Here is a 113670-nt window from a genome sequence, read left to right as displayed (position 1 = left end):
TTCGAGCTGACGCCCGACGGCACCGGCGTGATCACGACGTGGCGGGTGTACCTGCCGAAGGGCGAGATGCGCACCGACCTGGTGGTCATCGACGTGGCCACCGGCGAGCGGCGCACGCTGCTCAGCGATGACGCCCACGACTTCACCCACCCCATCGCGGTCTCCCCGGACGGCGCCCGCGTGGCCTGCTCGCGTGAGCGGCACACCGGTTGGGACATCTCGGCCACGAGCGAGTTGTGGATCGCCGACCTGGCCACCGGCGAGGGCCACGCGTACGCTCCCGGCCTGTTCGCCGGCGACCTCGAGTGGGCGCCGGACTCCTCGGCCGTCTACGTGGCCGCCGACCACCAGGGCCGCCGCCCGATCTTCCGCGTCCCGCTGGCCGACCGCAGGAACTCGCGACGAGAGAGCGAGGGACGAGCCAACGAGGAGCGAAGTGGGCGCGACCATGAGCACGGAGAAGTGTCCAGGCTGACCGGGGACGACGCCGCGTACATCGGGCTCAACGCCTCCGCCGACGGCCGCTTCCTGTACGCGCTGCGCAGCGCGGTCAACCTCGCCCCCGCCCCGGCCAGGATCGACGTGGCCACCGGCGAGATCACCGACCTGCCCTCGCCCGCCCCGCGCCCCGAGGTGCGCGGCACGCTCACCGAGATCTCCGCCACCGCCGACGACGGCGCCACGATCCGCGGCTGGCTCGCCCTGCCCGAAGGCGCCTCCGCCGCCGACCCGGCGCCGTTCGTGCTGTTCATCCACGGCGGCCCCCTCGGCTCCTGGAACGACTGGCAGTGGCGCTGGCAGTCCTGGATCATGGCCGAGCACGGTTACGCCGTGTTGATGCCGGACCCGTGCCTGTCCACCGGTTACGGTCAGGACATGATCGATCGCGGCTGGGGCAACTGGGGCCCGCGCACCCAGGCCGACCTCGACGCGATCGTGGACGTGGCCCTGGCCAGGGACGACATCGACAGCGAGCGCGTCGCCGCCATGGGCGGCTCCTTCGGCGGCTACATGGCCAACTGGATCGCCGGCCACAGCGACCGCTACAAGGCCATCGTCACCCACGCCTCGCTCTGGAACCTCGACCAGTTCGCCGGCACCACGGACGCCCCGATGTACTGGCAGCGCGAGTTCGGCGCCCCTGGCTCCGAGCGGTACGACCTGCTGTCCCCGCACGCCGCCCTGGACAAGATCACCACGCCGATGCTCGTGATCCACGGCGACAAGGATTACCGAGTGCCGATCGGTGAGGCGCTGCGCCTGTGGTGGGACCTGCGGCGCAGCGAGGTCGAGTCGAAGTTCCTGTACTTCCCCGACGAGAACCACTGGATCCTGAAGCCCGGCAACATCGTCGCCTGGTACGAGACCGTGCTCGCCTTCCTGGGCCAGCACGTGCTCGGCCAGGAGTGGAAGCGCCCGGACTCGGTGGCGTGATGAGCGATTTCCTGCGGCTGGCCGAGGACATCGCCCGCGAGGCGGGGGACATGCTGCTCGCCAAACGGCCCACGATGTCCGAGGAGATCGAGACCAAGTCCAGCCCCACCGACGTGGTCACCGCCCTGGACACGGCGTCCGAGGAACTCATCCGCGAGCGCATCCAGGCCGCCAGGCCCGGCGACCGCATCCTCGGCGAGGAGGGCGGCGAGGGACCGGGCGAGTCCGACGTCCGGTGGATCGTCGATCCCATCGACGGCACCGTCAACTTCCTGTACGGCCTGCCGGAATGGGCGGTCTCGATCGCCGTCGAGGTCGGCGGCAGGGTCGTGGCCGGCGTGGTCAACATCCCGACGCGCGGCGAGGTCTACACGGCGGCGCTCGGCGAGGGCGCCTGGCTCGGCGGGCGGCGGCTGCACTGCAACACCGGGGTGCCGCTGGCGCAGGCGCTGGTCGCGACCGGGTTCGGCTACGGGGTGGCCAGGCGGGCCGTGCAGGGCCAGGTGGTCGCGGCGGTGCTCCCGCGGGTGCGCGACATCAGGCGTGGCGGCTCGTGCGCCATCGACATGTGCTCGCTGGCGGCGGGGCGGGTGGACGCGTACTACGAACGCGGCATCAACCCATGGGACTACGCCGCGGCGGGCCTGATAGCCACCGAGTCCGGGGCGAGGCTGGCCGGGCTGCGCGGCAAGCCGGTGAGTCCCGAGTTCGCGGTCTGCGCCGCTCCCGGGCTCTTCGAGGAGCTGCACGACCTGCTGGTGACGCTGGATCCCGAGCGGGACGCGTGAGCTGAACAGGGGAAACGGCCGGAGCCCTGGGCGGCTCCGGCCGTTTCGCGTGGGCTAGCGGCAATGCCGTGAAGTTAAGGGCTTTGGGCTGCTGTCAACTGGTGTTCGGTGAGGACGTCGATGGTGGTGCTCGCGCGGTGGTTGGTGCGGTCGACTTGTCCTTTGGCTCGGTGTTTGGAGATCGCGCGTTTGACGATGCGTGGGCTGATGCGTTCGCGGCGCTGTGGCAGGGGATCTTCAAGGAGGGCGCGGCCGATACGTCCCAGCAGGTCGATGGTGGTGTCGGCGAGGATGCCGGCGGCGTGGATCACTTGATCGCGGGCGGTCAGCAGGGCGATGGTGAAGCTGGCCCGGTCATCGCTGATGCCGGGATGGATGGCGGTGGCCTCAGCCATCGCCAGCCGCAGGACCTGGTAGGTGGTGAGCAGGGCGTAGATCTCCTGGTCCACGCCTGCCGGGGTGCGGGCGCGCAGGACCCGCCCGCCCAGAATGGTCGCCTTCAGCTCGAGGTAGATCGTTTCGATTTCCCAGCGCTGGTGGTAGAGGACGACGAGGTCCCGGGCCGGGTAGCGGTGCGGATCGAGCAGGGTGGTGATCAGCCGATAGTGGATGGCCCGCCGGTGGGTGCCAGACAGGGTGACGGTGATGTGGGCGTCGATGACGCGAATGGGCACCCCGCCCAGCACGCTGGTCCACGACCCGTCTGTCAGGGTGGCCAGCCGGGGTAGGGCCCGGTTGTTCTTGCAGCGGATCACCAGGTCCGCTCCTGTGTCGGCGATCGCTGTGACGAGGTCCTTGACCGCGAAGTTCCGGTCGGCCAGCAGCACCATTCCCCGCCGCAGGCAGCCGAACAAGGCGGGCGCATAGCTGGTCTCGCCGGTCTTGAACGGGCCGAAGGTCACCGCGAGCAGGGTCCGAGTGCCGCAGACCACCACGGCCAGCAGCCGGACGAGGGGATAGCCCGACCCGCCATGTGAACCGCTTTGATGCCCGTATCGGGTCAGATTCGCCGGGCTGTCGGGCACCGACATCGTGGTGCCGTCTATCGCACAAACCAGCAGCCCCCGCCACCGCAGCGCACCCGCGGGCGGGCCCGCCAGCAGGTCGAACAGCGCCTTCAACGGCGCTACCCCGACCCGGCGTCGCGCCTGGGCCAAGGCCGAGGACGACGGCAGCGAGCCCGGGTCGGCCAGGCCCGACACCAGCCGAGCCCATACCTGCCGATATCCCAGCCCGGCGAACAGCCCCGCCGCCAGCAGCAGATACACCACCACCCGCGAGGGCAGGTCCCGCAACCTCCGCTCGACCGCACCCGTTTCCGCCAGCGCCTCATCGACCATCTCAAAGGGAATGAGCTGGGTCAGCTCGCCCAGATGACCCGGCGCGAACACCCCCGCCGCGGTCCGGGTGGTCGATGTGACCGTGCTGATGGCGCACGCCAGGACAGACCTGGCAGACTGTCGGCTCAACGGAGATCCAGTCTGTTACGGATGGTTGTGGAAGATCACCCGTTCTACTGGATCTCCGTTCTTCTGTCCCAGTTTTCCGTGAACCCTTGACGTCACACCTCAAGCGTTAACTAACCGGCATTGGGGCTAGCGGGGCAACGCGATGCCGTGATCGTCCGCCAGTCGGCGCAGGTCCTCGATCTCGGCGGTGAGCGTGTCGGCGAGGTATTCATCGCCTACGCTGCGGGCCTCCCGGAGGCCCTTGTAAGCCTGGTCGAGGCGGTGTTCGATCGTGGTCGTGAACTCGCCCATCTCACCTTCTCTCTAGGGGTTCGCTCGTGTGCGGGCGATGCGCGCCCATTGCCGGTCGATGTCCAGGCGATGGGTGTCCCGCAGGCATACCCCACCCCATCGCCCCCCGAAACATGAATTTCTGTATGTCCTGACTCACCTGGTGGTCACCCACGCCTGAACATGCCTTACCGTGCGCTTATCGAGGCTGTGGGCAGAATGAGTGCCCAGAATCGGAGAGAGGTGTACCAGGCGTGCGAGTGCTGGTGGTAGAGGATGAGCGGGTGCTCGCCGACGCTATCGCGACCGGGCTGCGGCGCGAGGCCATGGCGGTGGACGTGGCCTACGACGGCGGGGGCGCGCTCGAGCGGACTTCCTACATCGACTACGACGTGATCGTGCTGGACCGGGACCTGCCGGTGGTGCACGGCGACGAGGTGTGCCGGCGGCTCGTCGAGCAGCGGACCGCCTCGCGCATCCTCATGCTGACCGCGTCGGGCGACGTGGACGACAAGGTCGAGGGTCTCGGCCTGGGCGCCGACGACTACCTGGCCAAGCCGTTCGTGTTCATCGAGCTGGTGGCCAGGGTGCGGGCGCTCGGCCGCCGCTCGGCGCCCGCCCTGCCGCCCGTGCTGGAACGGGCCGGGATCCGGCTCGACCCGGGCAAGCGGCTGGTGGAGCGCGACGGCAGGGAGGTCGTGCTGACCAAGAAGGAGTTCGCGGTCCTGGAAGAGCTGATGCGGGCCGAGGGCGCCGTGGTCAGCCAGGAGGACCTGCTGGACAAGGCATGGGACGAGAATATTGACCCGTTCACGAACGTGGTCCGGGTGACCATGATGACGCTGCGGAAGAAGCTGGGCGAGCCTCAGGTGATCGAGACTGTGCCCGGGGTTGGGTACAAGCTGTGACTGAAGGGCCTGAGCGGCAGGCGGGGCCGACGCATCCGATGATCAGCCCGCACTCGGCGCGGAAAGCGACACACGTGCAGGAGGCGCCCCCGCCCAGCGGCCCCCCCGCCTGGGACGGCCCGCCGCCGCCGGAGCACACGCCTGCCCAGCGCACGACAATGGAGCGTATGAAGGCGCTGCCCAGCAAGGTGAGCATCCGCTGGCGCCTGACGCTCACCTACAGCGCCCTAGTCTTCGCGGCGTCCGCGGTGGTCCTCTTCTCCGTCTATTCGATCGTCGGGCAGGCCATCGCCAGGTCCTGGCCGTCTCTGAACATCAACAACCTGCAGGCTCAGGTCGTCTGGCAGGAGGCTCAGGACAGAGCCGTGACGAACGCGCAGGACATCATGTTGCGCAGCTCGTTGATGGCGCTGATGGGCGTGGGCATCCTGTCGCTGATCATCGGATACTTCGTGGCCGACCGCGCCATGCGGCCGGTGGCGAAGATGACGGCAACGGCCCGCAAGCTGTCCGAGAGCACCCTGGCCCACCAGCGCATCGCCCTGGAAGGGCCCAATGACGAGCTGAAAGAGCTGGGCGACACCTTCGACGCCATGCTCACCAGGCTCAACATCGCCTTCGACACCCAGCGCAGATTCGTGGCCAACGCCTCCCACGAATTGCGAACACCCCTCACGATTAACCGGACCGTTCTGGAGATCGCCCTGTCGGATCCCGAGGCGTCGGAGGATCTCAAAGCGCTCGGCCGTACCCTCCTCGAAGTCAACGCGCGTAACGAGAAGCTCATCGAGGGGCTGTTGTTGCTCGCCAGGAGCGAACGCGAACTCGCCGTGCGCAAACCGCTCGACGTCCGGGAAGTCGCCGAGACGGCCGTGGAACAGCTCGCGCCCTTCGCCGAGGAACACGGCGTCACCGTGACGACTGATCTGGTCAGCGTGCCTACCGTTGGCGATCCCGTGCTCTTGGAGCGCTCCGTCAGCAACCTCATCGAGAACGCGGTCAAGTACAACATTCCCGAAAATGGAAAAGTCTGGATCCGGACGGGAATGGTGGACGGTGCCTTGGTTGTTCAGGTGGCCAACACGGGGCAACATGTCCCGGCGTACGAGGTGAACAGCCTGTTCGAGCCCTTCAGGCGGCTCAACGCCGACCGCGTGGATTCGGCCAAGGGAGCGGGTCTCGGGCTGTCCATCGTCCGTGCGGTCGTACAGGCTCACGGCGGAAATGTGGCCGCCGTGCCGCGAGATGGCGGAGGACTTGTGGTGACGATTCGGCTGCCGAGGCGCTGACCGCGGTTGCTCCTGGAACGTTCATCCGCGTGTTGATGGACGGGGGGCGTCTCGTTCTTGCCGTACATGTGGTTGGATGTGCCGTCGAACACGGTGGTGCATGGCGCCAAGGCTGTGGGTTTCGCCATATTTGGCTAACCATTGCCGTCGGCAGCAGGCCCTGACGTGTTGGGAGGTTCGTTGTCCGTTCCCGCGGGGTACCGATGGGAAATCTCGTCGTCGGAACGGGCACAAGACGGGTCTCCCGGACGTTAGAAGACGCGCGACGAGCGCGAAGACATATAGATGAGGGGGATGGAGCAAGCACAATGGCTACCGACTACGACAGCCCGCGCAAGACAGATGACGACCTGGGGGAGGACAGCCTCCAGGAGCTTCAGGCGCGGCGCACCGACAAGTCGTCTGGCAGCATCGACATCGATGAGACCGACCTGGCCGAGTCGCTGGAGCTGCCCGGTGCCGACCTGTCGAACGAAGAGCTCTCCCTGCGGGTGATTCCCCGTCAGGCCGACGAGTTCACCTGCTCGCGCTGCTTCCTGGTGCATCACCGCAGCCAGCTGGCCTCCGAGAAGAACGGCCAGCAGGTCTGCCGGGAGTGCGCCGCCTGATCGCCGTGGCTCAGGGTACGACAGCGAGACAACGAGCCGGCGAACCCTGAGCGGTCGACCATGAGGACGGAGGCATCGCGTGGGCGTACCGGAGAAGGACCGTCAACAATCAGGCAACGAGATCGCCGACCCCGACAAGGAGGTCGGCGAGCTCGTAGGCAGGCTCACCGAGTCCGGTGAGCTCGAGCCGGCCGAGCGGCGCAGGCTGCTCGGCCGACTAGCTCAAGCCCTGTCGGCCGGTGCGAAAAGGGCACGCGCGTCCGGCGCGGGCCGGGGGCGCTGGCTGGCTGACGTCTTCCTCAACATCGCGCCGCGCATTCCGATCCGCGATCTGCACACCCTGTCCGAGCATCATCACGGCCTGACCGGCGAGCAACTCGCCGACGACCTGGTGCGCACCGCGCAGAAGGCCACGATGACGGTGGGCGCCATCGGCGGAGCGCTCGCGGCGGCCGAGTTCGCCGCACCGCCCCTTCTGCTCTCCGCCCCCGCTCAGCTCGTCGCCGAGACCATCGTCGTCGCCGCCATCGAGGTGAAGCTCCTCGCCGAGCTGCACGAGGTCTACGGCGTACGCGTCGAAGGCACCGGCACCCAGCGCGCCGTCGTGTTCACCTCCGCCTGGGCGAAACAACGCGGCATCGACCCCCTCGCTCCCGCGTCCGTTTCGCTCGCGTTCGGCGCGGCCGCCAAGACGGCCCTGCGCAACCGCCTCCTGCGCACCCTCGGCCGCCACCTGACCACGCTCGGCCCGTTCCTCACCGGGGCGGTCGCCGGCGGCGCGCTCAACAGGGCCGCCACCAAAAGGCTGGCCGAGGCCGTACGCAACGACCTGCGTGGCAAACTTCCCCCGCCGCCGCGCCGCGACCAGTTAACGCCGTAGGCCGCCGAAAGCCATCTTGACCAGCGCATCGGCCAGGTCCTCCGCCGAGGCGCCCGGTGCCGTCCGATACCACTCCGCGATCGAGTTGACCGTGCCGAACAACAGCCGCGTCAGCAGCGCCGGATCCACGTCCGGCCGGATGCCTCCCTCGTCCGCCGCCTCCCTGACCAGCCCGCCGACGAAGACGTCGAACTCCTGACGCCGCTCCAGTGCCGCCTGCTCCGTCGGGCTGTTGCCGCGTACCCGCAGCAGCAGCGTCACGTACGGCAGCCGGTCGATGAGCAGCCGCACGCTCTGCCGCACGACCCACTCCAGCCGGTCGATGGCCGGGCCCGTCGCCGCCCGCTCGTCGGTGGCCAGCTCGAACAGCCCGTCCAGCGCCCGGTCGAGCGCCCGCGCCAGCAGTTGCTCCTTGCCCGGCACGTGGTAGTAGATCGCCGACTTGGTCACGCCGAGCGCCCTGGCCAGGTCCTCCATGCTCGTCCCGTCGTAACCGCGCTCGTTGAAGACGCCCACGGCGATCGACAACACCGACTCGGGATCGTGCCCGCGCCTGCGCGAACGGGTGGAGGTGGGGGTAACCATATGCCTAATTATCCTGACGAGAGTCGATGACCCGTCTCAGCTTCCCCACCGACCGCTCCAGCGTCGCCGGATCCACCACCTCGACCTCCACGCGCACGCCGACGGTGTCCTTGACCGCCTTGCGCAGGGCCTCGGCAGCCTCACTCGGGTTGTGGACGTCTGGTCGCGCCTCGACCTTGACGGTCATCAGGTCGAGCCGCTCCGGGCGGGTCAGGTGCAGCTGGAAGTGCGGTGACAGGCCCGGCACCCGCAGCACGAGCTCCTCGATCTGGGTCGGGAACACGTTCACGCCGCGCAGGATGATCATGTCGTCCGTGCGGCCCGTCACCTTCTCCATACGCCGGAACGCCGGCCTCGCGGTGCCCGGCAGCAACCTGGTCAGATCGCGCGTGCGGTAGCGGATGACCGGCATGGCCTCCTTGGTGAGGCTCGTGAGCACCAGCTCGCCCGCGTCCGCAGGCTCCCCGGTGAACGGGTCCACCGTCTCCGGATAGAAGTGGTCCTCCCAGACGTGCAGGCCGTCCTTGCTCTCCACGCACTCATTGGCCACGCCGGGACCGATCACCTCGGACAAGCCGTAGATGTCGACGGCGTGCAGGTCGAAGCGGTCCTCGATCTCCTCCCGCATGCGCTCGGTCCACGGCTCGGCGCCGAAGATCCCGATCCGCAGCGACGACGCGCGCGGGTCCAGCCCCTGCGCCGCGAACTCGTCGAGCAGGGCCAGCATGTACGACGGCGTCACCATGACGATGTCGGGCCGCAGGTCCGCGATCAGCCGCACCTGCCGGGGCGTCATGCCGCCGGAGACCGGCACCACCGTGCAGCCGAGCCGCTCGGCCCCGTAGTGCGCGCCCAGGCCTCCGGTGAACAGCCCGTAGCCGTAGGCGACGTGCACGATGTCGCCGGGCCGCCCGCCCGAGGCCCGGATCGAGCGGGCCATGACGTCCGCCCAGAGGTCGATGTCCCTCCTGGTGTAGCCCACCACGGTCGGCTGTCCGGTGGTGCCGCTGGAGGCGTGGACCCTGACCACCTGCTCGCGCGGGACGGCGAACATGCCGAACGGGTAGTGCTCGCGCAGGTCCTGCTTCGTGGTGAAGGGGAACGTCGTCAGGTCGGCGAGGTCCTTGCAGTCGCTCGGGTGCACGCCGACGCTGTCAAATTTTTGCCGATAAAAGGGGACATTTTCGTAGGCGTGGCTGAGCGTCCACCGCAGGCGCTCCAACTGCAGCGCCATGAGCTCGTCGCGGGAGGCCCGCTCGATCGGGTCGAGCTCGTCCGGCCGTGGGGGATCCGCGTGTCTCATCTCAGCTCCCGGCTCCGGCCGCGATCTCCTCGATGCCCAGGGCCGCGGAGGCGGTGTCGGCGTCCATCATCCGCCGCGCGCTCTCCAACGCAGGTCTCCCTTGTCAACTGACCGAATGTTCGGTAAACACTTCACCGTCTGGCCGATCTCTGTCAAGAGGGTGAGCAAACATGTTCGAACACAACCGCGACACCCTGGAGAAAGCCCTTTCGGCGATCGCCGGACGGGGATATTGGAGCGCCTATCCCGAGTCGCCGAGCCCGCGCGTCTACGGCGAAGGGGCGGCCGAGCGGGGCAAGGAGGCGTTCGAGTCCTACCTCGGCAAGCCGTTCCCCCTCGACCAGCCAGGCACCGGGGCCTGGATCGGCGCCGAGCGCTCGCCGTACGGCATCGACCTCGGCGTCACTTACCCCGAGCCCGTCGTCGAGGACCTCATCGGCGCGGCCAAGGCGGCGATGCCGGCCTGGCGCGACGCCGGCCCCGACACCCGCGCCCTGGCCTGCGTCGAGATCGTCAACCGCATCAACCAGCACAGCTTCGAGCTCGCCAACGCGGTGCAGCACACGACCGGGCAGGCGTTCGTGATGGCGTTCCAGGCGGGCGGCCCGCACGCGCAGGATCGCGCCCTGGAGGCCGTCACGTACGGCTACGCCGCCATGACGGCCTCCGCCCCGATCGCCCACTGGGAGAAGCCGGGCAAAGGCGAGCCGCTCGTCATGGACAAGCGCTTCACCGTCGTGCCCAGGGGCGTCGCGCTGGTGATCGGGTGCAACACGTTCCCGACGTGGAACGCGTACCCGGGGCTGTTCGCCTCGCTCGTCACCGGCAACCCCGTGATCGTCAAGCCGCATCCCCGGGCCGTCCTGCCGCTCGCGATCACCGTGCGGATCGCCCGCGAGGTGCTGGCCGAGGCCGGCTTCGACCCGGCGCTCGTGTCGCTGGCCGCCGAGGAGGGCCGAGGACTGGCCAAGACCCTGGCCACGCACCCGGACGTCCGCATCGTCGACTTCACCGGCTCCACCGAGTTCGGCGACTGGCTGGAGCAGAACGCCCGCCAGGCCCTCGTGCACACCGAGAAGGCCGGGGTCAACACCGTCGTCGTCGACTCCACCGACTCCTGGCGGGGCATGCTGGGCAATCTGGCGTTCTCGTTGTCGCTCTACAGCGGTCAGATGTGCACCGCCCCGCAGAACATCCTCGTCCCCGCCGGCGGGATCGACACGGACGAGGGGCACAAGGGCTTCGAGGAGGTCGCCTCAGGGCTGGCCGCCGCGGTCGGCAAGCTGCTCGGGGACGATGCCCGGGCGGTCGAGCTGACCGGCGCCATCGTCAACCCCGACGTGCTGGCGCGGGTGGAGAGCGCGCCCTCGCTGGGGGACGTGGTGCTGCCGTCGCGGGCCGTCCGGCACCCGTCTTTCCCCGACGCGGTGATCAGGACGCCGGTGATCGTCCGCGTGGACCCGTCCGCCTCGGACGTCTACGGGCGCGAGCACTTCGGGCCGATCGCGTTCCTCGTTCCCACGGCCTCCACCGAGGAGAGCCTGGAGGTGCTGCGCCGCACGACCAAGGCGCGCGGGGCGCTCACCGCGTCCGCCTACTCCACCTCCCCGGAGGTGCTCGACCAGGCCGAGAGCGCCGCACTGGACGCGGGCGTCAACCTGTCGTGCAACCTGACCGCCGGCGTCTTCGTCAACCAGTCGGCCGCCTTCAGCGACTACCACGGCACCGGTGCCAACCCGGCCGCCACGGCCTCCCTCACCGACCCCGGCTACGTGGCCGGCCGCTTCCACATGGTGCAGTCCCGCCGCCCGGCGTGACCCCGCCCCGGGAGGGGGCCGCCGGAGCGGGAAGAGACTCTACGAGTGGTGACGGGAGGGAGAGCCATGGCCAAGCCGTTCGCCTCGTCGGCGGATCTCGGTGAGAAAGAGCAGACCATGGAGGTGCTGGCGGACGGCGTGTACGCGCTCACCGCCGAAGGCGACCCGAACGTGGGCGCCATCGAGGGCGAGGACTTCCTCGTCTGCTTCGAGGCCCTGGCCACGCCGGTGGCCGCCCGCGAGTGGCTGACGAGGCTGCGTGCGCACACCGGCAAGCCGATCAGGTATCTGGTGTTGTCGCACTACCACGCCGTCAGGGTGCTGGGCGCGTCGGCGTTCGGCGCGGACGTGATCGTGACGCACGACAAGACCCGCGAGCTGATCACCGAGCGCGGCGAGCAGGACTGGGCCAGTGAATACGCCAGGATGCCCCGCCTGTTCAAGGAGCCCGAGTCGATCCCCGGCCTGACGTGGCCGACGGCGACGTTCAGTGACACGTTCACCATCGACCTGGGCGGCGACCGGGGCGATCTGGTGCTGGCCTACTGCGGGCGCGGCCACACCGAGGGCGACCTGGTGGCGTGGCTGCCGCGGCATCGGATCATGTTCGCCGGCGACCTCGTCGAGTCGCAGGCCGCCCTCTACACGGGCGACGCCTTCCACCGCGAGTGGTCTGCGGGCACGCTCGACCGGGTGGCGTCGTTCGGGGCGGAGACGCTGGTCGGCGGCAGGGGAGCGGTGGCCAGGGGCAAGGCCGGGGTGGAGGCGGCCATCGCGCAGACCCGTGACTTCCTCCGGGTCATGCTGCGTGAGGTGGGCGCCGCCGGGACGCTGAAGGAGGCCTTCCACAACACGCACCGCGCTCTGGAGCCCCGCTACGGCTCCTGGCCGATCTTCGAGCACTGCCTGCCGTTCAACGTCTCCCGGCTCTGGGACGAGTTGCACGGCGTCGAACGGCCGCGCGTCTGGACCGCCGAGCGTGACCGCGAGGTCTGGGACGAGCTGCAGTCATGAACACCGAACCGCAGGTCATCGTGGTCGGCGCGGGCCCGGTCGGGCAGAGTGCCGCGTTGTTGCTGGCCCGCTGGGGCATCCCGGTGCTGGTGCTGGACCGGCGGCCGGAGCGGGACGCGGCCGGGTCCCGCTCGATCTGCCAGCAGCGGGACGTGCTCGACGTCTGGGCCGCCGTAGGCGCGGGCAAGGTGGCCGAGGAGGGGCTGACCTGGACGACCGCCCGCACCTTTTACCGCGATCGCGAGCTGTTCTCCTGGTCGTTCGAGCGGGAAGGCCCGATGCCGCCGTTCGTGAACATCTCGCAGGCGCGCACCGAGCAGATCCTCGACGAGGTCATCGCCGGGCAGCCGCTCATCGAGGTGCGCTGGAGCCACGAGGTGACCGGGCTCACGCAGGACGCCTCCGGCGTCACGGTGCACTGCGGGCAGCGGCTGCTGCGGGCGCCGTACGTGCTGGTCTGCGCCGGGGCCAGGGCCCAGCAGGTACGCCAGTCGCTCGGCGTCACGTTCGACGGTGAGACGTTCGACGACCAGTTCCTCATCTGCGACATCAAGGCCGACCTGCCGGGGTGGGAGAACGAGCGCCGCTTCTACTTCGATCCCGTCTGGAATCCGGGACGGCAGGTGCTGATCCACCCCTGCCCCGGAGGCACGTTCAGGATCGACTGGCAGATCGCGCCCGACTTCATCCCCACCAAGCCTGATATTTCGCGAAAAATCAGGCAAATCATTGGTGACCTGCCCTACGAGCTGCTCTGGCACAGCACCTACCGCTTCCACTCCCGCATCGCCTCCCGCATGCGCGTCGGCCGGGTGCTGCTGGCCGGAGACTGCGCCCACCTGGTGGCCCCGTTCGGGGCGCGCGGGCTCAACTCCGGCGTGCCCGACGCCGAGAACGCGGCATGGAAGCTGGCCTTCGTGCTCAACGGCTGGGCCGGGGGCGGCCTGCTGGAGTCGTACCACGCCGAGCGGCACGCGGCGGCGCGGGAGAACCTCGACGTCACCGCCGCCACCATGCGTTTCATCGCGCCACGGAGCGTGGAGGAGCGGATGCACCGGCGGGCGGTGCTGGAGGGCGGGCTCGTCGCGGAGGTCGACTCCGGGCGCTTCGCCGAGCCGTACTGGTATGTCGACTCGCCGCTGACCACGCCGGAGCCGACGCGGCCCTTCACGGGCAGGCCGCCCAAGGGTGCGTTGTGCCCGCCCGCGCCCGGCGTGATCCTGCCTGACATCGGCATTTCGGGCGGGCGGCTGCGTGAGTTCTGCCGGGATGGATTTCTCGTACTTCTGGGTGATATGTGCGATTCGAGTTTGTTTGTGCAGGTCCTGGGCAAGGTCACTACGGCGCCGCTCGCCGTACGCGGGCTCGCGGAGATGGATGGGACCGGCTCGCTGACTGAAAGGCTTGGCGCGGAGCCGGATGAGGCATGGGTCGTCAGGCCTGACTCCCACATCGCCGCGATCATCCCCCACGCGAGTCCGGAGTCGGTGGCGGCCGCCTTGAGCCGCGCGCTGGGCGGCTCGCCTGACATAACCCCATAAGAGGAGGGAACTGCGTGACTGGCCGGAGCTCGTTTCTGATCGTCGCGAACCGCTTGCCGGTGGACAGGACGATCGGGCCTGACGGAACGGCCTCGTGGCGCAGGAGCCCGGGTGGGCTCGTCACTGCGATCGCGCCGGTGATGCAGCGCCGCCATGGAGCCTGGGCCGGTTGGCACGGGGCGCCCGACGAGAAACTGGAGCCGTTCGAGCAGGGCGGCATGAACTTGATCCCGATCCCGCTGTCGGCCAGCGAGGTGGAGCTCTATTACGAGGGCTTCTCCAACGCCACGTTGTGGCCGCTCTACCACGACGTCGTGGCGCCGCCGGTGTTCGACCGGGCGATGTGGGAGACCTACCGGGAGGTCAACGAGCGCTTCGCCAACGCCGCCGCCGACGCGGCCGAGGAAGGCGCGGTCGTCTGGGTGCAGGACTACCAGCTCCAGCTGGTGCCTGCCATGCTGCGCAGGCTCAGGCCCGACCTGCGGATCGGGTTCTTCCTGCACATCCCCTTCCCGCCGGTCGAGCTGTTCTGGCGGCTGCCGTGGCGCAAGGAGCTGGTCGAGGGCCTGCTCGGGGCCGATCTGGTGGGCTTCCAGCTGCCCGGAGGGGCCTCCAACTTCCGCAGGCTGTGCCGGCGGCTGCTCGGGCTGCCGTACAAGGGGAACGAGATCTTTCTCGACGACCGCGTCGTGCGGACGCAGGCGTTCCCGATCTCCGTGGACTTCGGCCATCTCGACTCGGTGGTACGCGAGCCGCACGTCGTGGCGCGGGCCAAGGAGATCAGGGTGGAGCTCGGTGATCCCCAGCACGTGCTGCTCGGTGTGGACCGGCTCGACTACACCAAGGGGATCGGGCAGCGGCTGGAGGCGTTCGGTGAGCTGCTGAAGGATGGGCGGCTGAAGACGGGTGAGGCGGTGTTCGTGCAGATCGCCACGCCGAGCAGGGAGCGGGTGGAGGAATACCGCCGGCTGCGCGACGACATCGAGCTGCAGGTGGGGCGGATCAACGGTGAGCACGCGCAGCTCGGCTACCAGCCGGTCGTCTACTTCCACCAGTCCTACGACCACGAGGAACTGGCCGCGCTCTATCTCGCCGCCGACGTCATGGTCGTGACCCCGCTGCGCGACGGCATGAACTTGGTGGCCAAGGAGTACATCTCCTGCCATCACGACCTGCACGGCGGGCTGGTGCTCAGCGAGTTCGCCGGGGCCGCCGACGAGCTGCGCCAGGCCTATCTGGTCAATCCGTACGACGTCGAGGACGTCAAGCGGCAGATGCTGGCCGCGATGCGGGCCACGCCGCACGAGCTGGCCCGGCGGATGCGGACGATGCGCCGCCGGGTCGCCACCTACGACGTTGACCGCTGGGCGAGTGAGTTTCTCACTGCCCTGGAGTCACCTGCTTCAGAGACTTCCACGCGTCGTAGCGCTTCTTGGCGGTCCGGTTGACCACGATCTGCGCCACGGACATGCCGACGCCCATGAGCACGGCGTAGCCGATGGCCTCGCCCATGCTGACCTCGGGTGACTCTGTGTCGACCGGCGGCTCCTTGCCGGTCGCCTTCACCCAGACGAACCCGAGGAGCTTTTTCATCGCCCACCCCGTCACCAGACCCACGAGGCCGCCGATGACCCTCCAGGCCACGTCCGGCTTGTCGTCCGCCATGCCGATCTCCTTCCCCATATGTAACGAACCCTAGTCTGTACCGCTTGCCGAGCCCGTGAAGCCGTACCATAAGGAGGCATGACTCAGCAGCGACTACGCCATGCATCCATGCCCGACAAGCCCACTCTCGATGGCTTGGAGCAGGTATGGGTAGCTCGCTGGGAGGCCGACGACACCTACCGCTTCGACCGGTCCAAGCCGCGTGATCAGGTCTACTCGATCGACACGCCGCCGCCCACCGTGTCCGGGTCGCTGCACGTCGGTCACGTCTTCTCCTACACCCAAACCGACATCATGGCCCGCTACCAGCGGATGATCGGCAAATCGGTCTTCTACCCCATCGGCTGGGACGACAACGGCCTGCCCACGGAGCGGCGGGTGCAGAGCGTCTACGGCGTTCGGTGCGACCCGTCGCTCCCGTACGACCCCGACTTCGTTCCACCGGAGAAGCCCGGCAAACGCGAGATCTCGATCTCGCGGCGCAACTTCGTGGAGCTGTGCCACAAGCTGACCGCGATCGACGAGCAGGCGTTCGAGGAGATGTGGCGGCGGGTCGGCCTGTCGGTGGACTGGTCGCTGCTCTACACCACGATCGGCGACGAGGCCCGGGCGGTGTCGCAGCGGGCGTTCCTGCGTAACCTCGCGCGCGGCGAGGCCTACCTGGCCGAGGCGCCGACGTTGTGGGACGTCAGCTTCCGCACCGCCGTCGCGCAGGCCGAGCTGGAGGACCGCGAGTGGCCCGGCGCCTTCCACCGGATCTCGTTCTACGGCGAGAAGGGTCCCGTCTGGATCGAGACGACCAGGCCTGAGCTGATCCCGGCGTGCGTGGCGCTGGTCGCGCACCCCGACGACGAGCGTTACAAGGAGCTGTTCGGCACGTCGGTGCTGACGCCGCTGTTCGGGGTCGAGGTGCCGGTGCTGGCGCACCACCTGGCCGAGCCGGACAAGGGCTCCGGCATCGCGATGATCTGTACGTTCGGCGACATCACCGACGTCACCTGGTGGCGGGAGCTGCGGCTGCCGATCCGGCCGGTCATCGGCTGGGACGGCCGGCTGCTGCCCGAGCCGCCCGAGGGCGTGGACGCGGAGCCGTACAAGGAGCTGGCCGGCAAGACGGTGCACAGCGCGCGCGAGCGGATCGTGGACCTGCTGCGCGAGTCCGGCGACCTGCAGGGCGAGCCGCGGCCGGTCGCGCGGACGGTGAAGTTCTACGAGCGCGGCGACAAGCCGCTGGAGATCGTCACCACCCGCCAGTGGTACATCCGCAACGGCGGCAGGGACGAGGAGCTGCGGCAGCAACTGCTGGCGCGCGGGCGCGAGCTGGACTGGCACCCACCGCACATGCGGGTGCGCTACGACAACTGGGTCGAAGGGCTCACCGGCGACTGGCTGATCTCCCGCCAGCGGTTCTTCGGCGTGCCGTTCCCGGTGTGGTATCCGATGGACGAGTCCGGGCAGCCGGTCCACGACGCGCCGATCGTGCCGCCGGAGAACATGCTGCCGATCGACCCGTCCTCCGACGTGCCGCCCGGCTACACCGAGGACCAGCGCGGCGTGCCCGGCGGCTTCATGGCCGACCCGGACGTCATGGACACCTGGGCCACCTCGTCGCTGACGCCGCAGATCGCCGGCCGCTGGGAGACCGACGACGACCTGTTCAAGCGGGTCTTCCCCGCCGACCTGCGACCACAGGCCCACGAGATCATCCGGACCTGGCTGTTCTCGACCGTGGTCAGGTCGCACTACGAGTTCGGCGGGCTGCCGTGGAGCGACGTCGCGATCTCCGGGTGGATCCTCGACCCCGACCGGAAGAAGATGTCCAAGTCCAAGGGCAACGTGGTCACGCCCATGGACCTGCTGGAGCAGCACGGCTCCGACGCCGTGCGCTACTGGGCGGCGAACGGGCGCTACGGCGTGGACACGGCGTTCGACGTCGGGCAGCTCAAGATCGGGCGGCGGCTCGCCATCAAGATCCTCAACGCGTCCAAGTTCGTGCTCGGGCTGGCCGAGAGCGAAGGCGAGGTCACCGAGCCGCTCGACCTGTCGATGCTGGCGGCCCTGTCGCAGGCCGTGCGCGAGGCCGGCGAGGCGTTCGAGGCCTACGACCACACCCGGGCTCTGGAGGCCGTGGAGCGCTTCTTCTGGGCGTTCTGCGACGACTACCTGGAGCTGGTCAAGGCACGGGCCTATGACGGATCCGCCTCCGCCCACGCGGCGCTGCGGCAGGCGCTCGACGTGCTGCTGCGGTTGTTCGCGCCGTTCCTGCCGTTCGTGACCGAAGAGGTGTGGTCGTGGTGGCGGGAGGGCTCGGTGCACCGTGCGCCGTGGCCCGCCGTCGCGCCCGGCCCGGGGAATCCGGCGGTGCTGGCCGTGGCCTCGGACGTGCTCGGGCGGGTGCGCAAGGCCAAGTCGGAGGCCAAGCTGTCGATGCGGGCTGAAGTGTCCCGCCTGACGGTCACGGGCCCCGAGGTGGAGCTGGTGCGGCAGGCGCAGGACGATCTGTGCGCCGCGGGCAACGTCGAGGAGTTCGTGCTCGACCACGGTGACGAGCTGACAGTCGAGGTCCACCTGGGCTGACCTGCAGGGGAGAGCGGGGGACGACGTCCCCCGCTCTCGTCATGTGTCGCGGCCGACGTCGCGGTGGAGGGCGACGAACAGCGAGTACGCCTCTCCGTCCGGCGGCGGCGGCCGCTCGCGGAAGTCGTCGAACACCTCTTGGAGCCGCCCCAGCAGCTCGTCGAGCCCGTCGGCGGTGAGCCTGAGTCCCAGCCTGGTGAAATGGCCCTCCTCGACGTCGACGAGTTTGAGCTCTTCGAGGAAGGCGTCGAGCATCGCCGCCTTGGCGCCCGAGACGCCGCTCTCGCGGACGTCCATCTCCCAGGACTTGCCGGTGGCCCGGTAGGGGATCTCGGTCGAGCCGCGCGGCCCGGGCCGGCTCGGCTCCGCGGCCAGGAAACCGGTCTCGACCAGCTTGCGCACGTGGTGGAGCGTGGTGGCGGGGTTGGCGCCGAGCCGCTGGGCGATCTCCTTGTTGGTCAACGCATGGTCGAGGCAGAGCCGCAGGATGCGCAGGCGAATGGCGGAGGCCAGGGCGCGGGCCTCCGCCTCGGTGGCGGGGCGGCGATTGTTGCCCATGGCAGGCCACCCTACAACTGATTGACTTATCCCAATCGGTCATAGATCCTCTTTCTCATGAGCCTGTTACGCGATCATGACTTTCGCGGGTTGTTCCTGGCCGACAGCGCCAGCCAGGTGGGCGCCCAGCTCCTCCTGCTGGCCCTGCCGCTGGCCGCGGTGTCGGCGCTGGAGGCTTCGGAGTTCGAGGTGGGCGCGCTGGCCGCCTGCCAGACGGCGGCGTTCGTGGTGATCGGGCTGCCGGCGGGCGCGATCGTGGACCGGCTGAGCAAGCGCACCGTGATGGTGGTGAGCGACTGGGCGCGGGCCGCCGCGCTCGCCTCCGTGCCGGTGGCATGGTGGCTGGACGTGCTGACGATCTATCAGCTCTATGTGGTGGCGCTCGTGCTCGGCGTCTTCACCGTGTTCTTCGACGCGGCCTATCAGAGCTACCTGCCGCACCTGGTCGGGCGTGAGCGGCTCGTCGAGGGCAACTCCGCGCTGGAGGGCGTGCGCACGGTGGCGCAGCTCGGCGGCCCCAGCGCCGGCGGCTATCTGATCCAGTTTCTCACCGCGCCGTTCGCGCTCGTGGTCACTGTGGCGGGGTTCGCCTGGTCGGCCGTCTGCCTGACCACGATACGCAAGCGCGAGGAGCGCCGGGAGCGCCGCGACGCCCACCTGGCCAGGGAGATCGCCGAGGGCGTCAGGTACGTGCTCGGGCATCGGCTGCTGCGCCGCATCGCGGGCTGCACGGCCACCGCGAACCTGTTCCACTCGATCGCGCAGCCGGTGCTCCTCCTCCTGCTGGCCAGGGATCTGGGCCTGGGCGCGGGCGCGATCGGGCTGCTCCTCGCCGCGGGCGGGGTCGGCGGCGTCATCGGCGTGCTGGTCAACGCCCGGCTGGTCCGCCGGTTCGGGCAGGGGCCGACGATGTGGCTGGCCATCGCGCTGCCCGCACCGCTGACGTTCGTGCTGCCGTGGCTGCAGGCCGACTGGCGGCTGGTGCTGTTCGTGCTCTACGAGTTCTGCGTCGGGGCCGGCATCGCCGTCTACAACGTCACCCAGGTGAGCTTCCGCCAGGCCATCACGCCCGAGCCGCTGCTCGGCCGGATGAACGCCACCATCCGCTTCCTCGTCTGGGGAACGCTGCCGCTGGGCGGGCTGCTCGGCGGCGTGCTGGGCGAGATGATCGGGATCAGGAGCGCGTTGCTGGCCGCCGCGTTCGGCGCATGCCTGGCGTTCCTCTGGCTGGTCACCTCGCCCCTGCGCTCGTTGCGCGAGCTGCCCGTCAGTGAAGAGCTCTCCTCGTGAACGGGCGAGCGGGTGGTTGCGGACCGCCGACGTCCGGATTGTAAAGCGGCACCGGCGATATCGGCGCGCATCCGCGGCCCGGACATGCCAGTCTTGAACCGTGCTGCCGGACCGCCCAACCAAACTCGTGCCGCCCGTGCTGGCCAGGATGGCCGCGTGGTGCGTGTGCCTGATCCTCGTCGGCGTGGTCGTCTACTTCTTCGCCCTGGTCATCGCGCGGCTCACGTTCGTGGCGCTGCCGGTGGCGATCGCGCTGCTGCTGACCGCGCTGCTGTTCCCGTTGACCAACAGCCTGCGTAAGGCGGGCATGCGGCCGATCTACGCCACCTGGATCACCATGCTGGTGGCCCTGGCCGTGCTCATCGGCACCGGCTGGCTGGTCGGGGCGCGGGCCAGCGAGGAGTTCCCCAACCTGGTCAAGCAGGTGCAGGCAACCGCCCGGGACGTGCAGGAGTGGCTGATCACCGGTCCGCTGCACCTGGAGCAGGCGCAGATCACCGCCTACGTCGACGAGCTCGCCAACATCGTCAACACGCAGCGCCAGGCCATCACCGGCACTGTGCTGAGCGCCGGCGCGGCCGCTCTCGAGGTGCTCGCCTCCATCGTGCTCCTGCTGTTCGTGACGTTCTTCCTGCTCAAGGACGGCGAGCGGATCTGGGCGTGGTTCCTGAGGGGATTCGGCGGGATGGCGCCGCGCGTGGACCGGGCCGGGCGGGCCGCGTGGACCACGCTCTCCCACTACGTGCAGGGGACCGTGGCGGTGGCCGCGGTGCACGGACTCATCATGGGCATCGTGCTGGCCGGCATGGGGGTGCCCCTGTGGGCGCCGCTGGCCGTGCTGATCTTCTTCGCCAGCTTCATCCCCATCGTCGGCATCTTCTTCGCCGGCACGGTCGCCACGCTCGTCACGCTGGGCGCGAAGGGGCTCGTGCTCGCGCTGGTGTTCCTCGGGATCCTCATCGTGGAGCAGCAACTGGAGAACCACGTCCTGCAGCCGCTCATCGTGGGGCGAGCGCTCAACTTCCATCCGCTGGCGATCATTCTGGTGTTGTCCATCGGGGGCATCCTGGCGGGCATCGCCGGGGCCGCCGTGGCCGTGCCGGTGGCGGCGGTGCTCTACCGGGCGTTGCCCGAGCTCAGGCACGAGCCGCCCGCCCTGCCGCCGCCGTCCGATGACCATGTCGAGCCACCGCCTGGCGGCGAGCCCCCGCGGCCTGGACCCCGGCCTGCTCCCGCCGGGGACACGCCGCCCGCGGCAGGGCCGCCTCCGGCCGGCGGGACTCCTCCCGCGGGTGGAGCGCCGTCCGAACGCGGCACGGGCACAGCGCGCACCGAAGACGCGTAGGACATGGACGTGGCGCGTGCCGTGGACGTGCGGGCCGCGGGTGTGGCGCGTGCCGTGGACGTGCGTGGCGCGGGCGTGGCGCGTGCCGTGGACGTGCGGGGCGCGCACGTCGGGCGCGGCCCGAGCACGGTGGGCGTGGAGGCGGAGCGCGGACCCGGGACGGGTGGGACCGGGACACGGAGTAACCTCGTCACCCGTGACCCGTTCCTCCCTCACCACCCCGCCGCCGGGCGCCGGTGTGCCCGGGGCGCACCCCGACGCGCCGCCGCCGGGTGCCGACCTGGGCTCCCATTACAGCCGCTGCTTCGGGTGCGGCGATGACCACCCGACCGGCCTGCACCTCACGGCCCGGACCCCCGACGGCGCCACCGTCGAGGCCGAGTTCACGGTGGGGGAGGCGCACCAGGGCGCGCCCATGCTGGCGCACGGCGGGGTGCTGGCCGCCGCCATGGACGAGGTCATCGGAATGTCCGTTTACCTGTTCCACAAGCCGTATGTGACGGGACGGCTGGAGACCGACTACCTTCTCCCCGTTCCCGTGGGCACGACACTCCACCTGCGCGCCTGGTGCAACGGCATCGTGGGCAGGAAGGCGTACCTTGAGGCTGAGGGGCGCATCGGCGCCCCCGGCGGACCGGTCGCCGTCCGCGCGGCAGCGCTGTTCATCGAGGTGAACATGGAGCACTTCGCCAAGCACGGCGACCTGGCCGCCATCGCCGCAGAGCACCAGGACTACGAGGTGAACCCTTGAGCAACGTGGAGGTCCTCATCCACCGGCTCGACGCCGAGCTGCCGATGCCGTCCTACGCCCATCCGGGAGACGCGGGCGCCGACCTTCACGCGGCCGAGGACGTCGAGTTGTTGCCCGGAGAGCGGGCTGTGGTCGGCACCGGTGTGGCGATCGCGCTGCCCGACGGGTACGCGGCGTTCGTCCATCCGCGCTCGGGGCTGGCGGCCAGGCACGGGGTCACGATGGTCAACGCGCCGGGCACGGTCGACGCCGGCTACCGGGGCGAGATCAAGGTGACGTTGATCAACACGGACGCCAAGGAGCCGTTCCGGCTCCGGCGCGGCGACCGCGTGGCGCAGCTCGTGATCCAACGAGTCGAGCGCGCGGCCTTCTACGAGGTCGAGCGCCTGCCGGGCTCGATACGCGGTGCGAACGGCTTCGGATCCACCGGACGTTGATGAACGGGCCGTTCGGCGGCCCGCTCGAGCAGGGAGAGTGAGGACAGTGTTCCGACGTCGTCGTCGGCGTGAGCAGCCGGAGCAAGCGGTCGAGCAGGCGCAGGAGCCTGCCGCCCCCACGCGGGAGTCCGGCCCCTGGGACGCCGACGAGCCACACCCGGACACCGACAGGATCGACTACGGCGGCCTGCGGCTGCCGGACAATCCCGATTTCGACATACGGCCTGCCACGGTCGGCGACCAGCACGTCAGTGTCGTCGTCCGCTACGAGGAGAGCATGCTGTCGTTGCAGGCGCTGGCCGCCCCGCGCAGCTCGGGCCTCTGGGACGAGATCAGGATCAAGATCCGAGCGCAGGCGAAGGACCTGAAGGAGCAGGAGGGCCCGTTCGGCACCGAGCTGAGCGGCGAGATCAAGGCCGCCGACGGCAACGTCAGGCCGGTCCGTTACCTCGGCATCGACGGCCCACGGTGGCTCCTGCTGGGGTTGATCTCCGGCAAGGGCACGCACGACGAGGCGGTCTCGGCGGCGTTCGTCGACTTCATCAAGGACGTCGTGGTCGTCCGCGGCGACGAGCCGATGGCCCGCGAGGAGCCGATCCCGCTGCGCCGCCCCAACGAGCAGCCGGGCGAGAGTGGCGAGGACCGCCCCCGTCTCAACCCCTTCAAACGGGGACCTGAAATCAGCGAGATTCGCTAAGGGCTGACATTCGCATAGGCTGATTCATCATGAGTACGGCAGAGCCCCCCAAACGCGGGGGATTGCGCGGGTTCTTCAGCCGGCTGGCATCCCCCCAGTCCGAGATCGAAGCCCAGGAACTGCGGGAAGACGCCGACGAAGTCGGCGCGACGCCGATCGCGTCGTGTGGCGGCCGCCGGCGCTTCTGCGTAGCGGGTACGCTACGTACGGTGACGTTGCGTCCGAGGGGTGGCGCCCCCGCTCTCGAAGCCGAGCTCTACGACGGGTCGGACGTGATCGACCTGGTCTGGCTCGGCCGCCGCAAGATCGCGGGCATCGAGCCCGGCCGCACGGTCAAGGCCGAGGGCCTCGTCAGCATGCAGGACGGGCGCAAGGTGATGTTCAATCCTCGTTACGAGTTGCGCCCAGGGAGTTGACCAGGTGAGTGCTGAGGCGGAAGAGATCGCCCATGACACCGTTGAGGCGGCGGTGCGAGCGCAGCTCGCCAAGGCGCTGGGCGGGGTGCGCGGCATCCTCGAGGCGGCGATCCCGACGATTTCGTTCACCGTGTCCTGGATCTCCACCGAGGACCTGAAACTCTCGCTCATCGTCAGCATCTCGCTGGCGGTCGTGCTGCTGCTGGTGAGGATCGTGCAGCGGTCCACCCCGCAGTTCGTGATCAACAGCTTGATCGGCATCGCGATCGGCGCCTTCTTCGCCAGCCGCACAGGCGACGCGAAGGACTTCTTCCTGCCCGGCATCCTGTGGAACGCCGGCTACATGGTGGGCATGCTGCTGTCGATCGTCACCCGGTGGCCGGTCGTCGGCTTCCTGATCGGCTCGGTCACGGGCGACCCGACCGCCTGGCGCAAGGATCCGGGCATCGTGAAGCTCTGCATCCGCCTGACGTGGCTGCTCATGCTGCCGTGCGCGGTCAGGGTGGCGGTGCAGGGGCCTGTCTACCTGTTCGGCGGCGGGGACCAGGCGGTGGCGGCACTCGGCGTTGCCAAGATCGCGATGGGCTGGCCGCTCCAGGTGGCTGCGCTCGCCGCGATGCTCTGGGTGCTGGGCCGCGGCCGCACCCCGATCAAGCCCCCGGTCGCCCCCGCCTGACGACCCCCAGCGGTGCGCCATGCACCGCGCTGATGCGGTGAAGGTCGTCCTGTGTTCGTCAGGGCCGGCTACAGGCGTCAGGTGGACAGCGCGGCGGCGCGTTCCTGGAACACCTGGCGCTCGCGTGCGTTCCTGGTCAGCTCGGCTGCGTGGCGGAACGCGGCGGCTGCCTCCTCGGCCCGCCCCAGCTTGGCCAGCAGGTCCCCCCGGACGGCAGGCAGGTGTGGGTAATCCCGCAGGGCACGCTCCTCCCGGAGGGCGTCGGCGAGCTCCAGCCCGCGTGCGGGCCCGTAGGCCATGCCGACCGCGACCGCGCGGTTCAGCTCGACGATCGGCGAGGGCGTCAGGTGGGCCAGCAGCCGGTACAGTGCGGCGATCCGTTCCCAGTCGGTGTCTTCCGGCTTCAGCGCGCGGGCGTGGCAGGCGGCGATGGCGGCCTGGAGCCCGTACGGTCCGAGTGTGCCGAGGTCCTCGGCGCGGCGCAGCGCGTCCAGGCCGCGGCGGAGGAGCAGCCGGTCCCAGCGGCTGCGGTCCTGGTCGAGCAGGAGAACGGGGGAGCCGTCCCTGGCGGTTCTGGCCGGGATGCGTGAGGCCTGGAGCTCCATGAGCGCCAGCAGGCCGTGCACCTCGGGCTCGGCGGGCATGAGCCCGGCCAGGATGCGGCCGAGGCGCATGGCCTCCTCACACAACGACGGACGGATCCAGTCATCCCCGGCGGTCGCCGCGTACCCCTCGTTGAAGATCAGGTAGATGACCTCCAGGATGGAGGCCAGCCGGTTCGGCAGCTCGGCGGGCGGCGGCAGCTCGATCGGGATCTTCTTGTCGGTGAGGGTGCGTTTGGCGCGGGAGATGCGCTGGCCGACGGTGGACTCGGGCACGAGGAACGCGCGGGCGATCTCGGCGGTGGACAGGCCGCCGAGCAGGCGGAGCGTGAGCGCGAGCCGGCCCTCGGCAGGCAGCGCGGGGTGGCAGGCGGTGAAGACGAGGCGCAGCAGGTCGTCGCCGATGTGGTCGTCGAGGGCGTCGTCGAGCTCGGCTTCGGCCGTTTCCTGACGGAGCTCCATGTCGCGGCCTATTTCTTGCAGCTTGCGCTGGTAGGTGTCGCGGCGGCGGAACTGGTCGATGGCGCGGTGCTTGGCGGTGAGCGTCAGCCAGGCGCCCGGGTTGTCGGGCACCCCCTTGCGGGGCCACTCCTCGAGCGCCGCCACCAGCGCATCTTGGGCCAGTTCTTCGGCCAGGGCGAGGTCGCCCGTCATGCGGGCCAGGGCGGCGATGACGCGGGCGGACTCGATCCGCCAGACCGCCTCCACCGCCCGATGGGAATCGGCTACCGTCATGCGTCCTGGATACAGCATCCGGCCGCGGACCCGCGCGTCTGTGGTCCGCGGCCGATGGGGTGAGGGTCAGGCCGGTGGGGCGAAGTCCTCGGGCGAGTACAGCCGCAGCACGTCCACTTGGCCCTCCCATCCCGGCCACAGGTCACGGTGCAGCTTGACGAAGCGGGAGGCCCACTCCACGGCCTCCTCCTTGGTCTTGACCTCGTACAGTGCGTAGCTGATCATTTCTTTGGCCTCGGCGAACGGCCCGTCGCTGACGGTCAGCCGGCCGCCGCTCACCTCGATCCGCGCCCCCTCCGAGCTGGGGGCCAGGCCGCTCTGGTGGAGCAGGGCGCCGGCCTCGGTGGCCTCCTGGCCGAGCTTGAAGATGGCTTCCATGAGGTCGGCCGGCGGCGGCCCCTCGGGCTGGGCTTCGACCTTGAGCGTGGTCAAGTAGCGCATTGTGCATTGCCTTTCTCTGTTGGGGCGCGGATGTCAGGCGGTGTGGCGGGTCAGGTTCAGCGACAGTAGCGACAGCCAGCTCCAGATGGCCACGATGCCAGCGATGAATGCCAGGTTGGCCCAGGCCACGCCGCCGCCCGTTGCGATGCCGACGAACGAGCCGAGGAACAGCGTGCCGGTGATCCGGGAGTACCAGGCCCAGCCCGTGCGACCCGCGCGGGCCTGCCGGGAGGCGATGACGAAGCAGGCCGCGATCATGCACAGGAATCCGACGCCGCCGACGGCCAGGTGCAGGGTCCCTGACAGGGTGACTGTACCCGGGCCTTCGGGGGTTCCCGGCGGGAATCCCATCGCAGGGTCGGCGGGGAAGGTCGCGGCGCCGATCATGCTCGCGCTGAACGCGCCGACCAGGATCGGCGCCCAGCGCGCGCCGCGTCCGGGCGACAGGCTGCGGCGCAGGCCGGCGGCGGCGGCGATGGTGGCCAGGGCCGTGAGAACGAAGTTCGCGGTCTGGATCCAGCCGAGCTCGCCGTTGGCCAGGAAGCTCCAGGGGTGACGGGCCAGGTCGAAGCCCTCCCGGGTGAACGCTTGCGCCAGGGCGACGGTCACGTACATCGGACCGGCCACGATGCCGCAGCCGAGCAGCAGGCGCCGGGCGGAGAGGGGGCGGGCGGGGGAGTGGGCAAGCTGCTGGGTCATGTCGTCAACCTCGCATCGGCGGGGCCGGCTCGTCCGGCCTTCTGGATACGCTGCGAACGAGGCGAGGCGGTTTCGACACGCGCCCTCGGATTTTTTCAAGATTTCTGCGGGGTCACTCCCGCAAGGCGAGTTCGCGCACTCGCAGGCGCGGCCGGCAGGTGGCGAAGAGCAGGGCGGCGCAGAGGAGCACGATGACGGCGGTCGCGAAGTTGATGCCGAACGCGGCGGCCTTGGTGCCGCCGTTGCGTATGCCCGCCGTCGGCGGCGCGTGCGATGATCAAATGCTGCACGCGAGAGTCCGGGGGAACCGTCGTGGGACATGTGCTGGTGACCGGCGCCACCGGCGGGATCGGGGCGGCGGTGGTCGACGCGCTGGTGCAGGCCGGACATCGGGTGACCGCCGTGGGGCGTGACATCGGGCGGTCGGACGTGCGGGGGATCGAGGCGGATCTCGCCGAGCCCGGAACGCTCGCCGCCGCCGTGGAAGAGCTGGCGGCGGCAGGGGAGCTGGGAGAGGTGCACGCACTGGTGCATTGCGCGGGGACCTCCCCCGTCCTTGCGGTCGCCGACGCCGGCCCCGAGACGTGGCGGCGGACGTTGGCGGTGAACGTGGCCTCCGCCGCCGAGCTGGTCCGGTTGACGCTGCCGGCGTTGCGGCGGTCGCGGGGTCACGTCATCTTCGTGAACGCCTCGCCCGGGATGACCGGGGTCCCCCGCTGGTCGGCGTTCGTCGGCAGCAAGGCGGCGCTGCGGGAGCTGGCCGATTCGCTGCGGGAGGAAGAGGCGCCCCACGGGATACGCGTCACCACGGTGTATCCCGCCGCGACGGCAACCGACCTGCTTCGTGAGGTCAGGAGCGCCTTCGGGCGCCCGTACGATCCTGAGCTGTGCATCCGGCCGCAGACGCTCGCCGCGATGATCGTATGGGCCCTGAGCGCTCCTCCCGACGCCTACGCGGCCGAACTGTCCGTAGTGCCGTCGCCGCGCTGATCCCCCACATCCACGTCGGCGGGCGCTCTGGAACCCCGGCCGGCGTGCCGCCTAATGCTGGGACAGAAGCTGGGCCAGCTCCTGCTCCACTTCCTGGTTGGCGACGAACAGCAGCTCGTCTCCCGCCTCCAGAGGATCGTCCGCGGTCGGCACGAGGACCCGGCCCTCGCGCAGGATGGCCACCAGCGCCGCGTCCACCGGCCACGGCACCGAGCCTGCCCGCTGGCCCACCACCGGCGCGTCCTCGGCGAGGGTGAGCTCCACCAGGTTCGCCTGGCCCTGGCGGAACGTCATCAGGCGGACCAGGTCGCCGACGCTCACCGCCTCCTCCACCAGCGCGCTGAGCAGGCGCGGGGTCGAGACGGCCACGTCCACGCCCCAGGACTCGTTGAACAGCCACTCGTTGTTGGGGTGGTTGATCCTGGCCACCACGCGCGGCACGCCGTATTCGGTCTTGGCCAGCAGCGACACGACGAGGTTGACCTTGTCGTCGCCGGAGGAGGCGACGACGACGTGGCAGTTGTTGAGACCGGCCTCGTCCAGCGACGCGATCTCGCAGGCGTCGGCGAGCAGCCATTCGGCGCGCGGCACGCTGTCGATCTTGATGGCGCGGGGATCGACGTCGATGAGCAGGACCTCGTGGCCGTTCTCCAGGAGCTCAGCCGCGATGGAACGGCCGACGGCGCCCGCTCCGGCGATGGCGATGCGCATCACTGGTCCTCTTCCGGTGCCGCGGCGAGCACCTTGTTGATCCGGTCCATGTCGTTCTCGGCGGCGATGACGTGGAGAACGTCGCCCTCCTGCATCACGGTGTCCTCCGTGATGGTCACGGCCTCGCCCATGCGGTTGATGAAGGCGGCGCGCGCGCGGACGCGGCTCTCCAGGTCGATGACACGGGTGCCGATCCAGGCGGGATTGGCCGTGACCTCGGCCAGCACCACGGTGCCGGTGGGGTCGCGCCAGAGCGGCTCGGCGCCCTCGGGGAGGACGCGGCGCAGGATCTGGTCGGCGGTCCAGCGCACGGTCGCCACCGTGGGGATGCCCAGCCGCTGGTAGACCTCGGCCCGCCGCGGGTCGTAGATGCGGGCCACCACGTTGTCGACGCCGAACGTCTCGCGGGCCACGCGCGCCGAGATGATGTTGGAGTTGTCGCCGCTGGAGACCGCGACGAACGCCGCCGCGGACTCGACGCCGGCCTCGGTGAGCACGCCGCGATCGAAGCCGATGCCCGTCACCCGCCGTCCCCGGAATCCGGCACGCAGCCGGCGGAACGCCTGCGGGTCGCGATCGATGATGGCGACGGAATGGCCGCTGTCTTCGAGGATGTGCGCGAGGGTCGAACCCACTCGGCCACATCCCATGATCACTATATGCATACTCCCCCGCATCTCGCGGTCGGCCGGTTGCTCGACACCAGTATGGCCCTACCAGGGACGCGCCTCGTTTAGGGCCTGCGTATGGGGCTAGCATCTCGTTACGTGGCGAAGGTAACGGATCTTGTCAAACGTTTGCTCGTGGGGCGTGCCCTACGCAGCGGGCAGCTTCATGAGCAGCTCCTCCCAAAACGGATCGCGCTACCTGTCTTCGCGAGTGACGCGCTCTCCTCCGTCGCCTACGCCCCGCAGGAGATCCTGGTCATCCTGTCGCTGGCCGGTGTCTCCTTCTATGCCTACAGCCCTTGGGTCGCCATCGCCGTCGTGGTCGTGATGCTCACGGTCGTGGCGTCGTACCGGCAGAACGTGCACGCCTACCCGAGTGGTGGCGGCGACTACGAGGTCGCCACCACCAACCTCGGCAAGAACGCCGGCCTCACCGTGGCCAGCGCGCTCATGGTCGACTACGTGCTGACGGTCGCGGTGTCCGTGGCCAACGGCGTCGATTACGTGGGCGCCACGATTCCGTTCATCGGCCAGCACAAGCCTTCCATCGCCATCGCCATCGTGATCCTGCTGACCGTGATCAACCTGCGCGGCATCCGCGAGTCCGGCGCCGCCTTCGCCATTCCCACGTACGCGTTCATGGTGGCCGTGCTGGGGTTGATCGCCTGGGGCGGGTTCCGGATCCTGGGGCTGGGCGAGCAGCTCGAGGCGCCGAGCGCCCACTTCACCATCGAGCCCGAGCAGACCAACCTGACGGCCTTCGCCGCGGCCTTCCTGATCCTGCGCGCGTTCTCCACCGGCTGCGCGGCCCTGACCGGGGTCGAGGCCATCAGCAACGGCGTGCCCGCCTTCCGCAAGCCCAAGAGCAAGAACGCCGCCACGACGCTGCTCATGATGGGCCTGGTCGCGATCACCATGTTCGGCGGCATCATCGCGCTCGGCCTGGCGTCCGGGGTGAAGGTGGCCGAGCCGTCCGTCGTCGCCCGCGACCTGCTCCGGCCGGACGGCACGCCCGTCGGCCCGGGCTATTACCAGCAGCCGATCATCTCCCAGGTGGCCGACGCGGTGTTCGGCGGCGGGTCGCTGATGTTCATCGTGATCTCGGGGGTGACGGCGTTGATCCTGTTCCTGGCGGCGAACACGGCGTTCAACGGGTTCCCGGTGCTCGGCTCGATCCTGGCGCAGGACCGCTACCTGCCGCGCCAGCTGCACACCCGCGGCGACCGGCTGGCCTTCTCCAACGGCATCGTCATCCTGGCGCTCGGCGCGTGCCTGCTGCTGTGGGGGTTCCAGGCCGACGTCAGCCGCCTGCTGAACCTCTACATCGTCGGCGTCTTCGTGTCGTTCACGCTCAGCCAGACCGGCATGGTCATTCACTGGACCCGCCACCTGAAGACGGAGACCGACCCCAGGGTCCGCCACCAGATGCACCGATCCCGGGTGATCAACTCCTTCGGCGCCGTCATGACGGGGCTTGTGCTGATCGTGGTGCTGCTGACGAAGTTCCTGGTAGGGGCGTGGATCGTGGTGATCGCGATGCCGATCCTGTTCCTCATGATGAAGGGCATCCGCCACCACTACGACAACGTGGCGGCCGAGCTGGCCATCACCGAGGACTACGAGCCGACGATGTTGCCCGCCCGCAACCACGCCATCGTCCTCGTCTCCAAGATCCACAAGCCGACCCTGCGGGCCCTGGCGTACGCACGTGCCACCCGGCCGTCCACACTGGAGGCCATCACCGTGGGCGTCGAGGGTGAGGAGGCGCGCAAGCTGCAGGAGGAGTGGGAGCGGCGGGGCATCCCGGTGCCGCTGAAGATGCTGGACTCGCCGTACCGGGAGATCACGCAGCCCATTCTCGACTACGTCAAGCACCTGCGGCGGCGCTCGCCGCGCGACGTGGTGACCGTGTTCATCCCCGAGTACGTGGTCGGCCACTGGTGGGAGCACCTGCTGCACAACCAGAGCGCCCTGAGACTGAAAGCGCGGCTGCTGTTCAAGCCGGGCGTCATGGTCACGAGCGTGCCCTGGCAGCTGCACTCCTCGGACCGGCTCAAGGGCCGGCCGGAGCCGTTCGCCCCCGGGTCGGTGCGGCGTCCGTGGCACCAGACGGTCAAGGAAGAGGAAGGGCAGATCAGGACGAGCTGATCAGGGCGCGCAACCGGTCGGTGTCGGCCGCGCTCCAGCCCGGCGGTGGGGCGACCGCCGCCCAGCCGTCGACGACGTTGGGGCCGTAGCGGTGCCCGTGGCCAGGCGGCACGGACAACCCGGCCGTCAGGTCCACCAGCACCTGCCAGAACGTCACGAGCGGGAACCAGTTCATCTCCGGATTGACCCCCGGACCCCGCGCGCCCACCAGCCAGGCAGGCCGGCGGTAGATCAGCTCGGGCGACCACCACACGACCGGGTCGGAGGCGTTCTGCAGATAGACCACGCGCGGGTGCGGCCACGGCTCCGCCGGCCGGTCCAGGTCGTCGGGGCGCTGGGCGAACCTGACCGTCTTGCCCGCCTGGTAGACCGGCCGCCACACCGGGCTGCCGGGCTCGCGGCCGTTCGTGACGCTGCGCCAGATGTGGTTGGCGTTCGGCGGGCCGATGAACATCGCACCGTCCGCCCTGGCCGCCAGGTCCTCCAGGTCGAGGAAGGCGCCCTCCATCTGGTAAGACCCCAGGCTCTCGCCCGACAGCACCAGGCGCGGCCGGTCGCCGGGCGGCATCCGCGCCCACCTGGCGCGCACCGCCTCGAACAACGCCCGCCCCGCGGCCGCCGCCTTGTCCCTGTCAAGCAGGAACGACGCCCAGCTCGGCAGGTACGAGTACTGCAGGGCCACCATGGCGGTGCGGCCGTTGTACATATACTCCAGCGCGTCCGCCACGTGCTGGTCCACCCAGCCGGTGCCGGTGGTGCCGAGCACGGCGAGCACGGGGCGGGTGAACGCGCCGGTGCGTTCGAGCTCACGTACTGCCAGGGCCGCCTGAGCCTGGGGCGAGCGGGTGGTGTCGAGGCCGACGTACACCCTGATCGGGTCGGCGGCGGGACGGCCGGAGAAGGCGGTGAGCCTGGCGCGGGTGGTGGCCGTGGCGGTGAAGCGGCGGCCTTCCTTGCCGAGCGACTCCCAGGTCACCAGCGAGCCCGGGGCGCCGGACACCAGCCCGGACGTGGGTTTGCGCACGCCCGGGTGGGTGCCGGCGTTGGTGACCGAGGAGACCTCGCTCACCCGGGCAGCGAAGGCGGAGAACACCACGTCGTCGGCGAAGACGACGACCACCAGGCTGATGACGAGCACGCCGACGATATGGCCGACATAGGCGGGGACGAAACGGCCGAGCCAGTCGATCAACGCACGGCCGCCCAAGCGGACAAGTCGCGAAATTAGGAGAAATAGCGTGAAGAGTGCGACGGCTATCGCGAAGATCACCGGAGGGAACCACGTGATCCGCGTGTCCATGCCCATGAGCGCCCGCAGGTCACGCTGCCAGTCCACGCTGTACCAGAGCGCCACCGCCGCCAGTGCCCCGCCGCCGCCGATCAGGACCTGCCAGGCGATCCTGCGGCCCCGCTCCGGCAGCCGGTACGAGACCACCGCGCGGCCGAACGCGCCGAGCACGGCGCCCACGGCGTAGCCGAGAATGCCGGTGACCGCGCACATCACCCCCTGGTACAACCACGTGCGGGGCAGCAGCGACGGCGTCAGCGACGCGCAGGCGAACAGCGTGGCCAGCAGCGTCCCCCCGAAACCGGGCCGCCGTCGCACCACCCTCGCCGTTCTCACGACCACCTACAGTAGTGGATCAATTTGGGCAGGTGGTGGGCATAGGCTGGCGGTGTGGAACAGGTATCTCTCGAGCTGACGGTCGGTCCGGTCGCGCACGGCGGCTGGTGTGTGGCACGCCATGAAGGGCGCGTGGTGTTCGTGCGGCACGCACTGCCCGGCGAACGGGTCATCGCCGACGTCACCGAGGAGACCACCCGGTTCCTGCGTGCCGACGCCGTGGAGATCCTCGAACCTTCGCCCGACCGCGTGGTCCCGCCCTGCCCTTACGCGGGCCCTGGCCGCTGCGGCGGCTGCGACTGGCAGCACGCCACGCTGGAGGCGCAACGGCGGCTCAAGGCCCAGGTCGTGGCCGAGCAGCTGCACCGGCTGGCGGGCATCGAACGCGAGGTCGTGGTCGAAGAGGTGCCAGGGGCCAAGGACGGGCTCGGCTGGCGCACGCGTGTGCAGTTCGCCGCCCTGCCGACCGGAGAGCTGGGGTTCCGGCGGCACCGCTCGCACGACATCGAGGTCGTGGACGCCTGCCTGATCGCCCACCCCGAGGTGGAGGCGGTCGGGGCGGAGGCGCATGAGTGGCCGGGTGCGGCCGGGGTCGAGGTCATCGCCTCCTCCGGCGGCGACCGGGCCGTGGTGGTCTCGCCCCGCCCACGCCGCAGCGTCACCGTCCCCGAGCTCGAGGCGCCCGCCTCGATCCTGCTCGACCAGGGCAAAGGCCGCACGGTGCCGCGGCGCGGGTCGGGGGTGCTGCACGAGCAGGCGGGCGATCGCGAGTTCCGGGTGGCGGGCAGCGGCTTCTGGCAGGTCCACCCGGGGGCCGCGGAGACGCTGCTGGACGCGGTGCTGGCGTACGCGGCGCCCGAGCCGGGCGAGTGGGCGCTCGACCTCTACTGCGGCGTCGGCCTGTTCGCGGCCGGGCTCGCCGAGGCGGTGGGGCCCGAGGGGGCGGTGTTCGGCCTGGAATCCGAGGCGTCGGCCGTCCGCGACGCCCGCTCCAACCTGCGCGACCTGCCGCAGGCGCAGGTGGAGCGGGGCCGGGTGGAGGAGGCGCTCGACCGGTTCCAGATCGAGCGCGCCGACCTCGTGGTGGTGGACCCGCCGCGGTCCGGGCTCGGGCGCGAGGTGGTCGAGCGCATCGCGGGGCTGGACGCGTCGCGGATCGTGTACGTGTCCTGCGATCCGGCCACGTTCGCCCGGGATCTGAAGTGGCTGGCGGAACGCGGATATGCGCTCGCCGACCTGCGCGCCTTCGACGCCTTCCCGATGACTCATCACGTGGAGTGTGTGGGGTTGCTCGTCAGGAAATAGCCCTGAGCTCAGAGCCAGCCCATGCGCTGGGCGGTGCGGATCGCCTCCAGGCGGTTCTGAGCGTTGAGCTTGGTCATGGCGCTCGACAGGTAATTGCGTACGGTGCCCTCGGTCAGGTGCAGCTCGCCGGCGATCCGCGAGATCGTCGCCCCGTCTCCGGCCAGTCGCAGCGCATCGCGCTCCCGCTCGGTCAGCGGGCTGTCCCCGGCCGCCATCGCCGCCGCGGCCAGCTCCGCGTCCAGGTAGCGGCCGCCGCTGTGCACCTTGCGGATCGCCATGGCCAGCTCCTCGGCCGAGGCATCCTTGCCGAGGAACCCGCTCACGCCCGCCGCCATGGCCCTGCGCAGGTAGCCGGGCCGGCCCAGGCTGGTCAGGATGACGATCTTGCACTTGGCGCTGATGCGCTCGGCCGCGCTCAGGCCGTCCATGCCCGGCATCTCGATGTCGAGCACGGCCACATCGGGCCGGTGCTCGGCCACGGCCGCGAGCACCTCGTCGCCCCGGCCCACCTGGGCCACGACCTCGATGCCGTCCTCGAGGTCCAGCAGGGCCGCGATGGCGCCGCGGATGAGATGCTCGTCGTCGGCGAGCAGCACGCGGATGGTCATGAGAGCTCCCGGAGAGTCATGCGGGCACCGCCGCCCGCAGCAGGTAGCGGCCCTCGCGCGTGGGCTCGGCCCGCAGGGTGCCGCCTGCCGCGCGCACGCGCTCGGCCAGCCCCCCCAGTCCGTTGGGGGCGTGCTCGCCCACCGGGCCGCTCACCCCGTCGTTGGACATTTCCAGCACGCCGTCCTCGATCGTGATCGTGCAGCGTTCGGCCCGGCTGTGCTTGAGCACGTTGGTCGCGCCCTCGCGGACGACCGTGGCCAGGAGCGTGCGGGACTCGGGCGTCAGCGCGGCCGTGTCGGCGCGTACGGTGCACCGCACGTCCGCCGCCTCCAGCACCGCCCGCACGCTCGCGAGCACCTCGTCCAGATCGAGGGCCCGGTAGTTCTGTACGGCGGTGCGCACCTCGCGTAACGACTGCCTGGACAGGTCGCGTACCTCGAACATCTCGGCCGCGGCCGCCGCGGGATCGGCGCGCAGCGCCTGCTCGGCGTGCGCGGCCCGGGACGCGACGTCGGTGAGGCTCTGCCCGAGCAGGTCGTTGAGGTCGCGGGCGAAGCGCAGCCGCTCTTCGGAGACCGCCAGCCTGGACAGCGCCTCCTGCCCCTCGTGCGCTTCCTTGGCCAGTTGCCAGAGCCGCAGGTTGGCCCACACCGCGCCGACGCTGATCACGGTGAACAGCGTCTGCATCAGCAGCAGGGGGACGATGAAGCCTTCGACCAGGGTGACGTAGACGTGGACGACCACGATCGAGGCGACGGACAGGGCGATGACGGTGCGCTTGCGCGCGAACGCCGCCAGCAACGCCAGCCAGATCGGGATGATCCAGATGAGCGGGAAGACGGACAGAAGTGCGACGATCACCCCGGTGACCGTGAGGATCGCGGTCGGCCGCTTTCCGCCCCTGACCGCGATCGCGATCGGGCGCGTGCTGAGCACGATGAAGACCAGCAGCAGGACGGCGGCGCCCACCCCGAGCGGCCACGGCAGTCTCCCCCCCTGCCACCCGATGAACAGCTCCACGAAGCCGAAGAACGGCAACAGCAGGATGATGTTGGTCGAGCCGAGGATCAGCCAGCGGACCTTGTCCAGCTTGGAGGCTCTCCGGACCCTGCCGAGCAACTCCCGCATCACGCCGGCACCGCCGCACGCAGCAGGAATTCGCCCGCCGGGGTGGGTGCGGCGGAGAAGGAGCCGCCGGCCGTGGCCAGCCGCTCCGACAGGCCGCGCAGCCCGTTGCCGGGCGGCGCCGGCTCCCCGTGCACGCCGTCGTTGAGCATCTCGAGCACGCCTCCGTGGATGGTGATCGCGCAGCGCGTGGCCTTGCTGTGCTTGAGCACGTTCGTGCCGCCTTCGCGGACCGCCCACGCCAGCAGCGCCTTGGCGGCCGGCGACAGGTCCTCCGCCCTGGCCACGATGTCGCAGCGGGCGCCTGCCGCCTCCAGCGCCGCCCGCACGCCGGCGAGCTCCTCCTCCAGGTCGAGTGCCTGATAGCCGTGCACCGCCTGCTGCACCTCGGCCAGCGACTCCACGGCCAGCGCGCGGACCTCGGCCATCTCGGCCGCGGCCCGGCCGGTGTCCTTGGTCGCCAGCTTGGCGGCCAGCTCGCTCTTCAGCGTGATCACCGAAAGACTGTGCCCGAGCAGGTCGTGCAGGTCCCGTGCGAACCGCAGCCGCTCCTCGGCCACCGCCAGCCGCGCCTTGGCCTCCCGGCTGTTGTACGCGTCCCTGATCACCCACCAGAGCCAGCGCCACAACAGCATGGTCACGACCATCGTGACGGAGCTGACCGCACTGCCGAGCAGGACGCCCTGCCACGCCTGCCCGGTCGTCAGGACGGTGTATCCGGCGACGGTGGTCACCACGGCCACCGTGAGCCCGGCCGTCGTCCACGGCCGCAGGTAGAGCGCGGCCGCCGCCAGCCACAGCCCTTCCGCCTGCATCCACGCGCTCGCGGCGTCCCCGGCCAGCGGCAGGATCGCCAGGTTCGCCGCCGCGAACACCGCCGCGAGCAGCAGCTTCACCGTGGGACGCGGCCGGGAGTCGAAGGCGTCTCTGAGGAGGAACGGGAAGAGTCCGTAGAAGCCGAACGTGCACCCGATGGCAACGGCCGCGGCCCATGGGGGGACCGTGCCCTCCGCCACCGCCGCGAGGGTGAACACGATGGAGAGGATGGCGACGAACACCACCATCCCGTCCATCCAGTAGATCAGGATCTTCCGTGCCGTGTCCGGCCGGGCCGCCATCGCCCCTCCCCCCACTGACAGAAGCCTCCTGGTGCCCAGAATCCTATAGTCAGGGGCCTCGCAGAATCCGCGCCACATCAGGTGACGGCGGCACGCCGCGTAGCGACAGCCAGGCCAGCCCGTGACGGGCGGCGTAGCCCGCGAGCGTGCGGGCGTCGAGCTCGCTCAGATCGCCCTTGCCCGCCAGCACCGGGGTCAGGGCGATGCGCCGCCACGCCTGCCCGCGGTCCGGCAGGTCCTGGGCCTGGGCGATCTGGTCCTTGGCCAGCTGGACGGCCGCCGCCAGCCGGCGCAGGCGGCCGCTGGGAGCCGTGTGGGACTCCATGTCGGCCAGCACGTTCACGGTGCCGATCTCCGCGCCGGCCTTGTGGGTGGTACGCAGCATCGCCACGTCGGCGGCGTTCAGCCCGTACGGTCTCAGCGGGAGCGTGAAGCTGACCCGCAGCGGTCGCTCGCGCTGCATGGCGCGGATGGCCCGGGCCCTGCGCAGCACCGCGGCGCCGTCCTCGCTGTCGCGGACCTCGAAGTCGACGGCCTTGGCGTCGAACGCGCCGACCACCCTGCGGTAGGCGGCGGCGAGCCCGCCCGGCCTGGTGCAGGTCACCGCCAGTTCCTCGACGCCAGGCCCGCCGAACGTGGGAGCGGCGTCACCGCCCAGCGCCCTCAGCCGGCCGATCCTGTTCGCCACCGGGTTGTCGCCGGGATCGAGCGGATCACCGCGGTCGGCGTCGGGGGCGGGCGGATCACCGCGGTCGGCGTCGGGGGCGGGCGGATCACCGCGGTCGGCGTCGGGGGCGGGCGGATCGCCGCCGTCGGCGTCCGGGTGGAGCGTTGCCCGCGGGCCTGCCCATTTCGGGGCGCAGCCGTCGTCGCCGCCCGCGACGAGGTGGCCCAGCAGGTAGTGGCGCACGCCGGTGCGGCGGGACTCGGCGGACAGGTCGAAGTCCGGCTCGCGAGCCGTGTCGACGAAGCCCACGAACGGGACCTTCCGCTCCGGGACCGCCGCGGACGAGACGCTGGGGGAGGGCTGCGCGACCGGCGGCTGCCTCACGGGAGGTGGCGGGGAGGCGGCACCCGCGGGGAGGAATCGAATCGCGACGCCCGTGGCGGCGACGAGCGCGAGCCCGCCGAGGACCGCAAGAGGGCGGGGGAGTGTGCCAGGTTCCCTCTTATGCCGCGGCATAGGATACCCCATGTGATCGAATGACTACTTAGCGTGCTTGGCGTGCACGTTAGCAAGCGTTCCCACCACGGCGCGGGTCTTTTCCGGTTCGCGTCCGATGTGTGCGGATAATGTGGTCATGAAGTTGCGGATCTTCACCGAGCCCCAGCAGGGCGCCACATATGACGACCTGCTCGCCGTCGCCCAGGCCGCCGAGCGCCTTGGGTTCGACGCGTTCTTCCGGTCCGACCACTACCAGCGCATCGGCCCCGGCGACCCGGGTCCGGGCTCGACCGACGCCTGGATCACGCTCGCCGGCCTGGCCAGGGAGACCTCGCGGATCCGGTTGGGCACGCTCGTGACGCCGGCCACGTTCCGGTTGCCGGGGCCGCTGGCGATCAGCGTCGCGCAGGTGGACCAGATGAGCGGCGGCCGGGCCGAGCTGGGCTTCGGCACCGGCTGGTACGACGGGGAGCACTCCGCGTACGGCATCCCGTTCCCGCCGACCGGAGAGCGGTTCGGGCGGTTCGAGGAGCAATTGGAGATCATCACCGGATTGTGGACCGCGGAGAAGAGTTACTCGTTCGAGGGCAGCTACTACCGGCTCGTGGACTCGCCCGCGCTGCCGAAGCCGGTGCAGCGGCCCCGGCCGCCGGTGATCATCGGCGGGTTCGGCGCCAAGCGCACGCCGCGGCTGGCGGCCACGTACGCCGACGAGTACAACGTGCCGTTCCGTACCCTTGACGACACCGCCGAGGCGTTCGACCGGGTACGCGCGGCGTGCGAGACGGCCGGCCGCACCATCAAGCTGTCGGTGGCCCAGACCACCGTCGTGGGCGCCGACCGGGCGGAGGTCGAGCGGCGCGCGGCCGCCATCGGCGAGAATCCCGACACCTTGAGCGTGGGCGGCCTGGCCGGCACCCCGGCGGAGGTCGTGGAGAAGATCGGCAAGTTCGCCGAGCTGGGCGCCGAGCGGGTCTACCTGCAGATCCTGGACCTGGGCGACCTCGACCACCTGGAGCTCATCGCGGCCGAGGTGCTGCCGCACGTGTAAGCACCTGTAAGTAATCATTGGCGGGGCTTCGCGGCGTTACGGCAGACTTGGGGCGTGCTGCTGACGATCACGACCACCGCGAGTCCCGCCACCGACCTCGGCTTTCTTCTGCACAAGCATCCCGGACGCGTGCAGGGGTTCAGCCAGTCGTTCGGCACGGCCACGGTGTTCTACCCCGAGGCGGGCGATGAGCGCTGCACGGCGGCGCTCATGCTGGAGGTCGACCCGATCGCGCTGGTCAGGTCGCGTGGCAAGGGCTCGCCCGACTTCAGCCTGTCGCAGTACGTCAACGATCGCCCCTACGCGGCGTCCTCTCTGCTGGCCGTGGCGCTGGGGGACGTGTTCCGCACCGCACGGGCCGGGCGGTGCAAGGCCCGGCCGGAGCTGCCCGGCCAGGTGCTGCCCCTGGAGCTGCGGCTGCCCGCGCTGCCCTGCCGGGGTGGGCCCGACCTGGCGCGGCGGTTGTTCGAGCCGCTCGGGTGGGAGGTCGAGGCGCAGGCGCTGCCGCTCGACGAGGGTTTCCCGGAGTGGGGCGAGTCGCGCTATGTGGGGCTCACGCTGCGCGGCGCGACCCGGCTGGCCGACGCGCTCAACCACCTCTACGTGCTGCTGCCCGTGCTCGACGACGGCAAGCACTACTGGATCGCGCCCGACGAGGTCGACAAGCTGATCAGGGCCGGCGAGGGCTGGCTGGGCGGGCACCCGGAACGCGGGCTGATCGCCCGGCGCTACCTGGGCCGGCGCTGGTCCCTCGCCCGCACGGCGCTGGCCAGGCTGGCCGAGCTCGGTGACGAGACGGAGGAGGAGCTGGAGCCCGCGGTCGCGGAGGAGGCGCCTGCCGAGGAGACCGCCGCCGACGAGCTGGCCACCGCCTTGTCCGAAGCCCACGCCGACGGCGTGCATGGCAGCACGTCACAGGGGACGGAGGTCAGTGGGGATGCGCGCGCGGAGGGCGTGCGGGCGCCTGATACCGCGGCCGAGGTGGCGGGGACCGAGGGGAGCGAGCCCAAGGGCAAGTCGCTCAGCGTCCGGCGACGCGAAGCCGTGCTGGCCAAGCTCGAAGAGCTCGGCGCGGTCAGCGTGATCGACCTGGGCTGCGGCCAGGGCGAGCTGGTCGGCGCGCTGCTGGCCAGGCCCAGGTTCGCCAGGGTCGCCGGCATGGACGTCTCGTCGATGGCGCTCACCATCGCCGCGCGCAAGCTGCGCCTCGACCGCATGCCCGACGCCAAGCGCGCCCGCCTCACCCTGTTCCAGGGCGCGCTCACGTACACCGACAAGCGGCTCCAGGGCTATGACGCCGCCGTGCTCATGGAGGTGATCGAGCACGTCGACCCGCCCCGCCTGACCGCGCTCGAACGCGTCGTGTTCGGCCACGCCAAGCCCGCGCACGTGCTCGTCACCACCCCCAACATCGAGCACAACGTCCGCTACGAGTTCCTGACCGGCCTGCGCCACCCCGACCACCGCTTCGAGTGGACCCGCGCCGAGTTCGCCGCCTGGGCGACCCGGGTGGCCGCCGAGCACGGCTACCACGTCGCCTTCGAGCCGGTCGGCGACGACGATCCCGAGGTCGGCCCGCCCACCCAGATGGGAGTGTTCATCCGTGATCAGCGTTCCTGAGCTGTCCCTCGTGGTGCTGGTCGGCGTCTCCGGCAGCGGCAAGTCCACGTTCGCGCGCAAACACTTCAAGCCCACGCAGGTCATCTCCTCCGACTTCTGCCGCGGCCTGGTCGCCGACGACGAGAACGACCAGGCGGCCACCCCGGCCGCGTTCGAGCTGCTGCACCACATCGTCGGCGTGCGCCTGTCCAGGGGCCTGCTCACCGTGGTCGACGCCACCAACGTCCAGTACGCCGCCCGCAGGAGCCTCATCGACCTGGCCAGGAAGCACGACGTGCTGGCCGACGCGATCGTGCTCGACGTGCCGGAGGAGGTGGCGATCGAGCGCAACGCCGTCCGCCCCGACCGCGACTTCGGCCCCGGTGTGGTGATCCGCCAGCGCAAGGACCTGCGCCGCTCGCTCGGCAAGATCTCCGGCGACGGCTTCAGGAAGGTCCACGTGCTGCGCGGCCTCGACGAGGTCGACAACGCGGTGATCACGTACGAGAAGGCGTGGTCGGACCTGACCGAGCTGACCGGCCCGTTCGACATCATCGGCGACGTGCACGGCTGCCGCGCGGAGCTGGAGACCCTGCTGCGCGACCTCGGCTGGGAGGGCGCCAGGCACCCGGAAGGCCGGACCGCGGTGTTCGTCGGCGACCTGGTGGACCGCGGCCCCGACACACCGGGCGTGCTGCGGCTGGTGATGGACATGGTCGAGGCGGGCACCGCGATCTGCGTGGCGGGCAACCACGAGCAGAAGCTGGTGCGCGCGCTGAACGGCCGCAACGTCAAGACCACCCACGGCCTGCAGGAGTCGCTCGACCAGCTCGCCGCCCAGCCGCCCGAGTTCGTCGAGCGGGCCAAGCGGTTCATGGACGGCCTGCTCAGCCACTACCGTCTCGACGGCGGCCGGCTGGTGGTCGCGCACGCCGGGCTCAAGGAGGCCTACCACGGGCGCGCCTCCAAGCGGGTGCGCTCGTTCGCCCTGTACGGCGACACCACCGGCGAGACCGACGAATACGGCCTGCCGGTCCGCCTGCCGTGGGCCGAGGAATACCGCGGCCGCGCCATGGTCGTCTACGGCCACACGCCCACGCTCCGTCCGGAGTGGATCAACAACACGATCTGCCTCGACACCGGCTGCGTCTTCGGCGGCCACCTGACCGCGCTGCGTTACCCCGAGCGCCAGATCGTCCAGGTCCGAGCGGAGAAGGTCTGGTACGCGCCGACGAAGCCGCTCGGCGCCGGCGTCCGCGACCCCGGCATGCTGGACGTCAACGACGTGATCGGCACCCGGCACGTGGAGACCAGGTTCGGCACCCGGGTCAAGGTCCTGGAGGAGAACGCGGCCGCGGCCCTGGAGGTCATGAGCCGCTTCGCGGTGGACCCGCGCTGGCTGGTCTACCTGCCGCCCACCATGGCGCCGCCGGAGACCTCCCGGCTCGACGGCTACCTGGAGCACCCGCACGAGGCGTTCGAGGAGTTCGCCGCCGCCGGGGTGCGCGAGGTCGTGTGCGAGGAGAAGCACATGGGCTCGCGGGCCGTCGCCGTGCTGGCCAGGACCCCGGAGGCGGCCGCGGCCCGGTTCGGGGTGACCGACGGCGGCACCGGCGCCGTCTACACGCGGACCGGGCGGCCGTTCTTCGCCGACACGGGTCCGCTCGTCGAAGGGCTGCGTGCGGCCTGCGAGCCGCTGTGGGCCGAGCTCGGCTCCGACTGGGTGGCGCTCGACTGCGAGCTGCTGCCCTGGTCCGCCAAGGCCGGCGACCTCATCAGGAGCCAGTACGCCTCCGTCGGCGCGGCCGCCCGAGCCGCGCTGCCCGAGGCGGTACAGGCCTTGGAGGCGGCGGCCGAGCGCGGGCTGGATGTGGGCGATCTGCTGCACCGCACCCGCCGCCGTTCCCGCAACGCTGCCCTGTTCCGCGACGCCTATGCGCGTTACTGCTGGCCGGTCGACGGGCTGGAGGGCATCAAGCTGGCGCCGTTCCAGATTCTCGCCTGCGAGGGCCGGGCCACGGCGCTGGAGCCGCACGCCTGGCACCTGAACACGCTGGCGCTGCTCGACTCGCCGCTGATCGCCGCGACCCGCCACGTGGTCGTCGACCTGGGCTCGCCGCAGTCCAGGGCCGAGGCGACCGCCTGGTGGGAGTCGATGACGGCGGCCGGGGGCGAGGGCATGGTGGTCAAGCCGGCCGCGTACGCGCCCGGCCGGGTGCAGCCCGGGGTCAAGGTCCGCGGCCGCGAATACCTGCGGATCATCTACGGCCCTGACTACACCGAGTCGCTCGACGTGCTGCGCAGGCGGTTCCTCGGCAAGAAACGCTCGCTGGCGCTGCGCGAGTACGCGCTGGGCCTGGAGGCGCTGTCGCGGCTGGCGGACGGTGAGCCGGCGTGGCGGGTGCACGAGCCGGTCTTCGCCGTGCTGGCCCTGGAGTCGGAGCCGGTGGACCCGCGCCTGTAAAGCTTGGGTAAGCCGGGCGGTACGTCGGTGACGTGCGGGTATGTCCCGACTTCCAGGGGAAGGGACCGGCATTGGCGACGCAGCGCACGCACCACGAGCACCTGGGCCACGTGCTCTTCATCACGGCTGCCGCGGCCATCGGCGGGTTCCTGTTCGGGTACGACAGCGCCGTCATCAACGGCGCGGTCGTCGGGATCCGCAAGCACTTCGGCGTCGGGCCGGTCGAGATCGGGTTCGTGGTGGCCATCGCGCTGCTCGGGTCCGCCGCGGGCGCGTGGACGGGTGGCCGGCTCGCCGACCGGCTCGGGCGCACCAGGTCCATGCAGGTGGCGGCGCTGCTGTTCGCGGCCAGCTCGTTCGGGCAGATGTTGCCGTTCGCGGTCTGGGATCTCGCGGTGTGGCGGGTGATGGCGGGCTTCGCGATCGGCATGGCCTCGGTCCTGGCGCCCGCGTACATCGCCGAGGTGGCGCCGGCGGCCTACCGGGGCCGGCTGGGCTCGCTCCAGCAGCTGGCCATCGTCCTCGGCATCGCGGTCTCACAGCTGGTCAACTACTTGATCGCCTGGCTGGCCGGCGGCGACGTCAACAACCATCTGGGTCCGCTGGAGGCGTGGCAGTGGATGCTGGGCGCCTGCGCGGTGCCCGCCGTGATATACCTGCTGTTCGCCATGATCATCCCCGAGTCGCCCCGCTACCTGGTCATGAGGGGGCGGACCAGGCGGGCGCGGGAGGTGCTGGCCGAGGTCGAGGGCGACGGCGTGGACATCGACGCGCGCATCTCGGAGATCCAGCACGTGCTCCGGACCCAGCGCGTGCCGGGCATGAAGGACCTGCGCGGGCCGGCGCTCGGGCTGCTGCCGATCGTCTGGATCGGCATCGCTCTGTCGATCTTCCAGCAGTTCGTCGGCATCAACGTGATCTTCTATTACTCGACCGTGTTGTGGCAGTCGGTCGGCATCAACCAGGCCGACTCCCTGCTGATCAGCTTCTCCAGCTCGATCATCAACATCATCGGCACCTTCATCGCGATCTCGCTCGTGGACAAGATCGGCCGCAGGCCGCTGCTCATGATCGGCTCGGCCGGGATGGCGGTCTCGCTGGCCACCGCGGCATGGGCGTTCAGCGCGGCCAGGGTCGCCGCTGGCGCGGTCTCGTTGCCAGACCCGCAGGGGCCGATCGCGCTGATCGCCGCCAACGTGTTCGTGTTGTTCTTCGCGTTGTCGTGGGGCGTGGTGGTGTGGGTGCTGCTGGGCGAGATGTTCCCGAACCGCATCCGCGCCGCCGCCCTGGGCCTCGCCGCCGCGGCCCAGTGGATCGCCAACTGGGCGATCACGGTGTCGTTCCCGGCCCTGTCGGCGTGGAACCTGCCGCTCACGTACGCCGGGTACGCGTTCTTCGCGCTGCTGTCGTTCCTCTTCGTGGCGAAATGGGTCAGGGAGACCAAAGGCCGCAAACTCGAGGAGATGGGTTAACCTTCAGGGCGTGATCGACGACGTCCTCGGCCCGTCGCTCGACGTGCTCTTCTGCGGCATCAACCCCGGCCTCATGTCCGAGGCCACCGGGCACCACTTCGCCCGGCCCGGCAACCGGTTCTGGCCGGCGCTGCATCTTTCCGGGTTCACGCCGCGCCTGCTCGCACCCGCAGAGCAGCACCTGCTGCCCTCGTACGGGCTGGGCATCACGAACATCGTGCCTCGCGCGAGCGCCAAGGCGTCGGAGCTGACCAGGGAAGAGCTGGTCGAAGGCGGTGCCGCGCTGGCGTCGAAGGTCACCGAGGCCGGCCCGAAGGTGCTGGCCGTGCTCGGCGTCTCCGCGTACCGCACCGCCTTCCTGCGGCCCAAGGCGCGGATCGGGCCGCAGGGAGAGACGGTGGGCGGGGCCAGGATCTGGGTGCTGCCCAATCCGAGCGGGCTCAACGCCCACTGGACCCTGGCCACCATCGCCGGCGAGATGGGACGCCTGCGCGCCTCACTCGCTTAGCGCTTCATCGGGCCGCGAAGTCCTGAGTCCAGTAGATCGGGCCCTGGGAGCTCTTGGCCGCGCCGACGCCGATCAGGTTGAACCGGCAGTTCATGATGTTGGCGCGGTGCCCGGAGCTGTTCATCCAGGCCTGGACCACGGCGGCGGGCGAGGGCTGGCCGAAGGCGATGTTCTCCGCCCAGGCCGATCCTCCGGTGAAACCGGCCGCCTTGATGCGGTCGGTGAAGCTGCGGCCGTCCTTGGAGGTGTGGTCGAAGTGGCCGGTCTTCGCCATGTCCTGGGAGTGGCCGAAGGCGGCCGCCCGCAGCTGCGGGTCGTGCTTGAGCGGCCCGCAGCCGCCCTTGGCCCGCTCGGCGTTGGTCAGCCGGACGACCTCGTTCTCCTCGGCCGTGCCCACCGTCCCGGTCGACGGGGCCGGGGTGGGGGAGCCCGACGGCGTGGGGGTGGGTGTGCCGCTGTCCGGGGAGCAGGACAGCCTGGCCGCCCTGGACTTGGCGATGGTGCGGCCGCGAAGGTCGGTGGCGGTCGCGTAGTAGACGCCGGGCGCGCAGTCCACCGCGACCTTGACGCGGCCGTTCCTGGTGGCCCCGCTCTTGACCACGGGGTCGCGGCCGGGGACGGCGCGCATGATGCGGATGCGCAGCAGGGCGGGTGAGAAACAGCCGCGGCGGGCGGCGAAGGATTCGATCTTCAATGCGGTGTTGAGCCGGGGCTTGGCCACGCTCACGCGGCACCTGGCGGCCTCCGACGCCGTCGCGGCCTCGGCCGCCGTGAGCGGCGTGCAGAGCGCCGCCAGACTCGCGAGGCCGGCGAGTACCCCAAGGGGTCTACGCATAGGGGGTTTCCTCCAGTTGCGGTAGACGCTGGATGGCTCCGCATTCTGTCGGGACCGCAACCAATTTGTCATCGAATCCGCAATATTCGGGTGATGTGGAGGTAAACCAAAGTGATCGTTGAAGCGTCTGCGCAGGCCTATCGGCTGGTCCTGGTGACCGGACCGAAACCCGCTGTGGTGCTGTGACGTTCGCCACCCGCCTCCGATCGGCATGCCCGGACATGCGAAAAGCCGCCCGGCGGGGGTGTCCCGCCGGGCGGCTCTCAAGTGTCGGGTGGTTCCCCCGATGCGGGCGCGTGAAGATCGCGCCACACCCCCGGCTCAACGAAGACAGCCAAGGGTTCCCCGCCCCCGCCCGGCTCATGACCGGACGGGCGCGCGGGAAGATCTATTTGGCGAGCAGCGAACGCAGCACGTACTGCATGATGCCGCCGTGCCGGTAGTAGTCGGCCTCACCGGGCGTGTCGATGCGGACCACCGCGTCGAACTCGACATCGCCGGCCTTGACGTGCACCGTCTGCGGGATGCCGCCCTTGTTGAGCTCCTCGACACCCGAGATGTCGAACGTCTCCTCGCCCGTCAGCCCCAGCGTCTCGGCCGAGGCGCCTTCCGGGAACTGCAGCGGCAGCACGCCCATGCCGATGAGGTTGGAGCGGTGGATCCGCTCGTACGACTCCGCGATGACCGCCCGCACGCCCAGCAGCGCCGTGCCCTTGGCGGCCCAGTCGCGCGAGGAGCCCGAGCCGTATTCCTTGCCCGCCAGCACCACGAGCGGCGTGCCCGCGGCCGCGTAGTTGACCGAGGCGTCGTAGATGAACGACACCGGCCCGTCGGGCTGGGTGAAGTCGCGGGTGTAACCGCCCTCGGTGCCCGGGGCGATCTGGTTGCGCAGGCGGATGTTGGCGAACGTGCCCCTGATCATCACCTCGTGGTTGCCGCGCCGCGAGCCGTAGGAGTTGAAGTCCTTGACCTCGACCCCGTTGGCCTGCAGGTATTGCGCGGCCGGGGTGCCGACCTTGATGGAGCCGGCCGGCGAGATGTGGTCGGTGGTGACCGAGTCGCCCACCTTGACCAGCACGCGGGCGCCGCTGATGTCCGTGACCGCCTCGGGCTTCTCCGGCATGCCGTCGAAGTAGGGGGCCTTGCGGACGTAGGTGGAGTCCGGGTCCCACTCGAAGGTGTTGCCGGTCGGGATCGGCAGCGAGCGCCAGTGGTCGTCGCCCTTGAACACGTCGGCGTAGTCACGCTCGAACATGTCGCGGCCGATGGAGGAGTTGACCACGGCGGAGATCTCCTCCGGCGACGGCCAGATGTCCTTGAGGTAGACCGGCTCGCCGTCGGTGCCGACGCCGAGCGGCTCGGTGTCGAGGTCGATGTCCATCGTCCCGGCCAGCGCGTACGCCACCACGAGCGGCGGCGAGGCCAGGTAGTTCATCTTGACGTCGGGGTTGATGCGGCCCTCGAAGTTGCGGTTGCCCGACAACACGGCCGTGACCGCGAGGTCGTTGGCCTGGATGGCCTCGGAGATCTCCGGCGGCAGCGGCCCCGAGTTGCCGATGCAGGTGGTGCACCCGTAGCCGACCAGGTTGAAGCCGATCTTGTCGAGGTACGGCTGCAGGCCGGAACGCTCGAAGTAGCCGGTGACCACCTGCGAGCCCGGGGCCAGCGAGGTCTTGACCCACGGCTTGCGGGTCAGGCCCTTCTCCACGGCGTTGCGGGCCAGCAGCGCCGCGCCGAGCATGACGAAGGGGTTGGAGGTGTTGGTGCACGAGGTGATCGCGGCGATCGAGACGATGCCGTGGTCGATCTCGAACGACGTGCCGTCGGCCAGCGTGACCGGGACCGGCTTGTGCGGCCGGCCGCCGTTGGCCGCGGCGTTGGAGGCGGGCGCGTCGGAGGCGGGGAACGACTCCTCGCCCTCCTCGTCGTCCGACACGTAGTTCTGCACGTCGTGGCGCCAGGTGCTCTTGGCGGCCGACAGCGCGATGCGGTCCTGCGGGCGCTTGGGCCCGGCGATGGACGGGACGACAGTGGCCAGGTCGAGCTCGATGTATTCGGAGAACTCCGGCTCGGGCGCGGAGGGGTCGAGCCAGAGGCCCTGGGCCTTGGCGTACGCCTCGACGAGCGCGATCTGCTCCTCGCTGCGGCCGGTCAGCCGCAGGTAGTCGACGGTCTGGCCGTCGATCGGGAAGATGGCGCAGGTGGAGCCGAACTCGGGGCTCATGTTGCCGATCGTGGCCCGGTCGGCCAGCGGCACGGACGCCACGCCCTCGCCGTAGAACTCCACGAACTTGCCGACCACGCCGTGCTTGCGCAGGATCTCGGTGATCGTCAGGACCAGGTCGGTGGCGGTGGCGCCGGCCGGCAGCTGGCCGTTGAGCTTGAAGCCGACCACCCGCGGGATCAGCATGGAGATCGGCTGGCCGAGCATCGCAGCCTCGGCCTCGATGCCGCCGACGCCCCAGCCCAGGACGCCGATGCCGTTTTCCATGGTGGTGTGGGAGTCGGTGCCGACGCAGGTGTCGGGGTAGGCCTTGCCGTCGCGGGTCATGACCACGCGGGCCAGGTGCTCGATGTTGACCTGGTGGACGATGCCGGTGCCGGGCGGCACGACCTTGAACTCGTCGAAGGCCGTCTGGCCCCAGCGCAGGAACTGGTAACGCTCGCGGTTGCGCTCGTATTCGCGCTCCACGTTGCGCTGGAAGGCGTCGGGGTGGCCGAAGAAGTCGACGATGACCGAGTGGTCGATGACCATCTCGGCGGGCGCCAGCGGGTTGATGCGGGCCGGGTCGCCGCCGAGGTCGCGGACCGCCTCCCGCATGGTGGCCAGGTCGACCACGCACGGCACGCCGGTGAAGTCCTGCATGATGACGCGCGCGGGGGTGAACTGGATCTCCACGCTCGGCGTCGCCTTGGGGTTCCACGAGCCGAGTGCACGGATGTGATCGGCGGTGATGTTGGCGCCGTCCTCGGTGCGGAGGAGGTTCTCCAGCAGGATCTTCAGGCTGTACGGGAGGCGTGCGGCGCCCTCGACGGCATCCAGCCGGAAAATCTCGTATGACGCGTCGCCGACGCGTAGCGTGTCACGGCTGCCGAAGCTGTTCGCGGACACGGTGATTCGCCTCCTCCATCAGACAGGGTTCCAGAGCAAATCCTGCCGCACTCCCGGAATGGCAAGCACGTTAGGTGAGCCTAACTAGCAGGCGGCGGGGCACTGCGGCAGGTGTCTCGACGTCAAGATATCTCTAGAGTATCTCGACATCAAGTTAAATGGGCGCCAGGCGCCAGAACAGCAGTCCGACGATCGCGACCGACAGGATCGGCGCCAGGATCTTCTGTTCGAACTTCTTGCCCGTCTTGATGCCGATCTTCCACGGCAACATGAACTTCGCCCCCAGCGGCCACAACACCGGGCATCCCCGCTCGGTCATGCAGTCGCCCACGACGTGGATGAGGCAGCCGATCCCCACGGCCAGTCCCAGCCACGCGTACCCGACGGACAGCGAGAGGAATACAGCGTAGAGCCCGGCGGTCAGCCCCACATTGATCATGGCGGAGCCCACCTTGTTGCCCGGGATCCCCACGCCCACCGCACGCAGCGCGAGGCCGATGAGCAGCACGACCATGATGTCGCGGCCGATGGGATAGGTGTTGGCCAGCCAGTGCGCCGCGAACCCCATCGCCACGGCGAAGACCAGCGAGTGCGTGGCACCGCGGTGCCCGCCGCTGATCCATGACACGGCCTTGCTGAGCGCCCATGTGACCGGCCCGAACGTCTGGGCGATGGTCGCGCTCGGGTGGTCGAGGTCGGGCAGCATCGCTGCCCCCGCGCAGACGATGGCCCCCGCGATCAGCTCGGCGGGGCTTAACGCGCCCGCCATGATCCCTGTCTCGATGAACCGGGAGGATTCGGTCAGCAGCGGCAGTGCGGCGAATGCCGGCGCCAGTCCCAGCCAGGCGATGGCCCCCGTCATCGCGTGCGTGTGCCCCATCATGATCGGGACTGTACGGCAAAGAGGCCCTTTACGTGGTGAAGGCATGCCGTGGGGCGGTGAGTGCGCGGACGGAAACGTCCGGAAACGCAGACGAGGTCGTCTCCGCGGCGACAGCACCCCCCAGCCCTGCCGACGCGGAACGACCTCGTCTGCTCTGAACAACGACGCCCTCCCCAATCCTGTTCCCGGATTCCGCAACTTTTTCGTGATCTGAATCACTCCCGGGCGGCGGTTGCTAAAGACACACTATCGATATATCTTTGACGCATCGAGAACGGATCACGATATAGGGAGAAAACTATGAGTTCCGCACACACAGCAGGCGGGCCCTGGTCCGCGAGCTCAGGCATCCATGAGTACAAGCGGGCCGCCCGCGAGGCGTTCAAGGCCCTGTCCGACGCCTTCGAGCAGATGGGCGGCCGGCACCACCACCACGAGCACCGGGAGCGCGGCCGGCGGGGCGGCCCCCCTGGGCCGTTCCCGTTCGACTTCGGTCGCGGCCCCTGGGGCGGCGGTCCCGGCGGGCCGTGGGGCGGTCACCGCGGCTGGGGAGGCAGAGGCCGCAAGGCCAAGCGGGGCGACGTGCGCGCCGCGATCCTGGCCCTGCTCTCCGAGGAGCCGCGCAACGGCTACCAGATCATCCAGGAGATCGCCGAACGCAGCGAGGGCGGCTGGAAGCCCAGCCCGGGGGCCGTCTACCCGGCGCTGCAGCAGCTCACCGACGAGCGCCTGGTGATCTCGGAGGAGAGCGAAGGGCGCAAGACCTTCCGCCTCACCGAGGAGGGCCGCGCCTACATCGAGGCGCACGCCGACGAGACCCGCGCCCCGTGGGACGAGATGCGCCCGGACATCGACGACAACACTGCCGATCTCTGGCACATCGCCCGCCAGTCGGCCTTCGCGATGATGCAAATTCTCCAGACCGGGAACGACGCACAAATCCGCGAAGCGCGTAAGACTTTGGTAGAGACCCGGCGCAAGCTCTACCAGATCCTGGCCGACGGCGAACCGGGCGACGAGTGACCGGATTTGGGGGCGCGGTTATGGATCGTGACGACCTCCGCATCGGCGACGCCGAGCGCGAGCAGACGATGGCCGCCCTGCGTGAGCACTTCGCGCAGGGCCGCCTGACCCATGAGGAGCTCGACGAGCGGCTCGACCGGACGCTGGCCGCCAAGACGGGCCGCGACCTCACCCAGGTCACGGCCGACCTGCCCGGTCACCAGCCGACCCCGGCGCGCGCGGTGGACGACTGGCGCGAGTCGATGATGGCGAACCGGCACCAGGTCGAGGCCATGCGGCAGGCCCACAGGGACATGCGGCGGCAGTGGCACCACCACGGGCATCCGTGGAGGCGCCACCACCGCGGCCCGCACCCGTTCGTCGGCGTGCTGTTCGCGTTCATGCTGCTGAGCCTGATCTTCGGGTTCGGCGTCTTCAAAGTGCTGTTCGTGGTGTGGCTCGGCGCGATGCTCTTCAGCCTGGTCCACCGGCGTTTCCACCACCGCGGCTGAGGGCCTGTCCGGATCGTCTTTTTGGGCCTTGACCCTATTCAGGGTTCACCTGATGATCTGGGCGGGTCTTCAGCACGCGAAGGGACGCCGCATGACCGAGCAGGGCACTCCGGTCAACCCGTTCGCCGCCGTCGCGCACGCCGACGGCCACGTCCTGGACGCGGCGGAATACCGATCGTGGTTCGACCGCGACCACGCCGCGCACACCGAACCCATGTGGAAGCTCGAGCGTGCCCAGACCTTCTACGAGCCTGACGTCGCGAGCTGGCGGGCCATGATGGACGGCGACTGGGCGGGGTCGCTGGCCATGGCCGAGCGTATGGCGGGGACGCTGGAGGACTATTTCCGCAGCCGCGTCCCGGTCCGCCGGGTACGGGTGGCGGAGTTCCCGATCACCGCGTACCTGCAGTGGGAGATGCACGTCCTGGCCGTGCGCGCCCGGGCGGGCTCGCCCTGCCGCGTGGTGCCCGCCGCGCGGGTCGCGGCCCTCGACCCGCTGCCCGAGCTGGTGATCTTCTCGCCGTCCCTGATGTACGAGGTGCTCTACGACCGCTATGGCGGCTGCCGCGGCGGGAGGCGGATCGGCGACCCCGGTGTCGTGGGCCCCTGCCTGCGTGCCGTCCGGGAGCTCTACACCGCGGGCGAGGACGTGCTCTCCTTCTGCGAGCGGGAGATCGCGCCGCTGCCGCCGCCGATGATCACGGACGAGATGCGGGCCGCGGTGCCCGCGTACGGGCACCGCACGGAGGAGTTCAGGGTCTGACGGCCTCGTTCACACAGCGCAGCACGGGGAAGCCTGTCGTGCAGCGGACGGTAGGTCAAGGAGTTCTCCTCAGCAGGTTTCGAGCTGGGCGCAGGCCACGAAATGCCCCGGTTCGGCCTCCAGCAGCCCCCCTGTCCCACCACGCGCGTGGTAGAGGCAGGTGTCCACGGCCGCGGCGTCGGCCCACTCCTCGTGCAGGCGCGGCACCGCCGACAGCAGCTCGCGCGTGTACGGGTGCAGCGGGTCGCCGAAGACCTTGTCCGTCAGCCCCATCTCCACCACGGCGCCCTTGCGCAGCACCACCGTGCGCTCGGCGAGGTAGTTGCCGAGCGACAGGTCGTGCGTGATGTACAGCACGCCGAGACCCCTGGTCTTCAGCTCGGCCAGCAGGTTGAGCACGTCGATGCGGGTGGAGGCGTCCAGCATGCTGGTGATCTCGTCGGCCACCAGCAGCTTGATGTCCAGCAGCAACGCGCGGGCGATGAGCAGGCGCTGCAGCTGGCCGCCGCTGAGCTGGTGCGGGTACTTGCCGAGCACCTGGTCGGAGTTGAGCCGCACGTCGCGCAGCGCCGCGCGCACCCGCTCGGCCCACTCCGGCTCGGGCACCGCCGGGTAGTAGGACTCCTTGATCATGGCGAACACCCGGTCGGCCTTGAACACGGGGTTGAACGAGCTGAACGGGTCCTGGAAGATCCCCTGGACGTGGCGGTAGTACTCCTTGGCGCCGCGCACCGGCCGGCCGTCGAACGTGATCGAGCCGCTGGTCACCGAGTTCAGCCCGAGGATCATGCGGCCGATCGTGCTCTTGCCGCTGCCGCTCTCCCCGATCAGGGACACGACCTCGCCGGGCACCACGTCGAAGCTGACGCTCCGCACGGCCGCGACGGTCTTGCCGCCGAAGGCGCCGACCCTGAATTCCTTGGTGACGTCGTCGAGTCTCAGCATCATGCCTTCCAGCAGGCGACGTGGTGGGCGGGCGCGACCTCGGCCACCGGCGGCTCCTCGGCGCACTCGTCCCCGGCGAGCGGGCAGCGGTCGCGGAAGCGGCAGCCGGCCGGCGGGTGCAGCAGCGACGGCGGGCTGCCGGCGATGCCCTCCAGCCGCCGCTCGGAGTATCGGACGCCGACCTCGGGCAGGGAGTCGAGGAGCAACCTCGTGTACGGGTGCCGCGGCGCCTTGACGACCACGTCCGCGGGCGCCTTCTCGGCCAGCTTGCCCGCGTACATGACCATGATCGTGTCGGCGATGTGGTGGGTGAGCGCGATGTCGTGGGTCACGAAGATCATGCTCTTGACGTAGCCGCTGTCGCGGAAGCCGAGCAGGGCGCGGGCGACAGCCTTCTGGGTGGAGACGTCCAGCGCGGAGGTGACCTCGTCGGCGATCAGCAGGGACGGGTCGAGCAGGGTGGAGATGACCATCACCATGCGCTGCTTCATGCCGCCCGACAACTCGATCGGGTAGCGGTCCAGCACCTCGCGGGGCAGCCCGACCTGATCCATCCGGCGTTCCAGCTCGGCGGCGTCCAGCGTCGCGCCCCGCGACTTGAGCAGCTCCGTCACCATCTTGCGGATCTTGCGGGTGGGGTTGAGCGCGCTCATGGCGTACTGCGGGATGAGGGAGACCTCCTTGAAGCGGAAGTCGTTCATCCTGCGGTCGTCGCCGATCGGCAGCTCCTTGCCGTCGAGCTCCACCCGGCCGTCCACGTGGTGCATGCGGCCGTCCATGCGGATGAGGCTCTTGCCCAGCGTGCTCTTGCCGCACCCGGACTCCCCGACCAGGCCGAGGATCTCGCCGTCGCCGAGGTCGAAGGACATGCCGTCGAGGGCGCGTACCTCGCCCTTCAGCGTCCTGTAGTGGACGCGCAGCTCGCTGACCCGCAGACTCATGTCTCCCTCAGCTTCGGGTTGAAGACCTCGTCGAGGCCGACGTTGGCCACGTACAGGGCGCCCACGATGGCCGTGATGGCCGCGCCCGGCGGCACGAACCACCACCACATCCCTAACTGCAGGGCGCTCCACTGGGTGGCGTTCTGCAGCATCAACCCCAGCGAGACCCCCTCGCTGGGGCCGAGGCCGATGAAGTCCAGCGAGGAGGCGATGAGCACCGAGCCGCCGAACAGCAGGATGAACGTCATGAACAGGTAGGAGCTCATGTTCGGCGCGACCTCCCTGGCGATGATCCGCCCGGTGCCCGAGCCGCTCATCCTGGCCAGGTCCACGAACTCCCGCGTACGCAACGAGAACGTCTGCGCCCTGATCGCCCGCGCCGCCCACGGCCACTGCGTCAGCCCGATGAACAACCCCTGCACGGCCACACTGCGGATGCCCAGGTAGGCGTTGATGATCAGCAGGACGGCCAGCGTCGGGATGACCAGGATGATGTTGGTCAGCATGTTGAGTACCTCGTCGACGAAGCCGCCGAGGTAGCCGGCCACGAAGCCGACGATCATGCCGATGACCGCGGCGATGCCGCCGCCGATCACGCCGACCGCGAAGGTGCTGCGCAGACCGTGGACGAACTGAGCGAAGATGTCCTGGCCGAACGTGGTGGTGCCGAGCCAGTACTCGCCGGAGGGCGGGTTCATGGGCTTCGGGCCGTACTGGTTGGGTGCGGCGTCCACGAACAGCGGGCCGATCATGCCCAGCACGAGCAGAGCAAGCACGATGCCGAGGCCGGTCATCAGCTTGCCGTTGCGCACCGCGAAGTACAGCGCCTCGCGCCGCACCCCGGCCCGCTCGCGCGGGGCGACTTCCTGGAGCGTCGTCATGCCTGCGCACCCGCCATTCCCGCCCTGGTCCGCGGATCGACCACGACGTAGACGATGTCGATGATGAAGTTGGCGATCAGCACGCCGAGGACGATGAACAGGAACGTGCCCTGCAGGAGGAAGAAGTCCTTGTTCTTGATGGCGTTGAGAATCAGGCTGCCCAGGCCCGGATAGGCGAAGACGATCTCGGTGACCAGCGCCCCGGCCACCAGCACGCCCAGTTGCAGTGCCAGGCCGGTGATCTGGGGCAGGACGGCGTTGCGGAAGGCGTACCTGCGGATCAGCCTGGACGGGGCGCCGAGTGCCGACAGGTAGTTGGCGTAGTCGGACTCCAGCTCATAGATGATCATGTTGCGCATGCCGATGGCCCAGCCGCCCAGCGCCACCAGGAACAACGACAGGAAGGGCAGCGTCCAGTGGTGCAACAGGTCGAGCACGAACGTCCACGACCAGTTGGGGCGCATCGAGAAGCTGTAGCCGCCGGCGACCGGGAACAAGCCGCCGATCACGCCGAGCGCCCACGCCAGGAGCACCGCCAGCCACATGTACGGCATGGCCGTCAGCACGTACCCGACGGGGAGCACGGTGTTGTCGAGGAGCTTGCGGCGGGCGGCGTACGCGCCGAACCGATTGCCCACCACCCAGCTGAGCAGCACCGACGGGACGATCAGGGCCAGCGTGTACGGCACCGCGCCGATGATCACATCGCTGACCGGCGTCGGGAACAGCCAGATGCTCAGCCCGAAATCACCCCTGAACAGGGCGCCCCAGAAGTTCAGGTACTGCTGCCACAGCGGCTGGTCGAAGCCGAAGAGGTTGTTGTAGTAGGCCCGCATGGCCTCCACGGCCTCGGGCCTGGTCACGTTGGCCCGGGCCACCATGCTGGCGACGGGGTCGCCCGGCATGAAGCGCGGGATCATCCAGTTGACCGTGACCGCGACGAAGAAGGTCAATCCGTAGATCAGGAGTTTTCTGCCGAAATAACGACGCACGTGCGGCTCTCCGGGGAGGCCCCCCGCTCGGCGAGCGGGGGGCTAGAGGGGTTGGCGAGGTCGAGGGTCGATCAGGAGCCGGAGGGCTGGAGCTGAGTGAGGCTCTCGAAACCGCCGAGTTCGAGCCAGTTGCGCCACATGACGGCACCGGTCTTGGGAGCGCTGCCCGCCCCGGACGGCCAGTTCTTCCACACGGAGGTGCTGGACTGCGCCCACAGGCCGTTGTACCAGAGCGGGATCACCGGCATGTCGTCCAGGTGGATCTGCTGGAGCTGCGAGATGATCTTCTTCATGCCCTCGATGTCGTCGGTCCTGACCTGGTCGAGCTGCTGCACCAGGTCCCAGGCCTTCTCGTTGTCGTAGCGGGCGAAGTTGACCGTGTTCTGCTGCTTCTGGATCGGCAGCTGGAACATGTACTCGTAGTACGTGTACGGCGAGTTCGACAGCTGCCGCTCGTTGTTGATGAGCAGGTCGAAGTCGCCCTTCTGCCGCTTCTCGACCAGCGCGTTGAAGTCGGGGAAGTCCGGCGTGATCTGGATGCCGGCGCTCTTGGCGCTGGTCGCGATGGACCGGGCCGACTCCATCCAGTCGGTCCAGCCGGACGGCACGATGAGCGTCAGGTTCATCTTGGAGCCGTCCTTGTTCTCCACGAACCCGTCGCCGTCGCTGTCCTTGTATCCGGCGTCCGACAGCAGCTTCTTGGCCTTGGCGGCGTCGAACGCGAACCCGGACGAGGAGACCACGTTCTGGTCCACGAACTGCTCCCACTGCGGCAGCAGGCCGGTCGGGCTGGCGGCCTTGACCAGGTTGCCGTAGACGCCCTCGACGATCTGCTTGACGTCGATGGAGGAGGCCAGCGCCTTGCGGAAGGCCGGGTCGTTCATCGGCTTCTTGGTGTTGTTGGGCACCAGCCAGGCCGTATTGGCGGACAGGTGGTACGGCGGCTCGCTGTAGTAGGTCGTCAGGCCGAAGTTGCCCTTGACCAGGTTCGCCACGCCGGGCAGGAAGTTGTTGGACAGGTCCAGGCCCTTCTGCATCAGCAGACCCAGCGCGACCTCGTTGCTCGGGGTGGCGATGTCCACGATGTAGCGGGGCTTGGGCTCCATGTTCAGCGCGGTCTTGCCCCACCAGTCGTCGCGGCGCTGCAGCACCACGCGGTCCTGGTCCTTGCTCATGAACTTGTATGCGCCGGTGCCGACCGGGTTCTCGTTGACGCCGTCCAGGACCTCCTTCTCCGAGCGGCCCTTCCAGATGTGCTCGGGCAGGATGGAGCGGCTGTAGAGGTTGAAGTCCCACTGCTGGTAGTTGGCCTTGGAGAAGGTGAACTTCACCGTCTGGTCGTCAACGGCCTCGACGGTCTTCAACCAGGTCCACAGGTTGTGGTACGGGATCGTTTCCATCTTGCCGAGCTCGAAGGAGAACACCACGTCTTTGGCGGTCAGCGGGTTACCGTCGGTCCACTTGACGCCCGGGCGCAGCTTGAGCTGGTAGGTGGAGTCGTCGGTCCACGAGCCGCTCTCGGCCAGCCACGGCGTGAGCTTGGCCGCGGTGGTGTCGTAGTGGAACAACGTCTCGTACACCAGGCCCTTGGTGCCCACGGCCGAGTCCCATTCCCTGATCGGGTTGAAGTTGGCCGGTGGACCCCATTGTGTGCCCGTGGTGTAGAGGGTCTCGCTGCGCGGCAGCTGATCGGGGTTGGCGGGGGCCACCGCGCCCTGGCTTCCCTGTGTCTGACCGGCCGGCGGGGCCGGCGTGGACCCGCCGGTGCAGGCCGTGGCGAGCAGGCCCGCTGCCACGAGCGGAATCATGATCCGAGCCCGGTTGCGCATCGCTTCTCTCCTTCCCTCCGCGCGTTCGGCGCGAAGGTCGCACGTGTGCTTAGACACCCCCGATGGGCCGGGCTCGGACGGGGCCCGCGCCTGCTGGTGCCGGTGTGCTGGGAGCGCTCCCACACGTAACGCAAGCACGTTCCCGCCTATGAGACCGGTGAGCGATCAGTCTTCAGTCGATACAGGTCAGTGCGACCTGCTGAACCGGATAAGTACCGCGAACGTAAATTCCGCGTGTCCGTGCCGTCAATAGCCGTGACGCTTTCGAGACGTGCATATGGAAGCGCTCCCAAAGCGGCGCCGCGCATGTGTCCAGCACCGACACTGTTGGATCAGGAGACCTTCGACGGGGCCGCCGACCAGGTGTCGCAGGCAGCGGGGGAGAGGGCCTGATACCCGCGCTTGAGCCAGTGGACGCGGGTGGCCCCCCTGCCGTGGCTGCGGTAGTCGTCGCCGTCGTCCCCGCTGGCCCGGGTGGCATCGAGGAGCGCCTCCCAGTCGCGCCCTGTGCGATCCAGCGATCCCCACACGCTGCCCAGGAACACACCGGCCAGGCAGTCGGCCTGCAACTCGTAGCGCCGCTTCAGCTCGTCCTGGCGAGCCCGCTCGCCCCGCACTCGCGCTTCGTACGCACGCCGGATCCCGGTGAGGCTCTGCAGATGATGCCCGTACTCGTGAGCGGCCACCTTGAACGGATAGAGATCGGTCCTGTCCTCGATCCACCGCCCGGTGAGCGGAAACACCAACGTGCGGCGCTCGGTGCAGTAGAAGGCCGCCGCGTGCTCGGGCCACGGGATCCCGCACACGGTGCTTTGAGGCTCCTCGAAGTAGAGCACGACCGGCTTGCGGAACGTCCACCGCGTCCGAGCGAAGTACGCACCCCACGACTTATCCAGACATTTCAGGACAGCCTGGAGATACTCCCGCGTCCGCGGAACCCCTCCCGAACTGATCGCCGTCTCCGGACACGACGCGATCGCCAGCTTGCCGGCCTTCTTGGGGAAAGCGGCCGGGGCCGCCTGGGCGCTCTGGGCAGGAACGCAGGCGATCGTCAGGATCACGCCAAGGGCCAGGGCGCGATTGATCGAGGGGGTGTGCACGATCGGCAGCTTAACGATCAGCAGCGTATGGCACGATGGGGGGCCACTCGGCGAACTACTGCTTCGCCGGGCGGCAAGCCTCATAGCATTCGGTTGAGCGCGATGATCGCTTCTGCGAGGGCGTCGTCAGGCGCGTTGCCGATGAAGAAGTCGAGCCTGTCCGGTGAGATGGCGCGCACCTGCTCGATCATCGCCCAGCTGGTCTTGGCCAGCCCGGTGCCCTTGCCGGCAATGCGAATATGAGAGACATGTCCGCGCTCACGGCTGGTCAGCGGCACCGCCCAGACGAGCTCCAGCCTCGATTGATTGAACTGGTCGTTGCTGAGGATCAAGGCCGGGCGATCGAAGCCTTGCTCGCGACCGATGGGCTCGCGATCGAACCGTGTGAACCAGATCTCACCTTGAGTTAGTTTCATCCTTCTCCTCGGGGAATGTGATCAGTCCTTCCCACTCCGGCGCGATCTGGCGGGAGCGTGGCCGTGGCCCCAGGAAGGCCTCGCGCTCGGCGATGTATTCCGCCCAGCCCTCCGGGTCTTCGCGCTGGGTCCGCTCGATCTGCTCGTTGAGGGTCTGCCAGAACAGCTTCTGCTCGTAGTCGCCGATGGCTTCGTTGAGCACCTCGGTCATGGTTCGGCTCTCCTGCCGGGCGATTCGCGCTAGACGGTCTCTGGTGTGGACGCTGACGCGTATCGTCGTCGCAGCTTTAGACTTCATGCTCATACTCCCAAGGCTACGTCGGGTCGTGGAGAACATTACTCCGGTGCAGTCACTCTGAGGGCAGAAGCCACAACGTAGAGTAAAGATGGTTGACTCTTCTGCATGATTGATGCGGCATCGGTGCTGATCCTCGCCGGTTTAGCGGTTTTCGTCGGTGCGATCGTCCAGGGAGCGGTGGGCTTCGGCCTGGGCCTGGTCGCGGCACCAGTGCTCACCCTGCTCAACCCCGAGCTGATGCCGGGCGCCATCCAGGTCGTGAACATGACGTTGCCGCTGTTCACGCTGGCCGCCGAATGGCGCAGGGTGGACTGGCGTGGGCTGGGGTTTGCGGTGCTGGGCAGGATCCCTGGGAGCGTTCTGGGCGCGCTTATTGTTGTCTACGTTTCTGTCTACACACGCGGCATCTTCGTAGCGGTCATGGTGCTCGTTGCGGTGGCGCTGACGGCCCGGGCGCTGAGCGTGCCGCGCAACGGCGTGACTATCACGTCGGCGGGGTTCGTGTCGGGCATCACGGGCACGGCCACGGGCATCGGCGGCCCGCCGCTCGCCCTGGTCTACCAGAGCGCCAAGGGGTCGCAGATCCGCGCGACGCTGGCGATGTTCTTCTTCCTGAGCGCCGCGCAGTCGCTGGTGATCCTGGCCCTGGTGGACGAGTTGCCGTCCCGGGCGCTGGCGACGGGGGCGATCCTCATCGCGCCAATGGTGCTGGGGTTCCTGGTGTCGGGGCCGCTGCGGCGCTACCTCGACGGCGGCAAGGTGCGCGCCGCCGTGCTGGTCGTGGCCGCGGCCTCGGCGGTGGCGCTGATTGTGCAGAACGTGGTCTCCCAGGTCATGTCGGCCTGAGGGCGCCTTACGCGTCGCTCGGGCCGGGTCTCCAGCCGATGCCCTGGGCCCACGCGTCGGCCCGTCGCACGATGTCCCAGACGAACGGCTCTTTGGCCGCGACGTACTTCTCCCGCTCGTCGTGGAAGCGTACGGCGCACCGCCGTTTCGCGTGGGCGAACTCGGCCGCGGCGGCGGGGTGAGCGCGCAGATAGTCGCGGAAGAGCAGGGGAAGCTGTTGGGAGAAACTGCCGAGCTCGCGTACGTGGACATGGGTCCGACGCTGCCCGGGGGGCTCGCGGAAGTAGCGTTTGGTCAGCTCGGGGTTGCCCGCCCGGTACACCATGCCGAGCCGTTCCAGCGGGTTCCGGAAATCCTCCAGCGGCTCGAAGGAGCGCACCGCGATCTGGACGTCGATCACGGGCTTGGCGGCCAGGCCGGGGACCGACGTCGAGCCGATGTGATCGATCCGCACCGCGACGTCGACGAGCGCCGTACGCAACGCTTCGCCCAGTGCGGCGAACCGCATCGGCCAGTCCGGGTCGTAGTCGACGATCTCCACGGGATCTGCCATGCCTGGATTGTCCCAGGAGGAGCTTACGACCTGGTGCGTAATTGCCTCGCGCACGAGCCGCCCCGCGATCTACCGTCGCGGCATGACGTCACACGATGCGCCTGAAGGCTCCCGGATCGCTCCCGATGGTGCCGGGCTGGTGATCCGGCAAGAGACCGCTGACGATCATCGAGATGTGCGCGAGGTTCATACGCGCGCCTTCGGTGACAGCGAGCGGGTTCCCGGGCTCGTGGAGGCACTTCGCGTTGCGGAGGCTGCGTTGGCGCCGATGTCCTTCGTCGCTGCCGTTGATGACCGGGTTGTGGGGCATGTCCTGCTGAGCGCGACGCGGTTGGACGCTCCGCGCCGGATCGTGGACGTCCTGTCCCTGTCACCGCTGGGCGTGGTCCCGGAGTTCCAGCGTCAGGGGATCGGTACTCAGCTCATCGCGTACGCCCTCGAGGCGGCCGACAGCCAGGGTGTGCCGTTGGTATTCCTGGAGGGTTCGCCACGTTACTACGGCACGCGCGGCTTCGAGGGTGCCAGTGCGGTGGGCTTCCGTTCGCCGTCGCTGCGTATCCCTGAAGCCGCGTTCCAGGTCGCCCGGTTGTCCGCTCACGAGCCGTGGATGACGGGCACCTTCGTCTACTCGGAGGCCTTCTGGGCCTTTGACTGCGTCGGCCTGCGCGACCCCGAGGACTGAGGGGCTACCCGACTCGATCGCCTCACCCGAATTGCCCGCAGGGCACGACGCCTGGGTGCACTTCAGCGACATTCTGGGTCCGGGATTCCGGACGCTGGAGATCGGCGGCTGCTCGAAGCGAGCGTGGCCCTGTGGTTGGGGACTCCGGAGAATCGCGAGCTCACTCCCCAGCCGCCATCTAGTTGCGGTCCACCAGCACGACGGCGGGTTTGCGCTCGTCCCCGTAGTGCACGACGAAGGACAGGCTCGTGCCGTAGCCGACGGCGGTGCATACTTCGCCGATGTGGAGGTCATCTCCCAGGACACGTCCCTTGGCCGCCTCGCGCTGGCGCAGCTCGGCCTCCAGCACTTCGCGCGTGGGCAACGCGTTGAGCTCCGCGACCATCGCGTCGACCTGGGCAGTGAGTTTCCTGACCGGTACCGGAGCTTGCGGCGACACTCCAACGTGCCACTGCGGCGTCGCCAGGGCCAGCTCACACATCGTCACAGAGACGGCGCCGTCTGCGGGCACCAGCGCCCCCGGCCGGTCGCCGTCCTCCCACACGCCGGCGGGCGAGGCGGTCGGCGTGGGTCGCCCCGTGTGGCACCCGAGCCAACTACGGCTCCCAGACGGGCCAACTACCACTCCAGGGCCATCTACCGCTCTCCGCGACAACGGGCAGGCGTCGGGGAGGTTGAGGTGGCGTTTCTGGATTGTTACCGGATGCAACAAACTCCCGGGCTCAACCCCCTTCCAAAGCAGGCCGTCCCGGAATACGTTGCCGCAAACAACATTCATCCGGGCCCCTCCGGAAGAAAGGACCCTGCACCCATGCGCAAGGGGATCCTCAGCCTGACCGCCGCGGCAGCCGCGCTCGCCCTCGGTCTCACCGCCTGCGGGGGCGATAGCGGTCAGACCACGTCGACGTCGACCGCATCGGCACCAGCGGCCAAGGCGGGCAAGATCGGCGTCATCCTGCCGGACAGCAAGTCGTCCGCCCGGTGGGAGACGGCTGACCGCAAGTATCTGGAAGAGGCGTTCAAGGCCGCCGGCGTCCAGTACGACATCCAGAACGCCCAGAACGACAAGACGGCGTTCCAGACCATCGCCGACCAGATGATCACGAACGGCGCCACCGTTCTGATGATCGTGAACCTGGACAGCGGCACCGGCAAGACGGTCATCGAGAAGGCCAAGTCCCAGGGCGTGCCGACGATCGACTACGACCGCCTGACGCTGGGCGGCGGCGCCGCCTACTACGTCAGCTTCGACAACACCAAGGTCGGCACGCTCCAGGGCGAAGGCCTGGTCAAGTGCCTGACCGACAAGAAGGCCGAGAAGCCGATCGTGGCGTACCTGAACGGTTCGCCGACGGACAACAACGCCACCCTGTTCAAGAGCGGCTACGACGGGGTGCTCAAGCCGAAGTTCGACTCCGGCGACTACGTCAAGGGCCCCGAGCAGTCGGTGCCCGACTGGGACAACACGCAGGCCGGGACGCTCTTCGAGCAGATGCTGACCGAGCAGCCGAAGATCGCCGGTGTGCTGGCCGCCAACGACGGCCTGGGCAACGCCGCCATCACCGTGCTGAAGAAGAACAACCTCAACGGCAAGGTGCCGGTCACCGGCCAGGACGCCACCGTCCAGGGCCTGCAGAACATCCTCGCGGGTGACCAGTGCATGACCGTCTACAAGGCGGTCAAGAAGGAGGCCGACGCCGCGGCCAAGCTCGCGGTGGCGCTGGCCAAGGGCGAGAAGCCCACGGCCGCCTCGAGCGTCAAGGACCCGGAGACCGGTCAGGACGTTCCTTCCGAGCTCATGGAGCCGCAGGCCATCTACTTCGACAACGTCAAGGACGTGGTGGCCGACGGTTACGTGACCAAGGAGGAACTGTGCACCGGTGACTTCGCCGCGAAGTGCACCGAGGCCGGAATCCAGTGAGTCCATGGGGGCGCGGCCGCCGGTCGCGCCCCCTTGAGGGAGCCCCATGACCCCCCTGCTTGAAGTGCGCGGGATCGACAAGAGCTTCGGTCCGGTGAAAGTCCTGCACGACGTCGAGTTCTCGGCGTACCCCGGCGAGGTCACAGCGCTCGTCGGCGACAACGGCGCGGGCAAGTCGACGCTGGTCAAGTGCATCGGCGGCATCTATCCGATCGACTCGGGCGAAATCCTCTTCGACGGCCGCCCGGTCGTGATCCACACTCCCCGCGACGCGGGCGAGCTCGGGATCGAGATCGTCTATCAGGACCTGGCGCTGTGCGACAACCTCGACATCGTCCAGAACATGTTCCTCGGCAGGGAGCGCAAGAGCGGGCTCCTGCTGGACGAGGACAGCATGGAGGAACTGGCCGAGAAGACGCTCAGCAGCCTGTCCGTGCGTACGGTGAAGTCCATCCGGCAGCAGGTCTCCAGCCTGTCCGGCGGGCAGCGGCAGACCGTCGCCATCGCCAAGGCCGTGCTGTGGAACAGCAAGGTCGTCATCCTCGACGAGCCGACCGCGGCGCTGGGCGTCGCCCAGACCGCGCAGGTGCTCGAACTCGTCCGCAGGCTGGCCGACACCGGCCTGGCCGTCGTCCTCATCTCCCACAACATGAACGACGTGTTCGCCGTCTCCGACCGGATCGCGGCGCTCTACCTCGGCAGGATGGCCGCCCAGGTCAAGACCGCCGACGTGACGCACGCGCAGGTCGTCGAACTGATCACCGCGGGCCGCAGCGGCGATCTCGGCCTCAAGAACGGGGTCACGCCATGATCAAGGTCAAGGAACTCCCCGGCGAGGCCATCGTCACCGCGACGCAGGCCCCGTCGATCAAGAACAGCTTCCGCGCGTACATCCAGCGTGTGCGCGGCGGCGACATGGGCGCGCTGCCCGCCGTGCTCGGCCTGGTCGTGCTCTGCGCCGTGTTCGCCGTCGCCCGCCCGTCCTTCGTCACCGCGGGCAACTTCGCCAACCTCTTCACCCAGGGCGCCGCCGTCACGCTCATCGCGATGGGCCTGGTGTTCGTGCTGCTGCTCGGCGAGATCGACCTGTCGGCCGGCTTCGCCAGCGGCGTGTGCGCGGCGGTGCTCGCCGTCACGCTCACCAGCATGGGCCTGCCCTGGTACGTGTGCGCGCTGGCCGCCATCCTCACCGGTGTGATCATCGGGACCGTGCTCGGCACGCTGGTGGCCAAGGTCGGCATACCGTCGTTCGTCGTGACGCTGGCCGCGTTCCTCGCCTTCCAGGGCCTGGTCCTGGTGCTGGTCGACGAGGGCACGAACATCTCCATCCGGGACACCGTGATCGTCGCGATCGCGAACAAGAACCTGCCGCCGTGGCTCGGCTGGGCTCTGTACGCCGTGTGCGTGGCGGGCTTCGCGGCCGTGCAGTTGCTGCGGGCGCGGAAGCGGGCCAAGCGCGGGCTGGTGGCCGACCCGATGTCGCTCATCGCCTTCCGTGTCGGGGCGCTGGCGGTGCTGGCCGGGGCCGCGGTGTTCGTGCTCAACCTGGAGCGCAGCCGCAACCCCCTGCTGGTCTCGCTGACCGGCGTGCCGATCGTGGTCCCCGTCATCCTGGTGCTGCTGGTCGTGTGGACCGTGATCCTGCGGCGCACCGCGTTCGGCCGCCATCTCTACGCGGTCGGCGGGAACACCGAGGCCGCCCGCAGGGCGGGCATCCCGGTCGACCGGCTCAGGATCAGCGCGTTCGTGATCTGCTCCTCGATGGCCGCCATCGGCGGCATCGTGGCCGCTTCCCGCGCCAGCTCGGTCGACCCGAACACGGGCGGCAGCTCCGTCCTGCTGTACGCGGTCGGCGCCGCGGTCATCGGCGGGACGAGCCTGTTCGGCGGGAAGGGCCGGGTGCTCGACGCCGTGCTCGGCGGCGCCGTGGTGGCGGTGATCGAGAACGGCATGGGCCTGATGGGATACGGCGCGAGCGTGAAGTATCTCGTCACGGGGTCCGTCCTGCTCCTTGCCGCAGGCGTGGACGCGCTGGCGCGCAAGCGGGCGGCTGCTGCTGGGTTAAGGTGATCGGCGACCCGCAGCCCCTGAAGGAATCCCAGACCATGCGTGCCGGCCCGTCTCAAGAGGACATCAGGCGCCACAACCTCGGCGCGCTGCTGCGTCATGTCCACCTGGGCGGGCCGACCTCGCGTGCCGAGCTGACCTCGAAGATGGGGCTCAACCGCAGCACGATCATGGCGCTGACCTCCGACCTCACCGCCGCCGGGCTGGTGCGCGAGGAGCTGCCCCGCGAGACGGGCCGCGCGGGCCGGCCCTCGCTCGTGGTACGTCCGGAGTCGGCGCGGGTGTACGTGTTCGCCTTCGACGTGGGTCCCGACCGGCTCGCCGTCGCCCGGGTCGGTCTCGGCGGGGTCATCCTCGACCAGCGGGAGACCGCCCGCCGGCGGAGCGCGTTCGAGCTGGACGAGCTGACTGGCGCGCTGGCCGGTTTCGCCCGCCAGATGCGGCGCAAGACCCGGGACGACACGGTCTGCGTGGGCGCGGCGGCGGCCGTGTCGGGCGGGGTGCGCAAGGCCGACGGCGTGGTCACGTTCGGGCCCAACCTCAAGGCCGACGAGGTGCCGTTCGGCGAGGAGCTGGGCCGCAAGCTGGGTCTGGGGCTGCCGGTCAGCGTGGGCAACGACGCCAACCTGGCCGCGCTGGCCGAGCACAGCCGCGGCGTCGGCGTCGCCGTGCGCGACCTCATCTACCTGCACGGCGACGTGGGGATCGGCGGCGGGATCATCGCGGGCGGGCATCTGCTCGGCGGCCACGACGGCTACGGGGGCGAGATCGGCCACATGGTTGTCAACCCCGGGGGCCGGGTGTGCGGGTGCGGCTCGCGCGGCTGCCTGGAAGCCGAAGTGGGGGAGCGGGCCCTGCTCGAGTCGGCCGGCCGGTTCGGGGCCGGGCAGCAGGGACGCGACGCGGTGCGGGCCGTGGTCGAGGCCGCCGACCGCGGCGACATCGTCGCGCAGGAGGCGCTCAGCAGGGTCGGCGACTGGCTGGGGCTGGGCGTGGCGAATCTGGTGAACATCTTCAACCCGGAGATGGTGATCTTCGGAGGGATGTTGCGTGAGGTCTATCTCGGGTCGGCGGCGCAGGTGCGTACCCAGCTGACCCTGCACGCCATGGCGCCGCAGCGGGAACGGCTGCGGTTGCGCACGTCGGCGCTGGGCGACGCGGCCACGCTGGTGGGCGCGGCCGAACTGGCCTTCGCGCACGTCCTCGCCGACCCCCTGGAAGTCCTGGCCCGCGCCAACGCCTGATCCGGCTCCGTCAGGTGACCTTGGTCTTGGTGGCCGTCCACGTGTTGCAGAAGCCGGTGGCCCCGCCGCGGTAGCCGCGGTCCTGCCAGAACGCCAGGTTCTTCGGCTTGCCGTGGATCTCGCTCTCCTCCGCCTGCCGCACGGCCTCGATCCACTCCGCCCACGCGATGCCGGGCTTGATCGACTCAAGCGTCGCGCTGTAGAAGACCCCGGCGAAGCACTCGGCCTGCATCTCGAGACGGTGGCTGAGCAGGGCGCGCGCGCGGCCCGACGCCGGCCAGTAGAGCGCGCTCTGCGCGTCCAGCACGCCGGTGAGCTGCTGCACGTGGTGGCCCCACTCGTGGGCGACGGAGTGCGCCATGTTCATCCTGAACGGGTCCCGCAGGTCCTGTTTCGTGATGCGGATGACGATCGTGCGATGCTGCGGGCAGTAGTGCGCGCCGCTGCTGGTGATCTTCCCGCAGACGGAGTCGGACCCTGTCGTGATCGTCACCTGGGGCGTGCTGTACGCCAGCCCGGCGGCGGCGAACCGGCCGGCCCAGAACCGGTCGGCGCACCGGGCCATCGCCCGGTGGAAGGACTTCAGCGAGGCGACCACCCCTGCCCGGATCCCGGGGACCGCGCACGTCAGGCGGGGCTGCTCACCGCCCATCACGTCCGACAAGCCGGTCTGGGGGGCGCCCGGCGCAGTCGCCCAGGCGGGGCCCGATAAGAGAAGACCCGCGGCCGTGCACGTAGCTGCCGCTACGAGAAGAGTGCGCACGACCGCGGATCATAGATTAATATGCCGGGATTTGTCCTAGATAACCTGCGACTTCGGCGCCTTGAAGGTGTTGCAGCCGCCCGCCGACTCGGTGTCGAAGCCGCGCTTCAGCCAGCGCCCCACAGTGGTGGGCTTGCCGTGGGTCTTCTCGCCCCAGTCCTCCACCTTCACCCCGATGAGCCCCAGGCCGGCGCCGCTGCCGCCGCCCTTGACGAGGAGGTCGAACTCGGTCTGCCGGCGGCCCAGTGAGTGCCACACGTCACCGATGAACGCCCCGGACAGGCACTCGGCCTGCAGCTCGAGACGGCGCATCTCGTCCAGCACCTTGGCCTCGTTCTTGCCGTTGTAGCTCGTCTGGGCCTTGAGGATGCCCGTGAGCTGCTGGATGTGGTGGCCGTACTCGTGGGCGACGGTCACCAGCAGGAGCATGTCCGCCTGCTCCTCGACGAGGGCCGGCTGGACCAGGAGGCTGATCTTCTTGTTGGCCGGGCAGTACAGAGCCAGCGCGACCGCGGGGTACTTGCCGCATCCTGTCGGCGCGCCGACCTTGGTGACCACCTGGAACGAGGGCTTGCTGAAGGCGAAGCCGGCCTTCTTGATCTTCGGTTCCCAGGCGGCGTTGAGGCAGTCGAGCATCACGTCCATATAGCTCCTGACCTCGTCCGCGCTCCCGGTCAGGACCTTCGGCTCCTCGCAGGTCTCGAGGCCCAGCTCGCCCGTCTTGTAGATCGGGTTCTTGACCAGGACCGGCTTGTACGCCGGGGCGGAGGCGGTCGCCGCATGGGCAGTGCCGGCGAACAGCACGCTCGCCATGGCGCCCGCCATGAGCGCCAATCGGGGGATACGCATGAGAACGCACCCTAGTAAAGAGGGGGTTCCAGGTAAAGGAACATTAAAGCGTGGCGTCAGGTGACATTCCGGGACGCTGCGGCCCAGGTGTTGCACGAGCCCGGAGTGCCGCGGTTGAAGCCCCGTGTCATCCAGGCCGCCTGCGTCGGCCCCTTGCCGTGGTCGTTCTGCGGCCACCCCTTGGCGCCGTTCTTCCTGAACCAGTCCACCGTGTACGACCAGTCCGCGTCGGTGACCAGCGGTGTGTCACGCAGCGTACGCATGAAGATCGAGGAGAAGCACTCGGCCTGCAGCTCGGACTGGCGAGAGAGCATGAGCCGCTGCGCCTTGGTCGTGCCTGTCCTGGCCGTCCAGTAGTAGTTCCAGATGCCGGAGATCTGCTGGATGTGGTGCCCGTACTCGTGCGCGATCAGCCGCGTGATGCCCAGCGGGAACGGGTTGCGCAGCTGGTCCCGGCTGATCATCAGGTACATGGTCCGGTCGGTGGAGCAGTAGACGCCGTCGGCGCCGGCGTTCCACGAGCCGCAGGGCGTCTTGACCTTGCTGGTGATGATGCGCAGCCGGGGCTTGGTGAAGGGCAGCCCGGCCCTGCGGAACTGGATGCCCCACGCCTTGTTCAGGCAGGCCGTGATGCGGGTGAGGAAGCGCCGGTACGCCGTCATGCTGCCGGGCGGCAGCTCGCCGGGCGAGCATTTCACGTCGGCCAGCCGCCCGGTCTTGTAGAGCGGGTTAGCCGTGGCCAGCGCCTTGCCCGGCGCCGCCGCCCGCTTCTTGTCGGCGGCCTTGACCGGCGGGGAGACGATCTGCTGGCCCTCGTTGGCGGACTCCGTCGAGGTCGTGGCCACGTCGGCGAGCACGAGCACCAGACCGGCCGCCGCCAGGGCGAGCGCCAGAAGCGCGGCGACGAGTGCCACAACTTTGCTAATGGGGACGGAGTTCATAGGTATCGAAAGACTAGGTCAAGATCGGACATATGTGGGTGCATTTGACTCGATGGAGTCAGTGAGGCGTCCGCGAACTAGACTCGGGTGGTCGGCGAACAAGAGCAGAGGGGAGTCGGATCCGTGAGCGGGTTGCTGGGCTCGATCAAGGGACCGGACGACGTCAAACGGTTGGCCGCGGAGGAGCTGTCACAGCTCGCTGGGGAGATCCGTGATCTGCTCGTCGATTCATGCGCGAGATTCGGCGGCCATCTGGGCCCCAACCTCGGCGTGGTCGAGCTCACCATCGCTGTGCACCGCGTCTTCGACTCCCCGCGCGACCCGATCGTCTGGGACACCGGTCACCAGGCCTACGTCCATAAGCTCCTCACCGGCCGGGCCTCCGGCTTCACGGCGCTCAAGCAGGAGGGCGGCCTGTCCGGCTACCCGAGCCAGGCCGAGTCCGAGCACGACTTCGTGGAAAACTCCCACGCCTCGACCGCGCTGTCCTACGCCGACGGCCTGGCCAAGGCGTTCAAGCTGCGCGGTGACCACGACCGCACGGTGGTCGCGGTGATCGGTGACGGCGCGCTGACCGGCGGCATGGCCTGGGAGGCGCTCAACAACATCGCCGCAGGCGAGGACCTGCCGGTCGTGATCGTCGTCAACGACAACGGCCGCTCCTACTCGCCCACGATCGGCGGGCTCGCCTCCCACCTGTCCTCCCTGCGGGTCAACCGCCGCTATGAGGACTTCCTCGACTACGTCAAGGACAAGATCGGGAACGTTCCGCTGCTCTACGACGCGTTGCACGGCGTCAAGAAGGGCGTGAAGGACGTGCTGGCGCCGCAGGTCATGTTCGAGGACCTCGGGCTGAAATACGTCGGCCCCATCGACGGCCACGATGAGCAGGCCATGGAGGCGGCCCTGCACAAGGCCCGCGACTTCCGCGGCCCCGTCATCGTGCACGCGGTCACGCAGAAGGGCCGCGGCTACACGCCGGCGGAAAACCACGACGAGGACCAGTTCCACTCGCCGGGCGCCTTCGACCGGGCCACGGGCGCGGAGAAGCCCAAGGGGCGCATCTGGACCAACGTGTTCAGCGAGGAGCTCGTCAGGCTCGGTAAGGAGCGCGAGGACCTGGTCGCGATCACCGCGGCCATGCTGCACCCTACGGGGCTCAACGCGTTCGCCGACGCCTACCCCGACCGCATCTACGACGTGGGCATCGCCGAGCAGCACGCGCTGACCAGCGCCGCCGGCCTGGCGCTCGGCGGCATGCACCCGGTCGTGGCCGTCTACGCCACGTTCCTCAACCGGGCCTTCGACCAGCTCCTCATGGACGTCGCCCTGCACCGGCTGCCGGTGACGGTCGTGCTCGACCGTGCGGGCGTCACGGGGGACGACGGCGCGAGCCACAACGGCATGTGGGACCTGTCCATCCTGCAGGTGGTGCCCGGGCTCAGGATCGCGGTGCCGCGCGACGGAGACCGGCTCACCGAGCTGCTGCGCGAGGCCGTGGAGGTCACCGACGGCCCGACCGTGCTGCGCTTCCCCAAGGGGCCGGTGGCCGAGGCCGTGGAGCCGGTCGGCAAGCTGGGCGAGATGGACCTGCTGCGCGCCCCTGAGGGCGAGCCCGACGTGCTGCTGGTCGGGGTGGGACCGATGGCCCAGATCTGCCTGGACGCGGCCGTCCTGCTCGACGCTCAGGGCATCGCGGCCACCGTCGTCGACCCGCGCTGGGTCAAGCCGCTGGACGAGGCGCTGGTGCTGGCCGCGAGCGCGCACAAGCTGGTGGCCGTCGTGGAGGACAACGGCCGCGTGGGCGGCGTGGGCGACGCCGTGGCGCGTCTGCTGCGCGACGCCGACGTGGACGTGCCTGTCCGCACGTACGGCATCCCCCAGGAGTTCCTCGACCACGCCAAGCGGGCCGCGATCCTCGGCAAGATCGGCCTGACCGGTCAGGACCTCGCCCGCCAGATCACCGAGGCGGTCGCGAAGCGGACCTCCCACGTGGAGCCGGCCCGCCATTGACCACCCTGCGGACCGCGGCGGAGATCCCCAGCACGATGATCACCGCCGCGGCCGCGATCGGCAGCAACCATTCCGCGTGCTGCCGCGCCGCCCCGCCCGCCACCGCGCCGAGCGTGACATACGCGCCCACCCAGGCCGTGCTGCCGGCCATCGCCCACGGCATGAAGGTGCGGTACGGCATGCCGACCGTGCCCGCCACAGCCGGGGTCAGCGCGTGCAGCACCGGCAGGAAGTACGCCAGCGCCAGCGCCCACCCCTGGCGCTCGAACAACCGCTCCGCGCGCTTCCATCGCGCTTCGCCGACCCGCCTCCCCAGCCTGCTGTGCCGCACCTGGTCGCCGTAGCGGCGGCCGAGGAAATAACCGCCCGAGGCACCTGCGAAGCAGGCCAGCATGCCCGTGCAGATCAGCGCCAGCACTTCTGGTGGGCTGCCCGCCGTTGCGCCCGCGACGAGCAGCAGGGTGTCGCCCGGCGTGACCAGGCCGACCCCGACCGAGGCGTCCAGCGTCAGGAAGATCAGCAGGAGCAGGAGCACCATGCTGAGGTCTTGCCTGGCCAGAGCGTCGAGCAGACCATGAGACATAGTCCCACCCTGCTACCCCGATCCGCCAAGACCATCAGGAACGTCGGCAAACCCGTGCCTGTCGAGGAATGAACGCATGATCGCCTAGCGTTAGGGAAGGATCACTGGCCGTGGAGATCTTTCGCACGAAGAACGTCGAGCAGTCCATCCGCGACACCGAGGACCCCGAGCATCAGCTGCGTAAACGCCTGACCGCCACGGACCTCACGGTCTTCGGCATCGGCGTGATCGTGGGCACCGGCATCTTCGTGCTCACGGGGCAGGTCGCCAAGCAGACGGCCGGCCCGGCAGTGGCCGTCTCGTTCGTGATCGCGGGGATCGTCTGCGGGCTGGCGGCCCTGTGCTACGCCGAGTTCGCCTCCACGATCCCCGTGGCCGGGTCGGCGTACACCTTCGCCTTCGCCACCCTCGGCGAGTTCCCCGCCTGGGTGATCGGCTGGGACCTGATCCTGGAGCTGGCGCTGGCCGCGGCGGTGGTGGCGGTCGGCTGGTCGGGCTACTTCGCCTCGATGCTGGCCTCCTTCGGCATTCCCCTGCCGACCTCGATCGCCGGTGAGGACCCCGTGGTGAACGTGCCGGCCATCGTCATCGTCGCCATCCTCACGGCCATCCTCGTCGCCGGCATCAAGCTGTCGTCCCGGGTCAACCTCATCCTGGTGATCACCAAGGTCACGGTGGTGCTGCTGGTCATCGTGGCCGGGTTGTTCTTCATCCGGGCCGAGAACTACACGCCGTTCATCCCCGCGCCGGTGCCGACGGAGGAGGTCGGAGGGCTGAACGCGCCGCTGATCCAGGTGCTGTTCGGGATCACGCCCGTCGCGTTCGGCGTGATCGGGATCTTCTCCGCGGCGGCGATCGTGTTCTTCGCCTTCATCGGCTTCGACATCGTGGCCACGGCCGCCGAGGAGACCATCGTGCCGCAGCGGGACGTGCCCCGCGGCATCCTCGGCTCGCTGGCCATCTGCACGTTCCTGTACGTTGCCGTGTCCTTGGTCGTCGTCGGCATGCAGCGCTACAGCGAGCTCAGCGTCACGGCGCCGCTGTCGGACGCGTTCATCTCGGTCGGCCATGCGTGGCTGGCCACGATCATCAGCGTGGGGGCGATCGCCGGCCTGACGACCGTGGTGCTGGTGCTGCTGCTGGGCCAGACCCGGGTGTTGTTCGCGATGTCGCGCGACGGGCTGATGCCGCGCTCGCTGGCGACGGTCCACCCCCGGTTCGGCACGCCGGCCAGGCTCACCGTCGTGATCGGCGTGGTGACGATGGCGCTGGCCGGGTTCGTGTCGTTCGGCGAGCTGGCCGAGCTGGTGAACATCGGCACGCTGTTCGCGTTCGTGGTGGTCTCGATCGGCGTGATGATCCTCAGGCGCACCCGGCCGGACCTGCCCCGGGCGTTCCGCGCGCCGTTCGTGCCGGTGCTGCCGGTCCTGTCCGTGCTGGCCTGCCTCTACCTGATGCTGAACCTGCCGGTCGAGACCTGGCTGCGGTTCGTGATCTGGATGGTCATCGGCGTGGTCATCTACTTCGGCTACAGCTACTGGCACAGCAGGACCGCCGCGCCCGTGAAGGGCGGGCGCTAGCCCACCCCTCGTCGGTCAGGAGAGCAGCTTCCCGCCCGCCGCCTGCATCACGCAGAAGTTGCGGTACCCCTTGCTCCACTGCACCTTCTTGCCGCGCCAGGTGCCCGTGATCACCACCGCGTACGGCTTGACCTCCTCGCCGCAGGTCTCGTCGGCCGGGACGTGGATCTTGTTGAAGTCGCCCCCGACCTTGCGGACCACGTCGCAGGCCGCGCGCGGGTGCGGGTGGGTGCCGCCGTCGGGACCGCAGTGGAGCGTGCCGCCCCGCGTGGGGCCGTCCTTCACGGCAATCGCGATCTTCAGTTTGCCCTTGGGTGGGCGGGCCGCCTGTGCGGCGGGGGACGAGGACGCCAGGAACGCCGCGCAGAGCGCGATCGTGCCGATCGTTCGCATCATGATTACCCTCCGTTCGTCGTGCGGCACCAAACGCTACGGAGGTGAAGGTCATGAAAAGCGGGGGCCCTGGTCGGGCCCCCGCAAAGAATCAGGCGGGGAGCGAGGCCACACCCGGAGGAAGGAATCGCGGCTGGGCGATGCCGGTCCTGTCCAGATAAGGCGTGATGCCGCCCAGGTGGAACGGCCAGCCGGCGCCGAGGATCATGCACAGGTCGATGTCCTGCGGCGCCGCGACCACGCCCTCGTCGAGCATGATGCGGATCTCCTTGGCCAGGGCCGTGAGCACGCGCTCGCGTACCTGCTCGGCGGTGGAGGGCGCGGTGCCGCCCGCGAAGAGCGCCACCGCCTCCGGGTCGAGCGTGAAGTCGGGGCGGTAGACGCCCGGCTTGCCCGCGGCGACCAGCTTGGCCATGTTCTCCGAGACGCCGAAGCGGTCGGGGAACGCCTCGTGCAGGGTCTCGGCCACGTGCAGGCCGACCGCCGGGCCGACGAGCTGCAGCAGCGCGAACGGCGTCATCGGCAGGCCGAGCCCGTCGAGCGCGTGCTCGGCCACCTCCAGCGGCGTGCCCTCGTCCACGGCCGCGACGACCTCGCCCATGAAGCAGGTCAGCAGCCGGTTGACCACGAACGCCGGAGCATCCTTGACCAGCACCGACGACTTCTTCAGCGACTTTCCGACGGCGAACGCCGTGGCCAGCGTGGCGTCGTCGGTCGCGGCGCCCTTGATGATCTCCAGCAGCGGCATGACGGCGACCGGGTTGAAGAAGTGGAACCCGACCAGCCGCTCGGGGTGCTCCAGCTCGGCGCCCATCTCGGTCAGCGACAACGAGGAGGTGTTCGTGGCGAGCACGCACGTCGGCTGCACGACCGCTTCGACCTCGCGGAACACCTGCTTCTTGACCGCCATGTCCTCGAACACGGCCTCGATCACGAAGTCGGCGTCGGCGAAGGCGTCCTTGGTCAGCGACCCGGTCACCAGGGCCGTGAGCCGGTTGGCCTGGTCCGCGCTGACGCGGCCCTTGGCGAGGAGCTTGCCGACCTCGGCGCGTACGTACTCCACACCCTTGTCGAGCCTGGCCTGGTCGAGGTCGGTCATGACGACGGGCACCTCGAGGCGGCGCGCGAACAGCAGCGCCATCTGCGAGGCCATCAACCCCGCGCCGACGATGCCGACCTTGGTGACCTTGCGGGCCAGCGACCTGTCCGGCGCGCCCGCGGGCCGCTTGGCCCGGCGCTGCACCAGGTCGAAGGAGTAGAGCCCGGCCCGCAGCTCGTCGCCCATCAGCAGGTCGGCCAGCGCCTCGTCCTCGGCGGCGAAGCCCTCGTCGCGGGTGGCGGCCTCGGCCAGGGCGATCAGGTCGAGCGCCCGGTAGGGGGCGGGGGAGGCGCCGCGCAGCTTCATGTCCACCAGGAAGCGGGCGTCGGCGACGGCCTTCTCCCAGCCGTCGTGGGAGCGGCGCTCGACGCTCACCTCGCCCTGGAGCACGCGCGCGGCCCAGCGCAGCGACTCCTCCAGGAAGTCGGCCGGCTCGAACATCGCATCCGCGACGCCGAGCTCGAAGGCGTCCTTGCCCTTGATCATGCGGTTCTGCGCGAGCGGGTTCTCGATGATCAGCTTGATCGCGTTCGCCGGGCCGATCAAGCGCGGCAGCAACTGCGTGCCGCCCCAGCCCGGCACCAGGCCGAGGAAACACTCCGGCAGCGCCACCGCCGGCACGCCGGAGGAGATCGTCCGGTACGTGCAGTGCAGGGCCACCTCCAGCCCGCCGCCCATGGCCGCGCCGTTGACGAACGCGAACGACGGGATCGGCAGCTCGCCCAGCCGTCGGAAGACGTGGTGGCCGAGCGCGCCGATGGCCAGCGCCTCCTCGCGGAAGGCCACCTGGGCCGCGCCCTTGAGGTCGGCGCCGACGGCGAAGATGAAGGGCTTGCCCGTCACGCCGACCGCGGCCAGGTCCGTGCGCTCGGCGATCTCCGACAGCGCCCCGTTGAGCGCCAGCAGGCCGTGCGGGCCGAAGGTGTTGGGCTTGGTGTGGTCGAAGCCGTTGTCCAGCGTGATCAGCGCCATCGTGCCCGCGCCGTACGGGAGCTGCACGTCCCGCACCAGTGCCTTGGTGACGACTTCGTCGGTGTTGCGGTCGCTCAGCAGCGCCCGCCAGTTGTCTACGTTGCTCACGCCAGGTTCTCCCAGATCACAGTGCCGCCCATGCCCATGCCGACGCACATCGTGGTGATGCCGTAACGCACGTCGGGACGCTCGCCGAACTGCCGGGCGAGCTGCGTCATCAGCCGCACGCCCGAGGAGGCGAGCGGGTGGCCGTAGGCGATCGCGCCGCCGTAGGGGTTCACGCGGGGGTCGTCGTCGGCGATGCCGAAGTGGTCGAGGAACGCCAGGACCTGTACGGCGAACGCCTCGTTGATCTCGAACAGCCCGATATCCGAAATATCGAGATTCGCCAGGCGGAGCGCCCGCTCCGTGGACGGGATCGGGCCCACGCCCATGACCTCGGGATCGACGCCCGCGAACGCGTACGACACCAGCCGCATCTTCGGCGCCAGCCCCAGCTCCTCGGCGGCGTCCTTGGCGGCCACGATGCAGCCGGTGGCGCCGTCGTTGATGCCGGAGGAGTTGCCCGCCGTGACGTTGCCGTGCGGCCGGAACGGCGTCTTGAGCGCGCTCAGCCCCTCCATCGTGGTGCCCGGCCGCGGCGCCTCGTCCTCGACGGCCAGGCCCCAGCCCTTCTCGGCCGTCCTGATCGCGGTCGGCACCAGATCGGGCTGGATCTTGCCGTCGGCGTAGGCCTTGGCCGCCTTCTCCTGCGACAGCACCGCGTACGCGTCCGCCCGCTCCTTGCCGATCCCCGGATAGCGGTCGTGCAGGTTCTCCGCGGTCATGCCCATGACCAGTGCGCTCGGGTCGACCAGCTTCTCCGACAGGAAGCGCGGGTTCGGGTCGACGCCCTCGCCCATCGGGTGGCGGCCCATGTGCTCGACGCCGCCCGCGATGGCCACGTCGTACGCGCCGAACGCGATGCCGCCCGCGACCGTGGTGACCGCGGTCATCGCGCCGGCGCACATGCGGTCGATCGCGTAGCCGGGCACGCTCTTGGGCAGCCCGGCCAGCACGGCCGCGGCCCGGCCGATGGTCAGGCCCTGGTCGCCGATCTGCGTGGTCGCGGCGATGGCGACCTCGTCCACACGCTCGGGTGGCAGGTTGGGATTACGCCTGATGAGCTCGCGGATGACACGGACGACCAGGTCGTCGGCGCGGGTCTCGGCGTACAGTCCCTTCGGCCCTGACCTGCCGAAAGGCGTGCGCACGCCGTCGACGAACACGACGTCACGAGAGGAAGGCACGGATTCGCTCCTCGTTGCTGGAAGGGGTTCCATGCTTATGCTACTCGCGAGTAACTAGTCTGCGTCCCACGGCCTCCGGTGATGGAGGAGTGGCGGAAAGGTCATAGTCTGCGCGGCCGCAGAGGGGCGAACTGAGCGTGGGGCATCGGTACAGAAGCGTGATATGCCGTCGGGGACCCCTCTTGGTGACTATGCTTCGCGATCATGACGCAGGGGGTGGACCGCGTGAGAGGGCGGCCTGGCGACGTGGTGCGCGAGCCGCGTGTCGCTCCCGGGCCGCGTCGTGCCGGGAAGCTCGACCCCCGGCCGCGCAGGAACCCTCTGACGCCTCTGGGCTGGGTGAGCGTGGCGCTGACGCTCGTGCTGGTGGCCACCACGCTCGGTGCGTACGCGTACTACCGCAGCATCGAGGGGGCCATACCCCGCCTGCCCTTCGATCCCGGGCACAGCCGGCCGCCGGAGACCGGTGCGCTCAACGTGCTGCTCGTGGGCTCTGACTCCCGTGAGGGCGACAACAAGCAGTACGGTCCCAAGTCGCAGGGGCTGGGGGAGCGCACCGACACGATCATGTTGCTGCACATCTCTCCGAATCGGGACAAGGCAACCGTGATCAGCTTTCCCCGCGACTCCATGGTCATGGTCCCCGAGTGTCAGGGCAGGAACGGCGCCGTGCTCCCCGGCGGAGTCAAGCAGATCAACTCCGCCTTCAACGACGGCGGCATCAACTGCACGGTCAAGACGCTCGAGTCGCTCACCAATATCAAGATCAACCACTTCGTCAAGGTCGACTTCACCGGCTTCAAGGGCATCATCGACGCCCTCGGCGGCATCGAGATCTGCCTGCCCACGCCGGTCAACGACCCCAAGGCGAAGCTGGTGCTCCCCGCCGGCAAGCACGTGGTCAACGGCGAGCAGGCCCTCGGGTACGTCCGCACCCGCTACGCGCTGGGCGACGGCAGTGACCTGAGCAGGATCCAGCGTCAGCAGGTGTTCCTCAACCAGGTGGTGAAGAAGGTCACCGATGGCGGCCTGCTCACCAACCCCGTCAGGCTGAACGACTTCCTCCGCTCGGCGGCCGCCGCGGTCACGGTGGACACCGGGCTGACGTTGGACCGGATGCTGGAGATCGCCACCAGCGTCAGGGGTCTGACGGCCAAGGAGCTCAAGGGCATCACGGTGCCCGTCGAGGCGTATCCGGCGGACAAGAACCGGGTGCAGTTCAGCCAGCCGGCCGCGAAGAACTTCTTCGAGGCGGTGCGCAACGACGACGAGGTCACCGCCACCCCCACCCCCGGCACGTCCGCCACGCCGAAGATCGAGCACGAGCAGGTGCGCGTCCAGGTGCTCAACGGCACCGGCGAGCAGGGCAAGGCCGTCCAGGTGGCCGACGAGCTGGCCGCCCAGGGCTTCGCCGTCATCGAGGTGGGCAACGCCCCCACGACCGCGACCACCGCGATCCGCTACGCGAAGAAGGACGCCCAGGACGGCCCGGCCTATGCCGAGGCGGTGGCCGCCCGGCTGTCCAAGGACAAGCGCACCCCGGTGGCGGGCAAGGTCAAGCCGGTCAACACCCAGCCGTACGAGTCCAAGGTCGCCCAGCTGCCCGACGGCCCGATCGTGCAGCTCGTGATCGGAGCGGACTGGCCCGGCGTGCGCGTGCAGTCCGCCATCCCGGACTCGCTCAAGGACAAGGTGGTCGACTCGACCACGAACCCCTGCCTGTGACCCTCAGGCCGTGACGCCCGCGTCGACCGGGATCGACGCGCCCGTGATGTGGCGCCCGCCCTCCCCGGCCAGGTGGCCGACGGTGGCGGCGATGTCGTCGGGGGAGCAGTACGTGCCGAGCGCGGTGTAACGCCGCTCCTCATCCGCCTCCGGTGCGCCGGCCGGGTTCATGTCGGTGTCGGTGGAGCCGGGGTTGACCAGGTTGGCGGTGATGCCGCGCGGTCCGAGGTCCCTGGCCAGGCCCTTGGCCAGGCCGATCAGCGCCGACTTGCTCATCGCGTACGCCGTCCAGCCCGCGTACGGCACCCGCTCGGCCAGGCTGCTGCCGATGAGCACGACCCTTCCTCCCCGCCCCATGTGCCGGGCGGCCGCCTGCGCGAGCACGAACGCCGCCCGCGCGTGCACCGCCAGCAGCCGGTCCACCTCGTCGAGCGTGACCTCCTCCAACGCCCCGTACGGCGCGATCCCGGCGTTGCTCACCACCACGTCGAGCCTGCCCAGCTCCCGCACCGTCCGCTCCACCGCCTCGACCAGCGCGCCGGCGTCGGCGGCCTCCGCGCGCACGCCGAGTGCGCGCCCGCCGGCCGCCTCGATCTCCTTGACCACGGCGGCAGCCCGGTCGACGGCGCTTCGGTACGTGATCGCCACGTCGAACCCGTCGCCCGCCAGCCGCCGCGCGACGGCCGCGCCGATTCCCCTGCTTCCGCCCGTGACCAGAGCGACCTTGCGTACCATGCGTCCTCCCGATGAAGCGGAATGTGTTCCGGATTCGACTGTAAGCGGAATGCGTTCCGCATGCAAGCGGTGCCAAGATGGGAGATCGATCGATCGTCAGAGAGCTCCGGGGACGGCGGGAGGGCGGAGACCATGAGACGCGAGCGCACCGACGCGGCTCGCAACCGCGCGAAGATCCTCGCCGCGGCCGAGGCCATCGTCGCCGCCCGGGGGGTGAGCGGCCTGTCGATGGCGGACGTGGCCGCGGCGGCCGGGGTCGGCGTCGGCACGCTCTACCGGCGCTTCGGAGATCGTTCCGGGCTGGCGTACGCGCTGATCGACCGGCGGGAACGCGAGTTCCAGTCCGCCTTCATCGAAGGGCCGCCGCCGCTCGGCCCCGGCGCCGAGCCCGCCGCGCGGGCGCGCGCGTTCCTCGACGCGCTCGCTGAGCGGACGGTCGAGCAGCTCGACCTGCTGCTCATGGCGGAGACGGCCGGGCCGTTCGCCCGCTTCGGCGGCGCCTATGACGCCTATCACCGGCACCTCGCGATGCTGATCGCGCAGCTGCGGCCGGATGCCGATGCCGCGTGCCTGGCGGACGCGTTGCTGGCGCCTTTGGCCGCGCCGTTGCTGGCGTACCGGATGCGGGAGTGCGGGGTGGGGATCGAGCAGGTGAAGTCGGCGCTCGGTGACCTGCTCGACGGCCTGATCCCCTGACCGCCGGCTGGAATACCGCCTGAAGTGGCACAAGAACACTAAGTGACGAATGTTACTTAACGTGTTTTTAGCGAAACAGGTGAAATTTCCGGACAACTGATGGTCGGGTCTGCTAGGAAGGGGCGCGGTCCGTATTCGTACTAGAGAGGTTCCATCGTGGCGCGCGACGAGAACGACAGGCCATTCGAGGATGGGCAGGGTAGGTCGTCAAACCCCGAGTTGACGGGTGACGTGCTGTCGCCGCGGTGGAGCACCGATGACACCGATGAGCAACCCGCCATTCAGGTCGTCGGCAACGAGACCTACATCCTGCCGCCCGACAAGGGCTCGCTGACCGGCGACCCGCTGCTGCTGGGCGACGCCCCGCGTGACGTGCTCGACGACGTCCCGCCGACCTCGCACGACCTGCTGAGCGGCCCCAGTGATCCTCAGGACCTCGGCGGCCTCAGCGGTCCCCATGACGTTCTCGGCGACCACGGCCGCTCCTATGACGTGCTGGGCGATCCCGGTGGCTCCCACGACGTGCTCGGCGGCCACAGCGGTCCCCATGACGTGCTCGGGGCCCCCGGTGATCCGTATGACTCGCTGTCGGAGCACAGCGGGCCGCACCGTGTGGACGACTCGGCTCCGTACCTGCCGCTCGACCGGGGCTACGAGCCGGGGCCCGACGATCGCGAGGAGGAGCAGACCAAGCGCGGTTTCCTCGGCTCGGGATGGACCGACGACTCCCACGACGGGCGCTCGGGCGGCGACCGCGAGGTGCGGCGGCGCACCAGGAAGCTGCTGGTGGCGGCGGCCGCGGTGGTGCTGGTCGGCGTGGGGGCCGGGTTCATGCTCACCGGCACCTCGTCGGACGACCCGTGCCAGGGCGGTCAGTGCGCCAGTGCCGGCGAGGTGACCACGCCCACGGATTCCGCGGCTCCCGAGGACACGCCGACGGAGGAGGCCACCCCCGAGCCCGACAATACGGACACCGCTGAGCCGTCCGATACCGAGTCCGAAAACCCTCCGGGGACGAACCAGCGGACGCGGCCGACGCGCGAGCCGTCCTCGCGTCCCACGTCCACCACCCGCGGCGGCGAGCCGACCACGAAGCCCAGCAGCCGGGCCACCAGGCCGCCGGTGAACCAGATGCAGGACACCGACACGGACACCGGGCCCCAGAACGAGCAGTCGGACAGCAGGCAGCAGTCGCAGCCGACGCCGCCGCAGTCCAGCAGCCAGCCCCCCGCTCAGCAGCCCACGACCCAGGCGCCCGCGCCGACGCCGACGCAAGAGGAGCGGAAGGGACTGCTCGACATCCTCTTCCCCTGGTGACCTGACGCAGGACCGGTGGATGTCCTGCGCGGGGGCCTTCTGTCGTCCTGGGCCCCCGGACGTGGAAGGATGCGGAGCCAGGTGTTGTTCTGGCACACTTGGAAACCGCTTTCCGGGAGGTCTCGTGGTCACGCTTGAGGACGTCGCCAGGCAGGCGGGCGTCTCGCTCGCGACCGCCTCGCGGGTGCTCAACGGCAGCACCCGCCAGGTGGGCGCAGCCCTGCGGGCCCGCGTCGAGCAGGCCGCCGACGAGCTGGGTTACCGGGCCAACATCGCCGCCCAGACGCTGGCCCGCGGAGCCGGCAACGTCATCGGCATCGTCGTGCACGACCTGACGGACCCCTACTTCGCGGCCCTGGCCGACGGTGCGATGCGGGCGGCGGCCACCGAGGGCCTGCTGGTCATGGTGGGCACCACGCATCGCGACCCCGAGCAGGAGATCGCCTACGTGGCCACGCTCAACGCCCAGCGCGTGCGGGCCGTGCTCCTGGTCGGCTCCCGGGTGGCCGACCCGGCCGTCACCGGGCGCCTCCGCGACGAGCTGGCCCGCTACCGGTCGGGCGGTGGCCGGGCCGCCTGCGTCGGACAGGATCTGCTCGGCGTGGACACCGTCGCGCCCGCCAACCGCGAGGGTGCGGCGGAGCTGGCACGCGCGCTGGCCGGACTCGGGCACACCCGTTTCGCGGTGCTCGCCGGGCCCCCGCACCTGGTGACCGCCGCCGACCGCTGCGCCGGATTCGCCGGGGCGCTGGAGGAGCTGGGGCTGCCGGCGCCGGACGTGATCCACGGGCCGTTCGACCGCGACGGCGGATACGCGGCCGCCCAGCAGGTGGGCACGGACACGACGTGCGTGTTCGCGGTCAACGACGTGATGGCGGTCGGGGCGCTGGCGGCCTACCGCGAGCGCGGGATCCGGGTGCCCGAGGACGTGTCGGTGGCCGGGTTCGACGACATCGTCACCCTGCGGGATCACGTGCCGGCACTGACCACCGTGCGGCTGCCGTTGAAGGACATGGGAGCGCGGGCGCTGGAGCTGGCGCTGGGCGAGGAGGACGCGGTCGTCGTCGAGAAGGTCGCCGGCGAGGTCGTGTTGCGTGAGAGCGTACGGAGGTTGAAGTGAGGCTGGCGGTCAGCACGCTGGGGATGCCCGGCGAGGACCTCGACCGGGCGATCGAGATCGCGAGCCGGCACGGCTGCCAGGGGCTGGAGCTGCGTCTGCACCCGGACACCGGGGTGCACGCCGGGCTGGACTCGGCGGAGCGGCGTTCGGTGCGGGAGCGGGTGGAGCGCGCGGGCCTGGAGATCTCCGCTCTCGCGGGATATGTCGGCATCTGCGAGCCGGGGCCGGACGAGCCGGTCCTGGAGGCGCTCCTCGCCGACCTGCGCCTCGCCGCCGACCTGGGCGCGGCCGCGGTGCGGGTGTTCCCGCGCGGCGACGACCCGTCCGTCGGCGCCCGGAGGCTGAAGGCGGTCTCCGGCACGACCGCCGCGCTCGGCCGCCGCGTGCTCGTCGAGACGCACGACAGCATGGCCACCTGCACGGCCGTGGCCGGGCTGCTGGCCGAGGCGGGCTGCCCGGACACGACGGGAGCGATCTGGGACCTGCTGCACCCGTGGCGGCACGGTGAGTCCCCGGCCGATTCGCTGGCCGCGATCGGCCCGTACCTGTCCTATGTCCAGGTCAAGGACGCGGTCTCGGCGCAGGACACGACGCCGGTGCCGATGGGGACCGGGTCCGTGCCGCTGGAGGAGGCGGGCGCGTTGCTGCGCGGGGCCGGCTACGACGGGTGGGTCTCGCTGGAGTGGGAGCGGACGTGGTATCCGCAGGTCGCGCCGGTCGAGGAGATCCTGCCGGGAGCCGCTGACTGGGTGCGGAGGTTCGCCGCTTAGATAGGGGGATGCCCCTACCTCAGAACAAAGTCTTGGTCGTCGGGATGGACGGCCTGCGGTTCGACCTGCTCGCCGCGTCGGGCGCCCCCGTGCTGACCGCGTTGATGTCCACCGGCGCGTACGGCACCAGCCTGCTCCCGTACGGCGAGGCCGGCGCGCCGCGTACGGAGTCGCCCGGCGAGGTCGTGCCCAAGAGCCCCGAGCCGGGAGACGGCGGCCGGGTCATCAAGTCCCGCACCGACTCGGGGCCCGGTTGGTCGTCCATCGCGACGGGGGTCTGGCCCGACAAACACGGCATCGTAGACAACGGTTTCGCCGACCCACAGTTCCAGAAATTTCCGGACTTCCTGACTCGTGCGAAGAATGCTCGGCCTGACCTCGTCACCTCCGCGTTCTTCTCGTGGGCGGCGCTCGCCGAGCACGGCGCCTTCGGCCCGGCCATCGACCACCGGTTCGTGCTGGACGGCTACACGGTGGGCTGGGCGGAGGCCGACAAGCAGGTGACGGAGGCGGCCGAGCGGCACCTGGCGCAGGACGACCCCGGCGCCGTGTTCGTGTACCTGGGCGACACCGACGAGGTGGCCCACGACCTCGGCCCCCACTGCCCCGAGTATGCCGCCGCGCTCCAGGCCCAGGACGCGTACCTCGGCCGGCTGCTCGACACGATCCGCACGCGGCGGTCGTACCCGGACGAGCGCTGGACCGTGGTCGTCACCACCGACCACGGTCACGTGGACGAGGGCGGCCACGGCGGCACGTCGGACGAGGAGCGCACGGTCTTCGTGATCGCCGGCCGGCTGGGCGAGGACCTCGGCGGGCGCTCGCTCGGCACGCCACGCCTGGTCGACGTGGCGCCGATGGCGCTGGCGGCACTGGGAGTGCCGATCGCGCCGGAATGGGACCTCGACGGCGTGCCCCTGGGGCTCTGATCCGGAGTTCATCACGTGTTGAATTTCTGCCGGGAAAGCGTCAGACTGGGTGACAGGACGCTGACGGCGGGAGTGCATTCGATGAACACGGCACTGGACTTCTCCGAGATCGACGCCGGGATGCTGGCCGAGGTGGGCGGAAAGGCCGCCAACCTCGGCGAGCTGACCAGGGCCGGGCTGCCCGTGCCGCCCGGCTGGGTGCTCACGACGGAGGCGTACCGTCAGGTCGCCACCGGGCTGGAGACCAGCGGCGACGGGCTGGCCGAGCGCGCGCGGCGGCACCTGCTCGAGGCGCCGGTGCCGGCCGCCGTGCACGAGGCGATCGTGAAGCACTACGCCGCGCTCGGCCCCGACGTCCCGGTGGCGGTGCGCTCGTCGGCCACGGCCGAGGACCTGCCGTTCGCCAGCTTCGCCGGGCAGCAGGAGACCTACCTCAACGTCGTGGGCGCCGACGCCGTGGTCGACGCCGTACGCCGCTGCTGGGCCTCCCTCTGGACCGACCGCGCCGTGGCCTACCGCGAGTCCAACGGCATCGACCACGCCGCCGTGCGCCTCGCGGTGGTCGTCCAGGTCATGGTGGACGCCCAGGTCGCCGGCGTGATGTTCACCGCGAACCCGGTCACCGGCCGGCGGCGCGAGACCGTCATCGACGCCAGTCCCGGGCTGGGCGAGGCCGTCGTCTCCGGCGCCGTCAACCCCGACCGCTTCGTCGTCTACGGCGGCGCGATCCTCGAACGCCACGCCGGCGACAAGAAACTGGCGATTCGCTCCCTCCCTGGCGGCGGGACCGAGCGTGTCGAGACCGCCCACGACGGCCTCTGCCTGACCGACGCCCAAGTCCTCGCGCTGGCCGAGCTGGGCCGCCGGGTCGAGGATCACTACGGCGCGCCGCAGGACACCGAATGGGCCGTCGACGGGGACGGCACGCTCTGGCTCACCCAGGCCAGGCCGATCACCACCCTCTACCCGCTCCCCGAGACCACGAGGCCGGGGCTGCGGGTCTACTTCTCGGTCAACGTCGTCCAAGGCGTGATGGGGCCGATCACGCCGCTCGGCCTGTCGGCGTTCAAGCTGATCAGCGGCGGTGCCGCCGGCCTGCCCGGCTACGGCCCCGCCGACCCGCTCGACGGCGCGCCCTTCGCGTTCGTCTCGGGGCAGCGCCTGTGGCTCGACATCACCACCGCCGTACGCAGCCGCCCCGGCCGCGCCATCCTCCCGCGCGCGCTGACGCTCGGCGAGGCCCGCACCGCCACCGTCATGGAGCGGCTGGTCGAGGACCCGCGCCTGTCGCTCGTCCACACCTCCCCCCGCCCGTTCCTGCGCGCCGTCGCGCGCTTCGCCCGGCGCGTCCACGCCCCCTCGCGTGTCCTGATGGCCCTGACCAGGCCGGACAAAGCCCTGGCCTACGCCGCCCGGCTCGGCGAAGAGCTCGACAAGCGGCTTCAGGTGCCCGATTCCGCGACCCCCGCACAGCGGCTGGATCACGCCGAGCGCATGCTGGCCGGCACCTTCCCCGCCATCATCTCGATCATGCCCATCGTGATCACCGGGTACGGCCTGTTCGCGCTGGCATCCAAGCTGTCGGGCGTGCCGCTGGCCGAGATGCAGGACGTGCTGCGCAGCGTCCCGCACAACCCGACCACGGAGATGGACCTGGAGCTGTGGGACCTGGCCACCCGTATCGAGCCGGAGCCGTTCAAGGAGCTCCCGGTCGCCGAGCTGGTCCGCCGCTACCAGCAGGGCGGCCTGCCGCCCGTCGCGCAGCGCGAGATCGCCGCGTTCCTGGACACGTACGGCCACCGCGGCGTCGCGGAGATCGACCTCGGCGTGCCCCGCTGGTCGGAAGAGCCCGCGCACATCCTCGGCGTGCTGGCCAACTACCTGCGCATGGACGGCGGCGCCGACCTCGCCCCCGCCGCGTTGTTCGCCAAGGGCGCCGAGCAGGCGCAGGCCGCCAGCGCCCACGTGGTGCGGCAGGCCCGGCGCAGGGCCCGCTGGCGGGGCGCCGTGGCGAGGTTCGGGCTCCGGCGCACCAGGAAGTTCGCCGGCCTGCGTGAGCTGCCCAAGTTCTACCTGGTCAAGACGCTCGCCGCGGTACGGCACAGCCTGCTCGCGGTCGGCGAGCACCTCGTGGGGCTCGGCGTGCTCGCCGCGGCCGAGGACGTGTTCTTCCTGGACCTGCGCGAGGTCAGGGCCGCGCTGGACGGAGGCGACCTGCGGGAGGTGGTGGCCGAGCGGCGGGCGGCGTACGTGCAGGAGCAGCGGCGCAGGCACGTGCCCCGCGTGCTGCTGTCCGACGGCACCGAGCCCGAGGCGCTGGCGGTGGCCGCCGCGGACGGCGCGCTGACCGGCACGGCGGCCTCGGCGGGCACCGTCGCCGGCATGGCCAGGGTGGTGCTCGACCCGGTCGGCGCGCACCTGGAGCCGGGCGAGATCCTCGTCTGCCCGTCCACCGACCCCGGCTGGACGCCGCTGTTCCTGACGGCCGGCGGCCTCGTCATGGAGATGGGCGGCGCGATGTCGCACGGCGCGGTGGTGGCCCGCGAGTACGGCATCCCCGCCGTCGTCGGCGTCCCCGACGCCACCCACCGCATCACCACGGGCCAGGAGATCGAAGTGAACGGCGCGGCGGGCACCGTGACGCTATTGTGATCAAATGCCGGAAACGTACTGGAATCACAACGTCCACTACCAGCGGCTGGTCTTACAGCTCGTGCCCGGCGGTTGCGAGCGCGCGCTCGACGTCGGGTGCGGCGACGGACTGCTGGTGAGCAAGCTGGCCGCCCGCGTCCCCGCCGTGACCGGCGCGGACCGCGCCGCCGACGCGATCGCGATGGCCCGGCGGCAGTACGGCGACCTGGACAACGTCACCTTCGTCGAGGCCGACTACCTCGACGACGAGAAGGGACTGCTCCCCGAGGGCAAGTACGACTTGGTCACCGCCGTCGCGGTCATCCACCACGCGGACTTCCGGGAGGCGGTGAACGGGCTGGTCCGGCTGCTGGCGCCGGGCGGCCGGCTGGTGGTCGTCGGACTAGGGAAGGACCGCACGCCCCTGGACTGGATCGTCCGGCTGGCCGGGCAGGCGGCCTCGCACGTGCTGAAGGTGTTCCACGGCGGCAAGCGCGGGCCCGGCGTGCCGGGCATGTCCCCCGCGACCTCCTGGGCAGAGATCGCCCGCGAGGCACGGCGCATGTTGCCCGGCTGCCGTTTCCGCCGCCTGCTGCTCCGTCGTTACCTGCTGACCTGGGACAAACCCGAGGGCTGATGCCGGGCGGCGGCCCCGTCGAGCCGCCGCCCCGAGCCCTTCTTACGGACGGGCCACCACCACGTCCTCGTAGCGGGCCTTCATCGTGGCCACCACCTCATCGGGGTCGGCGGCCCAGATGTCGGCGTTGAAGATCTCCACCTCGACGTCACCGGTGTAACCGGCGTCCAGGACCGCACGCGTGATCGGCTTGAAGTCGATCACGCCGTCGCCCATCATGCCCCGGCCGAGCAGCACGTCCTCCGGCAGCGGGTGCAGGTAGTCGCACACCTGGTAGGACGCGATCCTGCGGCCGGCCCGCGCGATGTCGTCGAACACCCTCGGGTCCCACCACACGTGGAAGGTGTCGACCACCACGCCGACCTGCTCCTCCGGGTGCGCCAGGGCCAGGTCGAGCGCCTGGCCCAGTGTGGACAGCACGGCCCGGTCCGGACAGTAGATCGGGTGCAGCGGCTCCAGGGCCAGCTTGACGCCCCGCTCGCCGGCGTACGGCGCCAGCTCCGCCAGCGCCTCGGCCACCCGCTCCCGGGCGCCTGCCAGATCGCGCGACGCGCCCGCGGTCAGCGGCTCGCCCGGCTGCACACCGGGCAGGCCGCCCACGACCATCACCAGGCAGGCCGCCTCCAGTTCGGCAGCCTCGTCAATGGCACGGCGGTTGTCGTCGAGCGCCTCGGCGAATGCGCGGCGTCCCTCGTCACCGGGCAGCCCGCCGGCGGTGAGGAAGCCTCCCCGGCACAGGGAGGACACTCGCAGCCCCGCGTCCCGCACCAGCTTGACACTCTCCGCCAGGCCCTGCTCGGCCACGTTCTGCCGCCACAGCCCGATCGCCTCCAGGCCGTGCCGCACGCACCCGTCCACGGCCTCCGCCACGGACCAGCGCCTCGTCGTCCACTGGTTGAGTGAAAGCGTCACAGCCCGTTCACCGCCAGCAGCGCCTTCATGCGGTGCACGGCCAGCTCCTGGTCGGCCAGCAGCCCGGCCTGGTCGGCCAGGCGGAACACCTCCGACAGGTGCAGCAGGGAGCGGGCCGACTGGGCGCCGTTCACCATGGCGAACGCGTCCTGGTGGCCGTTCAGCCAGGCCAGGAAGACGATGCCGGTCTTGTAGTGGTACGTGGGCGTCTCGAAGATCTTCCGCGACAGCGGGACCGTCGGGTCCAGGATCTCGTCGTACGAGGCCAGCAGCCGCTCACGGCCCGCCTCATCGCAGGCCGCCTCGGCGGCATCCAGCACCTGGAGGGCGGCCGCGGCCGCCGGGGCGATCGCGTCGAAGATGCCGAGCAGCGCGTGCGAGCCGGTCTTGATCAGCGACGGGTAGTTGAAGTCGTCGCCCGTGTAGAGCTTGACGCCCTCGGGGAGCGCGGCACGCAGGCGTACCTCGTGCTCCTCGTCCAGCAGCGACACCTTCACGCCGTCCACCATCGAGGCGTGGGCGTGGATCAGCTCCAGGAACGACTCGGTCGCCGTGTCCACGTCATGCGAGCCCCAGTAGCCGGCCAGCTGCGGATCGAACATCTCGCCCAGCCAGTGCAGGATCACCGGGCGGTCGGCCAGCCCGAAGAGCTTGCCGTACACCTGGTGGTAGTCCTGCGGTCCCGTGGCCACCTTGGCGAGCTGGCGGGAGGCCATGATGATCACGCCGGCGCCGGCCGACTGGACGGTCTCCAGTTGCTCGGCGTACGCGGCCGTGATCGTGTGCAGGTCACCGGCGTCGGGCGCGTGGTCGGTGCCCGCGCCGCAGGCCACCAGCGTCGCCGGGTCGCCGAACGCGCGGGCCTCGGCGGCGCTGCGCCGGATGAGCTCCTTGGTCGCCGCCCAGTCCAGGCCCATGTTGCGCTGCGCGGTGTCCATGGCGTCGGCCACCCGCAGGCCGTGCGACCACAGGTGACGCCGGAAACGCAGGGTGGCGTCCCAGTCCACGGCGGCGGGGGAGCCGGGCGTGTTGTCACCGAGCGGGTCGGCCACCACGTGGGCGGCCGCGTACACGATGCGGCTCGCCGCCGGCGTCGCCGACACCGGCCAGACCGTCGGCTCGGCCAGCGTGTACGCGCCGACGCCGGGCAGATCGATCATCACAGCCCCGGCACCTCGATCCTGCGGCCCTCGGCGTTCGAGCGCAGGCCCAGCTCGGCGAGCTGGACACCCCGGGCGCCCGAGGCGAAGTCGTTCGGGAAGGGGGCGTCCTCCACGACGTGCCTGACGAACGCCTCCCACTGGATCTTGAACCCGTTGTCGAACTCGGCGTTGTCCGGCACTTCCTGCCAGCCGTCGCGGAAACGCGCCGTGACCGGCAGGTCGGGGTTCCAGACCGGCTTGGGGGTGGCCGAGCGGTGCTGCACCCGGCAGTTGCGCAGGCCCGCCACGGCGCTGCCGTGCGTGCCGTCCACCTGGAACTCGACCAGCTCGTCCCGGTTCACGCGCACGGTCCATGACGAGTTGATCTGAGCGACGATGCCGCCTTCGAGCTCGAAGATGCCGTACGCGGCGTCGTCCGCGGTCGCCTGGTACGTCTTGCCCTGCTCGTCCACACGGGCCGGGATGTGCGTCACCGCGCGGGCGTAGACGGACTCGACCCGGCCGAACAGGTTCTCCATCACGTAGTGCCAGTGCGGGAACATGTCGAGCACGATGCCGCCGCCGTCCTCGGCCCGGTAGTTCCACGACGGCCGCTGGGCCTCCTGCCAGTCGCCCTCGAACACCCAATAGCCGAACTCGCCGCGCACCGACAGGATGCGGCCGAAGAAGCCGCCGTCGATCAGCCTCTTCAGCTTGAGCAGGCCGGGAAGGTACAGCTTGTCCTGGACCACGCCGTTCTTGACGCCCTTGGCGGTGGCGGCCTCGGCCAGGGCCACCGCCTCCTGCGTGGATTCGGCGGTCGGCTTCTCGGCGTAGATGTGCTTGCCGGCCTCGATGGCCTTCAGCACGGCCTTCACCCTGGCGCTGGTGACCTGGGCGTCGAAGTAGATCACGTTGTCGTCGTCGGCGAGGGCGGCGTCGAGGTCCGTGGTGAAATCCGGAATGCCATGCTTCGCCGCGATATCTGCCAATTTATCGGCATTCCGGCCGACGAGCACCGGCTTGAGCTTCACCCGGCTGCCGTCCGAGAGCGTCACACCGCCCTGCTCGTTGATCGCCAGGACGGACCGGACCAAGTGCTGACGGTAGCCCATCCGTCCGGTGACGCCGTTCATCACGACGCCGATGGTGCGCACGCTCATTGAGGATCCCTTCAGGTCAACAGTGGGGAAAGCGCTTTCCCGAACCGTACGGCCGTCCCGCCGGAGGCGTCAAGTAGCGCCTCCCGCAAGCCTGTCTCACAGCGTACGAACCAGCGCCTCTCCTCCGCCTCACGGCCCACCCACCACCGGCCCGCGCAAGGTGCCCGTCGGGACGCGCTGGTCCCCGTCCTGAGAATGATCCGGCTCCGCGGGTCGCACTGGAACCACGGAGCCGGTCAACGCGGGCTCGCGTAACGGCGGGCCACTTGTGAAGGGTTCAGAGGCCGTTTCCTGGAGGGCCATCAGCCGAAGTGCAGCGGGTGGCAGACCACGGCACCGCGTAACAGATGGTCCTATACCGGGGTGGCAGACCACGGCACCGTGTAACAGATGGTCCTATACCGGGGTGGCAGACCACGGCACCGTGTAACAGATGGTCCTATACCGGGGTGGCAGACCACGGCAACGCGTAACAGATGATCATGACACCATCAGGCGGGAGAGCGCCTTGGCGATGGGGTGGGCGGTGAGGGAGAGCTGCCACTCGCGGGCGCCCAGCTCGCGCAGGCGGGCCGTGACCGTCTCCTCCGTGATCTCGTCCGGCGGCTCCCAGGTCAGCCGCCGCACCGCGTCCGGCTGCAGCAGGTTCTCCGTCGGCATGTGATGCTCGTCGGCCAGCGCGATCACCACGGCACGCGCCGCGGCCAGGCGTTTGGCGGCGGCCGGATCCCGGTCGGCCCACCGGTTGGGCGGCGGCGGCCCGTCGCCCGGCGTGCTGGGCTGGGGGAGCTGGCTCTCGGGCAGGGTGCGGGCCCGGTTGACGGCGGCGAGCCAGTCGCTCATGTGGCGCCGCGCGCTGCGCCCGGTGAAAGCCGAAATCTCCGTCAAAGCCTTCTTGGTGCGCGGCCCTTCGAGCGCGGCCGTGATGATCGCCGCATCGGGCAGCACCCGCCCAGGCGCGAGGTCGGCCTCGCGGGCGATCCGGTCGCGCATGGTCCACAGCTCCCGCACGATGGCGAGCGCCCGCACGTTGCGTACCTTGTGAATGCCCGACGTACGCCTCCACGGGTCGGAGCGGGGCATCGGCGGCGGGGTGTCGAGCACGGCGGCGAACTCCTCACGCGCCCACTCCAGCTTCCCGCTCTCGGTCAGCTCCCTGTGGAGCTCGTCCCGCAGCTCGACGAGCACCTCCACGTCGAGCGCCGCGTACCGCAGCCAGTCCTCCGGCAGCGGCCTGGTCGACCAGTCGGCGGCCGAGTGGCCCTTCTCCAGCCGCAGCCCGAGCACGGTCTCGACCATCGTGCCGAGCCCCACCCGCTCGTAGCCGAGCAGCCGCCCCGCCAGCTCGGTGTCGAACATCTCACGCGGCCGGAACCCCACCTCCAGCAGACAGGGCAGGTCCTGAGAGGCGGCGTGCAGCACGATCTCCGCGTCGGCCACGGCCGCGTCCAGCGTCGACAGATCGGGGCAGGCGATCGGGTCGATCAACGCGGTCCCCGCCCCCGCCCGGCGCAGCTGCACCAGGTAGGCCCGGTTGCCGTAGCGGTAACCCGAGGCCCGCTCGGCGTCGACCGCCACCGGGCCGCTGCCCGCGGCGAACCGCTCCACGGCCATGGCGAAACGTTCCGCGTCCTCGATCACCGGCGGAATGCCCTCGCGCGGCTCGAGCAGCGGCTCGACGGTGCGTTCTTCTGTCATGAGTTCACCGACCTCATGACGCGGGTGCTGTCTTGACTGGTGCCCTCACTTCGTTCGGTCACTCTCCGGATCATCTCGTGGGCGGGGCAGCGCGGCCACGTCCGGCGGGAGCGGCGGGATCCCCGCCGCCAGGCACATGAGGTCGCACCAGGCGGCGACATGGCCGGAGAGATCCTCCTGGGCGGGCGACCAGGACGCCCGTAGCTCTAGCTCGGTCGTGACCGGGTCTTCGGCCTTGTTGCCGAACCCCTCTGACACGGCTCTTGTCACGGTACCGCCAGCGGCGGAGTAGTCGGCTTGGTGGGCGTCGAGCGCCTCGGTCAGCCAGCTCCACGCGACGGGCCCGAGCAGCGGGTCGGAGGTGATCTCCGGCTCCATGTCGGCCCGCACGTAGGCCACCAGCCGAAACGGGCCGTCCCAGCCGCGCTGCCCGTCGGGGTCGAAGAGCAGGATCAGCCTGCCCACCGCGAGCTCGTCGTCGTCGCGGTAGACCGACGCGCCGATCGCGGCCGAGTAGGGGGCCAGCCGCTGGGGCGCGGGCAGGTCCTCCAGCTCGATCTCGGGCCTGACCTCGGCCAGCCGCAGGCTCTCCGCCGCGCGCCTGAACGCCGCTGGAGGTGGTGGCTGGTCACCGAGTGTCATAGCGGAAGCGTAGGTCGAAGTCGGACGGAAGGGGACCACGGGGGTGCTCATCCTCGCTGATCAAGCCGCAGCCGAAACGAGCCGGCGAACCGTTCTGACCGACTCGGCGGAGCCGAGCATGATCGCGTGGCCGCACTCGACGCAGGCCCACTCCGGGCACTGTCCCGGCTCGTGTCCGTCGAAGCATGGCGGCTGCTCGAACAGCCGCTCACCGGCGCAGGAGACGCAGCGCTCACTGCGGCGCTCTGGGGAACTCCACAACGCGGTCATCGCACGGGGCCTTTCCTTCGGGTCGTGGCTCCGACGTTGGCACGAGCCGCTGACAATTCCCCGCAACGCGCTCGGCGTGTCCCGAAAGTGGTCGCTGAATCGGTGCCGCGCGGTGGGTTGGCGAACATTTGACCCATTCGAGACCGGCTCTCTGGTACGCCATGGGCCATGTTCGACGCAGGTCCCATGCCGAGGCCCCGCGGACCGGTAAACCTTCATCCTGCTATCTGATCATGATTTGGTGTGTCCAATGCATGTTTTTCCGACACCTCGCTTGCCAATGAGGGGACCGGCCCCCGGTCATGGCACCCTTGTGGGGTGAACCTCGCCGACTCGCCGTTCCTGCGTGCCTGCCGCCGCCGGCCCGTTCCGCACACCCCGGTCTGGTACATGCGCCAGGCCGGCCGGTCGCTGCCGGAATACCTCAAGGTGCGCGAGGGCGTGCCGATGCTCACCGCCTGCGCGACGCCGGACATGATCGTCGAGATCACCATGCAGCCCGTCCGCCGATACGGGGTGGACGCGGCCATCTACTTCAGCGACATCGTGGTGCCGCTCAAGGCCATCGGCGTGGACCTCGACATCAAGCCGGGCGTCGGACCTGTCGTGGCCGACCCCATCCGCGACGCCAAGGGTCTCGAGGCGCTGCGCCCGCTGGAGCCCGGTGACGTGCCGTTCGTCACCGAGTCCATCCAGGCGTTGACCGGCGAGCTGGGCGGCACGCCGCTGATCGGATTCGCGGGCGCGCCGTTCACGCTCGGCTCCTACCTGATCGAGGGCGGCCCCTCCAAGAACCACGACCGGACCAAGGCCATGATGTACGGCGCTCCGGAGTTGTGGCACGCGCTGATGGAGCGGCTGTCCGGCATCGTGCTGGAGCACCTGCGCATCCAGATCGCGGCGGGCGCCTCGGCCGTGCAGCTCTTCGACTCCTGGGTGGGGGCCGTGGCGGTGGACGACTACCGGGAGTTCATCCTGCCGCACACCCGGCGCATCTTCGAGGGCATCGCCGGTGTGCCACGCATCCACTTCGGCGTCGGCACCGGCGAGCTGCTCGGCGTGCTCGGGGAGGCGGGCGCCGACGTGGTGGGGGTCGACTGGCGGGTGCCGCTGGACGAGGCGGCCCGCCGGGTCGGGCCGGGCAAGGCGCTGCAGGGCAACCTGGACCCGGCGATCCTGCTGGCGCCGTGGGAGGTGGTCGAGCGCAAGGCCCGCGAGGTGCTGCGGCGAGGGCGCGCGGCCGAAGGACACGTGTTCAACCTCGGGCACGGCGTGCTGCCCTCGACCGACCCGGACCAGCTCAAGCGCCTCACCGACCTGGTCCACGCCTTCACGCCCGAGTCCTGACGCCGACGCCTGAGAGGCGGACGACGCCTGAGAGGCGGACGCCTGAGGGGCGGACGTCTTCGCGCCCTGGCGCCTATGCCTGGACGTGGGTGCCTGCGGGGGGCGGTGGACGGTGGCGGCGGGTCAGGCGGCCTCCGGGTCCGGGCTGCCAGGACGCGGGCCGGGCGGAGGTGTCGGGGCCGTGGGGCGCCGGGCGCGGTTGCGCCGGATCAGGTAGGACAGCAGCGCCACCAGCGGCAGCGCGACGATGGTCCACGGCAGCAGCGCCCCCAGCACGGTGAGCACCGCCTTCGTGAAGGACACCAGCGCGTTCCATCCCGCCTTGAGCCCTCCGAGGAACCCGGCGGGCTCCTCCTCCGGCTCCTCCACGACCGCGACCGGCCCGGCCAACCGGAGCGTCAGCGTGGCCATGGACACCTGAGCGGCCAGCTCCTTCTGCTGCGCCTGCAGCGACTCGAGGTCCGCCTCGCGAGCGGAGATCTCCCGCTCGACCTCCAGCACCTGCCCGATCGTGTCGGCCCGCTTCAGCAGCGAACGCAGCGATTCAAGGGACTGCTCGGCCGACTTCAGCCGGCTGTTGACGTCGGCCACCTTCAGGGTGACGTCCTGAGTGGCCTGCTTCATGGAGAGCTGCATGCCCAGCTCCTTGCCGAGCCGCGCCAGCACCGACGCGTACCCGGTCGGCGGGATCTTGAACTCCAGCGTCGCCGAGTCCCTGGAGTCGCTGGCCGAGCTGCTCTCCTCCTTGGACAGGTACCCGCCGGCCGCGGTGACGATCTGCTTGGCCTGCTCGACGGCGGCGGCGACCTTCTTGACCCGCACGGTCATGCTGCCGGTGTAGATGACCTGCCGCTCCTGCGCGGTCACCTTGACGTTCGAGACGATGCCGTCCCGGCTGGTCTGCTGGGGCTGGGCCGCCTTCTCGGAGTACTGGTCCTGGGGCGCGGCCGCGGGCGCGGACTCGGCCTGGCTCATCGGGGCTTCGCCGCTCGATTGCATGATCGCACCCCCACCACCGCAGCCCGTCAGGGCCAGGGCCGTGCAGGCGGCCGATAACGCGATACCGTGCCGGATTCTCCTCATGCCCTTAAGACGTCGTGCGGATCATCCCGGTTTGAAAGGAGGAATCACGGTACGGTCACTGTGTTCATGGCCTCGGCACTCCCTCGCAGCCGCTCGCGGCCCCGAGCGGCTGGGCGAGCCGATGAGGCGGTAGCGTCAGGAGACGTGGAAGGGAATCGGGCGCACGTAGTCGTCGTCGGCGGAGGGATCTCCGGTCTCGCCGCCGCGTGGTACATCCGCCAGGGCGCGGGCGAGCGGGTCAAGGTGACCGTGCTCGAGGCCGGCCCACGCATCGGGGGCAAGCTGTATGCCTCGGAGGTGGCCGGGGTGAGCGTCGACGCGGGTGCGGAGGCCATGCTGGCCAGGCGGCCCGAGGGCGCGGAGCTGGCCAGGGCGGTCGGGCTGGGCGACGACCTGGTGTTCCCCGGCACCACTCAGTCGGCCATCTACACCAGGGGCGCGCTGCACCCGATGCCGAAGCGGCAGGTCATGGGCGTGCCCGCCGACCTGACCGAGCTCGCCAGGTCGGGCATCATCTCGCCGGGCGGGCTGCTGCGCGTGCCGCTGGACCAGATCCTGCCGCCCACGCTGGTGCGCACCGACGTGTCCGTGGCCGCCTACATCCGCGCCAGGATGGGCGGCGAGGTCGTGGAACGGCTGGTGGAGCCGCTGCTCGGCGGCGTCTACGCGGGCCGTTCCGACATGTTGTCGCTGGAGGCCACGATGCCGCGGGTGGCGGCCGTGGCCCGGTCGGAGCGTTCGCTGCTGACCGCGGCCAGGCACCTCGTCGAGGAGACGCCCCAGGACGCCGGGCCCGTCTTCACGTCGTTGAAGAACGGAGTCGGCGCGCTTCCCGAGGCGGTCGCCAAGGCGTCGGGGGCTGATGTCAGGACCGGGGTCACCGTACGGGAGCTGCACAGGACCGAGGAGGGCTGGCGGCTGGTGACCGGGCCGGTGCCCAGGCCCGAGGCCCTCGAAGCCGACGCGGTGATCGTCGCCGCGCCGGGCCCCGCCGCCGCCCGGCTGCTCAAGGCCGAGGCGCCCAAGGCGGCGGGGGAGCTGTCCAGGATCGAGTACGCCAGCATGGCCATCGTCACGCTCGCGTACCCGCTGGGCGCCTTCCCTGAGCCGCCCGCCACCAGCGGCTACCTGGTGCCGCCCGTCGAGGGACGGCCGGTCAAGGCGGTCACGTTCAGCTCGGTGAAATGGCCACACCTGGCGCAGGACCTGGTGATCCTGCGGTGCTCGATCGGCAGGATCGGCGAGGAGCACCTGCTCCAGCGCGAAGACGCCGAGCTGGTGTCGCTGGCCACGGCGGAGATGGCCGACGTGATGGGCGTGCGCGGGCTGCCGGTCGACAGCCGGGTGTCGCGCTGGGGAGGCGGGCTGCCGCAGTACAACGTGGGCCACCTGGACCGGGTGGCGCGCGTGCGCGCGGCGGTCGCGATGCAGCCGGGCCTCGCCGTCTGCGGCGCCGCCTACGACGGCATCGGCATCCCGGCCTGCGTCGGCACCGCTCGCACGGCAGCCGCCCGGGTTCTGGACCACCTGTCTCTGCGAGCAGAATAGGAAACATGACAGAGGCAGCTCCGCGGCTCAAGGCCCGCGATCTCAACCAGGTGATCCGTTACACGATGTGGTCGGTCTTCCAGGTGACCGAGCCGTGTCCCGTCGACCGCGACGGCCTGGCAGGCGAGGTCGAGGAGCTGCTGGAGCAGGCCGCCGGCAAGGACGTCGTGACCAGGGGGGTCTACGACGTGGCCGGGTTGCGGGCCGACGCCGACTACATGTTCTGGTGGCACGCGCCCACACCCGAGGACCTGCAGGACGTCTACGCCAGGTTCCGCCGCACCGCGCTCGGGCGGCACAGCAAGCCCGTGTGGTCGGCGATGGCGTTGCACCGGCCGGCCGAGTTCAACAAGTCGCACATTCCGGCGTTCCTCGCGGAGGAGGAGCCGCGGGCGTACGTGAGCGTTTATCCGTTCGTGCGCTCGTACGAGTGGTATCTGCTGGAGGACTCCGAGCGGCGGGCCATGCTGGCCGAGCACGGCAGGATGGCGCGCGACTATCCCGACGTGCGGGCCAACACCGTCGCCTGCTTCTCGCTCAACGACTACGAGTGGATGCTGGCCTTCGAGGCCGACGAGCTGCACCGGATCGTGGACCTGATGCGTACGCTGCGGGGCGCGCAGGCCCGCCGCCACACCCGCATCGAGATCCCGTTCTACACCGGCGCCCGCAAGCCGGTTCGCGACCTGGTTGCCGCCCTGCCGTAATCCGCTGACCCGAGCCCGGCGTCCCTGATCGGGGGAGTCAGATCCAGGTTGGCGATCCAACTGAAGTGATCTACCCCCTTTGTCACAATCAAGGGAATCCCTTGTTCGTGGGGCGTGACCTGCAGTGGCACGTTCCACGGGGGCAAGGAGGGCGGGGTGGAGACATCTGGAAGGCCGGGTCGCAGCCGGCGCGCGGCCGGTCGTCACGCGGCGGGCCGCTCCCGGCGCGGGCGGCGGCGTCGCCGTGCCGGGCGGCGAGGGCTGGTGCTGGGGGCGCTGGCGCTGGCCGGTGGGGTGGCCGGGTTGCTGGGCGCGAACGGGACCTTCGGAGGGGCGCCCGTGGCCTCTTCCAGGGCCCCCGCGCAGCCGGGGACGTCCGGGCCACAGGTGGCCGCGGAGGAGGATCGTGCCACGGCGGTGCCCGGCCGGGGAGGGGCGGCGAGCCCGAGGCCGAGCGCGCAGGCCTCGGCGCGCGAGATCGAGCAATCCGTGCCCGTGCCGGTGCCCAAGGAGGCCACGAGGCCCGTGCCGGAGGAGAGCGCCGGCCCCAGCACGGTCGAGGGCTCGGCGCCGCCGGGGGAGGAGCCGGGGGAGGCCGTGCTGCTGGTGCCCGGGATGGACGACACCGACGGCTACCGCGCCGACGGGCCCTCGGCGCACACGGACCGGCAGGCGGCGGAGTATTTCCGTACGCGGTGGGGCCCGGACGACAAGGCGCTGAAACACCTCAAAGACATCCGCACCATCGGCGGTTATTTGCGGATTTATACCGATTTACCGGGGAGTGCGCACAATTCCACCCATGCCATAACGTTGTGCAAGCGTGGCCTCGCGTACCTGAAGGCCGCAGGGGTGGCCAGGCCGGTGGTGTTCGTGCAGGCGAAGTTCGGGGAGAACGGCAACCCGGTGCTCGCCAATATCCTCGGTCCGTCGGACAAGAGCTGCAGCGTCACCCATCCGGCGCCCGACTGAGCGGCTCAGCGCACGCGTACCCGCGTCTTCGCGCACACGTGGCACCGCTGGGTCACGATGCGACCGATGGTCTCTATCGTCACCCAGCGGTGCCGGAGATGAACGAACCGCACGCGTCGGTTTTACCCGCCGCAGCGGATTGGTACGCGGAGTCGCGAGTCGATCACGCCTTGGGTTCGAGCCGGAGCGAGACCGAGTTGATGCAGTAGCGATCGTCGGTCGGAGTCGGATATCCCTCGCCGTGGAACACATGCCCGAGATGCGAGTCGCACCGGGCGCACCGCACCTCCGTCCGGGTCATGCCGTGACTGCGATCCTCGATCAGCCTCACCGCCTCGGACTCGGCAGGCTCGAAGAAGCTCGGCCACCCGCAGTGGGACTCGAACTTCGTGTCAGACCGGAACAGCTCCGCGCCGCAGGCCCGGCACGAGTAGACGCCTTCGGTCTTGGTGTCGACATATTCCCCCGTGAACGGGCGCTCGGTGCCGGCCTCCCTGAGGACGTGGAACTCCTCAGGGGAAAGCTGGCTCCGCCACTCGGCCTCGCTCTTGACGACCTTTTCCATACGTTAAGAGTACGAGATCTGGCAAAAAGAGATCTCCGCAGGGTGAAGCATCCATTCCGGGCGGAATTCGCGTCTTTGTAGGCAAGGGGGTGTCATCGCCTCCTGCCAAGGGGTGAGATCGTCCGCCGATCCCGCCGAGCGGCACAGCCCACGCCCGTGCTGGAGCCGCGGGGATCGTCACGGCCGGCCGGGTGGCGCGCCAGCGCCCGGAACGGCGACGGACGATCTGTTGGCCCGCCCCGTCGAGCCCTCGGTCCCGCCACCGAGGAGGCTCCGGGGCGGGCCCGCCCTGTCCATCGGCCTCACCCCGTGAGGCCGGTTCCCCGCCTTCCCCGCTCCTGCGGGCGACGGCCCGGCCTGCTCATTGGCGCCCCATCGCCGCCTGTTCGTGGACCTGCGGTGCGGACCCGCCGCAATGTCACAGGACGGTAGTAGGTTCGAGGGCATGGCATCGCCGTTCATAGAGCTCGAGGTTGGCGAGCGAACCGTCAAGGTCACCAACCCCGACAAGGTGTACTTTCCAGAGATCGGCGCAACGAAGCGCGACCTGGTGGAGTACTACGTGAGCGTCGGCGAGGGCGCGCTGCGGGCGCTCAGGGACCGGCCGACCAACCTCAAGCGCCACCCCGACGGCGTGCAGACCGAGGCCATCTACCAGAAGCGCATGCCGCCCAAACATCCCGACTGGCTCCAGTCGGTCACCGTCACGTTCCCGAGCGGCCGCACGGCACAGTCCCTGCGGGTCACCGAGGTGGCCGCCATCGCCTACTGCGCCAACCTCGGCACCATCGATTTCCACCCCTGGCAGGTGCGGGCCTCTGACGTCGAGCACCCCGACGAGCTCCGCATCGACCTGGACCCGCAGCCCGGCCTGGACTTCGACGCCGCGCGCAAGGCCGCGTTCCTGACCAAGGAGGTGCTGGGCGAGCTGGGGATGACCGGCTTCGTGAAGACGTCGGGCAACCGGGGCGCCCACATCGCGGTGCGCATCGAGCCGCGCTGGGACTTCATCGAGGTCCGCCACGCCGGCATCGCCCTGGCCAGGGCCGTGGAAGAGCGGGACCCGAGCCTGGTGACCACGGCGTGGTGGAAGGAGGAGCGCGGGCAGCGGGTCTTCATCGACTTCAACCAGAACGCCCGCGACCGCACGGTGGTCAGCGCCTACTCCATCAGGGCCCAGCCGCACGCGCCCGTGTCGACACCGCTGACCTGGGACGAGCTGACGGACGCCGACCCGCGGGACTTCGACATCCGCACGGTGCCGGCCCGCTTCGCCGAGGTGGGCGACGTGCACGCGGCCATCGACGACCAGGCATACTCGATCGAGCCCTTGCTGGAGCTGTACGCCAAGGACGAGCGCGGCGACATGCCTTATCCGCCCAACTACCCGAAGATGCCGGGGGAGCCGATGCGCGTCCAGCCGAGCCGCGCCAGGAACGCCGACTAGTCCTCCGGCAGCATGATCAGTGGCGGATGAGCCGGTGCGGGGCGAGCTCCCGGGTTTCACCTCGTTCCAGGTAGACGACCCGGTCGGCCAGCCCGGCCTGCTCGATGTGCCGCCGGAAGTCGTCCAGCGGTGAGCTGAAGGCGGCATAGTCGTCGTAGTGCACCGGCACGACCGTGCTCGGATTGATGACGTCCACCCACGAGGCGCCCTGCTCGCCGTCCATGGTGACCATCAGCGTGCCCAGCTTCGTGCCGCCCAGGTGCACGATGGCCAGGTCGATCTCGGGGAAGCGGCGCGGGATCGCGTCCAGGCGGCGGTCGAGCAGGGTGTCGCCGCTGATGTGCAGGCGCAGCTCGACGCGCTCGTCCCGGTTGCAGAACTCCACCATCGTGCCGATCACCGGAGGCAGCAGCGCCTCGGCCGCGCCGGGCGCGTGCCTGGCGGGCAGGGCCGTGATCTTGACGATGCCTCCGGAGCCGCGGAGCTTGTGCTCCTGCCACTCCTCCAGGCCCACGCTGCTGCGGAAGCCGCGCCAGCGCAGCTTACGGGCCGCCGTGGTGGTGGTGATGATCGGCGTGTCCTTGTCGATGCCACGTCGGGCGACCCGGTCCCAGTGGTCGCCGTGCATGTGGGACAACACCACCGCGTCGAGCGTCGGCAGGTCCTCGATCTCCACGGCGGGGTCGGTGAGACGGCGCGAGCTCAGGCCGTACCCGAGGTACGCCCGCTGCCCCCGATGCAGGAAGTTCGGATCCGTCAGCAGCGTGAAGCCGTTGTAGCGGATCAGCGTGGTGGCGTTGCCGATGAACTGCAGGCTTCCCTTCACCTTTGGCCTCACTCCGGATACGGCGACCGCTGGCCGGGAGGCACTCCGCCGCCCTTGCCGCCGCCTTTGCCGCCCTTGTCGGTCCCGTGCGGGCGGGTGGCCCGCCGCTTGGCGCCGCTCTTCGTCTCAGGTATGGCGTGGGCGGATGTGGAGTCGGTAGCCGCTTTGCCTGATCTACGAAGTTCGGGCTGTTGTGGTTGACTCATGGCTTTTGTCCCCCTAGAGGAATACTTCTGCCACGCCAGCGGCTACCCAAACACTCCGTATCTGCCTGTTGCGCTTCGGTCACATTACTTGACTCTGGGTCCAATAGTTCGCAAGGCTCTCTGGTGCATCGGGGGCGACAGCCGACGAATTCGGGAGCCTTCATGGCAAGAGCGCGACGTCTCGCAGCAGCGGGAGCGGTAACGGCATTCATGGTCGCAGGAGTGAGCCTGGCGGCGGGCATCGGCACCGCCTCCGCACAGTCCGGCCCTGAGCTGCCGGACGTGATCCCCACCTGTCTCCTTCCGCTGCCGATCCTCTGCGACGAATCCGCACCGGAGGACACCGCACCGCCCGAAGACCCCGGCTCGAGCGCGCCGCCTCCGGAGGAGGAGCCCTGGCCCCCTCAGCCGGGGCCTGACGCGAATGAGGACGAGTGGCGGCCTGCCGGTGAACGGGAGCACAAGGTGCCGAAGGGGCATCCGGAGACCGGCGGTGGCGGGATCGCGGAGGACGGTGCGGTGTGGCCGTTCGCGCTGGGCGGCGCCGCGCTGCTGACCGGGGCCGGCCTGGCCGGGTTCGCGGTACGGCGCCGCAAGGATGTCGTCGCCTAGCGTGGCCGACAAACCGGCTGCTCGCGGGCATCGACTGATCCTGCTCCTCGCGGGCGTCATCACCCTGGCCGGGGCGCTGCTGATCTGGTTCGGGCTGAGCGGCATCGTGGGCGGCGAACCCGAGGCGGCGCCGGTCGCGACCGTACGCCCGGCGCCGGTCACGGGCGTGCCACTCTCCAAGATGGCCGAGCCCATGGAGCCCGCCCGCCCCACAGGCGTCTACATCCCGTCCATCGGCGTCGCCGCGCCGCTGACGGAGCTGGGCCTGGACGCGAGCGGCGCCATCCAGAACCCGCCGCTCGACGCCCCGAACCTCGCCGGCTGGTACCGCTACGGCCCCGTGCCCGGCCAGCGCGGCGCCGCCGTGATCACCGGACACCTCGACACCAGGAGCGGCCCCGCCGTCTTCGCCCGCCTCAAGGACGTCAAGCGCGGCGACCAGATCCAGGTGCTGCGGGCCGACCGCTCGGTTGCCGTCTTCGTCGTCGACAAGGTCGAACACACGCCGAAAACACGCTTCCCCGCCAAGAAGGTCTACGCCGAGCTCCGCTATCCGGGCCTGCGACTGGTGACCTGCGGCGGGGCGTTCGACCGCCAGGCACACAGCTACCAGGACAACACGATCGTGTACGCGCACCTGGCGGCCCCGTACTACCCCAAACCCTGATCAGGGATCCCGCGGCAGTCCCAGCACCCGTTCGGCGATGATGTTGAGCTGCACCTCCGTCGTCCCACCGCCGATCGTGAACGCGCGGGTGGTGAGGATCATGCGGTTCCAGTACGGGTCCGCCGGGGCCAGCGACCAGCAGAACTCCGAGATCGCCTGCGCGTGCCGCATGCCGAGCAGCTTGCGGACGCTGGAGGCCGCCCCGGGGTCGGCGCCGGACAACTTCGACAGCGTCACGCGCAGGCCCAGCGCCGAGATGGCCTGGCCTTCCGCCCACAGGCGTCCCGCCTGCTCACGCTGCGCCTGCCGGAGCGTGGGCAGCCGGGCGATCAGCTTGACCATGTCGGTGTGCTGCGAGCCGGGCCCCCAGGAATCGCCGAGCGCGACGCGCTCGTGAGACAGCGTGTCCCTGGCCACCCGCCAGCCCTCGTTCACCGCGCCGACGACCAGGTCGTCCGGCACGAAGACGTCGTCGAGGAACACCTCGTTGAAGATCTCCTCGCCGTTGATCTCCTTGAGCGGCCTGACGGCGACCCCGGGGGAGGACATGTCCACCAGGAAGTACGAGATCCCGTCGTGCTTCGGCCGCTCCGGAGCGGTGCGGGCGAGGCAGATGCCCCAGTGGGCGTACTGCGCGAGCGACGTCCAGATCTTCTGCCCGGTCAGCGACCAGCCGCCCTCCACCTTCGTGGCCTTCGCCGACAACCCGGCCAGGTCGGAGCCGGCTCCCGGCTCGCTGAACAGCTGGCACCACACGATCTCGCCGGCGAGCGTGCCCGGCAGGAAACGTTCCTGCTGCTCACGCGTGCCGTACCGGACGATGGACGGGACCGCCCAGGCCGCGATGCCCAGGTTCGGGCGCTTGAGGTCGCGGAACTCCTGGTGGATGATCACCTGCTCGAGCGGAGAGGCGTCCCTGCCCCAGGGCCTCGGCAGGTACGGCATGATCCAGCCCTCCCGTGCGAACCGGGCCCGCCTGACCGCCGGCTCCTCCGCCCGCAGCGACTCCGCCTCCGCCCTGATCGTGTCCCTGACGGCGGCGGCCTCCTCCGGGAGATCCGGCTCCATCGCGCGCCGCGTGCCAGCCACGGCCAGCCCGGCCACCTCCTCGGCCCAGGGACCGGGGTCGCCGGCCAGCATGCGGTCGGACAGGGCGCGGCGGTAATAGCGGTGGGCGTCGTGCTCGAAGGTGTACCCGATGCTGCCGAGAACTTGGATCATGTCCGCCGCACACCGCACGGCCGCATCGGGCCCGAGCACCGCCGCCACCCCGACCGCCAGCCGCGTCTCGTCACAGAGGCCGATGCCATCCCCAACGGTCGGCTCACCGATGCCGGCGGACGGCCGGCCGATGGCGGCGGATGGCATGGCGACGGATGGCATGGCGACGGCGTCCAAGGCCCTGGCGGCGTCCCATACCGCGGCACGAGCCTGCTCCAACGCCACGCGCGCGGCCGCCGCCCGGTGCTTGACGCCCTGGAACTGCCCGATCGGCCGGCCGAACTGCTCGCGTACCTTCGCGTAGTCGGCCGCCGTCGCCACGGCCCACGCCGCGACCCCGCACGCATCCGCTCCCAGCAGCACCGCGGCGATCTCCCGTACCGGCGCGCCGGTGAGCACCCGGTCGGCGGGCACGGGCCGGCGCGGCGTCACGGAGCAGAGGACCCGGTCGAGATCGATGCCGTCGGCGGGCTCGGCGAGGACGTCTTCGCGGCCCACCACCGCCCAGTCGCCATCACCCACCGGTAGGAGAAAGAGGTCCGCGTCCCGCGCCCCCAGCGCCGTCGCCCCGCCCCCGCTGCCCAGGCCGTCCGCCGGGAGGGCGACGGCCGCGGTCGTCGAGCCGCCGGCGAGTGCCCTGATCAGGTCATCGTGCCGGCCGGCCGAGCGCGCGAGGACCGCCGACACCACGACCGTCGGCAGGTAGGGACCTGGGACGCGCAGCTCACCCAGCACCTCCAGCGCGACGCACAACTCCAGCAGCCCATACCCCTGCCCGCCGCACTTCTCGGACAGATGCAGTCCCAGCAGCCCTTGCCCGGCCAGGGCCGCGTGCTCGTCGGTCCGCTTCGCCAGCCCCCGCACGGAGGCGGCCAACGCCAGGTGTTCCTCGGTCAGCCCGATACCCATGAGTCCGAATCTAGAACCTTATTCGGTGGATCTCCAGTGCCGCCTCCACGGCTCGTCGGGACAGTATTGACCGCATGCTCATCGTCATCGGGGGCTTGCCCGCGACGGGAAAGACCACGCTCGCCCGTCTCCTCGCCCAGCACATAGGCGGAGTCCATCTGCGCATCGACACCATTGAGCAGGCGATCATCCGGTCCGGCCTGGCTCGCCGGCTCCTCGGCCCCGCCGGCTACATCGTGGGTTACGCCTTGGCCGGGGACCATCTTCGCGGCGGACTCACCGTGATCGCGGAGTCCGTGAATCCTGTGGAGATCACCCGTGACGCCTGGCGAGAAGTGGGGGCCGAGGCGGGTGTACCGACCGCAGAGGTGGAAGTGATCTGCTCGGACCCGATCGAGCACCGGCACCGTGCGACCTCGCGGTCGACCGACATTCCCGGCCACCACCTGCCCGACTGGCAGCAGATCATCGACCGCGACTACGAACCGTGGGACCGGGAGCGCATCGTCATAGACACCGCCGGGCAGGCTCCAGAGGACTCGCTTGGCGTGCTCCTGCGAGCTCTCGGCCGCATTCCTGGGGACGCCGTCCAGGACATTAGCTAGCGTCGAAGCGGGTTCGTCGGCAGGAAAACCATTGGCGGTGCGCCGCAGAGCCCCATTACCCTCGCACGAGGCCGAGTCGAATCGGCGGTTCACGCCGCCGTGGAGGGAGTGGGTTTATGTCTGGCACCGCGCCACGTGCGCCTCGATGTGCTGCCGGCGACTCCTGTCTCTGACTCACGACACCTGAGATCGTTCTGACCGGGGCCGGACCGCCCGCGGCATCGGCGTGCCCGCGTCCATCGCGTGGCTCGCCCAGGCGCACTTCCTTGCTGCCTTACCAACCCATTTCGGCAAGGAGTACCCGCGTTGTCTGCCAACGGCAAACCACGTTCCATCGTCAACACCGAGACCTTCCCATGCGTACGCTGCGGCCTGACCGTGACCGCGACCGCACCTGACGGCACCCGCCGCAACCACTGCCCGAGCTGCCTGCACTCACAGCACACGGTTGACCGCGTGGAAGGCGGCCCGTCGGACTGCCGGTCCCGGATGATCCCGATCTCGATCGCGGTCCTCCGCACCGGCGACTGGATGATCATTCATCGTTGCACCCGTTGCGGTGAGCTGACGTCCAACCCCATCTGCGGGGACGACAACCAGCTCATCCTCATGCGCATGGCGGTACGCCCGCTCGCGCAGCCGCCGTTCCCCCTCGAGGCGTTCGGCGACCTGTGACATGCCCAGGAGGAACCCGGCCCGGGAGAGGCCGCAACGACGCAAGAACCTCCATCATGACCGAGAGCCGGCAGCCGACGCTTTCCGCTGCGTCGGCTGCCGCCTCGACGTGCCGATGATCGCGCCGGGCACCGCGCACCGCAACCACTGCCCGAACTGCCTGACCAGCCTGCACGTCGACCGCCGGATCCCGGGGGACCGGCGAGCGGGCTGCCGGGGCCGGATGGCGGCGCTGAGCGTCACCGTCCGGCCGGACGGGGAGTGGCTGATCATCCATCACTGCCAGTCGTGCGGCGAGCTCAGCGCCAACCGCATCGCGGGCGACGACAACGCGCTGGCGCTGCTGCGCATCGCCATGCGCCCGCTGTCCGACCCCCGCCTGCCGGTCACCGCCCTGCTCGCCCTCTGACAACGCTCGCCGGGGCCGTACGCGTACGGCCCCGGTGAGACACCTGGCGCGCGGATTGCCTGGTCGCTAGGCTCGCCGGGTGGTGAAAGAGCTGGATATGGATCTCGGCGACGACTGCAGGCTGCACGTCTATGACAGGGTCGCCGACGCCGACCGGCTGACGGTCTTCTGGCATCACGGCACGCCCAACATCGGCACGCCCCCGGCACCCCTCTTCCCGGCCTCGGACCGGCTCGGCATCCGCTGGGTGTCGTACGACCGCCCCGGCTACGGCGGCTCGACCCCCGTCCCCGGCCGGAACGTGTCCTCGGCGGCAGAGTACGTCAGGCGCGTCGCGGACGCTCTGGGCATCGACAGGTTCGCCGTCATGGGCCACTCGGGCGGCGGCTCACACGCCCTGGCCTGCGCCGCCCTGCTGCCCGACCGGGTCCTGGCCGCGGTCAGCGTGTCGGGCATAGCCCCGTACGGCGCGGAGGACCTCGACTGGTTCGCCGGCATGTCCACCTCCGGAGAGGCCTCCCTGCGTGCCGCCGTCGCGGGCCGCGCGGCGAAGGAACGACACGAGGCGACGGCCGAGTACGACCCGGAGATGTTCGCCCCAGTGGATCACGCGGCGTTCACCGGCGAGTGGTCCTGGTTCGACAGCGTCGTCGGGCCGGCCCTGGAGAACGGTCCCGGCGGGTTGATCGACGACGACCTCGCATATGTGGCCCCGTGGGGGTGCGATCCTGCCCAGGTGACCGCGCCGGTGCTGCTCATGCACGGTGGCCAGGACCGGGTCGTGCCCAGTTCACACGGCGAGTGGCTGGCCCGCCACTGCCCTCGTGCCGAGCTGCGGCGATATCCGGAGGACGGGCACATCTCGGTGCTGCATTCGGCCACGGACGCGTTGGAGTGGCTCGGCGTGAACGCCACTTCTTGACGAGGAGTGTCGAATATGAGATGTCATCGGCTTCTCTCGGCATGAGGCCTCGAAATTCACACGCGGACTGGGATAAGCGCTTCTGTCGAGTGGCAATGCTGTCCGCGCTCTGCGGTTGGGATTTTCAGTCTTTGATGTGGCTTCGCACATATCGCCCTACCATCCCCGCTCTGTCAGTGCTGCGCCACCTTCCCCGGCGGGCTCCGGGTCGGATTGCGCTCAGGTCCCGCCACGCTGCTGCGACAGCCCGGCGAGGATGGTCTTGCACCTCCTCCGATTAACCACGCCTCACGGCGTAAGCGGATCCAGGCTCAGCTTTCGCCGCCGAGAGCGTATTCATGTGTTTCCAGTTCTTCGCTTCCCCTGTAGGCCGCGCGGATAAAACCGACAAATCGCCCCATTTCGTTTTATTTCATGAAGGCTTAGCGGCCCATGGATTTGTTAGAATCAGGCAAACATCACGAAAGCCCCCGTTTGCTGGACACTTATCCCGGAAAGAAAACGCACGGATAGCGCATTTAGCCGCCATCCTGCAATATTTTCCAAACCTGTCCGGAAAATATGGAGAACAGGGCAACCGAACCTTTGGGGGGAAATTCAATGCCCAAGTTCAAGACTGCGACCGCGGCTCTCGCAGTCAGCGTCGCTATGACCGCTGCCGCCGTCACGCTGGCTGCTTCCTCGACCGCCTACGCCGCGTCCATCACTACCTACGTCACCGGAGGCGCGCCGCCACAGCCGGTCAAGAAGGCGCCCGTGGTGAGCTACGCCAAGCCCAAGCAGCATCATCACCACCGCCAGAGCTTCCACTTCCGCCACAAGCAGAAGGCCCACGTCTGGATCCACAACAACAACCACCAGAGCCAGAACCAGGCCGCGCGCCAGGACCAGGACCAGGACCAGGACCAGGACCAGAAGGCCAAGAACAAGCTGCTGCAGCTGTACCCGCCGACGCCGGACCTCTGAGGGAACCCTGAGGGGACACTCCCCTCGTAACTAGCGCCCGGCATGAGCGCGTTGAACGGTCGAGTGGCGATCAGGCGACATCATCCCGGTCGTCGCGAGCGGCACCAGAGTGCCTGTGTCCCGCAGAGGCGTCACCTACTCCGGCGAGGCAATGAGCCGACGCGGGACACAGGCACTCCGTTTCATCGCGACGCGAGCGTAACCGCCCGTCGGACCGGCCACCGGCGCGCAGACGCCGGCGTCGTGCATGGCTATGCTTCCGCTATGGAGATCATCGAGGGCGCGGGGGTGTGGACACCGCTCGCCGCCGGAGCGGCCAACGATTGGGTGGAGCACCTGAGGGTGCCGGACCTGTCGGTCGGAACGTACTGCATCCCGGCCGGCGGGCGTGACGATCAGAGTCCGCACACCGAGGATGAGATCTACGTGGTCACCGCGGGCCGGGCCAAGATCGTGACACTGGACGGCGCGGCCGAGGTGGGCCCTGGTTCGGTGATCTTCGTGCCGGCGGGTGAGGAGCACCGCTTCGACGAGGTTACCGAGGACCTGGCGCTGCTGGTGGTGTTCGGTCCGGCGTACGGCTCTCGCGCGCCCCTGGCCACCGGGAAGTAGGTAGGTGACGCTCCCCGTGGCGGCGCTCCATCTTGCCGACGCGCCGGGCCACGAGGAGCGGCCGGTATCCTACCCGGCTCCGATTCCGGCCTGGATGTTCTCGGCAGCCTCCTGCGGGCTGATTTCCGCCGCTTGAGCGGCGCTCCGCAGATCCTGTGCGGTGATGTTGGCCGGATTACCGTGATCGTTCTCCGGCTCTCCGCAGCCACAGCTTAGACACATGTCGTCTCCCTCCTGCGCCCGCACCACCTACCCGGCAGTCCGCACTCAAACAGGCACAATCGCGCAGCTCACGGCACATCCCGGACGCGTCCGGACGCGTCGTGGCGCACGAGTCGCCGGTGGTGGAGGCCCTGCCGGACGCCGCCGAACATCGCGCGTTCATCGCGCGGGTGCGGGAGACATTCCGCACCGAGGGGCTCATGCCTGCGATGGCCGTGTTCATGGCGGGTCTGAGTTACGGCAGGTAATGCGTCGGGGTGCGCGAAAGGCAGCCCTCGCCTGTGGGGTGAGAGCCCACCGGCAAGACGCCAGAGCGGGCGAGGACCGAGCCTTCCCCTCCGCCCCCTAGCCGCCGAATTCCAGGTGGAGGGCTTGGGTGAAGTCGGAGACTGCTTCCTCGTGGCGTTCCAGCTCCTGGAAGATCTCGCCGCGCACCCGATACGCCCACACGTACTCGGGGTCCAGCTCGATCGCCCGGTCCAGATCGGTCAGCGCCGCCTCGTTGTCGCCCAGTTCGCTCAGCACCGCGCCCCTGCTGCCCAGCGCCCGGTCATTGTCCGGGTCCAGGTCCAGGGCTCGGTTCAGGTCCGACAGCGCCTCCTCGTACCGGTCCACCATGCGCAGGGCCTCGCCTCGTCTGCTGAGGGCGCGCACGTGCTCGGGGTCGATGTCCAGCGCCTTCGTGTAGTCGTCGATCGCCTCCACGTACAGGTGCATGCGCTGGTACAGGTCGCCGCGGGCCACCCAGGAGTAGGGCAGGTCGCCGTTCAGGGCGAGGATCTTGGCGTGTTCGTCCAGGGCCTCGTCGAGGCGGTCCAGGTCCACCAGGGCGTCCGCCTTCGCCTCCAGGATCCACAGCGAGTCGGGGGAGAGGGTGAGGGCATGATCGAAATCGGCCATGGCCTCCTCCAGGCGGCCCATCGCGGCGTGGGTCTGGCCGCGCGAGCCGAGCGCGTACGCGCTGTCCGGTTCCAGCTTCAGTGCCTCGTCGAAGTCCTCCAGCGCGGCCTCGTACCGCTCGATCATGCGGTGGCTCTCCCCGCGCAGGCGCCAGGCGCGGGCGTTGTCGGGCGCCAGGGCGATCGACTCCGTCAGATCCGCGATCGCGGCGTCATGCCGCGACAGGGCGATGTACGATTCGGCGCGGCTACGCAGCACCGACGCCCGTGACTGGGCGGCTGCCTCCGAAAGGCCGGAGTGGTCCTTGATCCCCTCGCTCACGAGGGGCAAATCTATCCGACTAGATCTGGATAATGGCGGCCTTTTCGCGGGTGAACTCGAGGACCGAATCGTGGCCGTACCCGCTGTCCTTGACGCCCCCGAACGGCAGGCCCGGCGGCATCTGGCGGAAGGTGTTCACCCACACCGTGCCGCTCTGCAGATCCCGGACGAAGCGGTGCGCGCGGCCGAGGTCGCGGGTCCAGACGCCGGCCGCCAGCCCGTACGGGGAGTCGTTGGCGATCCGCAGCGCCTCCTCCTCCGTCTCGAACGGCAACGCCACCGCCACCGGCCCGAAGATCTCCTCCTGGCACACCCGCAGCGAGTTGTCCTCCGTCGTGAACAACGTCGGCTCCACCCAATAGCCGCCCGGCAGCCCGGGCACCACGTCGGCGCCGCTCCGGCCGCCGAAGACCAGCCTGGCGCCCTCCTTCTCGGCCAGCTCCAGGTACGAGGTCACGCGCTCGAACTGCCCCGCCGACACGATCGGGCCCATCGTCGTCGCCAGGTCCTGCGGGTCGTTCAGCACCAGCCCCGCGCAGACGTCGCGGATCCGGCCCAGCATGTCGTCCCAGATCGAGCGGTGGATGAGGATGCGCGAGCCGGCCACGCAGACCTGCCCGGCGTTCCCGGTGTAGATCGAGTTCACGGTGACGCCCTGGGTGGCCGCGTCCAGGTCGGCATCCGGAAACACGATATTGGGCGACTTGCCACCCAGCTCGAACGTCATCGGCTTCAATGCGTCCGCCGACGCCCGGGTGATCGCCTGGCCGGTCGCCGTCGAGCCGGTGAGGCTGATCTTGCCGACGTCGCGGTGCCGCACGAGGGCGTCCCCGACCTCCTCACCCAGGCCGCTGACGATGTTCAGCACCCCGGGCGGGAACACCTCGGCCAGCAGCTCGCCCAGCCGCAGCACCGACGCGCTCGCCTGCTCGGCCGGCTTGACGATCACGGTGTTGCCGGCCGCCAGCGCGTACGCGGCCTTCGCGGAGAAGGTCGAGATGGGGGAGTTCCACGGGATGATGCAGACCACCACACCGTGCGGCTCCCGCCGCGTCAGCCCGAGCGCGTCAGGACCGAGGATGACCGTGTCGCCCTTGACCGCGTCCAGGCACTGCCCGGCGGCCAGCTGCCACAGGTACGCCATCCCCGGCAGGTCCTTCTTCAACGTGTCCCGCAGGATCCTGCCGTTGTCGCGGGTCTCCAGCCTGGCCAGTTCTTCGGCGTGCCGGCCGAAGACCTCCGACACCTTGCGCAGGTGGTGCGCCCTGGCCAGGGCGGGCAGCGCCGACCAGGCGGGGAATGCCGTGCGGGCCGCCGCCACGGCGGCCTCGGCCTCGGTGGGGCCGCTCGCCGGGATCCGCGTCCACACCTCGCCGGTGGCCGGGTCGACCGAGTCCATTGTCCGGGCTGCGGCGACGAGCTCGCCGCCGATCAGATTACGGTAGTCAGACACGTACCAAGCATATGCTTGCTTGATAACATCAGGCCATAAATCCCGATATGTCGATGAGAGCCCGTGTCTCGTCGCCAAGAGCCTGTAAAGCGCCCGAACACGGACGCATAGTCGCTGGGGTGTGGGGCAAAACGCTTCGCAGGGTGGTGGCTATGTCATATCGACGACTTTTGGGACGCCTCGCGTACGGCTCCCGTTACGACCGTGTTCCCTGGGGCCAGCGGGTCTACGTGCGGCCCGGCGAGCGGCTGATCCGCGAGGCGCAATGGAAATGGCTGACCGGGCGGGCGCCGGTCATGTCGCTGGAGGAATACCAACGGCGCCGGCCACTGGGCGAGATCGAGGAGTTCCTCAGCTGCATGATGTGCGGGGAATCCCGCCAGCAGCCCCTGTTCCAGCCGACCGGCGGCCCGGGATCATGGCGCTACTACG

General features: G+C 69.9%; 108 protein-coding genes (2 of these 108 only partly in view). 60 read left to right on the top strand and 48 right to left on the bottom strand.

Annotated features, from left to right (window positions below):
* Positions 1 to 1434, top strand: the 3' portion of a protein-coding gene (locus tag EDD27_RS28835; RefSeq protein WP_164903830.1) for a S9 family peptidase. It extends 615 nt beyond the left edge of the window; only the last 1434 of its 2049 coding nucleotides appear in the window; the start codon falls outside the window, past its left edge; it ends in the stop codon at positions 1432 to 1434.
* Positions 1434 to 2222 (top strand): inositol monophosphatase family protein, encoded by a 789-nt coding sequence (locus EDD27_RS28830; RefSeq protein WP_127935173.1) that lies wholly within the window; start codon positions 1434 to 1436, stop codon positions 2220 to 2222. The genes EDD27_RS28835 and EDD27_RS28830 overlap by 1 nt, the downstream gene beginning before the upstream one ends.
* Positions 2223 to 2296: 74 nt before the next feature.
* Here the strand turns inward: EDD27_RS28830 and EDD27_RS28825 are convergent, their stop codons facing one another.
* Both EDD27_RS28825 and EDD27_RS54610 read right to left on the bottom strand, forming a co-directional pair.
* On the bottom strand, positions 2297 to 3691 hold the full coding sequence (locus tag EDD27_RS28825) for an IS4 family transposase (RefSeq protein ID WP_206641400.1): 1395 nt from the start codon (positions 3689 to 3691) through the stop codon (positions 2297 to 2299).
* A gap of 126 nt (positions 3692 to 3817) precedes the next feature.
* Positions 3818 to 3982: a hypothetical protein gene (locus tag EDD27_RS54610; RefSeq protein ID WP_164903829.1), complete on the bottom strand. Its 165-nt coding sequence runs from the start codon at positions 3980 to 3982 to the stop codon at positions 3818 to 3820.
* A gap of 233 nt (positions 3983 to 4215) precedes the next feature.
* Between EDD27_RS54610 and EDD27_RS28820 the strand changes: the two genes are divergently transcribed.
* The 4 genes from EDD27_RS28820 to EDD27_RS28805 all read left to right on the top strand — a co-directional run bounded on the left by EDD27_RS28820 (position 4216) and on the right by EDD27_RS28805 (position 7646).
* Positions 4216 to 4869 (top strand): response regulator transcription factor, encoded by a 654-nt coding sequence (locus tag EDD27_RS28820; protein ID WP_043614151.1) that lies wholly within the window; start codon positions 4216 to 4218, stop codon positions 4867 to 4869.
* Positions 4870 to 4907: 38 nt separating this feature from the next.
* Positions 4908 to 6158, top strand: a complete 1251-nt coding sequence (locus EDD27_RS28815) for a sensor histidine kinase (protein ID WP_127941021.1) — start codon at positions 4908 to 4910, stop codon at positions 6156 to 6158.
* Positions 6159 to 6466: 308 nt separating this feature from the next.
* Complete coding sequence (locus EDD27_RS28810; protein ID WP_020542847.1) at positions 6467 to 6766, top strand: DUF4193 domain-containing protein; 300 nt, start codon at positions 6467 to 6469, stop codon at positions 6764 to 6766.
* A 79-nt stretch (positions 6767 to 6845) separates the two neighbouring features.
* Entirely contained in the window at positions 6846 to 7646 is an 801-nt protein-coding gene (locus EDD27_RS28805; protein ID WP_241564307.1) for a hypothetical protein, read from the top strand.
* On the opposite strand, the gene EDD27_RS28800 is transcribed toward EDD27_RS28805, so the two are convergent.
* Together EDD27_RS28800 and paaK are read right to left on the bottom strand one after the other, a co-directional pair.
* Positions 7635 to 8231, bottom strand: a complete 597-nt coding sequence (locus tag EDD27_RS28800) for a TetR/AcrR family transcriptional regulator (protein ID WP_127935172.1) — start codon at positions 8229 to 8231, stop codon at positions 7635 to 7637. The two genes, EDD27_RS28805 and EDD27_RS28800, sit on opposite strands and share 12 nt — an antisense overlap.
* A gap of 4 nt (positions 8232 to 8235) precedes the next feature.
* The gene (gene paaK, locus EDD27_RS28795) at positions 8236 to 9534 is read right to left on the bottom strand and encodes a phenylacetate--CoA ligase PaaK (RefSeq protein ID WP_127935171.1); all 1299 of its coding nucleotides are present in this window, start codon (positions 9532 to 9534) and stop codon (positions 8236 to 8238) included.
* Between the two features lie 170 nt (positions 9535 to 9704).
* Here paaK and paaN point away from each other — a divergent pair, with 170 nt between their 5' ends.
* The 4 genes from paaN to EDD27_RS28775 all read left to right on the top strand — a co-directional run bounded on the left by paaN (position 9705) and on the right by EDD27_RS28775 (position 15354).
* Complete coding sequence (gene paaN, locus EDD27_RS28790) at positions 9705 to 11351, top strand: phenylacetic acid degradation protein PaaN (protein ID WP_127935170.1); 1647 nt, start codon at positions 9705 to 9707, stop codon at positions 11349 to 11351.
* 66 nt (positions 11352 to 11417) lie between these two features.
* Positions 11418 to 12365, top strand: a complete 948-nt coding sequence (locus EDD27_RS28785) for an MBL fold metallo-hydrolase (RefSeq protein WP_127935169.1) — start codon at positions 11418 to 11420, stop codon at positions 12363 to 12365.
* Positions 12362 to 13906 carry an FAD-dependent monooxygenase gene (locus tag EDD27_RS28780; protein ID WP_127935168.1) on the top strand — a complete coding sequence of 515 codons (1545 nt, stop codon included), beginning with the start codon at positions 12362 to 12364 and terminating at the stop codon, positions 13904 to 13906. The genes EDD27_RS28785 and EDD27_RS28780 overlap by 4 nt, the downstream gene beginning before the upstream one ends.
* Before the next feature lie 14 nt (positions 13907 to 13920).
* Positions 13921 to 15354 carry an alpha,alpha-trehalose-phosphate synthase (UDP-forming) gene (locus tag EDD27_RS28775; RefSeq protein WP_127935167.1) on the top strand — a complete coding sequence of 478 codons (1434 nt, stop codon included), beginning with the start codon at positions 13921 to 13923 and terminating at the stop codon, positions 15352 to 15354.
* Here EDD27_RS28775 and EDD27_RS28770 read toward each other — a convergent pair.
* Positions 15287 to 15571 (bottom strand): DUF4235 domain-containing protein, encoded by a 285-nt coding sequence (locus EDD27_RS28770; RefSeq protein ID WP_127935166.1) that lies wholly within the window; start codon positions 15569 to 15571, stop codon positions 15287 to 15289. The two genes, EDD27_RS28775 and EDD27_RS28770, sit on opposite strands and share 68 nt — an antisense overlap.
* Positions 15572 to 15649: 78 nt before the next feature.
* Between EDD27_RS28770 and valS the strand changes: the two genes are divergently transcribed.
* Positions 15650 to 18148, top strand: coding sequence for a valine--tRNA ligase (gene valS / locus EDD27_RS28765; protein WP_241564306.1), 2499 nt, complete (start codon positions 15650 to 15652; stop codon positions 18146 to 18148).
* Between the two features lie 39 nt (positions 18149 to 18187).
* Here valS and EDD27_RS28760 read toward each other — a convergent pair whose 3' ends face one another.
* Positions 18188 to 18706: an ArsR/SmtB family transcription factor gene (locus EDD27_RS28760; protein WP_127935165.1), complete on the bottom strand. Its 519-nt coding sequence runs from the start codon at positions 18704 to 18706 to the stop codon at positions 18188 to 18190.
* Positions 18707 to 18763: 57 nt separating this feature from the next.
* Here EDD27_RS28760 and EDD27_RS28755 point away from each other — a divergent pair, with 57 nt between their 5' ends.
* The 7 genes from EDD27_RS28755 (at position 18764) to EDD27_RS28725 (ending at position 24318) form a co-directional block, all read left to right on the top strand.
* The gene (locus tag EDD27_RS28755; RefSeq protein ID WP_127935164.1) at positions 18764 to 19996 is read left to right on the top strand and encodes an MFS transporter; all 1233 of its coding nucleotides are present in this window, start codon (positions 18764 to 18766) and stop codon (positions 19994 to 19996) included.
* Between the two features lie 100 nt (positions 19997 to 20096).
* On the top strand, positions 20097 to 21341 hold the full coding sequence (locus EDD27_RS28750) for an AI-2E family transporter (protein ID WP_241564305.1): 1245 nt from the start codon (positions 20097 to 20099) through the stop codon (positions 21339 to 21341).
* Between the two features lie 196 nt (positions 21342 to 21537).
* Positions 21538 to 22092, top strand: a complete 555-nt coding sequence (locus EDD27_RS28745) for a PaaI family thioesterase (RefSeq protein WP_127935163.1) — start codon at positions 21538 to 21540, stop codon at positions 22090 to 22092.
* Positions 22089 to 22529 (top strand): dUTP diphosphatase, encoded by a 441-nt coding sequence (dut, locus tag EDD27_RS28740; protein ID WP_127935162.1) that lies wholly within the window; start codon positions 22089 to 22091, stop codon positions 22527 to 22529. The genes EDD27_RS28745 and dut overlap by 4 nt, the downstream gene beginning before the upstream one ends.
* Positions 22530 to 22575: 46 nt before the next feature.
* Positions 22576 to 23226 (top strand): DUF3710 domain-containing protein, encoded by a 651-nt coding sequence (locus EDD27_RS28735; RefSeq protein ID WP_127935161.1) that lies wholly within the window; start codon positions 22576 to 22578, stop codon positions 23224 to 23226.
* 29 nt (positions 23227 to 23255) lie between these two features.
* The gene (locus EDD27_RS28730; protein ID WP_127935160.1) at positions 23256 to 23642 is read left to right on the top strand and encodes an OB-fold nucleic acid binding domain-containing protein; all 387 of its coding nucleotides are present in this window, start codon (positions 23256 to 23258) and stop codon (positions 23640 to 23642) included.
* Between the two features lie 4 nt (positions 23643 to 23646).
* Positions 23647 to 24318, top strand: coding sequence for a DUF3159 domain-containing protein (locus EDD27_RS28725; protein WP_241564304.1), 672 nt, complete (start codon positions 23647 to 23649; stop codon positions 24316 to 24318).
* Positions 24319 to 24395: 77 nt separating this feature from the next.
* Here EDD27_RS28725 and EDD27_RS28720 read toward each other — a convergent pair whose 3' ends face one another.
* The 3 genes from EDD27_RS28720 to EDD27_RS28710 all read right to left on the bottom strand — a co-directional run bounded on the left by EDD27_RS28720 (position 24396) and on the right by EDD27_RS28710 (position 26795).
* Positions 24396 to 25655, bottom strand: coding sequence for an RNA polymerase sigma factor (locus EDD27_RS28720; RefSeq protein ID WP_127935159.1), 1260 nt, complete (start codon positions 25653 to 25655; stop codon positions 24396 to 24398).
* A gap of 66 nt (positions 25656 to 25721) precedes the next feature.
* Positions 25722 to 26096, bottom strand: a complete 375-nt coding sequence (locus EDD27_RS28715; protein WP_127935158.1) for a YciI family protein — start codon at positions 26094 to 26096, stop codon at positions 25722 to 25724.
* A 33-nt stretch (positions 26097 to 26129) separates the two neighbouring features.
* Positions 26130 to 26795 (bottom strand): DUF998 domain-containing protein, encoded by a 666-nt coding sequence (locus tag EDD27_RS28710; RefSeq protein WP_127935157.1) that lies wholly within the window; start codon positions 26793 to 26795, stop codon positions 26130 to 26132.
* Positions 26796 to 27107: 312 nt separating this feature from the next.
* Here EDD27_RS28710 and EDD27_RS28705 point away from each other — a divergent pair, with 312 nt between their 5' ends.
* Entirely contained in the window at positions 27108 to 27785 is a 678-nt protein-coding gene (locus EDD27_RS28705; RefSeq protein WP_241564303.1) for an SDR family NAD(P)-dependent oxidoreductase, read from the top strand.
* A gap of 51 nt (positions 27786 to 27836) precedes the next feature.
* Here the strand turns inward: EDD27_RS28705 and EDD27_RS28700 are convergent, their stop codons facing one another.
* Together EDD27_RS28700 and EDD27_RS28695 are read right to left on the bottom strand one after the other, a co-directional pair.
* Positions 27837 to 28496, bottom strand: coding sequence for a potassium channel family protein (locus tag EDD27_RS28700; RefSeq protein ID WP_127935155.1), 660 nt, complete (start codon positions 28494 to 28496; stop codon positions 27837 to 27839).
* Entirely contained in the window at positions 28496 to 29161 is a 666-nt protein-coding gene (locus tag EDD27_RS28695; RefSeq protein ID WP_127935154.1) for a potassium channel family protein, read from the bottom strand. The genes EDD27_RS28700 and EDD27_RS28695 overlap by 1 nt, the downstream gene beginning before the upstream one ends.
* A gap of 102 nt (positions 29162 to 29263) precedes the next feature.
* Here EDD27_RS28695 and EDD27_RS28690 point away from each other — a divergent pair, with 102 nt between their 5' ends.
* Complete coding sequence (locus tag EDD27_RS28690; RefSeq protein ID WP_127935153.1) at positions 29264 to 31312, top strand: APC family permease; 2049 nt, start codon at positions 29264 to 29266, stop codon at positions 31310 to 31312.
* Here EDD27_RS28690 and EDD27_RS28685 read toward each other — a convergent pair.
* On the bottom strand, positions 31299 to 32936 hold the full coding sequence (locus EDD27_RS28685) for an alpha/beta hydrolase (protein WP_241564302.1): 1638 nt from the start codon (positions 32934 to 32936) through the stop codon (positions 31299 to 31301). The genes EDD27_RS28690 and EDD27_RS28685 overlap by 14 nt on opposite strands.
* 54 nt (positions 32937 to 32990) lie before the next feature.
* On the opposite strand from EDD27_RS28685, the gene EDD27_RS28680 reads away from it, so the two are divergent.
* Entirely contained in the window at positions 32991 to 34241 is a 1251-nt protein-coding gene (locus tag EDD27_RS28680) for a class I SAM-dependent RNA methyltransferase (RefSeq protein WP_127935151.1), read from the top strand.
* Between the two features lie 8 nt (positions 34242 to 34249).
* Here the strand turns inward: EDD27_RS28680 and EDD27_RS28675 are convergent, their stop codons facing one another.
* Genes EDD27_RS28675 through EDD27_RS28660 form a run of 4 tightly spaced genes read right to left on the bottom strand, consistent with a single transcriptional unit; the run spans position 34250 to position 38069 of the window.
* A complete protein-coding gene (locus tag EDD27_RS28675; RefSeq protein ID WP_127935150.1) occupies positions 34250 to 34849 on the bottom strand; it encodes a response regulator transcription factor in 600 nt (199 codons plus the stop codon).
* Positions 34850 to 34865: 16 nt separating this feature from the next.
* Positions 34866 to 35978 carry a sensor histidine kinase gene (locus tag EDD27_RS28670; RefSeq protein ID WP_127935149.1) on the bottom strand — a complete coding sequence of 371 codons (1113 nt, stop codon included), beginning with the start codon at positions 35976 to 35978 and terminating at the stop codon, positions 34866 to 34868.
* The gene (locus EDD27_RS28665) at positions 35978 to 37093 is read right to left on the bottom strand and encodes a sensor histidine kinase (RefSeq protein ID WP_164903828.1); all 1116 of its coding nucleotides are present in this window, start codon (positions 37091 to 37093) and stop codon (positions 35978 to 35980) included. Before EDD27_RS28665 ends, EDD27_RS28670 begins: the two co-directional genes overlap by 1 nt.
* 49 nt (positions 37094 to 37142) lie before the next feature.
* Positions 37143 to 38069, bottom strand: a complete 927-nt coding sequence (locus EDD27_RS28660; RefSeq protein WP_127935147.1) for a glycoside hydrolase family 18 protein — start codon at positions 38067 to 38069, stop codon at positions 37143 to 37145.
* Between the two features lie 325 nt (positions 38070 to 38394).
* Here EDD27_RS28660 and EDD27_RS28655 point away from each other — a divergent pair, with 325 nt between their 5' ends.
* The 5 genes from EDD27_RS28655 (at position 38395) to mug (ending at position 45352) form a co-directional block, all read left to right on the top strand.
* On the top strand, positions 38395 to 39309 hold the full coding sequence (locus EDD27_RS28655; protein ID WP_127935146.1) for an LLM class F420-dependent oxidoreductase: 915 nt from the start codon (positions 38395 to 38397) through the stop codon (positions 39307 to 39309).
* A gap of 54 nt (positions 39310 to 39363) precedes the next feature.
* Positions 39364 to 40929 (top strand): 3' terminal RNA ribose 2'-O-methyltransferase Hen1, encoded by a 1566-nt coding sequence (locus EDD27_RS28650; RefSeq protein ID WP_127935145.1) that lies wholly within the window; start codon positions 39364 to 39366, stop codon positions 40927 to 40929.
* Positions 40913 to 43372: a polynucleotide kinase-phosphatase gene (locus EDD27_RS28645; RefSeq protein ID WP_127935144.1), complete on the top strand. Its 2460-nt coding sequence runs from the start codon at positions 40913 to 40915 to the stop codon at positions 43370 to 43372. Before EDD27_RS28650 ends, EDD27_RS28645 begins: the two co-directional genes overlap by 17 nt.
* 71 nt (positions 43373 to 43443) lie before the next feature.
* A complete protein-coding gene (locus EDD27_RS28640) occupies positions 43444 to 44844 on the top strand; it encodes a sugar porter family MFS transporter (protein ID WP_127935143.1) in 1401 nt (466 codons plus the stop codon).
* 10 nt (positions 44845 to 44854) lie between these two features.
* A complete protein-coding gene (gene mug, locus EDD27_RS28635) occupies positions 44855 to 45352 on the top strand; it encodes a G/U mismatch-specific DNA glycosylase (protein WP_206641696.1) in 498 nt (165 codons plus the stop codon).
* 4 nt (positions 45353 to 45356) lie between these two features.
* Here mug and EDD27_RS28630 read toward each other — a convergent pair whose 3' ends face one another.
* The 3 genes from EDD27_RS28630 to EDD27_RS28620 all read right to left on the bottom strand — a co-directional run bounded on the left by EDD27_RS28630 (position 45357) and on the right by EDD27_RS28620 (position 50182).
* Positions 45357 to 46187, bottom strand: coding sequence for a CAP domain-containing protein (locus EDD27_RS28630; RefSeq protein ID WP_127935142.1), 831 nt, complete (start codon positions 46185 to 46187; stop codon positions 45357 to 45359).
* 388 nt (positions 46188 to 46575) lie between these two features.
* The gene (gene acnA / locus EDD27_RS28625) at positions 46576 to 49299 is read right to left on the bottom strand and encodes an aconitate hydratase AcnA (RefSeq protein WP_127935141.1); all 2724 of its coding nucleotides are present in this window, start codon (positions 49297 to 49299) and stop codon (positions 46576 to 46578) included.
* A gap of 154 nt (positions 49300 to 49453) precedes the next feature.
* Positions 49454 to 50182, bottom strand: coding sequence for a metal-dependent hydrolase (locus EDD27_RS28620; protein ID WP_127935140.1), 729 nt, complete (start codon positions 50180 to 50182; stop codon positions 49454 to 49456).
* Positions 50183 to 50482: 300 nt separating this feature from the next.
* Here EDD27_RS28620 and EDD27_RS28615 point away from each other — a divergent pair, with 300 nt between their 5' ends.
* The 3 genes from EDD27_RS28615 (at position 50483) to EDD27_RS28605 (ending at position 52459) form a co-directional block, all read left to right on the top strand.
* Positions 50483 to 51205: a PadR family transcriptional regulator gene (locus EDD27_RS28615; protein ID WP_127935139.1), complete on the top strand. Its 723-nt coding sequence runs from the start codon at positions 50483 to 50485 to the stop codon at positions 51203 to 51205.
* 20 nt (positions 51206 to 51225) lie between these two features.
* The gene (locus EDD27_RS28610; RefSeq protein ID WP_127935138.1) at positions 51226 to 51696 is read left to right on the top strand and encodes a DUF1707 SHOCT-like domain-containing protein; all 471 of its coding nucleotides are present in this window, start codon (positions 51226 to 51228) and stop codon (positions 51694 to 51696) included.
* Between the two features lie 91 nt (positions 51697 to 51787).
* Positions 51788 to 52459, top strand: coding sequence for a DUF6879 family protein (locus EDD27_RS28605; RefSeq protein WP_127935137.1), 672 nt, complete (start codon positions 51788 to 51790; stop codon positions 52457 to 52459).
* Between the two features lie 69 nt (positions 52460 to 52528).
* Here EDD27_RS28605 and EDD27_RS28600 read toward each other — a convergent pair whose 3' ends face one another.
* The 8 genes from EDD27_RS28600 to EDD27_RS28565 form a co-directional block, all read right to left on the bottom strand.
* A complete protein-coding gene (locus EDD27_RS28600; RefSeq protein ID WP_127941016.1) occupies positions 52529 to 53404 on the bottom strand; it encodes an ATP-binding cassette domain-containing protein in 876 nt (291 codons plus the stop codon).
* The gene (locus EDD27_RS28595; RefSeq protein WP_127935136.1) at positions 53404 to 54345 is read right to left on the bottom strand and encodes an ABC transporter ATP-binding protein; all 942 of its coding nucleotides are present in this window, start codon (positions 54343 to 54345) and stop codon (positions 53404 to 53406) included. Before EDD27_RS28595 ends, EDD27_RS28600 begins: the two co-directional genes overlap by 1 nt.
* Positions 54342 to 55226: an ABC transporter permease gene (locus EDD27_RS28590; RefSeq protein WP_127935135.1), complete on the bottom strand. Its 885-nt coding sequence runs from the start codon at positions 55224 to 55226 to the stop codon at positions 54342 to 54344. Before EDD27_RS28590 ends, EDD27_RS28595 begins: the two co-directional genes overlap by 4 nt.
* Positions 55223 to 56218, bottom strand: a complete 996-nt coding sequence (locus EDD27_RS28585; protein ID WP_127935134.1) for an ABC transporter permease — start codon at positions 56216 to 56218, stop codon at positions 55223 to 55225. The genes EDD27_RS28590 and EDD27_RS28585 overlap by 4 nt, the downstream gene beginning before the upstream one ends.
* 71 nt (positions 56219 to 56289) lie before the next feature.
* Positions 56290 to 58047, bottom strand: a complete 1758-nt coding sequence (locus EDD27_RS28580) for an ABC transporter substrate-binding protein (protein WP_127935133.1) — start codon at positions 58045 to 58047, stop codon at positions 56290 to 56292.
* 332 nt (positions 58048 to 58379) lie between these two features.
* On the bottom strand, positions 58380 to 59147 hold the full coding sequence (locus EDD27_RS28575; protein WP_241564301.1) for a neutral zinc metallopeptidase: 768 nt from the start codon (positions 59145 to 59147) through the stop codon (positions 58380 to 58382).
* An 80-nt stretch (positions 59148 to 59227) separates the two neighbouring features.
* Positions 59228 to 59563, bottom strand: coding sequence for a type II toxin-antitoxin system PemK/MazF family toxin (locus tag EDD27_RS28570; RefSeq protein ID WP_127935131.1), 336 nt, complete (start codon positions 59561 to 59563; stop codon positions 59228 to 59230).
* A complete protein-coding gene (locus tag EDD27_RS28565; protein ID WP_127935130.1) occupies positions 59544 to 59774 on the bottom strand; it encodes a hypothetical protein in 231 nt (76 codons plus the stop codon). Before EDD27_RS28565 ends, EDD27_RS28570 begins: the two co-directional genes overlap by 20 nt.
* A 192-nt stretch (positions 59775 to 59966) precedes the next feature.
* Between EDD27_RS28565 and EDD27_RS28560 the strand changes: the two genes are divergently transcribed.
* Positions 59967 to 60707: a sulfite exporter TauE/SafE family protein gene (locus EDD27_RS28560; RefSeq protein ID WP_127935129.1), complete on the top strand. Its 741-nt coding sequence runs from the start codon at positions 59967 to 59969 to the stop codon at positions 60705 to 60707.
* A gap of 7 nt (positions 60708 to 60714) precedes the next feature.
* Here EDD27_RS28560 and EDD27_RS28555 read toward each other — a convergent pair whose 3' ends face one another.
* Positions 60715 to 61260, bottom strand: a complete 546-nt coding sequence (locus EDD27_RS28555) for a GrpB family protein (RefSeq protein WP_127935128.1) — start codon at positions 61258 to 61260, stop codon at positions 60715 to 60717.
* An 82-nt stretch (positions 61261 to 61342) separates the two neighbouring features.
* On the opposite strand from EDD27_RS28555, the gene EDD27_RS28550 reads away from it, so the two are divergent.
* Complete coding sequence (locus EDD27_RS28550; protein ID WP_206641695.1) at positions 61343 to 61942, top strand: GNAT family N-acetyltransferase; 600 nt, start codon at positions 61343 to 61345, stop codon at positions 61940 to 61942.
* Positions 61943 to 62120: 178 nt separating this feature from the next.
* Here the strand turns inward: EDD27_RS28550 and EDD27_RS28545 are convergent, their stop codons facing one another.
* Positions 62121 to 62486, bottom strand: coding sequence for a hypothetical protein (locus EDD27_RS28545; protein WP_127935127.1), 366 nt, complete (start codon positions 62484 to 62486; stop codon positions 62121 to 62123).
* A gap of 267 nt (positions 62487 to 62753) precedes the next feature.
* On the opposite strand from EDD27_RS28545, the gene EDD27_RS28540 reads away from it, so the two are divergent.
* The 4 genes from EDD27_RS28540 to EDD27_RS28525 are packed head-to-tail and all read left to right on the top strand — an operon-like array spanning position 62754 to position 67174.
* Positions 62754 to 63863 carry a sugar ABC transporter substrate-binding protein gene (locus EDD27_RS28540; RefSeq protein WP_127935126.1) on the top strand — a complete coding sequence of 370 codons (1110 nt, stop codon included), beginning with the start codon at positions 62754 to 62756 and terminating at the stop codon, positions 63861 to 63863.
* 46 nt (positions 63864 to 63909) lie between these two features.
* Positions 63910 to 64674, top strand: a complete 765-nt coding sequence (locus EDD27_RS28535) for an ATP-binding cassette domain-containing protein (RefSeq protein ID WP_127935125.1) — start codon at positions 63910 to 63912, stop codon at positions 64672 to 64674.
* On the top strand, positions 64671 to 65933 hold the full coding sequence (locus EDD27_RS28530) for a sugar ABC transporter permease (RefSeq protein ID WP_127935124.1): 1263 nt from the start codon (positions 64671 to 64673) through the stop codon (positions 65931 to 65933). The genes EDD27_RS28535 and EDD27_RS28530 overlap by 4 nt, the downstream gene beginning before the upstream one ends.
* 35 nt (positions 65934 to 65968) lie before the next feature.
* Positions 65969 to 67174, top strand: a complete 1206-nt coding sequence (locus tag EDD27_RS28525) for an ROK family transcriptional regulator (RefSeq protein WP_127935123.1) — start codon at positions 65969 to 65971, stop codon at positions 67172 to 67174.
* A gap of 10 nt (positions 67175 to 67184) precedes the next feature.
* Here EDD27_RS28525 and EDD27_RS28520 read toward each other — a convergent pair whose 3' ends face one another.
* From EDD27_RS28520 to EDD27_RS28510, 3 genes are all read right to left on the bottom strand, one after another.
* On the bottom strand, positions 67185 to 67829 hold the full coding sequence (locus EDD27_RS28520) for a neutral zinc metallopeptidase (protein ID WP_241564856.1): 645 nt from the start codon (positions 67827 to 67829) through the stop codon (positions 67185 to 67187).
* A 144-nt stretch (positions 67830 to 67973) separates the two neighbouring features.
* Positions 67974 to 68786: a neutral zinc metallopeptidase gene (locus EDD27_RS28515; protein WP_127935121.1), complete on the bottom strand. Its 813-nt coding sequence runs from the start codon at positions 68784 to 68786 to the stop codon at positions 67974 to 67976.
* A 56-nt stretch (positions 68787 to 68842) separates the two neighbouring features.
* The gene (locus EDD27_RS28510) at positions 68843 to 69700 is read right to left on the bottom strand and encodes a neutral zinc metallopeptidase (protein WP_127935120.1); all 858 of its coding nucleotides are present in this window, start codon (positions 69698 to 69700) and stop codon (positions 68843 to 68845) included.
* A 159-nt stretch (positions 69701 to 69859) separates the two neighbouring features.
* Between EDD27_RS28510 and dxs the strand changes: the two genes are divergently transcribed.
* Positions 69860 to 71740 (top strand): 1-deoxy-D-xylulose-5-phosphate synthase, encoded by a 1881-nt coding sequence (gene dxs, locus EDD27_RS28505; RefSeq protein WP_127941014.1) that lies wholly within the window; start codon positions 69860 to 69862, stop codon positions 71738 to 71740.
* Here the strand turns inward: dxs and EDD27_RS28500 are convergent.
* Positions 71688 to 72323: a DedA family protein gene (locus EDD27_RS28500; protein ID WP_127935119.1), complete on the bottom strand. Its 636-nt coding sequence runs from the start codon at positions 72321 to 72323 to the stop codon at positions 71688 to 71690. The two genes, dxs and EDD27_RS28500, sit on opposite strands and share 53 nt — an antisense overlap.
* A 110-nt stretch (positions 72324 to 72433) precedes the next feature.
* Here EDD27_RS28500 and EDD27_RS28495 point away from each other — a divergent pair, with 110 nt between their 5' ends.
* Positions 72434 to 73903 carry an amino acid permease gene (locus EDD27_RS28495; protein WP_127935118.1) on the top strand — a complete coding sequence of 490 codons (1470 nt, stop codon included), beginning with the start codon at positions 72434 to 72436 and terminating at the stop codon, positions 73901 to 73903.
* 15 nt (positions 73904 to 73918) lie between these two features.
* Here EDD27_RS28495 and EDD27_RS28490 read toward each other — a convergent pair whose 3' ends face one another.
* The 3 genes from EDD27_RS28490 to EDD27_RS28480 all read right to left on the bottom strand — a co-directional run bounded on the left by EDD27_RS28490 (position 73919) and on the right by EDD27_RS28480 (position 77635).
* Positions 73919 to 74299, bottom strand: coding sequence for an SSI family serine proteinase inhibitor (locus tag EDD27_RS28490; protein WP_127935117.1), 381 nt, complete (start codon positions 74297 to 74299; stop codon positions 73919 to 73921).
* Between the two features lie 88 nt (positions 74300 to 74387).
* Positions 74388 to 76475: a 3-hydroxyacyl-CoA dehydrogenase NAD-binding domain-containing protein gene (locus EDD27_RS28485; RefSeq protein WP_127935116.1), complete on the bottom strand. Its 2088-nt coding sequence runs from the start codon at positions 76473 to 76475 to the stop codon at positions 74388 to 74390.
* Positions 76472 to 77635, bottom strand: a complete 1164-nt coding sequence (locus tag EDD27_RS28480) for a thiolase family protein (RefSeq protein WP_206642217.1) — start codon at positions 77633 to 77635, stop codon at positions 76472 to 76474. The genes EDD27_RS28485 and EDD27_RS28480 overlap by 4 nt, the downstream gene beginning before the upstream one ends.
* A 225-nt stretch (positions 77636 to 77860) precedes the next feature.
* Between EDD27_RS28480 and EDD27_RS28475 the strand changes: the two genes are divergently transcribed.
* Positions 77861 to 79381, top strand: a complete 1521-nt coding sequence (locus EDD27_RS28475) for an LCP family protein (protein ID WP_241564300.1) — start codon at positions 77861 to 77863, stop codon at positions 79379 to 79381.
* A gap of 3 nt (positions 79382 to 79384) precedes the next feature.
* On the opposite strand, the gene EDD27_RS28470 is transcribed toward EDD27_RS28475, so the two are convergent.
* Positions 79385 to 80116, bottom strand: coding sequence for an SDR family NAD(P)-dependent oxidoreductase (locus EDD27_RS28470; protein ID WP_127935114.1), 732 nt, complete (start codon positions 80114 to 80116; stop codon positions 79385 to 79387).
* 132 nt (positions 80117 to 80248) lie between these two features.
* Between EDD27_RS28470 and EDD27_RS28465 the strand changes: the two genes are divergently transcribed.
* From EDD27_RS28465 to EDD27_RS28435, 7 genes are all read left to right on the top strand, one after another.
* On the top strand, positions 80249 to 80812 hold the full coding sequence (locus EDD27_RS28465; RefSeq protein ID WP_127935113.1) for a TetR/AcrR family transcriptional regulator: 564 nt from the start codon (positions 80249 to 80251) through the stop codon (positions 80810 to 80812).
* Positions 80813 to 81031: 219 nt separating this feature from the next.
* A complete protein-coding gene (locus tag EDD27_RS28460) occupies positions 81032 to 82129 on the top strand; it encodes a hypothetical protein (protein WP_127935112.1) in 1098 nt (365 codons plus the stop codon).
* A 124-nt stretch (positions 82130 to 82253) separates the two neighbouring features.
* Entirely contained in the window at positions 82254 to 83249 is a 996-nt protein-coding gene (locus EDD27_RS28455) for a LacI family DNA-binding transcriptional regulator (protein WP_127935111.1), read from the top strand.
* Positions 83246 to 84019, top strand: coding sequence for a sugar phosphate isomerase/epimerase family protein (locus tag EDD27_RS28450; RefSeq protein WP_127935110.1), 774 nt, complete (start codon positions 83246 to 83248; stop codon positions 84017 to 84019). Before EDD27_RS28455 ends, EDD27_RS28450 begins: the two co-directional genes overlap by 4 nt.
* 32 nt (positions 84020 to 84051) lie before the next feature.
* Positions 84052 to 84948: an alkaline phosphatase family protein gene (locus EDD27_RS28445; protein ID WP_206641693.1), complete on the top strand. Its 897-nt coding sequence runs from the start codon at positions 84052 to 84054 to the stop codon at positions 84946 to 84948.
* An 81-nt stretch (positions 84949 to 85029) separates the two neighbouring features.
* Entirely contained in the window at positions 85030 to 87600 is a 2571-nt protein-coding gene (locus tag EDD27_RS28440) for a PEP/pyruvate-binding domain-containing protein (protein WP_127935108.1), read from the top strand.
* A gap of 4 nt (positions 87601 to 87604) precedes the next feature.
* Complete coding sequence (locus EDD27_RS28435) at positions 87605 to 88216, top strand: class I SAM-dependent methyltransferase (RefSeq protein ID WP_127935107.1); 612 nt, start codon at positions 87605 to 87607, stop codon at positions 88214 to 88216.
* A gap of 42 nt (positions 88217 to 88258) precedes the next feature.
* On the opposite strand, the gene EDD27_RS28430 is transcribed toward EDD27_RS28435, so the two are convergent.
* The 5 genes from EDD27_RS28430 to EDD27_RS28410 all read right to left on the bottom strand — a co-directional run bounded on the left by EDD27_RS28430 (position 88259) and on the right by EDD27_RS28410 (position 93773).
* Positions 88259 to 89128, bottom strand: coding sequence for a sugar phosphate isomerase/epimerase family protein (locus tag EDD27_RS28430; protein ID WP_127935106.1), 870 nt, complete (start codon positions 89126 to 89128; stop codon positions 88259 to 88261).
* Positions 89125 to 90288 (bottom strand): dihydrodipicolinate synthase family protein, encoded by a 1164-nt coding sequence (locus EDD27_RS28425; RefSeq protein ID WP_127941012.1) that lies wholly within the window; start codon positions 90286 to 90288, stop codon positions 89125 to 89127. The genes EDD27_RS28430 and EDD27_RS28425 overlap by 4 nt, the downstream gene beginning before the upstream one ends.
* Complete coding sequence (locus tag EDD27_RS28420; protein WP_127935105.1) at positions 90288 to 91433, bottom strand: Gfo/Idh/MocA family protein; 1146 nt, start codon at positions 91431 to 91433, stop codon at positions 90288 to 90290. The genes EDD27_RS28425 and EDD27_RS28420 overlap by 1 nt, the downstream gene beginning before the upstream one ends.
* Before the next feature lie 480 nt (positions 91434 to 91913).
* A complete protein-coding gene (locus tag EDD27_RS28415) occupies positions 91914 to 93131 on the bottom strand; it encodes a ribonuclease D (protein WP_127935104.1) in 1218 nt (405 codons plus the stop codon).
* 45 nt (positions 93132 to 93176) lie between these two features.
* Positions 93177 to 93773, bottom strand: coding sequence for a DUF3000 domain-containing protein (locus EDD27_RS28410; RefSeq protein ID WP_127935103.1), 597 nt, complete (start codon positions 93771 to 93773; stop codon positions 93177 to 93179).
* Between the two features lie 612 nt (positions 93774 to 94385).
* Between EDD27_RS28410 and hemE the strand changes: the two genes are divergently transcribed.
* A complete protein-coding gene (hemE, locus tag EDD27_RS28400) occupies positions 94386 to 95390 on the top strand; it encodes a uroporphyrinogen decarboxylase (protein ID WP_277750844.1) in 1005 nt (334 codons plus the stop codon).
* Positions 95391 to 95513: 123 nt separating this feature from the next.
* Here the strand turns inward: hemE and EDD27_RS28395 are convergent, their stop codons facing one another.
* On the bottom strand, positions 95514 to 96389 hold the full coding sequence (locus EDD27_RS28395; protein WP_164903827.1) for a DUF4349 domain-containing protein: 876 nt from the start codon (positions 96387 to 96389) through the stop codon (positions 95514 to 95516).
* 228 nt (positions 96390 to 96617) lie between these two features.
* Between EDD27_RS28395 and hemG the strand changes: the two genes are divergently transcribed.
* The 3 genes from hemG (at position 96618) to EDD27_RS28380 (ending at position 99700) form a co-directional block, all read left to right on the top strand.
* Positions 96618 to 98021, top strand: a complete 1404-nt coding sequence (gene hemG / locus EDD27_RS28390; protein WP_241564298.1) for a protoporphyrinogen oxidase — start codon at positions 96618 to 96620, stop codon at positions 98019 to 98021.
* Positions 98022 to 98026: 5 nt separating this feature from the next.
* Positions 98027 to 98728 (top strand): hydrogen peroxide-dependent heme synthase, encoded by a 702-nt coding sequence (hemQ, locus tag EDD27_RS28385; protein ID WP_127935098.1) that lies wholly within the window; start codon positions 98027 to 98029, stop codon positions 98726 to 98728.
* Between the two features lie 156 nt (positions 98729 to 98884).
* Positions 98885 to 99700, top strand: coding sequence for a hypothetical protein (locus tag EDD27_RS28380; RefSeq protein WP_127935097.1), 816 nt, complete (start codon positions 98885 to 98887; stop codon positions 99698 to 99700).
* Positions 99701 to 99863: 163 nt separating this feature from the next.
* Here EDD27_RS28380 and msrB read toward each other — a convergent pair whose 3' ends face one another.
* Positions 99864 to 100265, bottom strand: coding sequence for a peptide-methionine (R)-S-oxide reductase MsrB (gene msrB / locus EDD27_RS28375; RefSeq protein WP_127935096.1), 402 nt, complete (start codon positions 100263 to 100265; stop codon positions 99864 to 99866).
* A 445-nt stretch (positions 100266 to 100710) separates the two neighbouring features.
* Between msrB and ligD the strand changes: the two genes are divergently transcribed.
* Entirely contained in the window at positions 100711 to 101712 is a 1002-nt protein-coding gene (ligD, locus tag EDD27_RS28370; RefSeq protein WP_127935095.1) for a non-homologous end-joining DNA ligase, read from the top strand.
* Between the two features lie 16 nt (positions 101713 to 101728).
* Here the strand turns inward: ligD and EDD27_RS28365 are convergent, their stop codons facing one another.
* A complete protein-coding gene (locus EDD27_RS28365; RefSeq protein WP_127935094.1) occupies positions 101729 to 102538 on the bottom strand; it encodes an MBL fold metallo-hydrolase in 810 nt (269 codons plus the stop codon).
* Between the two features lie 416 nt (positions 102539 to 102954).
* On the opposite strand from EDD27_RS28365, the gene EDD27_RS28355 reads away from it, so the two are divergent.
* The gene (locus tag EDD27_RS28355; protein WP_127935092.1) at positions 102955 to 103356 is read left to right on the top strand and encodes a hypothetical protein; all 402 of its coding nucleotides are present in this window, start codon (positions 102955 to 102957) and stop codon (positions 103354 to 103356) included.
* 1 nt (position 103357) lies between these two features.
* A complete protein-coding gene (locus tag EDD27_RS28350; protein WP_241564297.1) occupies positions 103358 to 104023 on the top strand; it encodes a class F sortase in 666 nt (221 codons plus the stop codon).
* On the opposite strand, the gene EDD27_RS28345 is transcribed toward EDD27_RS28350, so the two are convergent.
* Positions 104024 to 106153, bottom strand: a complete 2130-nt coding sequence (locus EDD27_RS28345) for an acyl-CoA dehydrogenase family protein (protein WP_127935090.1) — start codon at positions 106151 to 106153, stop codon at positions 104024 to 104026.
* A 74-nt stretch (positions 106154 to 106227) separates the two neighbouring features.
* Here EDD27_RS28345 and EDD27_RS28340 point away from each other — a divergent pair, with 74 nt between their 5' ends.
* From EDD27_RS28340 to EDD27_RS28310, 7 genes are all read left to right on the top strand, one after another.
* Complete coding sequence (locus tag EDD27_RS28340; protein WP_127935089.1) at positions 106228 to 106758, top strand: P-loop nucleotide/nucleoside kinase family protein; 531 nt, start codon at positions 106228 to 106230, stop codon at positions 106756 to 106758.
* 306 nt (positions 106759 to 107064) lie between these two features.
* Positions 107065 to 107433 carry an RNHCP domain-containing protein gene (locus EDD27_RS28335; protein WP_127935088.1) on the top strand — a complete coding sequence of 123 codons (369 nt, stop codon included), beginning with the start codon at positions 107065 to 107067 and terminating at the stop codon, positions 107431 to 107433.
* A gap of 1 nt (position 107434) precedes the next feature.
* The gene (locus EDD27_RS28330; protein ID WP_127935087.1) at positions 107435 to 107842 is read left to right on the top strand and encodes an RNHCP domain-containing protein; all 408 of its coding nucleotides are present in this window, start codon (positions 107435 to 107437) and stop codon (positions 107840 to 107842) included.
* 82 nt (positions 107843 to 107924) lie between these two features.
* A complete protein-coding gene (locus tag EDD27_RS28325; RefSeq protein ID WP_206641692.1) occupies positions 107925 to 108764 on the top strand; it encodes an alpha/beta fold hydrolase in 840 nt (279 codons plus the stop codon).
* 648 nt (positions 108765 to 109412) lie between these two features.
* Entirely contained in the window at positions 109413 to 109730 is a 318-nt protein-coding gene (locus tag EDD27_RS28320; RefSeq protein WP_127935086.1) for a hypothetical protein, read from the top strand.
* Positions 109731 to 109994: 264 nt separating this feature from the next.
* On the top strand, positions 109995 to 110342 hold the full coding sequence (locus EDD27_RS28315) for a cupin domain-containing protein (protein ID WP_127935085.1): 348 nt from the start codon (positions 109995 to 109997) through the stop codon (positions 110340 to 110342).
* 323 nt (positions 110343 to 110665) lie between these two features.
* Positions 110666 to 110812 carry a hypothetical protein gene (locus tag EDD27_RS28310; protein WP_206641691.1) on the top strand — a complete coding sequence of 49 codons (147 nt, stop codon included), beginning with the start codon at positions 110666 to 110668 and terminating at the stop codon, positions 110810 to 110812.
* 97 nt (positions 110813 to 110909) lie between these two features.
* Here EDD27_RS28310 and EDD27_RS28305 read toward each other — a convergent pair whose 3' ends face one another.
* Both EDD27_RS28305 and EDD27_RS28300 read right to left on the bottom strand, forming a co-directional pair.
* Complete coding sequence (locus EDD27_RS28305; protein ID WP_127935084.1) at positions 110910 to 111785, bottom strand: tetratricopeptide repeat protein; 876 nt, start codon at positions 111783 to 111785, stop codon at positions 110910 to 110912.
* A 19-nt stretch (positions 111786 to 111804) separates the two neighbouring features.
* Positions 111805 to 113238 (bottom strand): aldehyde dehydrogenase family protein, encoded by a 1434-nt coding sequence (locus tag EDD27_RS28300; RefSeq protein WP_127935083.1) that lies wholly within the window; start codon positions 113236 to 113238, stop codon positions 111805 to 111807.
* A 152-nt stretch (positions 113239 to 113390) separates the two neighbouring features.
* On the opposite strand from EDD27_RS28300, the gene EDD27_RS28295 reads away from it, so the two are divergent.
* Positions 113391 to 113670, top strand: partial view of a class I SAM-dependent methyltransferase gene (locus EDD27_RS28295; RefSeq protein ID WP_164903826.1) — the 5' portion only. The gene runs 800 nt beyond the window's last position; the window shows 280 of its 1080 coding nt (coding positions 1-280); the start codon lies at positions 113391 to 113393; the stop codon falls past the right edge of the window.

Origin of the sequence: Nonomuraea polychroma, from assembly GCF_004011505.1 — a bacterium.
GTDB classification, from domain to species: domain Bacteria; phylum Actinomycetota; class Actinomycetes; order Streptosporangiales; family Streptosporangiaceae; genus Nonomuraea; species Nonomuraea polychroma.
Note: the sequence above shows the minus strand (reverse complement) of the source record. Positions and strands in the feature narration are given on the sequence as shown.

Bases quoted from the DNA above. Each gene is read 5' to 3' on its own strand.
- EDD27_RS28330 (WP_127935087.1), top strand. From the start codon at position 107,435: ATGCCCAGGAGGAACCCGGCCCGGGAGAGGCCGCAACGACGCAAGAAC.
- EDD27_RS28530 (WP_127935124.1), top strand. From the start codon at position 64,671: ATGATCAAGGTCAAGGAACTCCCCGGCGAGGCCATCGTCACCGCGACG.
- EDD27_RS28600 (WP_127941016.1), bottom strand. From the start codon at position 53,404: ATGCTGAGACTCGACGACGTCACCAAGGAATTCAGGGTCGGCGCCTTC.
- EDD27_RS28595 (WP_127935136.1), bottom strand. From the start codon at position 54,345: ATGAGTCTGCGGGTCAGCGAGCTGCGCGTCCACTACAGGACGCTGAAG.
- EDD27_RS28560 (WP_127935129.1), top strand. From the start codon at position 59,967: ATGATTGATGCGGCATCGGTGCTGATCCTCGCCGGTTTAGCGGTTTTC.
- EDD27_RS28465 (WP_127935113.1), top strand. From the start codon at position 80,249: ATGAGACGCGAGCGCACCGACGCGGCTCGCAACCGCGCGAAGATCCTC.
- EDD27_RS28525 (WP_127935123.1), top strand. From the start codon at position 65,969: ATGCGTGCCGGCCCGTCTCAAGAGGACATCAGGCGCCACAACCTCGGC.
- paaK (WP_127935171.1), bottom strand. From the start codon at position 9,534: ATGAGACACGCGGATCCCCCACGGCCGGACGAGCTCGACCCGATCGAG.
- EDD27_RS28615 (WP_127935139.1), top strand. From the start codon at position 50,483: ATGAGTTCCGCACACACAGCAGGCGGGCCCTGGTCCGCGAGCTCAGGC.
- EDD27_RS28395 (WP_164903827.1), bottom strand. From the start codon at position 96,389: ATGCAATCGAGCGGCGAAGCCCCGATGAGCCAGGCCGAGTCCGCGCCC.
- EDD27_RS28755 (WP_127935164.1), top strand. From the start codon at position 18,764: ATGAGCCTGTTACGCGATCATGACTTTCGCGGGTTGTTCCTGGCCGAC.
- EDD27_RS28815 (WP_127941021.1), top strand. From the start codon at position 4,908: ATGATCAGCCCGCACTCGGCGCGGAAAGCGACACACGTGCAGGAGGCG.
- msrB (WP_127935096.1), bottom strand. From the start codon at position 100,265: ATGGAAAAGGTCGTCAAGAGCGAGGCCGAGTGGCGGAGCCAGCTTTCC.
- EDD27_RS28700 (WP_127935155.1), bottom strand. From the start codon at position 28,496: ATGCGCATCGCCATCGCCGGAGCGGGCGCCGTCGGCCGTTCCATCGCG.
- EDD27_RS28315 (WP_127935085.1), top strand. From the start codon at position 109,995: ATGGAGATCATCGAGGGCGCGGGGGTGTGGACACCGCTCGCCGCCGGA.
- EDD27_RS28800 (WP_127935172.1), bottom strand. From the start codon at position 8,231: ATGGTTACCCCCACCTCCACCCGTTCGCGCAGGCGCGGGCACGATCCC.
- EDD27_RS28410 (WP_127935103.1), bottom strand. From the start codon at position 93,773: ATGACACTCGGTGACCAGCCACCACCTCCAGCGGCGTTCAGGCGCGCG.
- EDD27_RS28710 (WP_127935157.1), bottom strand. From the start codon at position 26,795: ATGACCCAGCAGCTTGCCCACTCCCCCGCCCGCCCCCTCTCCGCCCGG.
- EDD27_RS28610 (WP_127935138.1), top strand. From the start codon at position 51,226: ATGGATCGTGACGACCTCCGCATCGGCGACGCCGAGCGCGAGCAGACG.
- EDD27_RS28830 (WP_127935173.1), top strand. From the start codon at position 1,434: ATGAGCGATTTCCTGCGGCTGGCCGAGGACATCGCCCGCGAGGCGGGG.
- EDD27_RS28620 (WP_127935140.1), bottom strand. From the start codon at position 50,182: ATGATGGGGCACACGCACGCGATGACGGGGGCCATCGCCTGGCTGGGA.
- EDD27_RS28345 (WP_127935090.1), bottom strand. From the start codon at position 106,153: ATGGGTATCGGGCTGACCGAGGAACACCTGGCGTTGGCCGCCTCCGTG.
- valS (WP_241564306.1), top strand. From the start codon at position 15,650: ATGACTCAGCAGCGACTACGCCATGCATCCATGCCCGACAAGCCCACT.
- EDD27_RS28695 (WP_127935154.1), bottom strand. From the start codon at position 29,161: ATGCATATAGTGATCATGGGATGTGGCCGAGTGGGTTCGACCCTCGCG.
- EDD27_RS28565 (WP_127935130.1), bottom strand. From the start codon at position 59,774: ATGACCGAGGTGCTCAACGAAGCCATCGGCGACTACGAGCAGAAGCTG.
- EDD27_RS28780 (WP_127935168.1), top strand. From the start codon at position 12,362: ATGAACACCGAACCGCAGGTCATCGTGGTCGGCGCGGGCCCGGTCGGG.
- EDD27_RS28415 (WP_127935104.1), bottom strand. From the start codon at position 93,131: ATGACAGAAGAACGCACCGTCGAGCCGCTGCTCGAGCCGCGCGAGGGC.
- EDD27_RS28420 (WP_127935105.1), bottom strand. From the start codon at position 91,433: ATGAGCGTGCGCACCATCGGCGTCGTGATGAACGGCGTCACCGGACGG.
- EDD27_RS28730 (WP_127935160.1), top strand. From the start codon at position 23,256: ATGAGTACGGCAGAGCCCCCCAAACGCGGGGGATTGCGCGGGTTCTTC.
- EDD27_RS28670 (WP_127935149.1), bottom strand. From the start codon at position 35,978: ATGCGGGAGTTGCTCGGCAGGGTCCGGAGAGCCTCCAAGCTGGACAAG.
- EDD27_RS28355 (WP_127935092.1), top strand. From the start codon at position 102,955: ATGGTCGCAGGAGTGAGCCTGGCGGCGGGCATCGGCACCGCCTCCGCA.
- paaN (WP_127935170.1), top strand. From the start codon at position 9,705: ATGTTCGAACACAACCGCGACACCCTGGAGAAAGCCCTTTCGGCGATC.
- EDD27_RS28810 (WP_020542847.1), top strand. From the start codon at position 6,467: ATGGCTACCGACTACGACAGCCCGCGCAAGACAGATGACGACCTGGGG.
- EDD27_RS28760 (WP_127935165.1), bottom strand. From the start codon at position 18,706: ATGGGCAACAATCGCCGCCCCGCCACCGAGGCGGAGGCCCGCGCCCTG.
- EDD27_RS28535 (WP_127935125.1), top strand. From the start codon at position 63,910: ATGACCCCCCTGCTTGAAGTGCGCGGGATCGACAAGAGCTTCGGTCCG.
- EDD27_RS28440 (WP_127935108.1), top strand. From the start codon at position 85,030: ATGAACACGGCACTGGACTTCTCCGAGATCGACGCCGGGATGCTGGCC.
- EDD27_RS28630 (WP_127935142.1), bottom strand. From the start codon at position 46,187: ATGCGTAGACCCCTTGGGGTACTCGCCGGCCTCGCGAGTCTGGCGGCG.
- EDD27_RS28555 (WP_127935128.1), bottom strand. From the start codon at position 61,260: ATGGCAGATCCCGTGGAGATCGTCGACTACGACCCGGACTGGCCGATG.
- EDD27_RS28550 (WP_206641695.1), top strand. From the start codon at position 61,343: ATGACGTCACACGATGCGCCTGAAGGCTCCCGGATCGCTCCCGATGGT.
- EDD27_RS28320 (WP_127935086.1), top strand. From the start codon at position 109,413: ATGACCGCTGCCGCCGTCACGCTGGCTGCTTCCTCGACCGCCTACGCC.
- EDD27_RS28500 (WP_127935119.1), bottom strand. From the start codon at position 72,323: ATGTCTCATGGTCTGCTCGACGCTCTGGCCAGGCAAGACCTCAGCATG.
- EDD27_RS28665 (WP_164903828.1), bottom strand. From the start codon at position 37,093: ATGGCGGCCCGGCCGGACACGGCACGGAAGATCCTGATCTACTGGATG.
- EDD27_RS28770 (WP_127935166.1), bottom strand. From the start codon at position 15,571: ATGGCGGACGACAAGCCGGACGTGGCCTGGAGGGTCATCGGCGGCCTC.
- EDD27_RS28605 (WP_127935137.1), top strand. From the start codon at position 51,788: ATGACCGAGCAGGGCACTCCGGTCAACCCGTTCGCCGCCGTCGCGCAC.
- hemQ (WP_127935098.1), top strand. From the start codon at position 98,027: ATGACAGAGGCAGCTCCGCGGCTCAAGGCCCGCGATCTCAACCAGGTG.
- EDD27_RS28785 (WP_127935169.1), top strand. From the start codon at position 11,418: ATGGCCAAGCCGTTCGCCTCGTCGGCGGATCTCGGTGAGAAAGAGCAG.
- EDD27_RS28655 (WP_127935146.1), top strand. From the start codon at position 38,395: ATGAAGTTGCGGATCTTCACCGAGCCCCAGCAGGGCGCCACATATGAC.
- EDD27_RS28470 (WP_127935114.1), bottom strand. From the start codon at position 80,116: ATGGTACGCAAGGTCGCTCTGGTCACGGGCGGAAGCAGGGGAATCGGC.
- EDD27_RS28435 (WP_127935107.1), top strand. From the start codon at position 87,605: ATGCCGGAAACGTACTGGAATCACAACGTCCACTACCAGCGGCTGGTC.
- EDD27_RS28425 (WP_127941012.1), bottom strand. From the start codon at position 90,288: ATGATCGATCTGCCCGGCGTCGGCGCGTACACGCTGGCCGAGCCGACG.
- EDD27_RS28570 (WP_127935131.1), bottom strand. From the start codon at position 59,563: ATGAAACTAACTCAAGGTGAGATCTGGTTCACACGGTTCGATCGCGAG.
- ligD (WP_127935095.1), top strand. From the start codon at position 100,711: ATGGCATCGCCGTTCATAGAGCTCGAGGTTGGCGAGCGAACCGTCAAG.
- EDD27_RS54610 (WP_164903829.1), bottom strand. From the start codon at position 3,982: ATGGGCGAGTTCACGACCACGATCGAACACCGCCTCGACCAGGCTTAC.
- EDD27_RS28715 (WP_127935158.1), bottom strand. From the start codon at position 26,096: ATGCGCTACTTGACCACGCTCAAGGTCGAAGCCCAGCCCGAGGGGCCG.
- EDD27_RS28590 (WP_127935135.1), bottom strand. From the start codon at position 55,226: ATGACGACGCTCCAGGAAGTCGCCCCGCGCGAGCGGGCCGGGGTGCGG.
- EDD27_RS28340 (WP_127935089.1), top strand. From the start codon at position 106,228: ATGCTCATCGTCATCGGGGGCTTGCCCGCGACGGGAAAGACCACGCTC.
- EDD27_RS28490 (WP_127935117.1), bottom strand. From the start codon at position 74,299: ATGATGCGAACGATCGGCACGATCGCGCTCTGCGCGGCGTTCCTGGCG.
- EDD27_RS28475 (WP_241564300.1), top strand. From the start codon at position 77,861: ATGACGCAGGGGGTGGACCGCGTGAGAGGGCGGCCTGGCGACGTGGTG.
- EDD27_RS28515 (WP_127935121.1), bottom strand. From the start codon at position 68,786: ATGCGTATCCCCCGATTGGCGCTCATGGCGGGCGCCATGGCGAGCGTG.
- EDD27_RS28675 (WP_127935150.1), bottom strand. From the start codon at position 34,849: ATGACCATCCGCGTGCTGCTCGCCGACGACGAGCATCTCATCCGCGGC.
- EDD27_RS28720 (WP_127935159.1), bottom strand. From the start codon at position 25,655: ATGACGGTAGCCGATTCCCATCGGGCGGTGGAGGCGGTCTGGCGGATC.
- EDD27_RS28580 (WP_127935133.1), bottom strand. From the start codon at position 58,047: ATGCGCAACCGGGCTCGGATCATGATTCCGCTCGTGGCAGCGGGCCTG.
- EDD27_RS28540 (WP_127935126.1), top strand. From the start codon at position 62,754: ATGCGCAAGGGGATCCTCAGCCTGACCGCCGCGGCAGCCGCGCTCGCC.